Source organism: Taklimakanibacter albus (genome assembly GCF_016595235.1).
Lineage (GTDB): Bacteria > Pseudomonadota > Alphaproteobacteria > Rhizobiales > Aestuariivirgaceae > Taklimakanibacter > Taklimakanibacter albus.
This window is the reverse complement of record NZ_JAENHL010000008.1, coordinates 1,111,002-1,223,556: the sequence shown is the minus strand read 5'-3', so window position 1 is coordinate 1,223,556 and position 112,555 is coordinate 1,111,002. Positions and strand designations below refer to the sequence as shown.

The 112,555-nt window shown below is 62.6% G+C and carries 110 protein-coding genes and 1 pseudogene (2 of these 111 only partly in view); 66 read left to right on the top strand and 45 right to left on the bottom strand.

Annotation, left to right across the window (positions count from 1 at the left end; translation table 11 throughout):
• The 4 genes from JHL16_RS28830 to JHL16_RS28815 form a co-directional block, all read right to left on the bottom strand.
• Positions 1-721 carry the 5' portion of an isocitrate lyase/PEP mutase family protein gene (locus tag JHL16_RS28830; protein WP_200188334.1) on the bottom strand. It extends 119 nt beyond the left edge of the window, so 721 of the gene's 840 nt are visible here — the first part of the coding sequence; the start codon lies at positions 719-721; its stop codon lies off the left edge, out of view.
• 11 nt (positions 722-732) lie between these two features.
• Complete coding sequence (locus JHL16_RS28825) at positions 733-1,869, bottom strand: PA0069 family radical SAM protein (protein WP_200188333.1); 1,137 nt, start codon at positions 1,867-1,869, stop codon at positions 733-735.
• Positions 1,870-1,970: 101 nt separating this feature from the next.
• Complete coding sequence (locus tag JHL16_RS28820) at positions 1,971-2,750, bottom strand: transporter substrate-binding domain-containing protein (RefSeq protein WP_200188332.1); 780 nt, start codon at positions 2,748-2,750, stop codon at positions 1,971-1,973.
• A gap of 295 nt (positions 2,751-3,045) precedes the next feature.
• Entirely contained in the window at positions 3,046-4,143 is a 1,098-nt protein-coding gene (locus tag JHL16_RS28815) for a helix-turn-helix transcriptional regulator (RefSeq protein ID WP_200188331.1), read from the bottom strand.
• 217 nt (positions 4,144-4,360) lie between these two features.
• Here JHL16_RS28815 and JHL16_RS28810 point away from each other — a divergent pair, with 217 nt between their 5' ends.
• The 3 genes from JHL16_RS28810 (at position 4,361) to JHL16_RS28800 (ending at position 5,765) form a co-directional block, all read left to right on the top strand.
• Complete coding sequence (locus JHL16_RS28810; RefSeq protein ID WP_200188330.1) at positions 4,361-4,837, top strand: hypothetical protein; 477 nt, start codon at positions 4,361-4,363, stop codon at positions 4,835-4,837.
• 3 nt (positions 4,838-4,840) lie between these two features.
• Entirely contained in the window at positions 4,841-5,203 is a 363-nt protein-coding gene (locus tag JHL16_RS28805; RefSeq protein WP_200188329.1) for a hypothetical protein, read from the top strand.
• 199 nt (positions 5,204-5,402) lie between these two features.
• Positions 5,403-5,765: a hypothetical protein gene (locus tag JHL16_RS28800; RefSeq protein WP_200188328.1), complete on the top strand. Its 363-nt coding sequence runs from the start codon at positions 5,403-5,405 to the stop codon at positions 5,763-5,765.
• A 12-nt stretch (positions 5,766-5,777) separates the two neighbouring features.
• Here JHL16_RS28800 and moaB read toward each other — a convergent pair whose 3' ends face one another.
• Genes moaB through JHL16_RS28785 form a run of 3 tightly spaced genes read right to left on the bottom strand, consistent with a single transcriptional unit; the run spans position 5,778 to position 7,778 of the window.
• Positions 5,778-6,326 (bottom strand): molybdenum cofactor biosynthesis protein B, encoded by a 549-nt coding sequence (gene moaB / locus JHL16_RS28795; RefSeq protein WP_200188327.1) that lies wholly within the window; start codon positions 6,324-6,326, stop codon positions 5,778-5,780.
• A 5-nt stretch (positions 6,327-6,331) separates the two neighbouring features.
• Complete coding sequence (locus JHL16_RS28790) at positions 6,332-6,958, bottom strand: LysE family translocator (protein ID WP_200188326.1); 627 nt, start codon at positions 6,956-6,958, stop codon at positions 6,332-6,334.
• Positions 6,948-7,778, bottom strand: a complete 831-nt coding sequence (locus JHL16_RS28785) for a uracil-DNA glycosylase (RefSeq protein ID WP_200188325.1) — start codon at positions 7,776-7,778, stop codon at positions 6,948-6,950. Before JHL16_RS28785 ends, JHL16_RS28790 begins: the two co-directional genes overlap by 11 nt.
• Positions 7,779-7,902: 124 nt before the next feature.
• Between JHL16_RS28785 and JHL16_RS28780 the strand changes: the two genes are divergently transcribed.
• The 5 genes from JHL16_RS28780 (at position 7,903) to JHL16_RS28760 (ending at position 14,601) form a co-directional block, all read left to right on the top strand.
• On the top strand, positions 7,903-9,540 hold the full coding sequence (locus tag JHL16_RS28780; protein WP_200189572.1) for an electron transfer flavoprotein-ubiquinone oxidoreductase: 1,638 nt from the start codon (positions 7,903-7,905) through the stop codon (positions 9,538-9,540).
• A gap of 206 nt (positions 9,541-9,746) precedes the next feature.
• Entirely contained in the window at positions 9,747-11,393 is a 1,647-nt protein-coding gene (locus JHL16_RS28775) for a pilus assembly protein TadG-related protein (protein ID WP_200188324.1), read from the top strand.
• Between the two features lie 172 nt (positions 11,394-11,565).
• A complete protein-coding gene (locus tag JHL16_RS28770; RefSeq protein ID WP_200188323.1) occupies positions 11,566-13,296 on the top strand; it encodes a tetratricopeptide repeat protein in 1,731 nt (576 codons plus the stop codon).
• A gap of 42 nt (positions 13,297-13,338) precedes the next feature.
• Complete coding sequence (locus tag JHL16_RS28765) at positions 13,339-14,196, top strand: 4-(cytidine 5'-diphospho)-2-C-methyl-D-erythritol kinase (protein WP_246771195.1); 858 nt, start codon at positions 13,339-13,341, stop codon at positions 14,194-14,196.
• Between the two features lie 30 nt (positions 14,197-14,226).
• Complete coding sequence (locus JHL16_RS28760) at positions 14,227-14,601, top strand: hypothetical protein (protein ID WP_210346102.1); 375 nt, start codon at positions 14,227-14,229, stop codon at positions 14,599-14,601.
• Here the strand turns inward: JHL16_RS28760 and JHL16_RS28755 are convergent.
• From JHL16_RS28755 to JHL16_RS28730, 6 genes are all read right to left on the bottom strand, one after another.
• Complete coding sequence (locus JHL16_RS28755; protein WP_200188321.1) at positions 14,598-15,722, bottom strand: serine hydrolase domain-containing protein; 1,125 nt, start codon at positions 15,720-15,722, stop codon at positions 14,598-14,600. The two genes, JHL16_RS28760 and JHL16_RS28755, sit on opposite strands and share 4 nt — an antisense overlap.
• Before the next feature lie 13 nt (positions 15,723-15,735).
• A complete protein-coding gene (locus tag JHL16_RS28750) occupies positions 15,736-16,824 on the bottom strand; it encodes an ABC transporter ATP-binding protein (RefSeq protein WP_246771194.1) in 1,089 nt (362 codons plus the stop codon).
• An 81-nt stretch (positions 16,825-16,905) separates the two neighbouring features.
• Positions 16,906-18,048: an extracellular solute-binding protein gene (locus JHL16_RS28745; RefSeq protein ID WP_200188319.1), complete on the bottom strand. Its 1,143-nt coding sequence runs from the start codon at positions 18,046-18,048 to the stop codon at positions 16,906-16,908.
• 18 nt (positions 18,049-18,066) lie between these two features.
• Positions 18,067-18,888 (bottom strand): ABC transporter permease, encoded by an 822-nt coding sequence (locus JHL16_RS28740; RefSeq protein WP_200188318.1) that lies wholly within the window; start codon positions 18,886-18,888, stop codon positions 18,067-18,069.
• Positions 18,885-19,745: an ABC transporter permease gene (locus tag JHL16_RS28735; protein ID WP_137854042.1), complete on the bottom strand. Its 861-nt coding sequence runs from the start codon at positions 19,743-19,745 to the stop codon at positions 18,885-18,887. Before JHL16_RS28735 ends, JHL16_RS28740 begins: the two co-directional genes overlap by 4 nt.
• Before the next feature lie 51 nt (positions 19,746-19,796).
• On the bottom strand, positions 19,797-20,813 hold the full coding sequence (locus tag JHL16_RS28730; RefSeq protein WP_200188317.1) for a polyprenyl synthetase family protein: 1,017 nt from the start codon (positions 20,811-20,813) through the stop codon (positions 19,797-19,799).
• 215 nt (positions 20,814-21,028) lie between these two features.
• Here JHL16_RS28730 and JHL16_RS28725 point away from each other — a divergent pair, with 215 nt between their 5' ends.
• Positions 21,029-21,244 (top strand): putative signal transducing protein, encoded by a 216-nt coding sequence (locus tag JHL16_RS28725; RefSeq protein ID WP_200188316.1) that lies wholly within the window; start codon positions 21,029-21,031, stop codon positions 21,242-21,244.
• 11 nt (positions 21,245-21,255) lie between these two features.
• Complete coding sequence (locus JHL16_RS28720) at positions 21,256-22,065, top strand: tRNA1(Val) (adenine(37)-N6)-methyltransferase (protein ID WP_200188315.1); 810 nt, start codon at positions 21,256-21,258, stop codon at positions 22,063-22,065.
• Between the two features lie 39 nt (positions 22,066-22,104).
• Here the strand turns inward: JHL16_RS28720 and JHL16_RS28715 are convergent, their stop codons facing one another.
• Positions 22,105-22,800, bottom strand: a complete 696-nt coding sequence (locus JHL16_RS28715) for a Crp/Fnr family transcriptional regulator (protein ID WP_200188314.1) — start codon at positions 22,798-22,800, stop codon at positions 22,105-22,107.
• Between the two features lie 131 nt (positions 22,801-22,931).
• On the opposite strand from JHL16_RS28715, the gene JHL16_RS28710 reads away from it, so the two are divergent.
• Genes JHL16_RS28710 through JHL16_RS28685 form a run of 6 tightly spaced genes read left to right on the top strand, consistent with a single transcriptional unit; the run spans position 22,932 to position 33,040 of the window.
• Positions 22,932-24,383 (top strand): ferritin-like domain-containing protein, encoded by a 1,452-nt coding sequence (locus tag JHL16_RS28710; RefSeq protein ID WP_200188313.1) that lies wholly within the window; start codon positions 22,932-22,934, stop codon positions 24,381-24,383.
• Positions 24,380-26,599 (top strand): hypothetical protein, encoded by a 2,220-nt coding sequence (locus tag JHL16_RS28705; protein WP_200188312.1) that lies wholly within the window; start codon positions 24,380-24,382, stop codon positions 26,597-26,599. The genes JHL16_RS28710 and JHL16_RS28705 overlap by 4 nt, the downstream gene beginning before the upstream one ends.
• On the top strand, positions 26,596-27,933 hold the full coding sequence (locus JHL16_RS28700) for a radical SAM/SPASM domain-containing protein (RefSeq protein WP_200188311.1): 1,338 nt from the start codon (positions 26,596-26,598) through the stop codon (positions 27,931-27,933). Before JHL16_RS28705 ends, JHL16_RS28700 begins: the two co-directional genes overlap by 4 nt.
• 4 nt (positions 27,934-27,937) lie before the next feature.
• The gene (gene qhpG / locus JHL16_RS28695; protein ID WP_200188310.1) at positions 27,938-29,317 is read left to right on the top strand and encodes a flavin-dependent monooxygenase QhpG; all 1,380 of its coding nucleotides are present in this window, start codon (positions 27,938-27,940) and stop codon (positions 29,315-29,317) included.
• Positions 29,314-32,643 carry an adenylate/guanylate cyclase domain-containing protein gene (locus tag JHL16_RS28690; protein ID WP_200188309.1) on the top strand — a complete coding sequence of 1,110 codons (3,330 nt, stop codon included), beginning with the start codon at positions 29,314-29,316 and terminating at the stop codon, positions 32,641-32,643. The genes qhpG and JHL16_RS28690 overlap by 4 nt, the downstream gene beginning before the upstream one ends.
• Entirely contained in the window at positions 32,633-33,040 is a 408-nt protein-coding gene (locus tag JHL16_RS28685; protein WP_200188308.1) for a YybH family protein, read from the top strand. Before JHL16_RS28690 ends, JHL16_RS28685 begins: the two co-directional genes overlap by 11 nt.
• A 73-nt stretch (positions 33,041-33,113) precedes the next feature.
• Here the strand turns inward: JHL16_RS28685 and JHL16_RS28680 are convergent, their stop codons facing one another.
• Positions 33,114-33,401 (bottom strand): hypothetical protein, encoded by a 288-nt coding sequence (locus JHL16_RS28680; RefSeq protein ID WP_200188307.1) that lies wholly within the window; start codon positions 33,399-33,401, stop codon positions 33,114-33,116.
• Positions 33,402-33,556: 155 nt separating this feature from the next.
• Between JHL16_RS28680 and mprF the strand changes: the two genes are divergently transcribed.
• The 18 genes and pseudogenes from mprF to JHL16_RS28590 all read left to right on the top strand — a co-directional run bounded on the left by mprF (position 33,557) and on the right by JHL16_RS28590 (position 56,638).
• Positions 33,557-36,178 carry a bifunctional lysylphosphatidylglycerol flippase/synthetase MprF gene (gene mprF / locus JHL16_RS28675; RefSeq protein ID WP_200188306.1) on the top strand — a complete coding sequence of 874 codons (2,622 nt, stop codon included), beginning with the start codon at positions 33,557-33,559 and terminating at the stop codon, positions 36,176-36,178.
• A 32-nt stretch (positions 36,179-36,210) separates the two neighbouring features.
• Positions 36,211-37,590 carry a virulence factor family protein gene (locus JHL16_RS28670; RefSeq protein ID WP_200188305.1) on the top strand — a complete coding sequence of 460 codons (1,380 nt, stop codon included), beginning with the start codon at positions 36,211-36,213 and terminating at the stop codon, positions 37,588-37,590.
• A gap of 136 nt (positions 37,591-37,726) precedes the next feature.
• On the top strand, positions 37,727-38,662 hold the full coding sequence (locus JHL16_RS28665) for a sugar-binding transcriptional regulator (protein ID WP_200188304.1): 936 nt from the start codon (positions 37,727-37,729) through the stop codon (positions 38,660-38,662).
• Positions 38,663-38,834: 172 nt separating this feature from the next.
• A complete protein-coding gene (locus JHL16_RS28660) occupies positions 38,835-39,467 on the top strand; it encodes an SIS domain-containing protein (protein ID WP_200188303.1) in 633 nt (210 codons plus the stop codon).
• Between the two features lie 4 nt (positions 39,468-39,471).
• Positions 39,472-40,911: a xylulokinase gene (xylB, locus tag JHL16_RS28655; protein WP_200188302.1), complete on the top strand. Its 1,440-nt coding sequence runs from the start codon at positions 39,472-39,474 to the stop codon at positions 40,909-40,911.
• Between the two features lie 28 nt (positions 40,912-40,939).
• Complete coding sequence (locus JHL16_RS28650; protein WP_200188301.1) at positions 40,940-41,962, top strand: ABC transporter permease; 1,023 nt, start codon at positions 40,940-40,942, stop codon at positions 41,960-41,962.
• 75 nt (positions 41,963-42,037) lie between these two features.
• On the top strand, positions 42,038-42,994 hold the full coding sequence (locus tag JHL16_RS28645; RefSeq protein WP_200188300.1) for a substrate-binding domain-containing protein: 957 nt from the start codon (positions 42,038-42,040) through the stop codon (positions 42,992-42,994).
• A 62-nt stretch (positions 42,995-43,056) separates the two neighbouring features.
• Positions 43,057-44,556 (top strand): sugar ABC transporter ATP-binding protein, encoded by a 1,500-nt coding sequence (locus JHL16_RS28640; RefSeq protein WP_200188299.1) that lies wholly within the window; start codon positions 43,057-43,059, stop codon positions 44,554-44,556.
• Complete coding sequence (locus tag JHL16_RS28635) at positions 44,553-45,191, top strand: beta/alpha barrel domain-containing protein (protein ID WP_200188298.1); 639 nt, start codon at positions 44,553-44,555, stop codon at positions 45,189-45,191. Before JHL16_RS28640 ends, JHL16_RS28635 begins: the two co-directional genes overlap by 4 nt.
• Positions 45,192-45,259: 68 nt before the next feature.
• On the top strand, positions 45,260-46,099 hold the full coding sequence (locus tag JHL16_RS28630; protein ID WP_200188297.1) for a S49 family peptidase: 840 nt from the start codon (positions 45,260-45,262) through the stop codon (positions 46,097-46,099).
• Positions 46,100-46,131: 32 nt separating this feature from the next.
• Positions 46,132-46,314 carry a hypothetical protein gene (locus JHL16_RS28625; RefSeq protein ID WP_200188296.1) on the top strand — a complete coding sequence of 61 codons (183 nt, stop codon included), beginning with the start codon at positions 46,132-46,134 and terminating at the stop codon, positions 46,312-46,314.
• A gap of 219 nt (positions 46,315-46,533) precedes the next feature.
• Positions 46,534-47,688, top strand: a complete 1,155-nt coding sequence (locus JHL16_RS28620; RefSeq protein ID WP_200188295.1) for a trypsin-like serine peptidase — start codon at positions 46,534-46,536, stop codon at positions 47,686-47,688.
• Between the two features lie 75 nt (positions 47,689-47,763).
• Entirely contained in the window at positions 47,764-48,702 is a 939-nt protein-coding gene (locus JHL16_RS28615; protein WP_200188294.1) for a glycine--tRNA ligase subunit alpha, read from the top strand.
• Complete coding sequence (gene glyS, locus JHL16_RS28610; RefSeq protein ID WP_200188293.1) at positions 48,695-50,770, top strand: glycine--tRNA ligase subunit beta; 2,076 nt, start codon at positions 48,695-48,697, stop codon at positions 50,768-50,770. The genes JHL16_RS28615 and glyS overlap by 8 nt, the downstream gene beginning before the upstream one ends.
• On the top strand, positions 50,771-51,898 hold the full coding sequence (locus tag JHL16_RS28605) for a sulfotransferase family protein (protein WP_200188292.1): 1,128 nt from the start codon (positions 50,771-50,773) through the stop codon (positions 51,896-51,898).
• A 128-nt stretch (positions 51,899-52,026) separates the two neighbouring features.
• Positions 52,027-54,708, top strand: a complete 2,682-nt coding sequence (gene ppdK / locus JHL16_RS28600) for a pyruvate, phosphate dikinase (protein ID WP_200188291.1) — start codon at positions 52,027-52,029, stop codon at positions 54,706-54,708.
• Between the two features lie 679 nt (positions 54,709-55,387).
• Positions 55,388-55,774, top strand: a pseudogene (locus JHL16_RS35550) (cell wall hydrolase); the annotation flags it as partial.
• Between the two features lie 249 nt (positions 55,775-56,023).
• The gene (locus JHL16_RS28590; RefSeq protein ID WP_200188289.1) at positions 56,024-56,638 is read left to right on the top strand and encodes a hypothetical protein; all 615 of its coding nucleotides are present in this window, start codon (positions 56,024-56,026) and stop codon (positions 56,636-56,638) included.
• Here the strand turns inward: JHL16_RS28590 and JHL16_RS28585 are convergent.
• Positions 56,635-57,462, bottom strand: a complete 828-nt coding sequence (locus tag JHL16_RS28585) for a DUF3108 domain-containing protein (protein WP_200188288.1) — start codon at positions 57,460-57,462, stop codon at positions 56,635-56,637. The two genes, JHL16_RS28590 and JHL16_RS28585, sit on opposite strands and share 4 nt — an antisense overlap.
• A gap of 125 nt (positions 57,463-57,587) precedes the next feature.
• Here JHL16_RS28585 and JHL16_RS28580 point away from each other — a divergent pair, with 125 nt between their 5' ends.
• From JHL16_RS28580 to JHL16_RS28560, 5 genes are all read left to right on the top strand, one after another.
• Positions 57,588-58,445 (top strand): branched-chain amino acid aminotransferase, encoded by an 858-nt coding sequence (locus JHL16_RS28580; RefSeq protein ID WP_200188287.1) that lies wholly within the window; start codon positions 57,588-57,590, stop codon positions 58,443-58,445.
• A 202-nt stretch (positions 58,446-58,647) separates the two neighbouring features.
• Positions 58,648-60,366: an ABC transporter ATP-binding protein gene (locus tag JHL16_RS28575; RefSeq protein ID WP_200188286.1), complete on the top strand. Its 1,719-nt coding sequence runs from the start codon at positions 58,648-58,650 to the stop codon at positions 60,364-60,366.
• Positions 60,363-62,111, top strand: coding sequence for an ABC transporter ATP-binding protein (locus JHL16_RS28570; RefSeq protein WP_200188285.1), 1,749 nt, complete (start codon positions 60,363-60,365; stop codon positions 62,109-62,111). The genes JHL16_RS28575 and JHL16_RS28570 overlap by 4 nt, the downstream gene beginning before the upstream one ends.
• Positions 62,108-62,542, top strand: coding sequence for a hypothetical protein (locus tag JHL16_RS28565; RefSeq protein ID WP_200188284.1), 435 nt, complete (start codon positions 62,108-62,110; stop codon positions 62,540-62,542). Before JHL16_RS28570 ends, JHL16_RS28565 begins: the two co-directional genes overlap by 4 nt.
• Before the next feature lie 38 nt (positions 62,543-62,580).
• Positions 62,581-63,198: a TetR/AcrR family transcriptional regulator gene (locus tag JHL16_RS28560; protein WP_200188283.1), complete on the top strand. Its 618-nt coding sequence runs from the start codon at positions 62,581-62,583 to the stop codon at positions 63,196-63,198.
• Here JHL16_RS28560 and JHL16_RS28555 read toward each other — a convergent pair.
• Genes JHL16_RS28555 through ygfZ form a run of 4 tightly spaced genes read right to left on the bottom strand, consistent with a single transcriptional unit; the run spans position 63,176 to position 65,766 of the window.
• A complete protein-coding gene (locus JHL16_RS28555; RefSeq protein ID WP_200188282.1) occupies positions 63,176-63,682 on the bottom strand; it encodes a tyrosine phosphatase family protein in 507 nt (168 codons plus the stop codon). The genes JHL16_RS28560 and JHL16_RS28555 overlap by 23 nt on opposite strands.
• Positions 63,683-63,692: 10 nt before the next feature.
• The gene (locus JHL16_RS28550; RefSeq protein WP_200188281.1) at positions 63,693-64,295 is read right to left on the bottom strand and encodes a YfbR-like 5'-deoxynucleotidase; all 603 of its coding nucleotides are present in this window, start codon (positions 64,293-64,295) and stop codon (positions 63,693-63,695) included.
• A 2-nt stretch (positions 64,296-64,297) separates the two neighbouring features.
• The gene (locus JHL16_RS28545; protein ID WP_200188280.1) at positions 64,298-64,915 is read right to left on the bottom strand and encodes a DNA-3-methyladenine glycosylase I; all 618 of its coding nucleotides are present in this window, start codon (positions 64,913-64,915) and stop codon (positions 64,298-64,300) included.
• The gene (gene ygfZ, locus JHL16_RS28540; protein WP_200188279.1) at positions 64,912-65,766 is read right to left on the bottom strand and encodes a CAF17-like 4Fe-4S cluster assembly/insertion protein YgfZ; all 855 of its coding nucleotides are present in this window, start codon (positions 65,764-65,766) and stop codon (positions 64,912-64,914) included. The genes JHL16_RS28545 and ygfZ overlap by 4 nt, the downstream gene beginning before the upstream one ends.
• 62 nt (positions 65,767-65,828) lie before the next feature.
• Between ygfZ and JHL16_RS28535 the strand changes: the two genes are divergently transcribed.
• From JHL16_RS28535 to JHL16_RS28525, 3 genes are read left to right on the top strand one after another with little or no spacing between them, the layout of a single operon-like run.
• Positions 65,829-67,166, top strand: coding sequence for a dihydroorotase (locus JHL16_RS28535; RefSeq protein ID WP_200188278.1), 1,338 nt, complete (start codon positions 65,829-65,831; stop codon positions 67,164-67,166).
• 54 nt (positions 67,167-67,220) lie between these two features.
• Entirely contained in the window at positions 67,221-68,207 is a 987-nt protein-coding gene (gene acuI / locus JHL16_RS28530) for an acrylyl-CoA reductase (NADPH) (protein ID WP_200188277.1), read from the top strand.
• On the top strand, positions 68,207-68,857 hold the full coding sequence (locus JHL16_RS28525) for a LysE family translocator (RefSeq protein WP_200188276.1): 651 nt from the start codon (positions 68,207-68,209) through the stop codon (positions 68,855-68,857). The genes acuI and JHL16_RS28525 overlap by 1 nt, the downstream gene beginning before the upstream one ends.
• Positions 68,858-68,864: 7 nt before the next feature.
• Here the strand turns inward: JHL16_RS28525 and JHL16_RS28520 are convergent, their stop codons facing one another.
• From JHL16_RS28520 to JHL16_RS28495, 6 genes are all read right to left on the bottom strand, one after another.
• Positions 68,865-69,701, bottom strand: a complete 837-nt coding sequence (locus JHL16_RS28520; protein WP_200188275.1) for an ABC transporter permease subunit — start codon at positions 69,699-69,701, stop codon at positions 68,865-68,867.
• Positions 69,698-70,672: an ABC transporter permease gene (locus JHL16_RS28515; RefSeq protein ID WP_200188274.1), complete on the bottom strand. Its 975-nt coding sequence runs from the start codon at positions 70,670-70,672 to the stop codon at positions 69,698-69,700. Before JHL16_RS28515 ends, JHL16_RS28520 begins: the two co-directional genes overlap by 4 nt.
• 3 nt (positions 70,673-70,675) lie before the next feature.
• Positions 70,676-71,842, bottom strand: a complete 1,167-nt coding sequence (locus tag JHL16_RS28510) for an ABC transporter ATP-binding protein (RefSeq protein WP_200188273.1) — start codon at positions 71,840-71,842, stop codon at positions 70,676-70,678.
• Positions 71,843-71,914: 72 nt separating this feature from the next.
• Positions 71,915-73,021, bottom strand: a complete 1,107-nt coding sequence (locus JHL16_RS28505; protein WP_210346101.1) for a polyamine ABC transporter substrate-binding protein — start codon at positions 73,019-73,021, stop codon at positions 71,915-71,917.
• An 89-nt stretch (positions 73,022-73,110) separates the two neighbouring features.
• Entirely contained in the window at positions 73,111-73,767 is a 657-nt protein-coding gene (locus tag JHL16_RS28500) for a TetR/AcrR family transcriptional regulator (protein ID WP_200188272.1), read from the bottom strand.
• 93 nt (positions 73,768-73,860) lie between these two features.
• Positions 73,861-74,664 carry a response regulator gene (locus JHL16_RS28495; RefSeq protein WP_200188271.1) on the bottom strand — a complete coding sequence of 268 codons (804 nt, stop codon included), beginning with the start codon at positions 74,662-74,664 and terminating at the stop codon, positions 73,861-73,863.
• A 255-nt stretch (positions 74,665-74,919) separates the two neighbouring features.
• Between JHL16_RS28495 and JHL16_RS28490 the strand changes: the two genes are divergently transcribed.
• Both JHL16_RS28490 and JHL16_RS28485 read left to right on the top strand, forming a co-directional pair.
• Positions 74,920-75,051 (top strand): NepR family anti-sigma factor, encoded by a 132-nt coding sequence (locus JHL16_RS28490; protein ID WP_348647291.1) that lies wholly within the window; start codon positions 74,920-74,922, stop codon positions 75,049-75,051.
• Complete coding sequence (locus JHL16_RS28485; RefSeq protein WP_200188269.1) at positions 75,048-75,620, top strand: sigma-70 family RNA polymerase sigma factor; 573 nt, start codon at positions 75,048-75,050, stop codon at positions 75,618-75,620. The genes JHL16_RS28490 and JHL16_RS28485 overlap by 4 nt, the downstream gene beginning before the upstream one ends.
• A 63-nt stretch (positions 75,621-75,683) precedes the next feature.
• On the opposite strand, the gene JHL16_RS28480 is transcribed toward JHL16_RS28485, so the two are convergent.
• A complete protein-coding gene (locus JHL16_RS28480) occupies positions 75,684-75,941 on the bottom strand; it encodes a hypothetical protein (protein WP_200188268.1) in 258 nt (85 codons plus the stop codon).
• A 79-nt stretch (positions 75,942-76,020) separates the two neighbouring features.
• On the opposite strand from JHL16_RS28480, the gene JHL16_RS35475 reads away from it, so the two are divergent.
• On the top strand, positions 76,021-77,433 hold the full coding sequence (locus tag JHL16_RS35475; RefSeq protein ID WP_200188267.1) for a histidine kinase dimerization/phosphoacceptor domain -containing protein: 1,413 nt from the start codon (positions 76,021-76,023) through the stop codon (positions 77,431-77,433).
• A 111-nt stretch (positions 77,434-77,544) separates the two neighbouring features.
• Here JHL16_RS35475 and JHL16_RS28470 read toward each other — a convergent pair whose 3' ends face one another.
• The 5 genes from JHL16_RS28470 to JHL16_RS28450 all read right to left on the bottom strand — a co-directional run bounded on the left by JHL16_RS28470 (position 77,545) and on the right by JHL16_RS28450 (position 80,519).
• A complete protein-coding gene (locus tag JHL16_RS28470) occupies positions 77,545-77,751 on the bottom strand; it encodes a CsbD family protein (protein ID WP_200188266.1) in 207 nt (68 codons plus the stop codon).
• 260 nt (positions 77,752-78,011) lie between these two features.
• Entirely contained in the window at positions 78,012-79,022 is a 1,011-nt protein-coding gene (locus JHL16_RS28465; protein WP_200188265.1) for an HWE histidine kinase domain-containing protein, read from the bottom strand.
• Between the two features lie 127 nt (positions 79,023-79,149).
• Complete coding sequence (locus tag JHL16_RS28460; protein WP_200188264.1) at positions 79,150-79,722, bottom strand: PRC-barrel domain-containing protein; 573 nt, start codon at positions 79,720-79,722, stop codon at positions 79,150-79,152.
• Positions 79,723-79,748: 26 nt separating this feature from the next.
• On the bottom strand, positions 79,749-80,270 hold the full coding sequence (locus JHL16_RS28455) for a low affinity iron permease family protein (RefSeq protein WP_200188263.1): 522 nt from the start codon (positions 80,268-80,270) through the stop codon (positions 79,749-79,751).
• A 48-nt stretch (positions 80,271-80,318) separates the two neighbouring features.
• Positions 80,319-80,519 carry a hypothetical protein gene (locus JHL16_RS28450; protein WP_137853995.1) on the bottom strand — a complete coding sequence of 67 codons (201 nt, stop codon included), beginning with the start codon at positions 80,517-80,519 and terminating at the stop codon, positions 80,319-80,321.
• Between the two features lie 274 nt (positions 80,520-80,793).
• Between JHL16_RS28450 and JHL16_RS28445 the strand changes: the two genes are divergently transcribed.
• Complete coding sequence (locus JHL16_RS28445; protein WP_200188262.1) at positions 80,794-81,102, top strand: metalloregulator ArsR/SmtB family transcription factor; 309 nt, start codon at positions 80,794-80,796, stop codon at positions 81,100-81,102.
• Between the two features lie 29 nt (positions 81,103-81,131).
• Positions 81,132-81,599 carry an SRPBCC family protein gene (locus JHL16_RS28440; RefSeq protein ID WP_200188261.1) on the top strand — a complete coding sequence of 156 codons (468 nt, stop codon included), beginning with the start codon at positions 81,132-81,134 and terminating at the stop codon, positions 81,597-81,599.
• Here the strand turns inward: JHL16_RS28440 and JHL16_RS28435 are convergent.
• The gene (locus tag JHL16_RS28435) at positions 81,589-82,452 is read right to left on the bottom strand and encodes a DMT family transporter (protein WP_200188260.1); all 864 of its coding nucleotides are present in this window, start codon (positions 82,450-82,452) and stop codon (positions 81,589-81,591) included. The genes JHL16_RS28440 and JHL16_RS28435 overlap by 11 nt on opposite strands.
• 27 nt (positions 82,453-82,479) lie before the next feature.
• Complete coding sequence (locus JHL16_RS28430) at positions 82,480-83,388, bottom strand: SDR family oxidoreductase (RefSeq protein WP_200188259.1); 909 nt, start codon at positions 83,386-83,388, stop codon at positions 82,480-82,482.
• A gap of 67 nt (positions 83,389-83,455) precedes the next feature.
• On the opposite strand from JHL16_RS28430, the gene JHL16_RS28425 reads away from it, so the two are divergent.
• Positions 83,456-84,019, top strand: coding sequence for a TetR/AcrR family transcriptional regulator (locus JHL16_RS28425; RefSeq protein WP_200188258.1), 564 nt, complete (start codon positions 83,456-83,458; stop codon positions 84,017-84,019).
• Here the strand turns inward: JHL16_RS28425 and ligD are convergent.
• Both ligD and ku read right to left on the bottom strand, forming a co-directional pair.
• On the bottom strand, positions 84,016-86,550 hold the full coding sequence (gene ligD / locus JHL16_RS28420) for a DNA ligase D (RefSeq protein WP_200188257.1): 2,535 nt from the start codon (positions 86,548-86,550) through the stop codon (positions 84,016-84,018). The genes JHL16_RS28425 and ligD overlap by 4 nt on opposite strands.
• Positions 86,551-86,558: 8 nt before the next feature.
• The gene (gene ku / locus JHL16_RS28415) at positions 86,559-87,428 is read right to left on the bottom strand and encodes a non-homologous end joining protein Ku (protein WP_200188256.1); all 870 of its coding nucleotides are present in this window, start codon (positions 87,426-87,428) and stop codon (positions 86,559-86,561) included.
• 211 nt (positions 87,429-87,639) lie between these two features.
• Between ku and JHL16_RS28410 the strand changes: the two genes are divergently transcribed.
• The 4 genes from JHL16_RS28410 (at position 87,640) to JHL16_RS28395 (ending at position 93,224) form a co-directional block, all read left to right on the top strand.
• Positions 87,640-88,662, top strand: a complete 1,023-nt coding sequence (locus JHL16_RS28410) for a hypothetical protein (protein WP_200188255.1) — start codon at positions 87,640-87,642, stop codon at positions 88,660-88,662.
• Between the two features lie 83 nt (positions 88,663-88,745).
• Complete coding sequence (locus JHL16_RS28405; protein ID WP_246771192.1) at positions 88,746-89,831, top strand: serine hydrolase domain-containing protein; 1,086 nt, start codon at positions 88,746-88,748, stop codon at positions 89,829-89,831.
• Between the two features lie 70 nt (positions 89,832-89,901).
• Positions 89,902-90,993 carry a serine hydrolase domain-containing protein gene (locus JHL16_RS28400; protein ID WP_200188253.1) on the top strand — a complete coding sequence of 364 codons (1,092 nt, stop codon included), beginning with the start codon at positions 89,902-89,904 and terminating at the stop codon, positions 90,991-90,993.
• Positions 90,994-91,148: 155 nt separating this feature from the next.
• On the top strand, positions 91,149-93,224 hold the full coding sequence (locus JHL16_RS28395) for a histidine kinase dimerization/phosphoacceptor domain -containing protein (RefSeq protein ID WP_200188252.1): 2,076 nt from the start codon (positions 91,149-91,151) through the stop codon (positions 93,222-93,224).
• Here JHL16_RS28395 and JHL16_RS28390 read toward each other — a convergent pair.
• The 3 genes from JHL16_RS28390 to JHL16_RS28380 form a co-directional block, all read right to left on the bottom strand.
• On the bottom strand, positions 93,199-93,681 hold the full coding sequence (locus JHL16_RS28390) for a biliverdin-producing heme oxygenase (RefSeq protein ID WP_210346100.1): 483 nt from the start codon (positions 93,679-93,681) through the stop codon (positions 93,199-93,201). The two genes, JHL16_RS28395 and JHL16_RS28390, sit on opposite strands and share 26 nt — an antisense overlap.
• 146 nt (positions 93,682-93,827) lie before the next feature.
• Positions 93,828-94,325, bottom strand: a complete 498-nt coding sequence (gene tsaA, locus JHL16_RS28385; protein ID WP_200188250.1) for a tRNA (N6-threonylcarbamoyladenosine(37)-N6)-methyltransferase TrmO — start codon at positions 94,323-94,325, stop codon at positions 93,828-93,830.
• 5 nt (positions 94,326-94,330) lie between these two features.
• Complete coding sequence (locus tag JHL16_RS28380; RefSeq protein ID WP_200188249.1) at positions 94,331-96,310, bottom strand: BTAD domain-containing putative transcriptional regulator; 1,980 nt, start codon at positions 96,308-96,310, stop codon at positions 94,331-94,333.
• Positions 96,311-96,364: 54 nt separating this feature from the next.
• Between JHL16_RS28380 and JHL16_RS28375 the strand changes: the two genes are divergently transcribed.
• Positions 96,365-96,544, top strand: a complete 180-nt coding sequence (locus tag JHL16_RS28375) for a hypothetical protein (protein ID WP_200188248.1) — start codon at positions 96,365-96,367, stop codon at positions 96,542-96,544.
• Here JHL16_RS28375 and JHL16_RS28370 read toward each other — a convergent pair whose 3' ends face one another.
• Together JHL16_RS28370 and adh are read right to left on the bottom strand one after the other, a co-directional pair.
• A complete protein-coding gene (locus JHL16_RS28370; protein WP_200188247.1) occupies positions 96,545-96,937 on the bottom strand; it encodes a DUF779 domain-containing protein in 393 nt (130 codons plus the stop codon).
• 41 nt (positions 96,938-96,978) lie between these two features.
• Complete coding sequence (gene adh / locus JHL16_RS28365; RefSeq protein WP_200188246.1) at positions 96,979-98,499, bottom strand: aldehyde dehydrogenase; 1,521 nt, start codon at positions 98,497-98,499, stop codon at positions 96,979-96,981.
• Between the two features lie 178 nt (positions 98,500-98,677).
• On the opposite strand from adh, the gene JHL16_RS28360 reads away from it, so the two are divergent.
• The 11 genes from JHL16_RS28360 (at position 98,678) to JHL16_RS28310 (ending at position 107,742) form a co-directional block, all read left to right on the top strand.
• Positions 98,678-99,040, top strand: coding sequence for a winged helix-turn-helix domain-containing protein (locus JHL16_RS28360; protein WP_200188245.1), 363 nt, complete (start codon positions 98,678-98,680; stop codon positions 99,038-99,040).
• A 53-nt stretch (positions 99,041-99,093) separates the two neighbouring features.
• Complete coding sequence (locus JHL16_RS28355; protein WP_137853981.1) at positions 99,094-99,483, top strand: hypothetical protein; 390 nt, start codon at positions 99,094-99,096, stop codon at positions 99,481-99,483.
• A gap of 101 nt (positions 99,484-99,584) precedes the next feature.
• Positions 99,585-101,084, top strand: a complete 1,500-nt coding sequence (locus JHL16_RS28350) for an aldehyde dehydrogenase family protein (RefSeq protein WP_200188244.1) — start codon at positions 99,585-99,587, stop codon at positions 101,082-101,084.
• 127 nt (positions 101,085-101,211) lie between these two features.
• On the top strand, positions 101,212-101,784 hold the full coding sequence (gene gfa / locus JHL16_RS28345; RefSeq protein ID WP_200188243.1) for an S-(hydroxymethyl)glutathione synthase: 573 nt from the start codon (positions 101,212-101,214) through the stop codon (positions 101,782-101,784).
• Positions 101,785-101,859: 75 nt separating this feature from the next.
• Positions 101,860-102,969: an S-(hydroxymethyl)glutathione dehydrogenase/class III alcohol dehydrogenase gene (locus tag JHL16_RS28340; RefSeq protein ID WP_200188242.1), complete on the top strand. Its 1,110-nt coding sequence runs from the start codon at positions 101,860-101,862 to the stop codon at positions 102,967-102,969.
• Between the two features lie 72 nt (positions 102,970-103,041).
• The gene (locus JHL16_RS28335; protein ID WP_200188241.1) at positions 103,042-103,878 is read left to right on the top strand and encodes an AraC family transcriptional regulator; all 837 of its coding nucleotides are present in this window, start codon (positions 103,042-103,044) and stop codon (positions 103,876-103,878) included.
• Positions 103,878-104,549 carry a DUF899 domain-containing protein gene (locus tag JHL16_RS28330; protein ID WP_200188240.1) on the top strand — a complete coding sequence of 224 codons (672 nt, stop codon included), beginning with the start codon at positions 103,878-103,880 and terminating at the stop codon, positions 104,547-104,549. Before JHL16_RS28335 ends, JHL16_RS28330 begins: the two co-directional genes overlap by 1 nt.
• An 83-nt stretch (positions 104,550-104,632) precedes the next feature.
• The gene (locus JHL16_RS28325) at positions 104,633-105,331 is read left to right on the top strand and encodes a GntR family transcriptional regulator (RefSeq protein ID WP_200188239.1); all 699 of its coding nucleotides are present in this window, start codon (positions 104,633-104,635) and stop codon (positions 105,329-105,331) included.
• Positions 105,328-105,864: a flavin reductase family protein gene (locus tag JHL16_RS28320; protein WP_200188238.1), complete on the top strand. Its 537-nt coding sequence runs from the start codon at positions 105,328-105,330 to the stop codon at positions 105,862-105,864. The genes JHL16_RS28325 and JHL16_RS28320 overlap by 4 nt, the downstream gene beginning before the upstream one ends.
• A 16-nt stretch (positions 105,865-105,880) precedes the next feature.
• Positions 105,881-107,368, top strand: a complete 1,488-nt coding sequence (locus JHL16_RS28315; RefSeq protein WP_200188237.1) for a 4-hydroxyphenylacetate 3-hydroxylase family protein — start codon at positions 105,881-105,883, stop codon at positions 107,366-107,368.
• Positions 107,369-107,376: 8 nt separating this feature from the next.
• On the top strand, positions 107,377-107,742 hold the full coding sequence (locus tag JHL16_RS28310) for a cupin domain-containing protein (RefSeq protein WP_200188236.1): 366 nt from the start codon (positions 107,377-107,379) through the stop codon (positions 107,740-107,742).
• A 38-nt stretch (positions 107,743-107,780) separates the two neighbouring features.
• Here the strand turns inward: JHL16_RS28310 and JHL16_RS28305 are convergent, their stop codons facing one another.
• A complete protein-coding gene (locus tag JHL16_RS28305) occupies positions 107,781-108,971 on the bottom strand; it encodes a ZIP family metal transporter (RefSeq protein WP_200188235.1) in 1,191 nt (396 codons plus the stop codon).
• Positions 108,968-110,113: a multicopper oxidase domain-containing protein gene (locus tag JHL16_RS28300; protein WP_200188234.1), complete on the bottom strand. Its 1,146-nt coding sequence runs from the start codon at positions 110,111-110,113 to the stop codon at positions 108,968-108,970. Before JHL16_RS28300 ends, JHL16_RS28305 begins: the two co-directional genes overlap by 4 nt.
• 139 nt (positions 110,114-110,252) lie before the next feature.
• On the opposite strand from JHL16_RS28300, the gene mntR reads away from it, so the two are divergent.
• Together mntR and JHL16_RS28290 are read left to right on the top strand one after the other, a co-directional pair.
• The gene (gene mntR, locus JHL16_RS28295) at positions 110,253-110,708 is read left to right on the top strand and encodes a manganese-binding transcriptional regulator MntR (RefSeq protein ID WP_200188233.1); all 456 of its coding nucleotides are present in this window, start codon (positions 110,253-110,255) and stop codon (positions 110,706-110,708) included.
• A 57-nt stretch (positions 110,709-110,765) separates the two neighbouring features.
• Positions 110,766-111,506: a hypothetical protein gene (locus JHL16_RS28290; RefSeq protein ID WP_420884587.1), complete on the top strand. Its 741-nt coding sequence runs from the start codon at positions 110,766-110,768 to the stop codon at positions 111,504-111,506.
• A 255-nt stretch (positions 111,507-111,761) separates the two neighbouring features.
• Here JHL16_RS28290 and JHL16_RS28285 read toward each other — a convergent pair whose 3' ends face one another.
• Together JHL16_RS28285 and JHL16_RS28280 are read right to left on the bottom strand one after the other, a co-directional pair.
• Entirely contained in the window at positions 111,762-111,962 is a 201-nt protein-coding gene (locus tag JHL16_RS28285; RefSeq protein ID WP_200188231.1) for a hypothetical protein, read from the bottom strand.
• Positions 111,963-112,099: 137 nt separating this feature from the next.
• Positions 112,100-112,555, bottom strand: the 3' portion of a protein-coding gene (locus tag JHL16_RS28280) for a hypothetical protein (RefSeq protein ID WP_200188230.1). It continues 30 nt past the right edge of the window; only the last 456 of its 486 coding nucleotides appear in the window; its start codon lies beyond the right edge, outside the window; its stop codon occupies positions 112,100-112,102.

Genomic DNA, 112,555 nt, shown 5'->3' with positions numbered 1-112,555 from the left:
TCGCCGCGCGGGTGAAGGAGCCGCCAACGCTGATGCGTCTGACGCCGAGGCGGCCAAGCTCCTCGACCGACAGGGGCACGCCTTTCAGGCCCATGACCACATTGACCGGACGGTCGACTTCCCGGACGACCGTCTCGATATCTCGCGGGTTGGTGAGGCCCGGCGCGAAGAGGACGTCGGCCCCGGCATCCTGGAAAGCCTGCAGCCGCATGATCGTGTCGGCGAGATTGGGCCGGTCATGCAGGAAATTCTCCGACCGTGCGGTAAGCGTGAAGCGGAAGGGCAGAGCGCGCGCCGCTTCGGCCGCCGCCGTGACGCGCTCGACCGCCGCTTCGAAATCATAGATCGGATCGTCCTTGCGTGTCGTGGCGTCTTCGATCGAGCCGCCGACGATGCCGGTCTGGCCGGCGAGACGAATGGTCTTGGCGCAGTCTTCCGGCGCATCGCCGAAGCCGCCTTCGAGATCGGCCGAGACCGGCAGGCTTGTCGCCTCGGCGATCGCCCGGGCATTGCCGAGATGCTCCTCGCGGGTGACGGCGCCGGTGCCGTCGGGCTTGCCGATGGTGAAGGCGAAGCCGGCGCTGGTCGTGGCGATCGCCTGGAAGCCCAGATTCTGCAAGAGCCTGGCGCTGCCGGCATCCCAGGCATTGGGGATGACGAAGATGCCGGGCTCCTCATGCAGGCTCGCGAACAGTTTTCCTTTTTCCGCCTGGGTGATCATGATGTTCCTCTTCAGAAAAGCTTGAGCTGCTCGCCGGGCTGCGGCGGCCGCCGGAAGGCGTCGGTCGAAAGCTGGCGGCGGTTCTTGTTATAGCCTAGCCGCTGCGCCGCCATCTCGAAACGCCGGCCGATCGTCCAGGCATAAGGTCCGGTGCCGGTGAAGCGGCGCCCGAAAGTGGAATCATTCTCCTTGCCCTGGCGGATCTGCCGGACGAGCGACATGACCTTGGCGGCGCGGTCGGGCAGCGCCTCCTCGAGCCAGGCGCGGAAGATGTCCTTCACTTCGAGCGGCAGCCTCAGCACGACATAGCCCGCTTCGCGCGCTCCCGCCGCGTAGGCCGCTTTCAGGATGCCTTCGATCTCGCTGTCATTGAGGCCCGGAATGATCGGCGCCGACATCACGACGGTGGGGACGCCGGCTTTCGACAGCGCCTCGATCGTGCCGAGCCTTCTGGGCGGCGTCGCGGCACGCGGCTCCATGGCGCGCGCGAGCTTGGGATCGAGCGTCGTCACCGACACCGCCACCTTCACCAGATTGCGTTTCGCCATGTCTTCCAGGATGTCGAGATCGCGCAGCACCAGCGCCGATTTGGTGACGATGCCGACCGGATGGTTGAATTCCGACAAGACTTCCAGGATCTGCCGGGTGATGCGGTATTCGCGCTCGATCGGCTGATAGGGATCGGTATTGGCGCCGAGCGCGATGGTCAGGGGCTGGTAATTGGGGTTCGCCAATTCGGCCCTGAGCAGGCTCGCCGCATTGGTCTTGGCGAAGAGCTTGCTTTCGAAATCGAGCCCGGGCGAGAGGCCCATATAGGCATGGGTGGGCCTCGCATAGCAGTAGGTGCAGCCATGCTCGCAGCCGCGATAGGGATTGATCGACTGGCGGAAGGAGATGTCGGGCGAGTCGTTGGTGGTGATGATCTTCTTCGGCGTTTCCGCATAGACCGTGGTCTTGAACGGCGGCAGCTCCTCGAGCGTCTGCCAGCCGTCATCGAAGATCTGGGTGCCGTGCCGCTCATAGCGTCCCGGCATATTGACGAGGGCGCCCCGTCCGCGCTGCTGCTGCGGCAGGGTCGCGTAGCGGGCCGCTCCCAAGGCGGAGAGGTCGAGCCCGCTTGTCTGGCGTCTGTCGATGAGGGTCGTCATGGGAGAAATATAGGCGTTCTCCCTGAACAAATCAAGAACAAGAACGGCCAAGCAAAACCATCGCGCGCCCCGCGGGGGCGCCGACGGCTCAGCCCGCGGTCTCAGGGCTTGGGTGTGGTGATGGCGTCCTTGAGCTCGGGATACTTGGCGGTGATGCGGTCGAACTCGCCGGACTTCGCCACGTCCTTGATGGCGGCGTCGAGCTTGGCCTTGAGAGCCGCGTCGCCCTTGCGGATGCCGGCGCCGATGCCTTCGCCCAGGACCTTCGCATCGGTGACGCTGGCCTTGTATTCGCAGCAGCCCTTGCCGCCGTCGGTTTCGAGGAAGCCCTTCATCACCGCGGCGCTGCCGATCGTGTAGTCGATGCGTCCGGAAGCGAGGTCCTGATTGGCCTCATCCTGGGTGGCATAGGTTTTGATCGTGGCGCCGGCCGGCGCATAGTCATCCTCGGCATGTTTGGCCGAGACGGTTGTGCCCTGGACGCCGATCGTCTTATCGGCGAGATGCGCCGGCGTGACGTCGAGATCGCCATTCTTGGGACCGACGACGAACAAAGTGGTGCGGTAATAGGGATCGGAGAAATCGATGACTGCCCGGCGCTTGGGCGTGATCGACATGGCGCTCCAGATGACGTCGATCGTGTTCGACTGCAGCGCCGGGATGATGCCGTCCCAGGCCACTTCGACATAATCGCATTTTTCGTTCATCGCCTTGCATACGGCGTCGATCGCATCGACTTCCCAGCCTACCCACTGGCCGGAAGCGTCCTTCGAACTGAAGGGCGGAAAAGGTTCAGCCGCAAAACCAATCTTCAGATCGGCATGTGCGAGACCCGTCTGCAGCGCCGTTAGGCCGGCCGCCAGAACAAGTGCTTTGAACATTTTATGCATCGTCAACTCCAGAAGGGCTTGGATAGAATCGGGCGCCGTCCGACATGCCTTAGCGCGCATCCCGGCGAAGCGGAATCGCTTCGCCGATAAGGATTCGCGCCAAATCAATATCTTGGAGCGAATTCTTATCGCCAAAGTCTGCAACTTTGGCGGAATTAGCTCTAAGGCATCTACGACGTTGTATATGACAGTATCTGTACGGGTGGTTAAATCGGCCGTCCGATATAAATTGATCGTTTGCCGCGCTTCGAAGTGATCGTTTTAAGGCGACGGCGGAGGGCTGAAGCTATGACCGCTTGCCGCCATGGAGAACGGCTCCGGCGAGGAGCGCGCTGAGCTCGGCCTGGCGGCTGACGCCGGTTTTCGCGAAAATCGCCTTGAGATACCAGCGCACCGTTTCGCGTGTGAGCTTGAGGGCGCTGGCCGTTTCTTCCGTGCTTTTGCCTTCGGCGATGCATCGGGCGACCCGCGCTTCGGTGGGGGTCAGGTCGAAGAGCCCGCCGAGCAGCTCCGCCGCCGGCGCGCTCGGACGGTCGAGCTGCGTCACCACCAGGAGGGCCTGGGCGCAAAAGAAGATGTCGGCCGCCTCACCGGGCAAAGGCAGGATATGGGCGACCGCCGAGGGTGATCCGGGACTGGCGGGAATAGGGATCGACCGCGTCGTCGCGGCCGAGGAAATCTGCTCGAGCGCCGTGCCGAGAAGCGTATTCGCCCGACGATCCGCGGCCGCGATCTTGTCATGCGCGAGGATCATGAACTGCTCGGAGAGCCCCTCCAACCGGTCATTGGCGGCGATCACCCGCCCGCTCTTTGCCAGCACCGCGGCCGCCAGCCCGGAGGTTCCGAGCGCCTCGACCACGGAATTCGCTCTTTCGAGATTGAGACGGGTGGCGATGACGGCGGCACGGCCGAGATGCGGGCGAATGCCGTCCAAGGCGGCGATCTTGTCGTCGGGAACCGGCCCGTCAGTATAGCGCCGTTCGAGATTGAAGACGGCGATATCGCCATTGGGCATGGGAATGACGGTGCCGGCGCAGTAGCCCAGACCGCGCGGATAGAAGAACTTCGAATAGGACAGATTGCGTTCCAGCTCTTCGGCGCCGTAGAGCTTGTCATTGCCCACAAAACCGTGATGTTTCGCCGCCATGGCGCGCTGGAGCCACAGATTATTGGCCTGCAGCTCGCTGTCGCGCGCGAAATCCTCCATGAGGTCGCGCAGCGCCGGCGAGCTGATCCAGCGCCCGACATTGTCGGTGCTTGCCGTCGTGCTGAAGACCGCCCCGAAACACCCGGCCATCTCCGATACGTCCTGGAGAATGCGGTCCCAGAGGTCGGGAACAATCGCAGCTTCGTAGATGCGGTCGATCAGTCTATCGTGGTCCATACGCCGTCCCGGAAAAATACTTCGGCCCGCCAAGCCGTCTTCATCTGATCGCCTCCCGGATGGGAGGTCAAGTCTCGCTCCGCATCGGGCATGCTAACGCGGGGGCGGCTGGATTGCATGGCCCATATGGGTCATGCCGGCACTGGTCCGCCACCGGAACCCTGAAGCCTCCCGTCTGAGAGGTGCGGTTTGCCCTGGATTTGGCACTCTGGCGGTCATGACCAACTCTCAACGTTCACTGGCCCGGATGCTATTCGCCATCCTGGCGGCATCGTTCCTGATGGCGCAGCCGGCCGCTGCCGCCAAACCGATTACGATCCGGGACAAGCTCAATGGCCTTGATTTCCGGTACATCATCTCGCTGGATCAAAAGAAATTCACCTGCTCGAAGCAGCAAGTCGCCGATGTGCGAAAGAAGGTCAAGGCATTTGCCCGCGCCGATCTCGGCCCGAAGACTCCGATCATCAAGCAAGAGGCGATGCGCGTCCACAAGACGAAGAGCCTGAAAGGGGTGTTCTTCGAATCCGCGTTTCATGCGGCCTGCGACCAAAGTTCCCAGAAGATTGTCATCTGGGCCCTCGGCAACGCAAACAAGCCCCGCATGTCCATCAGCTATTTCTCTTACATGGGCTGGTCCTGCAAGGACCTGACGGAGGGTGAGAAACTCGTGCCTTGTCCGGACGAAGCAAAGTAACTGATGCGCAGGCTGATCGGGCTTCTCGTTCTTCTCTCCATGTGGTCTGTCCCGGCATCCGCCGAGGACGAGAACATCACGCCGAAGCTCGAAGGCGCGCTTGTCGAGTTCCACAGCGGATCGGTCTATCAGTTCCGCCCCAAGGGCCGATTCGCTGCGAAGGTGATGGGCAAGGATTTCAAAGGCAAGTGGTGGTTCAAATCAGGCAAGTCGCTCTTCTGCGCCACCATCACCTTCAGCTCGGGCCCCGACACATCCTGCTACAAGATCGTCAAGCGTGGCGAGCGCTATATCGAGATCAATGAGAAAGGCGAGGCCACCGGCTCGCCGATCAAGAGCATCACGTTCAATCACTTCAAGAAGTGATCTGATCTACCCCCTTGCGCCGCAGCAGATGCTCGTCGAGCTCGGCATGTTCTCGAACAAATTGCTGCGGAGGCCTCTCGTCTGAGAGGTGTATTCGCCTACCTCTGTGGCACATTTGGAGATATCGCGATGGACGCGAAAGCTGGCCTGCGTCCTTGCTGTTGGAAGTTATTCCGTATCCGGACAAATGAGGTGGTTCATGCGCATCGTGTGTCTATTGTCGCTCGCCCTTCTGGCGACCCCGGTTCTTGCCGCACCCGCCGAAGAGAATGTGACAGTCAAGCTTCGCGGTGCTCTGGTCGAATTCGAAAGCGGGGCGCAATACGCTTTTTATCCAAGAGGCAGCATCCTCGTGTCGCGCGACGGCCAAAGCTATAGCGGCACCTGGTCATTCAAGCCGGACAGATCCGCCTACTGCATCACCATCAGCCTCGATCCGGGGCCCGAAGCGACCTGCAGCAGGATCGTCAAGCGTGCTGAACGCTATTTCGAACTCGCCGAAGACAGCGAGGCCCCTGGTGCGTCTATCAAGAGGATTACGTTCAATCGCTTCAAGAAGTGAGGCGGGGAGCCATCATCCCTTGCGCCGCTTGAGGTGCTCGTCGAGCCTCGGCATGATCTCGACGAAATTGCACGGCAGGTGACGATAATCGAGCTGGCTCTTGAGGATGCCGTCCCAGCCATCGCGGCAGGCGCCGGGTGAGCCCGGCAGGCAGAAGATGTATTTTCCTTGCGCCACGCCCGCGGTGGCGCGCGACTGGACCGTCGAGACGCCGATCTTCTGGAACGAGATCATGTGGAAGGCGACGCCGAAGCCTTCGATCTCCTTCTCGAACAACGGCCGCATCGCTTCCACCGTGACGTCGCGCCCAGTGAGGCCGGTTCCTCCGGTCGAGATGACGACGTCGAGATCCGTGCGCTTCAGCCATTTGCGCACCAGTGCGCGGATGGCGCGGACATCGTCCTTGACGATCTGGCGATCACTGAGCGTGTGGCCGGCTTCCGTGATGCGCTCGGCGAGCGTATCGCCTGATCTGTCGGTGGCGAGTATGCGCGTATCGGACACGGTCAGCACCGCGATGCGCACCGGAATGAAGGGACGGGGAGATGAGGTCTGCGTCATGAGATTCAGCGCCGTTCGAAAGCCATGCGGGCGGCGAGGATGAGGAACAGCGAGGCCGAGAGAAGAGAGAAGACGCGCGCGATGGTGCGGCTCTGCGCCAGCATCTCGCCGATCTTGCCGGCGAAGGCGGCTACCAGGCAGTTGATCGCCGTGCCGCCGATATTGAAGATCATGCCGAGAATGAAGAGCTGCATGAGCGGCGCGCCGTTCTCCGGCCGGATGAAGGGCGGCAGGAAGGCGAACATGAAGATGATCGTCTTCGGGTTGAACACGTTGACCAGCACGCCGTCGCGCCAGGCGGCGAAGAGGCTGCGTTGCCGGCCTTCCGTCTGAAGATTGCCGATCGGCGTGGTCAGCGTCTTGTAGGCGATCCAGACGAGATAGGCGGCACCTGCCCAACGGATCGCATCGAAGATGGCGGGATATTGCGTGAGGACCACCGCGATGCCGAGCGCCACCAGCACCAGATGGATGAACGAGCCGGTGGCGATGCCGAAGCTCGCGGCTATCCCCGATCTGGCGCCGCCTTTGATCGACTGGCCCAGCACATACATCATGTCATTGCCGGGCGTGAGATTGAGGGTCAGCGCGGCGGTGAGAAAGACCAGGAGGTCTGTCGTGTTAATGGGCATCGGCTTTGAGCTTCTGCTGGAGGGAAAGAAGATCGCGCCAGGCGAGGCGCTTCTGCGCCGGCTGGCGCAGCAGATAAGCCGGATGCAAGGTCGCGAGGAGGGGAATGCCGCCGAAATCAAACCAGCGGCCTCTGAGCTTCAGGATGCCCTCGGATTTGCCAATGAGACGCTGCGTCGGTGTGGCGCCGAGGCACACGATGTAGCGCGGTTTCTTGATTTCGATGGCGCGCTTGAGGAAGGGCAGGCACATCAGCGTTTCCTGGTCGGTCGGCGTGCGGTTGCCAGGCGGGCGCCAGAAGATGACATTGGAAATATAGACCGCCTCTTCCGGCTTCTCATTGTGGCGCGCCAGGCCGATGGCCTTCAGCATGCGGTCGAGAAGCTGGCCGGAGCGGCCGACGAATGGCTTGCCCTGGATGTCCTCGTCGCGCCCGGGCGCCTCGCCGATGAGCATCACCGGCGCGTCCGGATTGCCGTCGGCGAAACACAGATTGGTCGCCGTCTTCTTGAGCGGGCAGGCGTCATAGCGCATCAAGGCCTGCTCGATATCGGCGAGCGTCGCGCATTGCGCCGCCAGTGCCGCTGCGTCGCTGTTGCCGGCGGAGGCCGGCGTGGCGGCACGCATGTCGGTGGCCGGCGCGGCGGGCCGGATCAGGCTGGGGCGGGCGAGGGCAGAAGTCGCGGGCCGCACCGCTTGCGGGGCCGGCGCGGCCTGAGGCGGCGGCGCCACGAGACGGTTCACCGGCTCCGCACCGATGATTTCGTCCGCGCCCATCTCGACCAGCCACTCGATGGCGGCCGCTGCTTCCGCTGCCCTCATGTCGTTTTCTTCGCCTCAAATGTCCATAAACGGTGGCTTGCGCCTCCGGGGCCTGACACTATAACAGGCCGGAAACGATTGCGCCTATAGGGAGAAGACTGTGGAAGACGTCCAGCGTGAAGCCATGGAGTATGACGTCGTTATCGTAGGGGCGGGGCCTGCCGGGCTCTCGGCCGCCATACGATTGAAGCAGCTCGCCGCCGAAACCGGCCATGACGTGTCGGTCTGCGTACTCGAAAAGGGTTCCGAAGTCGGCGCCCATATCCTCTCCGGCGCGGTGATGGACCCGATCGCCCTCAATGAGCTGATCCCTGACTGGAAGGAAAAGGGAGCGCCGCTCAATACCGAGGTCACCGACGACCGCTTTTATGTTCTGGGCCCGCAGGGCGCCATGCGCCTGCCCAATATCATGATGCCGCCGCTCATGAACAATCACGGCAATTATGCCGTCTCGCTTGGCAATGTCTGCCGCTGGCTGGCGCAGCAGGCCGAGGCGCTGGGTGTCGAGATCTATCCGGGCTTCGCCTGTTCCGAGGTTCTCTATCGCGAGGACGGCTCGGTAAAGGGCGTCGTCGCCGGCGTCTTCGGCATCGCCAAGGACGGTTCGCACAAGGCCGATTTCCAGCCCGGCATGGAGCTTCACGGCAAATATGTCTTCATCGCCGAAGGCGTCAGGGGCTCGCTCGCCAAGGAGATCATCGCCAAGTTCAATCTGTCGGAAGGCAAGCAGCCGCAGAAGTTCGGCCTCGGCATGAAGGAGCTCTGGGAAGTGCTGCCCGAGAACCACAAGCAAGGCCAGGTCACCCACACGATGGGCTGGCCGCTCGGCCTCAAGGCGGGCGGCGGCTCCTTCATGTATCATCTCGAGAACAATCTCGTGTCGATCGGCTTCGTCGTTCACCTGAACTACGAGAACCCGCATCTCTTCCCCTATATGGAGTTCCAGCGTTTCAAGCATCACCCGCTGATCGAGCCGGTGCTGCGCGGCGGCCGCCGCGTCGCTTATGGCGCGCGCGCCATCACCGAAGGCGGCCTGCAATCGGTGCCGAAGCTCTATTTCCCCGGCGGCGCGCTGATCGGCTGCTCGGCCGGCTTCGTCAACGTGCCGCGCATCAAGGGTTCGCATAATGCGATGAAGACCGGCATGCTCGCCGCCGAAGCGGCCTTCAAGGCGCTCCAGGCGGGACGCGCCGGCGATGAGCTCGAAGCCTATGAGCAGGCTTACGAGAAGTCATGGGTCTATGAGGATCTGAGCCGGGTGCGCAATGTGAAGCCGATGTGGTCGAAGCTCGGCCTGGTCGGCGGCCTGGCGCTGGGCGGCGCCGATATGTGGCTGAATCAGCTCTTCGGCTTCGGCTTCGGCACCTGGAAACACAGCAAGCCCGATTATGCGACGCTGAAGCCTGCGTCCCAGATGAAGCCGATCGACTATCCCAAGCCCGACGGCATCATTTCCTTCGACCGTCTGACCAATGTGGCCTTCTCGGCGACCAATCACGAGGAAGACGAGCCGTCGCATCTGAAGCTCAAGGATCCGTCCATCCCGATTGGCGTCAATCTGCCGAACTGGGCGGAGCCGGCGCAGCGTTACTGTCCGGCCGGCGTCTATGAGGTGGTGGGCGAAGCCGGCAAGGACATGCGCTTCCAGATCAACCACCAGAATTGCGTCCACTGCAAAACCTGCGACATCAAGGATCCCTCGCAGAACATCAACTGGGTGGTGCCGCAGGGCGGCGAAGGTCCGAACTACCCGAATATGTAGCTTCCCATCTCGGCTCCATCTGAGCTGGCTAGGAATAAACTGCGAATCTTATTCGCGGGGTTTCAACACCGCTTAGTCACACGGTCAATAAGCGCGGGTTTTCCACGAGTTGATTAAAGTTTTAATCAAACTGGCAAGCCCTCGCACATGATGCCTGCCTAGTTTGCGCCCATGCGATGGACGACTTTCCAAAGGGCGCAAGACAAGTGACGAACCATTCCTCGAAATCGAAAAGCGCTCGCCTTCTGCACCGTTTTGCCGGTGATGCGCGCGGCAATGTCGCGATATTCACGGCGCTCGCGGCGCTTCCGCTGCTGGTCGCGGCGGGCGTCGCCATCGACACGGCGCGGGCGTCGCGCAGCCATAATACTCTGCAGGTGGCGGTCGATTCCGCTGCCCTGGCCGCCGCCTCCTCGGACAAAGTCAACATGGCGGGCCTCACCACGGCGCAGAAAGCAACGCGCAAGAAGGAACTTGAGAATCTCGCGCGCAATTACGTGAAGAGCAATTACGCCGACGAGGGAGCCGAAGCCACCATCACGGTCGACGTGACCGACACGACCCTTACCGTCACGGGCCAGAAGCTCTATCCGACGACGCTCATGGGGCTCGTCGGCTACAAGACCGTCGATATCGACGCACGCGCCGAAGTGAATTTGCAGGGCGGAATCTCGGAGAATATCGAGATCATTCTTGTGATGGACACCACGGGATCGATGGATCAGAACAACAGGCTCCGCGATGCCAAGCAGGCCGCGAAGGATCTCATCACGACGGTCCTGGGCGATGCGAAGTCGGACAGCAAGGTCAAATTCGCGCTGGTTCCCTTCTCGGGATCTGTGAATGTCGGTGCCGACAAGCTCAATAGCGGGTGGATCGACACGACGGGCAAGGCCTCGGTGTCCAAGGTCAATTTCACCGACACGAACTATCACAATATGCAGGCCTGGAATGACATGAAGTATGTCAACTCCAAGGGGCAGACGGTTCCCTTGCCATGGAACGGTTGCGTCGAAGCGCGCCTCGGTAATCTCGCTGTTAACGACACGGTGCCGACTGCTGCGACGGGAGACACGCTGTTCACGCCCTATATGGCGCCCGATGAACCCGATTCATTCTACAATAACTACATTTCGCAGAGCAACGAGGAGAAAGACCTGACGGGCTCGAAGACCGACGCGAAGCGTCAGGCCAACCAGGTGAAATATGCCACGAAGACCTTCACCAGCCTGACCGGGGCGACTGGTCCGTGGTCCAATTGCGCGGCCTCGGCGATCGTGCCGCTCACCACCGATCGGTCCGTTATTGAATCCGGCATCGATGCGATGCAGGCGCGCGGCAGCACGGTCCTCCCGGAAGGACTGATGTGGGGCTGGCGCGTCATGTCGCCGAACCTGCCTTTCACGGAGGGGGCCGCCTATACCGACAAGAAATGGCGTAAGGTTCTCGTGTTCATGACCGATGGCGAGAACGATGTTGGCGCCGGCCTCAACAGCCTGAACGGCTCCTATTATACCGCCTATGGCTTTGCCACGGCGCCAACCGCCAAGAATCGCTTCGGCACCACCAACTCGAGCAGCGCGAATAGCCAGCTCGATTCCAAGCTCACGACCGCTTGCACCAATCTCAAGGCCAATGCCGAGCCCCGCGAAGATCCGAAGAACAAGGCCAAGACTATTCCCAGCATCGAAGTCTACACGATCGCCTTCCAGGCCCCCTCCGCGGCGAAAACGCTCCTGAAGTCCTGCGCCACCAGCGAGGGCTATTACATCGATGCCGCCAATGGCACGGAGCTCAAGGACGCCTTTAAAGCCATCGGCGCCCGTCTGAAGACCATGTATCTGAGCAAGTAACCCTTACCACCGGGGGCGACTTGCAGACTCGAGGGGCGTTTCCAGGTGAAACGCCCCTTTTTCTTGAGTATATAGCGTCCCAGACAGGCGCCTCTTGCGGCGATCCTGAAAAAACCTCATTTTATGTCCTGAATCGCGAAGCATAGCGCTTCTGCGAGCAGAAAGATTTCTGATGACAAAGCCTCTTAGCCGGATGCTGCCGGCGCTGGCCTTCGGCCTGTTTTTTGCCGCCCTCCCCGCCCAGGCGGGTTACGAAGATATCGACGTCGAAGGAACCTCGCTCTCCGGCAGCTATCTGGCCGGCCGTTTCGCCGGCAAGCAGCGCGACATGGATGCCGCCGGGCAGTATTTCCAGCAGGCCCTGCGTGACGATCCCAACAATGCCGTGCTCATCGAGCGGGTCTTCATCTTCGACCTCTCGGACGGCAAGGTCGCCAGCGCCGAGGACTATGCCGAGCGGGTCCTGAGCTTCAACAGCCAGCACCGCATGGCGCGTTTCGTTCTGGGGCTGCGCGATGTCCGCCTGAAGCGCTTCGTCAAGGCGCGCGAAAACTTCAAGAAGGCCGCCTATACGCCGATCGGCGAATTGACCGCCACATTGCTCACCGCCTGGACCTATGCGGCGCAGGGCAACCAGGCCCAGGCCTTCAATACCCTCGACAAGCTCGACCAGAACGAGTCGCTCGAGAACTTCAAATCCTATCACGGCGCACTGATTGCCGATTATCTCGGCGCCAATATCCGCGCCGACAGTTTCTACAAGAAGGCCTTCGCCCAGGCCGGCAATTCGTTGCGCGTCGTTCAGGCCTATGGCAATTATCTCGAGCGCAACGGCCGCAAGGACGAGGCGCGCAAGGTCTATGAGCAGTTCCTGCAGGCGTCCGAGAAGAACCCCCTGGTCCGCCAGGCCTTGGACAGTCTCGACAAGGGGACGAAGCCGGAAGCCTTCGTGAAGACGCCCGAGGCCGGCATGAGCGAGGCGCTGTTCTCGGTGGCGAGCGCGCTGTCGGACGACCAGGGGCTCGAAGTGGCGCTGGCCTATGCCCAGCTCGCTTTGTCGGTGTCCGGCGACCGCAACATCAATCTGACGCTGCTCGGCGACATCTATGAGAGCATGAACTCCTATCAGCGCTCGATCGATGCCTATGACGCGATCGACAAGACTTCGGTGCTCAAGCCCAATGCCGATCTCGAAGTCGCGGTCAATCTGCAGCGGCTCGAAAAGAAGGACGAAGCCAAGGCCCGGCTCAAGGCGCTGATCGCCACCGATCCGAAGGACTATGACGCCCAGGTCACGCTCGGCAATCTCTATCGCAACAATGAAGAATTCGCCCCCGCTGCCGATGCCTATAACGCCGCCATCGCGCTGATCGCCAAGCCGGAGCGCGAGAACTGGACGGTCTTCTATTATCGCGGCATCGCCTTTGAGCGCACCAAGCAGTGGGACAAGGCGGAGCCCGATTTCCGCAAGGCGCTCGAGCTCGAGCCCGACCAGCCGATGGTGCTCAACTATCTCGGCTATTCGATGGTCGATAAGAAGATCAATCTCACCGAGGCGATCGCCATGGTGAGGAAGGCCGTCGAGCTCAAACCGAATGACGGCTATATCGTCGACAGCCTCGGCTGGGCGCATTTCCGCCTCGGCGAATATGAGGAGGCGGTGAAGCAGCTCGAGCGTGCCGTCGAGCTCAAGCCCGCCGATCCGGTGATCGCCGACCATCTGGGCGATGCCTATTGGCGCATCGGCCGCCAGCTCGAGGCCCGCTTCCAGTGGCAGCACGCCAAGGACAACAAGCCCGAGCCCGAAGACCTCGCCCGTATCGAGAAGAAGCTGAAGGAAGGTCTGGCCGACGACCCGCCGGTGACGCCGGCGCAAGGCACCCCGACCGGAAACAACGGCTGAAGCATCGGGCCGAAAAGTGCGAAGCGGTTTTCGGACAACCCGATGCGCAAAGCAAAAGACCCAATGCCGCACACCGAGCTGGCGCGCGCCAAGATCAACTTGGCGCTGCACGTTCTCGGCCGCAGGCCGGACGGCTATCACGAGCTTGACAGTATCGTGGCCTTTGCCGGCATCGCCGACCGCCTGACTTTCGAGCGGGCGGACGACTGGTCGCTCGATATTGCCGGCCCCTTCGCCGCCGGGCTCGGTGGCGCGCCCGACAATCTCGTGCTGAAGGCGGCGCGCGGATTCGCGCAAACCTTCGCAGACGAGGCCAGATACCGCATCACGCTCGAAAAGCATCTGCCTGTCGCGTCGGGCATAGGCGGCGGATCGGCCGATGCCGCCGCAACCTTGCGGGCGCTTCGCACCCTGTCGGCTGAGAACATCGACTCCGGCAAGCTTTCGGCGCTCGCAGCCTCCCTGGGTGCCGACGTGCCGGTCTGCCTGGTGGGCAGGAGCTGCCGCATGCGCGGCATCGGCGAGCGCATCGACCTGCTGAATGATCTGACTCCGATGCCGGCCGTGCTGGTCAATCCGCGCCGCGAAGTGGCGACGGCGCAGGTCTTCGCCAAGCTCGCCCTCAAGCCGGGCGACAAGGTCTTTGCCGGGCTGGAAGAGGGGGCCGATCCGGCCTCCTGCCGCAACGATCTCAGCCCGCCCGCTCTGGCGGTGGCGCCGGTCATCGGCGAGGTGATCGCCGCTTTGCAAAACAGGGCCGGACTGCGCTTCGCCCGCATGTCGGGATCGGGCGCCACCTGCTTCGGCATCTTCGCCTCGACCGCGGTAGCGGAGGCGGCGGCCCGCGACATCGCCGCCGCCTATCCCGGTTGGTGGGTCATGCCGACGGTGATCGGGTAGCCCATGGTCTATCGGAGCATGCTCCTTCTCATGGCGATCTTCGCGACATCGGCCGCCGCCGAGCCGACCGTCGAGGTGCTCAGGGTCGATCCCGTTGAGGTCACGGCGGAGCCGGATAAGGCGCTGGTCGAGGCTTGCCGGTCATGGTCGCTCAGTAAGGAGCAGGTCGCGGAATTTTTCGGTCTCGCTCAGGAATATGAGATCTCGCCCTATGCGAGCTACTACCAGACGCCATGCTCGATAACGGGAGAGCTGACGAGCAGCGGCGAGGTCTGGAAATATTCGATCAATGGCGGCGCAACCGCCGTCTGGATGAAGGGCGACGTGACCCGTTATTGGGGCTGCAGCAAGCCCGAATGCGAGAAGCTCGTGCTTCTGCCGACCGACTTCATGCGCGGAGACTAAACTTTTGCACCCGCCAGATCGGCATAAAGCGCGTCGCGCGTGTCCTTGGTGAATTGACCATTGCAGCCTTCGAGCGCCGTGTTGCTCATGCTGATGACGCTTATGCCTCTGGCGATATCGACGAACCAGTCATTGCCATAGACCCCACCCCACAACAGCGATCCCTTCGACTGCGGCGTGTTGGCGAGCTTCGCGTCGTCGATGACCGCGCTCACGAAACCGAAACGCTGTCCTTCACTGCCGACGCCGCGGTCGAGCGTGCCGACCTGGTTGGTGATGGCGGCGCGGCCGGTCTCGGGATTGAGCACGCCGGCGCCGCCCTTGCGCAGCGCTTCGAGCAGAGCCAGCACGCCGTCGGCGGTGCCGACCATGCCGGCGCCGCCCGACTGGAACGCTTTCGGGTTGAAGGCGCGTGTCGGCGCGAAATTGAAATAGCCGTTCTCGTCGCTGCCCAGTGTCACCCGGTCCGGCATGCGTTGGGCCACCGGCGTCGCATCGGCATAGGCGGTGGCGAGGCGGGCGCGGTCGGCGATGTGGAAGCTCGTGTCTTTGATACCGAGCGGACCGGTCACGTGGTGTTTGACGACGTCGTCGAGACTTGCGCCCGCGACCTTGGCAAGCACGGCGCCCAGCACATCGATCGCCACCGAATATTCCCATTTCGAACCCGGCGCGAATTTGAGCGGACGTTTCGCGAGGCGGGTGAAATTCTCCTCGAAACCGAAATCGCCGTCCGACAGGCCGTCGGAGAAATCGGGATCGGGCCCGTAATCATAGCTCAGGCCCGATGTGTGGGTGATGAGATGGCGCAGCGTGATGGCGGGCGCGGGGCCATCGGCGAGCTTCGGCGTGAAATAGGGCAAATAGCGGGTCACCGGATCATCGAGCCGGATCAGGCCCTTGTCCATCATCGCCAAGGCGGAGATGGCGACGAAGGGTTTGGTCACCGAGGCGAGACGGAAGATCGTGTCGCGGCGCACCGGTTTACCGGCCTCGCGATCGGCGAAACCCTTCTCGGATGCGAAGACGACCTTGCCGTCCCGGGCGACCAGATAGACGATGCCGACGATACGGCCATTCGAAACGGCATCGTCGATGACGCGTTGCAGTCGTGTGAACATAGGCGCTTATTCCCTAAACCAGCCGCCGGTCGTCTTCGCCGAGCAGCACGCAGTCGGAGGGCGCAAAGGCGATATCGACCGTCTCGCCCTCGCGGAACACCTGATCGTCGATGATCGTGTTGGCCTGCAATTTCAGACCCTCGGCGTCGATGGCGTAGATGGCGGTGCCGCCCAGATAGGACGTGGCCGCGATCTTGCCTTTGAGCTTGTTGGCGCCATTGGCCGCCTTCTTGCCGACTTCGAGCCGCTGGGCGCGTAGGATGACCGTCACTTTGCTGCCGGCTTTGGCGGAAGCGGGCGCCTTGGCCTCGATGCTGGCGCCATTGTCGAGGGTGATCCGGGCGCTGCCATTGCCGGTCGCGGCGATGGTGCCGGCCATGAGGTTGGACTGGCCGAGGAAGCTCGCCACGAATTTCGTCGCCGGCATGCGATAGACGTCCTCCGGCGTGCCGTTCTGCTCGATGAGACCATGATTCATCACCACGATGCGATCCGACATGGCGAGCGCTTCTTCCTGGTCATGCGTCACGAAGATGGTGGTGATGCCGACCTCGCGCTGGATGATCTTGAGCTCGGTGCGCATCTCCTCGCGCAGATGCGCGTCGAGGGCGGAAAGCGGCTCGTCGAGGAGCAGCACGTCGGGCTCGATCACGATGGCGCGGGCGAGCGCGATGCGCTGCTGCTGGCCGCCCGACAATTGCGAGGGCAGCTTCTTCTCGACGCCCGGCAGGCGCACCATGTCGAGCGCGCGCTTCACCTTGCGCTCGATGTCTGCCTTCGGCACGTCGCGGTACTTGAGGCCGAAGGCGATGTTATCGGCGACCGATTTATGCGGGAAGAGGGCATAGTTCTGGAAGACGAGGCCGATATTGCGCTTGTAGATCGGCACATCGTTGATCAGCCGTCCGGCGACGACGATCTCGCCCGAGGTCGGCGTGACGAGGCCGGCGATCGAGCGCAGGATCGTCGTCTTGCCGCAGCCCGAGGGGCCGAGCAAGGTCACGAAGCTGCCCTTGTCGATCTTGAGATCGACATCCTTCACCGCCACGAAGGCCCCGTAGGTGAGCGTGACGCCTTTGAGATCCACGGCGATGTCGGTCATGCGCAGGACTTCACTTGAGGATGAGTGAATGGAGAGCATCCCGGCGCTGGGCCGGGATGCTCCGTGATGGACAAGTCAGGTTCACGCCCCTTTCGAGATGCGGTCCCACTGCTTCTGCCATTCGGTGTCGTGCTCGGCCCAGTAGATCGGGTCGGCGAAGGTGAGCGTCTTCATCGTGCCCGTCGGGTCGAAGGCCGGCATCTTGGCGATCTTGTCGGTGAGCTTCACCTTGGTCGGATCGAGGGCGGGCGGATAGTTCTGGCCTTCCGCCACCGCGATCGAGGTCGCCGTGTCGAGCATGAAGTTGAGCAACTCTTCGCATTCCGCCATCGGCGAGCCCTTGAGAACGAGCATGTCCTCCATCCAGGCATAGCTGCCCGGCGGATCGAGATAGCCGATCGGATGGCCCTGTTCCTGCAATGCGGCGACACGGCCTGACCAGGCTTCGGTGACGACGATCTCTTCCTTCGACAGGAGGTCCATGAGCTCGGCGCCCGAGCTCCAGTATTTCTTCGTCATGTCGCGGCCTTCGCGGACTTTCGCCCACACGGCCTCGATGTCCTTGATGTCGTTCGGGCTCTGACCGGACTGCAGCGCGCCATACCAGACACGCGTGTTCTTGTCGCCGAAGCCGCCGATCTTGCCGGCATATTTCTTGTCGATGAGGAGATTGGCGCCTTTCTCCTTGGCTTCCTCCGGCGAGATGACCTTGGTGTTGTAGGCGATGCCGGTGGTGCCGTAGTCGTAAGGCACCGCCGAGAGCTTCGGCGTCATCTTGCGGAACGGCTCGATCATCGCCGCCATGACGTTGACGAGATTGGGGATGTTCGCTTCGTTGAGCTCCGACGTCCAGCCGCCGTCGACATATTTCTTGTAGTACTCGACGCCGGAGGAGTGGATGACCTGGAAGTCGCCCGGATTGGCGGTCTTCACCTTGGTGATGATTTCGTTCTCGTCGCCGAACGTGCCTTGCACCACTTTGAGATTGGTCTTCGCCGTGTAGGGCTGGAAGGCGAATTTATCGATCGCTTCCTGCACCGTGCCGCCCCAACCGTCGAAGCGCACTTCGGAGACTGCCGCGAGCGCAGCGCCGCTCCAGCGCGTCATGACACCGGCCGAGGCCGCGGCCGCCGCGGTGAGCCCCAAGAACGTGCGGCGGTCCATGCCGCCATTCTGGTAGCGCTCTTTCATGCGCTCCAGTCTTTTGGTCTGTGTAAGTTTCATTGTCGTTTCTCCCAGTTGTTATTGTCGATTGCCGGATAGAATGCGCGCGATGGCGCCGCCCAGCAAGGGCAGGCCGACCGTGATGACGATCATCAGCGTGCCGAGCGCGTTGATCTCGGGACTGATCGAGATCTTGAGCATGGCGAGGATCTGCGTCGGCATGGTCTCGACGCCGGGCGGCCGCCAGAACAGGCTCGCCGTGATGTTGTCGAAGGAGATGGTGAAGACGAGCAGCACGGCGGCCACGATGGCCGGCATCAGGAGCGGCAGCGTCACCTCGCGGAAGGTGTTGAAGCGGTTGGCGCCGAGCGACAGCGCGGCTTCCTCGTAGACACGTTTGATGCCGATGAGCCGTGCCTGGACGACGAGAACCACGAAGGGCAGCGCCAGCATGATGTGGCCGAGCACCAGGAGCAGATAGGTGCGCGGCTGGTTCGCCCATTTCATGAGCAGCAGCAAGCCGACGCCGAGAATGGTCTCGGGCACCAGAGCGGGCAGGATGACCAGTGTGTTCATCCACTGCTTGCCGCGGAACTCGTAGCGGGTCAGCGCGATCGCCGCCATGACGCCGATGACGGTGCAGACGGCGGCGGTGAGCAGCGCGATCCAGATCGAGGTCTTGAATGCGCGCAGCACCGACTCGTTCTGGAACAGCTTGCCGTACCATTGCAGGCTGACACCCGTCATCGGGAAGCCGCCGAACATCGAGGCGTTGAAGGAGAGGATGACCGTCACCAGGATCGGCGCGAACATGAAGATATAGACGAGAATGGTGACGATCTTGACGGCGCGCCAGCCCCAGACGCCGCTTGCATCTTCGGCCTGGCGCGGCTGCCTCATCGGCTCAAACCCTTGAAGATGGTGGAAAGGCCCATATAGCGGCTGTAGATCGCCGACACGATGCCGAGCAGGACGAACAGCACGATTGAGAGCGTCGAGCCCATCGGCCAGTTGAGCTGCTCCATGATCGTGTCATAGACCAGATTGCCGAACAGGGCGTCGCGGTTGCCGCCGAGGATCTGCGGCGTCACATAGCTGCCCGCCGCCAGCACGAAGCAGAGCAGGAGCCCGGCGCACAGGCCCGGCAGCGACAGAGGCAGCGTCACTTCGCGGAACGCTTGCGCGCTGGTGCAGCCCAATGTGCGCGCCGCCGAGAGGAGGTCGCGGTCGATGCCCTCGAGGCTCACATAGACATTGAGGATCATATAGGGCAGCAGGAAATGGATCATGCCCATGATCACCGCGCCCTCGGTATAGAGCATCTGGATCGGGCTATCGATGATGCCCAGCGTCTTGAGCGTGACATTGATGGCGCCTTGCTCGCCCAGGATGTGGATCCAGGAGAAGGTGCGGATGGTGAAGGAGATCCAGAACGGCACGATGAGCAGCAGCAGCAGCAGCCATTTGTGCCGGAACGACGTCATCCAGATGAAATAGGCCGGGATGTAGCCCATGACCGCGCAGGCGAGCGCGGTGATGGCCGCGACCCGGGCCGTCTTCCACAGGAAGAGGTGATAGTAGCTGTCGGTGAAGAACTCCTGCCAGTTGGCAAGCGTATAGTTCGCCTTCTCGACGCCGGCGGTCACGAACTCATAGAACGTGTAGATCGCCATGATGGCGATCGGCAGCACCAGCAAGACAGCCAGCAGGATGATAGCGGGCGCAAGCAGATACCAGGCAAACCGCGTCTGCTGCATGATCTGGTTCGTCACTCCTCCCTTTATTCTTTTGGGAGGAGCTTAACCTGATCAATAAGCGCGCGCTACGCAGAAATCGACGGCTTCCAGCAGGGCGGACTTGTGGTCGCTGTCGGGAAAGATCGCCAAAGCGTCGCGCGCGATGTCGCCATAGTGGCGGGCGCGCTCGACCGTGTCGGCGATGGCATTGTGCCGATCGACCAGTTTCTGGGCATAAACGAGGTCGTCGGCCGTCTGATTGCCGTCCTCGAGCGTGCGCTTCCAGAAATTTCGCTCCTCCTGGGAGCCGCGGCGATAGGAGAGCACGACCGGCAAGGTGATCTTGCCTTCCCGGAAATCGTCGCCGACGCTTTTGCCCATCAAGGCCTGCTTGCCCGAGTAATCGAGAGCGTCGTCGACGAGCTGGAAGGCGATGCCGAGATTGCGGCCATAGGATTCGAGCGCCGCCTGCTCACCCTTGGGCCTGGCGGCGACGACCGCGCCCACTTCGGCGGCGGCGGCGAACAGGGCGGCCGTCTTGGCGCCGATCACCTGCATATAGGCATCTTCGGTTGTAGAGGTGTCATGCGAGGCGGAGAGCTGCAGCACCTCGCCCTCGGCGATCACCGCCGCGGCATGGGACAGGATGCGTAGCGATTCGAGTGAGCCGGTCTCGACCATCATCTTGAAGGCCTGGCCCAGCAGATAATCGCCGACCAGCACGCTCGCCTGGTTGCCCCAGATGAGCCGGGCGGTCTTCTTGCCGCGCCGGAGGTCGCTTTCATCGACCACGTCGTCATGCAGCAGGGTCGCCGTATGCATGAATTCGACCGAGGTGGCGAGCTTGATATGGGCGTCCCCCTTGGCCGCGCACATGCGGGCGGTGGCGACGGTCAGCATCGGCCTGATGCGCTTGCCGCCCGAATTGATCAGATGGCCGGCGAGCTCCGGGATCAGTTCGACATGCGAGGCGGCGCGCGCCAGGATGGCCTCGTTCACCTTGACCATGTCGGCACCGGTGAGGGCGATCAGCGGGTCGAGGCTCGGCTGCTTTTGCTCACTGCCTTCGAAGGGAATGACGACACCCACAGATTGAACCTTTTCAGTTATGATACTGAGGGCGACAATAGGGGGCGGGCATACCCCAGAGCAAGCGCGACCGGTTGACGCTTAGATCACGGTCAATTCAGGTCGTAACGACCTGAATTGATAAACGTGATCGAAATCTTAAGTTTAGCGTGTGGTCGGACGGAAAACCGGTGCCCACTTTTCCTGACCACGCGCTAGAATAGAGGAATGGGACGATGAAGGAAGTGCTCAGGACCAACGATCTCGTGCTCCTGTCCTATGCCACTCATATTCTGGCGGAAGCCGGGATCGAGGCCACGGTCTTCGATGCCCATATGAGCGCCGTCGAGGGCTCGATCGGGGCCTTCCCGCGCCGCCTGATGGTCGGGGATGACGACATTATCAAAGCTTTGCGCGAATTGGGTAACGTTGCGATAACCCCGCAGCTGTAGGTTGGCGCGCCATGCAGGAACCCTCGCCCGCCCATGCCTCGTCCCCCGCCTCAAGCGGGGCCATTCCCCCGACCTTGACCGAGGACGGCTTTCTCAATGGCCGCCTGCGCATTCTGCAGCCGGAAAAGGGCTACCGGGCAGGCATCGACGCCGTTTTCCTGGCGGCGAGCGTGCCCTGCGCCCCGGGCGACAAGGTCTTCGAGGCCGGCATGGGGACGGGGGTCGCCGCTCTCTGCCTTGCCCACCGGGTGCCCGGCGTCCAGATTACCGGCGTCGAGGTGGCCGCCCGCTATGCGATGCTGGCCGAGGAAAATGCCCGCCGCAATGAGTGTGGGGCCGGCGTCAAGGTCATCCATGCCGATATCAAGGACGCGCTGCGCCGGGACGTCGCCCATATGCCGGCCGCCGGTTCCTTCGCCCATGCCTTCGCCAACCCGCCTTATTTCGAGGACGGCAGATCGACCCCGTCGCCGGTGGCGCTGAAGGCCGGCGCCCATAATTTTTCGCCTGAGGATCTCGACCTCTGGATCAAGGCCATGCATGCGATGCTCGAGAGCAAGGGCACGGCCACTTTGATCTACCGGGCCGAGGCCTTGAGCAAGGTGCTCAGCCTCTTCGAGGGCCGTTTCGGAGATATCGTCATCGCCCCCTTATTCCCGCGCCATGGCCTCGCCGCGACCCGCATCATCGTCCAGGGCGTCAAAGGCTCGCGCGCCCCGGTCCAGCTGCTGCCGGGTCTCGTGCTGCATGGCGATGACGGAAAGTTCAGCTCTGTCGCCGAGGCGGTGTTGCGTGAAGGCGCCGCCTGGCCGGTGCGCTAGCGCGTGATCAGGAAAAGTGGGCCCCGTCCGACGCGCCAACTAGACTTCCAAAGTCCCGACCAGCCCGCGTAATTTCTCGAGATCGGGCACCTTCAGGGCCCGGCCTTCCTTTTCGATGAAGCCTTGCGCTTCGAGCCAGGCGAACTCACGCGTCACCGCTTCGCGATGCGTGCTGATGCGGCTGGCGAACTCGGCATGGGTGGGGGCGGGCGAGAGACGCGCCTGGCCCTTGCCCTTGGCGGCAGCCTCCGCCATCCGCAGCAATTCCGACCACAGCCGCTGCCGCACCGCCATGGTGCTGAACTCGAAGACGCGTTGGGTGAGGACGCGCACCTGGCCGGTCAGATGCTTCGCCACCGCCATGGTAAATTCCGGGTGATTGGCGACCGCGGCGAGGAATTGCGGCCGCCGCATCACCGCGGCGACGCAGGTTTCCATGGCTTCGACACTGGCCGAGCGCGGATGGCCGTCGATCGCCGAGAGCTCACCGAAGATCGTCCCGGCGGCGATGTCGCGGAAGCCGACACGCTGCCCGTCCGCCGAATAGATGCTGACCCGCGCCTGGCCCTCCAGCAGGAAGAGGACGTCGAAAGTCTCGTCATTATGGCCGATAATCAGCTCTTGCGCGGTATATTCGCGGAGCGCGCATTGCTGCGCCAGCTCGGCGAAAGCGGCATCGCCGAGCGACTTGAAATAGGCGATCGTCCGCAATGCATCCTTCGAGTGCTTTACCATGTCGGCATTTTCCCCTCTCCCGAAATAATGGAAGCTCCGCCGTATTTGGTCAACGGACGCTTCGCGCAATCGACGCCGCCTGACAATAATGTTAGGAGGGCGACGGGGGAGAGAAAAAACAAGGGGTTCGCATGGCCCAGGGATGGCGGCAGTTTCTCGTTCTGGAACCTGTGCAGGCCGAGGAACACGAGCCGACATCGCGTGCGGGCAAGCATCCGGGCCTGACTTGGCACGACCATCTCGTCATGCTGCTGCATGTCGCCGCCGAGATCGAGCACGGTCTCATGGTCCAGTATCTCTATGCCGCCTATTCGCTGGGCGGTCCCGACGCCGCCACCCCTGAGCGTCAATCCCTCATCAAGCACTGGCAGACGAGCCTGATCAAAATAGCCAAGGAGGAGATGGGCCATCTCCTCACCGTCCAGAACATCCTGTGTCTCTTGGGTGCGCCGGCGCATTTCGGACGCGAGGACTATCCCTGGACCGTTCCCTATTATCCTTACCCCTTCCGGCTCGAGAAGCTCACCCGCTCGTCGCTCGCCTGCTACGTCCATGCCGAGATGCCGCCGTCCATCACCGCGATGCTGAAGAAATATCCCGAGCTTTCCCAGCGCTTCGCGCACTTCGTCGCGACGGACAAGGCCGAGATCGACCGCCTGATCAAGGAGCGCGCGCCAGGCTCGGTGCATACCGTTGCCGCCATATATGACGACATCATCGGCATCATCGGCAACGAGAAGCTGATCCCTGATCAGGCTTTCGATGAAGAGAGTTATGTCTACCAGGCTTCCTGGGACGATTGGGGAAGGAGCTATGGGCCCGAGGCGCGCCTCCTCGATGCGAGCGGATCGTCAAAGGAGGATCCGCATCGCCAGCGCGAGGCGAATGTCATCATCATGCGCGCTGCCACGCGCACCGACGCGCTTGCGGCGCTGAAGGCGATCGGCAGCCAGGGCGAGGCCATTCACCTGGCACCGGGGCGCGTCGACGAGCTCTCGCATTTCGAACGCTTCCTCAAGATCTTCCAGCAATTTCCCGAGGACTGGGTGCCGACGCGCGACATTCCGGACAATCCGACAACCCGGAAGTACAACAAGGATGACGCCGTCTATATCGACAACAACCATGCGCGCGACTGGGCGACGCTGTTCAATTACCGCTACCGGCTGCTTCTCACCTGCCTCACTCATTCCTTTCGTCTGGCGCGCAGTGCGAAGGCGGGCGAGCCCAATCTGCGCGGCATGGTCATGCACCGGGTTTTCGGCGAGATGTACAACATCAAGACGATCTCCGGCATTCTCGTCGGGCTCGACCTGCATGAGAGCGGCACCGATGCTTCGGGCGCCAAATTCGCCGGCCCGCCCTTCGAGATGCCTTACTCGCTGATGCTGCCCGAGAGCGAATCCGATGCCTGGCGGCTGCATCGGGAGTTTCTCCAGGGTTCGATCGAGGTGATGGAGCTTCTGCTGGAGACGGCGGCCGGCACGGGGCGCGACTATCTCCTCGCCTTGAAGGCGCTCGACCACAAGGCCATCGCCTCGATCGACGCAGTGATCGACGGCCAGGGGAGTAAGCGCACGTGAAGACAACGATAAAAGAGCTTCGCATCCTGCCGCCTTTCGCCATCGGCAGGCTCGGTTCGGCGCCCGATCCGCTCGACAATTACACCATCGAGGCGGACGCGACGGCGCCCCTGGACTTCCGCACCATCAAGCCAGTCAAGACGCTGACCGTCGACGACGTGACGGGCGAGATCTCCGGCAGCCATACGCCCGCCGAGATGCAGTTCAAGCAGGATGGCCGGATACGCCCGGTGGCGCCGTTCCTTGAGGTCTTCGCACTGACCGACGACGACAGGCTGGTGCCGGTGACGCTGGACATGCTGGCAGGCGCTGAACTCGCCTGGCGCGTCAGCGTCGCCAACCGTAAGGTCGTCCGGCGCACCCGCGACGAGAACGATCTCGTCGCCGCCCACACCGGCTGGTTCTCCGATCACGCGCCGCAGCCGCTCAAAGGTTTTTGCCGGAACTTCATCTCGGATGACGTTTTTGTCGATTTCGGCAGTGCGCGCTTCATCAGGCCCAATCAGCGCTATCCACAGATCCGCCTGCGCTTCACGCCGGCCAAGGGGCTCATTTACGGGACACATGCGCCCGACGGCAAAGATCGCGTCATCCCGCCCGAGCGCGCGATCTATGATCGCGGCAAGGGCAACTGGTATCATTTTAAGTCCGATGGCAAGGATGAGACCATTCCCCCATCGCTCTTCGCCATCGAACCGCCGGCGCCGTCCTGGCTCAATGACAACATCGCCATCAGCCGCGGCTATTTCGACGATGCCTGCGACGGCTTCGTCGAGGTGAGGCTGACGCTGCCGGGCGGCAAGGTACTCACCGCCATGGCGCGGGTCTGCGCGTCGCCGCCCGCCGTGGTGCCGGATTCGCTCTTCGTGCGCAGCCTCGCGGACGATCTCGAGCAGGTCATCCACGGCCCGACGGTGGCGAATGACGAGCCGCCGGAAGTCACCCAGGCACGGGCCGAGGATATCGTGCGCCGCGCCTTCGAGACGGTGCGCTTCCTCAATGTCGCGGTGCTGAACGGCAATGACTACAAAGGCCGCTCGGCGCTGTCGCTCGATTCCATGCCCGAGGAGGAGGCCGCCGATACCGAGCGTGCCATCCGTCCGGTGATCACGCCGGAAGGGGCCGACACGCTGGCCATTCTCACCTTGCATCAGCAGGTTTTCGCCGCATTGCGCGGCGGCGCGGCGCCGTGGTTCTTGCGGTTGCTGCGCAAGCCGGAAGAGGTCTCCGATTTCACCGATCGGGGCCGCCGCAAGATGCCGGCTTTGATGTGCGGCGCCGACAACAGCTATCTGGCTCTCACCTATCGCCAGATCGATACCATCCGCAAAGTGGCCGAGGGCATGCTTGGCGTTACCGCGGCAGCGCCGAAGACGCCCGCCCTCACGCCGCGCAATCTCACCGCCCAGCTCCATTATGAAGCGGCGGGCAATCCGGTGAGCTCGCGCCCGGTGACGTCGGTCGCCAATTGCTGTCCAGGCCTCGAGGTGGATTTCCGCGCCATCTGGCGGCGCATGTTTGAAGGCCTGGAGCTGCGCGAATATGACAATCTCATCGTCAATGCCGACCCGGCCTTCGCGCAATTGAAGGGCCATCGACTGCTGCGCATCAATCTGCCGGACGGCCAGCCGCCGATCGAGCCTATGAACTACATCAAGGGGCCGGCGGCGTCCGATCCCGACGGCCACATCATCCTGACGACGGATGAGAATCCCTATGGCCTCGCCCCGCTCGAATGGTCGAACGCGCTGGCGCGCCTCCTCGACGGTTTTCAGGGCCGGGAAGTCGACTGTGACATCTCGCGCGCTGAGGAAGATGCGCAAGTGCCGCGTCTCGACGGCGATGACAGGAATTACGAGACTCATCGCTTCAAGGTCCGCCATTTCTTCGTGCCCGACACGGCGGTCATCTCCGCGGCCCTGGCCGAGGCGGGCGAACTCACTCAAGGCCTGTGCTCGCCCTGGCAGAATGATTACCGCGAATGCTCCTGCTATTACTGGGCCTCGGCGCGGCCCGATTATGTGAATGTCGAGCCCGGTCCCAAGGGCCTCAGTCTAGGCGACAACTGGCTGCAGAAGACGCGCACCGGCCAGTATGTGCCCGATGACTATGTCGATTCCCGCCTCGTCTTCTACGACGACCTGTTCACTGAGTGGGAAACATGGCTGCGCTTCCAGGTGAAGGGCCGCGACGCACCGGGCGAGGAACCATCGTGAGCAGTCTCGCCCGCCAATATATTAAGGCCTCGGGCCCGCGCCTGCCGGCGGCGCATCTCATCGCGACGCAAGCCGGGCGGCATCTCTTCGTCGCCGACGGCAGCCGGCTGTTCGATATCGATGCCGATCTCTTTGCCGAATTTGAAGCGGCCTTGACCGGGCATGATGCCCGCAAGGTTGCAAGCCTGCTCGCGTTGGCGGGACTCGACGGCGCCCCGCTGATCGACGACGTGCCGCTGGCGCCGCCACCGATCCATGCGCTGTCTCTCGCGGTGGCGCAGAAATGCAATCTCGGCTGTACCTATTGTTATGCCGAGCAGGGCGGCTTCGGTGGAGCGCCGAAGAACATGCCGCAGGAGACGGCGCTTCAGGCGGTCGAGCAGCTCATCGGCCATGCGGCACCGGGGGCGAAGCTCAATCTCTCCTTTCTCGGTGGCGAGCCGCTGGTCAACCGGCCGGTGCTCCAGGCGACGACCCGCCATGCCGCCGATCTCGCGCGCCGCAAGGGGACGCCGATCACCTTCTCGATCACCACCAACGGCACGCTGGTCAGCGAAGCCGATGCGGACTTCTTCGAGGAGCATGGTTTCGCGGTGACGATCAGCCTCGACGGCGTCGGCGCGGCGCATGATGCCCAGCGGCCATACCGCGACGGGCGAGGAAGTTTCGACCGCATCATGCGCCGGATCGAACCGCTTCTCGCCCGCCAGCGCCGCATGCAGGTCTCGGCGCGTGTCACCGTCACGCCGCGCAATCTCGATCTGCGCCCGACGCTCGACGCCTTCATCGCCGCGGGCTTTCACAGTGTCGGCTTCTCGCCGATGCTCGCTTCGCCCTCGGGCCAAGGCGAGATGCAGGCCGAGGATCTGGCACTCATGCTCGAGCAGATGATCGGCTGCGGCCGCGAATTCGAGCGCCGCACGTTGGCGCATGAGCGCTACCCCTTCGCCAACATGCTGAATGCGATGCGCGAGATCGGACGCGGCACGCATCGGCCTTATCCCTGCGGCGCCGGCGCCGGCTATCTCGGCGTCTCGGCTTCGGGCGACCTCGCGGCCTGCCACCGCTTCGTCGATGATGCGGACGGCGCCATGGGCTCGCTCGAGCAAGGGCTGGACGTCGCACGCCAGGCGGCGTGGCTCGCCGACCGCCATGTGCACCGCCAGGAGCCCTGCAACGGATGCTGGGCGCGCTATCTTTGCGGCGGGGGCTGCCATCATGAGGTGACGAAGCGCGGCCGCCCGGCCTGCGACTATATCAGGGGTTGGCTGCATTACTGTCTGGAAGCCTATCTGCGTCTCGGCCAAGCCGCCCAACAGCCATTGGCGGGCTAGAGCCATGGCCAGGGTTTGCGTCATGGGCGGCGGTCCGGCGGGGAGCATCTTCGCCATCCGCATGGCCGAGCTCGGCCATCAGGTGGACGTCATCGAAGCCGCCGCCTTCCCGCGCCCGCATCTGGGGGAATCCCTGAGTCGCGGGGTTCAGGTGCTGCTGCAGAGCGTCAGCGCCGCCGGCGCGCTCGATGGTGCCTTACCGGTACGCAAAGTCGAGGTCGCCTGGGACGGCCCGGCGCTGATCCGCAATGATGAGCGCGAAGCGGGATTGCTGGTCGATCGCGGTTATTTCGACGGCGCGCTGCTCGATCGGGCGCGCCGGCTTGGGGTTCGTGTTCATCAGTCGGCCAGGATTGTCGATCGGAAGCAAACCGAGAACGGCTGGCGTCTCGCCGTCGCCGCGGCAGCGGGAAAGGAAATTCTCCAGGTTGATTTCCTCGCCGATGCCCGCGGCCGCGCCGGCGCCGCTGCCTGGCGCAGAGACACGACCGGGCCTGCCACCTTGGCCCTTCATGCCTATTGGAAAGGCGCCGCGCTGCCCGCCCATCCGGTGATCCGGGCCGGCGATGCGGCCTGGTATTGGGCTGTGCCGCTTCCCGACGGTACCTGCCATCTGCAGGTCTTCGTCGATGCCAAAGAGTTCGGCGCCCTTCCGAAGGCCACGCTGGAGGCGCGCTATCTGGAGCTTCTCGGTCCTTCGGGCTTCAAGACCGGCGCATGTCAAAGCCCGGTCCAGGCGACCGATGCGACGCCCTCTGTTGCTCTCAATGCGGCGACGCCCTCCAGCATCGCGCTCGGTGAAACGGCTCTGGCGCTTGATCCCTTGTCGTCGTCGGGTGTGCAGAAGGCGATCCAGACGGCACTCGCCGGCGCCATCGTCGCCAATACGCTCGTGAAGTCCAGGGCCTCGGCCGCCGCGGCCATGGCCTTCTATGCGACGACTCTTGGCGAGGCCTCGGCCCGTCATCGCAAGTGGGCCATGAGCTACTATGCCGAGGCCGCACGCGCGCGGCCGGATGTCTTCTGGCGACGGCGCGCCGGGCCCACCGCCGACGAGGCGTCCCGCCGGCCGGTGGTCGCGGCCGATGCGGCAAGTGTCGCGTCGCATCGCGTCGAGCTGTCGCGCGATCTCGTCATCGAAGACCTGCCCTGCATCGACGGTGAGTTCGTGACGCTCAAAAAGGCGCTGCGCCATCCCGGGCTGGCGGCGCCCGTCGCCTATCTCGGCAATCAGCCGCTGGCCCCGCTCCTGAGCGAGCTCAATTCGAGTGCGACGCTGGTCGAGATCGCGCAGGGCTGGTCGCATCGCATGCCGTTCAAATCCGCTTTGTCGATCGCCATCTGGCTGCGCAACAACGGCGTCCTGGTCGAGGCCCGGCCATGACCGTGCTCACCCGATGGCTCGAGGCGCATGGCTTCGCCGAGCATGCCCAGCTCTTCGTCGAGAACGATGTCGACTTCCCCACTTTGCTGCTTCTCACCGACGACGATCTGAAGGAGCTCGGCCTGTCCTTCGGCGCCCGCAGGCGTCTGCTGAACGCGCTCGCCGCGGCCAAGGTGCAGAAGCCCGAGCCGGACACGCGGGCTGAGGAGCGGCGCCAGCTCACCGTGATGTTCTGCGACATGGTGGGCTTCACCGCGCTCGCCCAGCGCGTCGATCCCGAGGTTCTGAAGGACATCGTGCGCGGCTATGAGGATGCCTGCGCCGCCTGCATCGCCCGCTACGAGGGCTATCTGTTCCAGCGCCTGGGCGACGGCATCGTCGCCTTCTTCGGCTTTCCGCTCGCCCATGAGCGCGAGGCCGAGCGCGCCATCCGTGCCGGGCTCGACATCATCGACGCCATGGGGCGCTTCAATGCGCCCGAGGGGGCGAAGCTCGAGGTCCGCATCGGCATCGCCACCGGCATCGTCGTCGTTTCCGCCGATGGCCGCACCGCCGTCAGCGAGACGATGAATCTCGCGGCGCGTCTGCAAAGCGCGGCTGAGCCCGGCGCTATCGTGGTGAGTTCCAAGGTGCGCAAGCTCGCCGGTGATGTCTTCGACTACGAGGATATGGGCGCGCACAGCCTCAAGGGCATCACGCTGCCCGTACATCTCCACCATGTGCTGGGCCTTGCCGCCGCCGAGAGCCGCCAAGGCAACGACAAGCCGCTCATCGGGCGCGGTGCCGAGATGGAGACGCTGCTCGACAAATGGCGGCGCGTCCACGATGCGGGCAAGGGCTTCACCGTCAATGTCTGCGGCGAGCCGGGCATCGGCAAGAGCCACATCGCCGATGCGCTCTGCGCCAGCCTCGAGCATGAGCACGCACAGATCTGGCGCTTCCAATGCTCGCCCTTCCATCTCAACAGCGCCTTCTACCCGATAAGGACGCATCTCGACGAGGTACTGCAGATCGGCGACGACAGCCCGGCCGATATGCGGCTCGACAAGTTGGAGGCGCTGATCGTCGGGCGCTATGGCCTGCCGCTTTCCGATGTGCGTTTCATCGCCAACATGATGTCGATCCCGTGCGAGGAGCGCTATGGTCCTCTCGACATATCGCCGAGGCTTGCCAAGCAGGAAACCGTCCGCGTGATGGAGGACATGGTGGCGGCCGCCTCGCGTTTGCGTCACACGCTGCTGCTGTTCGAGGACATGCATTGGGCCGATCCGACGACGCTCGAGACCCTGGAGCGGCTGATCGGCAAGCTCGCCGGCATTCCCTTGCTGATCGTCGCCACCTATCGGCCGGAATTCGAGCCGCACTGGTCGAGCCATGTCAATGTCGCTCTGCTCAACCTCGCCAAGCTCACCGGCCAGCAATGCGGCGAGATGATCTCGCGCATCGCCGAGGGCAAATCGCTGCCGGCGGAGATCGTCGAGCAGATCATCGCCAAGACCGACGGCGTGCCGCTCTTCGTAGAGGAGCTGACGCGCACGATCCTCGAATCGGGCGGGCTCGCCGAAGCCGGCGGGCGCTATGTCTATGCCGGCACAACGCCGGGCTTCGCCATCCCCGAGACTTTGCGCGATTCGCTCGCGGCGCGTCTCGACCGCCTCGCCAAGGCCAAGGCCGTCGCCCAGATCGGCTCCGTCGTCGGGCGCACCTTCAGCCACGAGATCATCCAGGCCTTGCATCACATGGACGAGCGGGCTCTCGCCGAGGGCCTGGCGGAACTGACCGCATCGGGCCTCGCGGTGAGCTCAGGCGTGGCGCCGGGGCCCGTCTCCTACACATTCAAGCACGCTTTGATCCGCGATGTGGCTTATGACTCGCTGCTGCGCAGCCAGCGCAAGCCCTTGCATGCGCGGATCGCTCAGGTGCTGGAGGAGCGTCATCCCGAGACGCGCATCCGCGAGCCGGAACTGCTCGCCCATCATTATACGGCAGCCGACGATCAGGCGGCCGCGGCGCCGCTCTGGCTCAAGGCGGGCGAGGTGGCGATGCAGCGCTTCGCGGTGCCCGAGGCCGTCAGCCATTTGCGCAAGGGCATAAACCTGCTCGAGACCGCATCGCCGGGGCCTGAGCGCGATCTCCTGGAACTGCGTTTCCGCGCGTCGCTAGGGCCGGCCCTCGTCGCCGGGCGCGGCTGGGGTCATCCGGAATTGAGCGCGGCGCTGGAGCCCGCCTGGTCGCTGGCGCATCGGCTCCAGCATCGGCAGGGTTATCTGCCGATCCTGAATGCGCTCTGGGTGCATTACATGTGTGTCGACCGTCTCGACGTGTCGCTGCGCTGGGCTGAGAAGCTTCTGGAGGTCGGCGCCGAGACCGGTGACGACAATCTGGTCATCGTCGGCCACCGCGCCGTTTCAGGCTCCGCTTTCTGGCAGGGCCGCTTCGACGTGGCCAAGGCACATGGCGACAAGCTGCTCGCAATGTATGACGCCGGGCGGCATTGGCATGTGGCGCAGCTCACCAACACAGATCCTCTCACCGGTGAAGGAATCTACCGCGCCCAATATCTGTGGATCATCGGCTATCCGGATCAGGCGGTGGCGGCGAGCAACGACAGGGACGATCATGCGCGCCGCCGCAATCATCCCTTCGATCTCGCTTTCTCGCTGACGCTGGGCGCCCAGGCCTTCGATTTCCTGTGCGAGCCCGACGAATTGATGCGCCGCGCCGAGGAGGCCGACAGCGTCGGCCGCCGCTTCGGCGTCTCGCTCTTTTTCGAGGTGATGGCGGAAGTGAGCCGTGGCATCGCCTGGCTCAGAGCCGGGCGTCATGCCGACGCCGCCATACGCCTCGACCGCGCCATCACCCGCCTCGCCGCCACCGGCCATCGCATCTGGATCGGTTATTTATGTGCTCTCCAGGCCGAGGCGCTGGCGCTCAGCGGTGATATCCAGGCCGCCGAAAAGCTGCTCGATGTGAGCATCGCCAGGATTTTGGCGGGCGAGGAGCGCTGTCATCTGGCCGAGGTGCTGCGCCTTAAAGGCTGGCTGCTGATCGAGCAGGCAAGGCCGGACGAGGCCGAAGAGCAACTGCGCGCCGCGCTCGCCGTCGCGCGTGCGCAAGGGGCCAGGTCATGGGAATTGCGCATAGCGACGACGTTGGCCCGGCTTCTCGCCGACAGGGGCGATCATGCCCAGGCCTTCGATTTGCTGTCGGCGGTCCATGGCTGGTTCACCGAAGGCTTCGCGACCCGCGATCTGAAGGACGCCAAGGCTTTTCTCGACGAGCTTCGGTCCCATTTGCGCAACAGAGGAGTGAAATATGCAGGGTGAAAAGCACAAGGCCGATGAAGCGGCGATCCGTCGGCTGGATGAGGAATGGGGCAAGGCCGCGTCGGCCAAGAAGCTCGACGCCGTGGTCGGCTTCTACGCCCATGACGGTTCATTGGTGTGGCCGGGCGAACCGGCGGTGCATGGCACCGCGCATATCCGCGCCAGCTGGAAGAAGATGATGGACACCATTCCCGGCCTCAATCTCCGCTTCACGCCCGAGCGCATCGTGATCTCCGACGACGGCTCGCTCGCATCCGATTTCGGCAAAGTCGAGTTCGGTCACGAGGTCGATGGCAAGCCGGTCATGGAAATCGCCAAATATGTCGTGGTCTGGCGCAAGGAGAAGGGCGGCTGGAAAGTCCTCTATGACAGCTACAACATGAACACCGAGGCGTGACCAGGAAATAGAGGCAGGGCTGCCCGGAGAGGGCATTACCGGACAGCCCTGCACGGGCCGAGTTCGAGATGGCCTAGAACTCGCCGCGTTCGGTCGGCTTGGACATGGACAGCGAATCCATGGCGATCAGATGCGGGTTGCAGATGGCGATGGATTTCGGTGGTTTGCCGGCCTTATGGATGGTCACGCCGACGTCATCCAGGAGCTCGGGGCCGAGTGCTGTCAGCGCTTCGATATTGGCGCGCTCGATTTGCTGCGCCCGCCAGGTCTTGAATCCGGCGCCCAGCCACGTGGTGAATCTGCTGAGCAGAGAAAGCTGGGGTGGACGGGCAATGGCGCGATGCTCGACATGCGTGCTCATGGGTCTCTTTCCTTTGTTGCCCCGGTTCTCGAATGGCCGGCTTGGAAATTGATGGGATGATTTAACGGCGAAGCGCCGCCGCCGTCTGTGTGGAAACTCACAGGCTTCCGCGAACGGCTTTGACAGGGGGCCCGGCGCGGCAAATAGTGGTCGCCATGGACAGCCACCTGTCGAAAGAGGGCCATCTTTCATTGCCGGGAGAAACGGCGCGGCGCGTTCTGCACTGGGCGCCGGTCGCCTTGGGCGTGGTGCTGTTCGCGCTCTCCGCGGCTTTCCTGCACATGACGCTGGCCGAAGTTACCTTCGCCGACATCAGCGGCAGTTTCTGGTCCGCTTCCTGGCGTGCCCTCGCTTTGTGTCTGGCTTTTACCTGCATGAGCTATCTCGTGCTGATGGCCTATGATGTGCTGGCGTTGCGCAGCATCTCCAAGAAGCTGCGGTCATCGGACGCCGCCTATGTCGGTTTCATCGCAAGCGCCATGAGCCAGACCCTGGGCTTCGGTGCCTTGACCGGTGGTGCGGTCAGGTTCCGCATCTATGGCAGCCTCGGGCTTTCCGCCGCCGAGATCGGCCGCATCGTCGTCATTACCGGCCTTTCCTTCTGGCTGGGGCTCGCGGCGGTCGCCGCGCTCTCGATGATCGCCGAGCCGGACTTCCTTGCCCGCATGCTGGCGGCGCCGCGCATCGTCGTGTCGTTGTTGGGGGCAGGGCTCGCGGGATTGGTTGCGGCCTACCTGATCTATCGCTGGAACTGGCCGGCGCCCTTGACCATCGGCGGCTGGTCGCTGCGTCTGCCGGGCCTGCCCATGAGCGCGGCGCAGATCCTCCTGGGCGCCATCGACATGCTGGTGAGCGCGTCAGCCCTCTGGGTGCTGCTGCCGCCGGAAGCGGATATGAGCCTCATCGCCTTCACCGGCCTCTTCGCGCTCATCGTCGTCGCGGGCTTCATCTCGCATATACCGGGAAGCCTCGGCGTGCTCGAGGCCGGCATGCTGCTGGCGCTGCCACAGGTTCCGCCGCATAGTCTTCTGGCTGCGGTCCTCCTCTATCGCTGCCTCTATTACATCTTGCCGTTCCTTATTGCCGCGGCGCTCATGGCGGTGCGCGAGGCGCAGCCGCATCTCTTCAGGATCAAGGCCGCGACGCTGGCAGCGCGGCCGATCTTCCATGCGCTGCTGCCGCCGGTCATCGCCATCGCGGTCTTCACCGGCGGTCTCGTCCTGCTGGTCTCCGGCGCGACACCGACGCTCGAGATCCGCATGGAAATCCTTACCGATCTCGTGCCGCTTCCCTTCATCGAGCTCTCGCATCTCATCGGCAGCGTCGCCGGCTTCTTCCTCCTGCTGCTGTCGATCGGACTGTACCGGCGCCTCGACGCCGCCTGGTCGCTGGTCGTCCTGCTGCTCGGCTGCGGCATCGTGGTATCGCTCGCCAAGGGGCTGGATTGGGAAGAGGCGAGCGTCCTCGCCGTCGTGCTGGTGCTCGTTCTCCTGAGCCGAAGCGCTTTCTATCGCCAGTCGTCGCTCCTCAATGAAGATCCCTCGCCGATGGCCGTGGTCGCCGTAACGCTGGCCTGCGCCGCTTCGATCTGGGTGGGTAATCTCTCTTACAAGCAGGTCGGCTACTCCAATGAGCTCTGGTGGCAGATCGCCTATTCGGCCGATGCGCCGCGCTTTCTACGGGCCAGCCTGCTGGTGGTACTGATCGCCGGTGGCCTCGGCGCCTATCTGCTGCTGCGCCCGGCGCGCGGCCGCCTCACGCGCTCCTACGCAATCTCGCCGGATGTGGTGCGCATCGTCGCTCAGGCCGGCAACACGGAAGCCAATCTGGCCCTCACCGGCGACAAGCAATTCCTGATCGCGCCCGAGCGCGATGCATTTCTCATGTATGATATCCAGGGGATGAGCTGGATCGTGATGGGCGATCCGATCGGCGCCGAAGAGCGCTTCGACGATTTGCTCTGGCGCTTCCGCGAGCTTGTCGACCGGCGTGGCGGCAAGCCGGTCTTCTATGAGGTGAATGCCGCGAACCTGCCGCGATATCTCGATCTCGGGCTTTCCCTCCTCAAGCTCGGCGAGGAGGCGCTCATCGATCTCCAGGCCTTCTCCCTCGAAGGCGGCGCGCGCGCCAATCTCCGGCAGTCGAGCCACAAGGCGGAGCGTCAGGGGCTTGCCTTCGCCGTCGTGCCGGCCGGTGGCGTTGGAGCGCTCATCCCTGAGCTGCGCGAGATTTCGGATGAATGGCTCGCCGCGAAAGGCGCTGTCGAGAAGCAATTCTCGGTCGGTCATTTCGATCCGGCCTATCTCTCGGGCTTCGATCTCGCGGTGATCCGGCATGCGGGCAAGATCGTCGCGTTCGCCAATCTCTGGCAGAGCGCCGGCAAGCGCGAGCTTTCCGTCGACCTGATGCGCCATCGCACCGATGCGCCGCGCGGCCATATGGATTTCCTCTTCGTCCAGCTGCTCCTGTGGGGCAAGGCGCAGGGCTTCAAATGTTTCAGTCTCGGCATGGCGCCGCTTTCAGGTCTCGAAGGCCATCCTTTGGCGCCGGCCTGGCACAAGGCCGGCAATCTCATCTTCCAGCATGGCGAGCAGATCTATGGTTTCGAGGGGCTGCGCGCCTTCAAGGAGAAATTCCGCCCGGACTGGCGGCCGCGTTATCTGGCCTGCCCGGGTGGATTGTCGCTGCCTCTGGTTCTGCTCGATGTCGCGGTGCTGATATCGCGGCGGCGCAAGGCTTCCGTCGTCGCGGCGAATGGAGAAGGAGACGTTCCGTGAAATGGGATGGTGCTCGCAGGGAGTGGCGGACAATGAAACGTGTGATTGCCTTTCTTCTCGCCGGAGCGGCGCTCGGCGCTGCCGAACCGGCAAGCGCCGAGAAAATCACCGTCGCGCCTTTTGGCGATATCGAAATCATCCGTCCATCGGGCGAATCGAAATCGGTCGCCTTCTTCTTTTCGGGCGAGAAGGGCTGGGATCAGACGGCGGTGACGATGGCCGGCTATCTGAGCGATGCCGACACGCTGGTGCTCGGGATCGACATGGCGGTCTTCACGAAGAATCTCGGCTCCTACGGCAAATCCTGCCTCTATCTTGCCGGTGTTCTCCAGGACACGGCGCGCGCGATCGAGAAGCAGCTCGATCTCAAGGATTATATCGAGCCGATGGTCGTCGGCTATTCGGCGGGAGCCACCATGGCCTATGCGGCGGTCGCGGGATCACCACCCAACACCTTCAAGGGCGGCCTGGCCTTGAGCTTCTGTCCCGATGCGACGGTCGCGCATGCGCTCTGCAAGGCGGTGAATTTCCCGGCCATTCAAGCTGCCGGGAAACTCCCGTCGACGGCGGCGCTCCCGGCTCCCTTCACCGCGCTTCAGGGCGCCGACGACCAGACCTGCGCGCCCGACAAGACCCATGCTTTTTTCCAGTCGATGAACGGCGCGACCGTCGTCGATCTGCCCAAGGTCGGGCACGAGTTCCTGAATCCGCCCGATTATCAGCCGGCCTTGATCGACGCATACTGGACCATCGCCGGGGCCGATTCCGGCTTTAAGCCGGCTCTCAGCGACGCGCTCGCGGATTTGCCGATCACCGAGATCCGCGACCCGTCGGTGAGCGAGAGCGATACTTTCGCGATTTTTTTGTCGGGCGATGGCGGCTGGGCCGATCTCGACGATGGCGTCGCGCGCAGCCTCGCGGCAAAGGGCATACCGGTCATCGGCATTTCGTCGATCAAATATTTCTGGGAAACCCGCACGCCCGAGGGGCTTGCCGATGATATCGGGCGCATCGCGCGTTATTATCTGAGCCAGTGGAACAAGAAGAGGATCATCCTGGCCGGCTATTCCTTCGGCGCCGATGCTCTGCCCTTCGCGGTCAACCGGCTCGGCCCGGACGTGAAACCGGCGCTGGCCGCTGTCGCGTTGCTCGGCTCTTCCCCTAATGCGAGCTTCGAATTCCATGTCGCCGACTGGCTGGGGGGCGACAATGCGGGGCCTTCGACCAAGCCCGAGATCGAGAAGCTCAAACCCACGCCGGTGCTGTGCGTCTATGGCGACAGCGAGACCGACAGTATCTGTCCCGATCTCGCCAAGGGCAGTGTCATCGATTTCAAGCTCGCGGGCGGCCATCATCTCGGCGGCAGCTTCGATGAGGTGGCCCAGGCGATCGCCCGGCTTGTGGCGAAATAGCATTCTAGCGGGTGGTTTGGCCCAGCATTAGGGAGGAGCGCCGGCCCGGACTATCTCAAGGGACGGGCCATCCCACCTTGAAAAATCTCTCATTCGAGTACATTCATGCACAAATGAGCTTTTTGAGAGAGTGGAAATGACCCGCCGTCCCCTTCAACGTGTGCAGGCCGCGCTCGTTGCGAAGCGGTATTTCGTTGGCCGGCGCACCAAGTCGCAGATCGCCGATGAGCTCGGTATATCGCGATTCAAGGTCGCACGGTTGATCGATGCTGCCATTGAGAGCGGCATCGTGCGTTTCGTGATCGCCGAGGAGGGCGATCTGGATACGGAATTGGCGCAGGCCATCCGGCAGAAATTCAACCTGAAAGCCGCGCTGGTCCTGAGCGGTCCCGACCTGCCGACCAACGCGCTGACGCAGCCCTTGGGCATCCTGGCGGCACAGCTGCTCGAGGAAACCTTGGAGGATGGCCAGTTGCTCGGCGTTGCCTGGGGCCGGACGCTGGCGGCGACGGCGCGCGCCGCCGCCAGATTGCCAAAGGTGGATGTTATTCAGGCAGCGGGCAGCCCTGCCGGGTTAGACTTCACCCAAAGTCCGGTCGAACTTGTTCACCGGCTTGCCAGCGTCAGCGGCGGAGCGGCTTATCCGGTCTATGGCCCGATGTGGGCCGAGGACTCCCAGCTCATCGAGAGGCTGCGCAGCGAACCCTCCATCGCCAGTGTGATGGCGCGCTACGATGCGATCGACGTTCTCGTCGTCGGCATAGGGTCCTGGCATCCCGAGGAATCCTGCCTGTGTTCCGGCTTTCCACCGGCATGGCGGGAGGCGGCGCTCGCGAAAGGCGTCCGCGCCGACCTGTGCGCAACCCTGATCGATGATGCCGGCAACGCCGTGCCGAACCTGCTGGATGAAATGGGGTTGAGCATCACAACCGCGCAATTGCGCCGCATCCCCGAAGTCATCGGCATCGGCGGCGGGCTGGAAAAGGCCGAGGCGATAGCCGCAGTGCTGCGCGGCGGGTGGATCAATGTTCTCGTCACCGACGCCGGTGTGGCCCGCCGGCTGCTGGCCTGACGGCCTATCTCGGTCCTGATTTCTCGAGGTGCAGTCTGACAAAGGGCAAGTTGTGCCTCATATTCGCTCAAATGAGCGTAATATTGCTCACTTGACGATATTTGATACAGGATTTAATGATCTCGGCTCGGGACAAAGGGATCATTCCTGGCCGGATAATGGGAGCCTATCGATGTCGTCTGCGGAGTTGCTGGATCGGGCGAGGCGGGTCATTCGTGCGGATGCGGACGCCGTGCTGGCGACTCTTGCAGCAGTTGATGATGCGTTTCTCGAAGTCGCCGGCCTTCTCAGCACCTGCGCGGGAAAGATTCTGGTCACCGGCAGCGGCACATCCGGTGCGGTCGCCAGTCGCGCCGCGCATCTTCTCTCGGTCGGCGGCACGCCGGCTTTCTACCTGCCGCCCGCCGACGGCCTTCATGGCGGGCTTGGTGTATTGCAGCCTGGCGATATCGTCCTGGCCCTGTCGAAGGGCGGCAGCTCCGCCGAATTGAACAGCTTCTGCGCGCGTGCCCGAACGCTCTGTGGCTGCCTGGTTTCGATTACCGCGGTGCCCGAGTCCGAACTGGGCCGCATGTCTGATCATGTGATCCGTCTGGCTCTGCCGGACGACGCCGATCTCGGGTCGGTCGTGGCGACGGGAAGCTCTCTGGCATCTGCCGCCGTCACCGACGCTCTGGTCGAGGTGACGCGCGTGGCGCGCGGTTACGGCTGGGACAAGATCCTCTTCACTCATCCCTCGGGTGCGGTCGGCCGCGACGCCGAGGCGAGCCTCAAGCGGCTGGCCGGAGCAGGAGCCGGAAGCTGAGGCGATGGCGCGCGATCTCGTAGCCGGTATCGACTCCTCCACCCAATCCTGCACGGTGATGTTGCGCCGGCTCGATGACGGCGCGGTCGTTGCCGAGGCCCGCGCACCGCATCCGCCAACGACGCCGCCCATCAGCGAGCAGGACCCGCAAGCCTGGTGGAGCGCATTGCAGGCATGCCTCGAACAGGTGAATGGGCATCTGGCGCGCATCGCCGCGATCTCTGTCGGCGGCCAAGGCCACGGCCTTGTCATGCTGGACGGAAGCGACAGGCCGCTGCGAAAGGCAAAACTCTGGAATGACACGGAGTCTGCGCCGGATGCCGAAGCCCTACTGCGCCGCCGACCGGCACGGGAATGGGCGGTTCTCACGGGATCCGTTCCCGCCCCGGCGCTCACTGTTGCGAAGCTCGCTTGGACCGAGCGCGTCCATCCCGGCCTCGTTGCGCAGGCGCGCCGCATCATGTTGCCATTCGACTACATCATCTACCGGTTGAGCGGGCATGCCGTGACGGAGCGGGGCGGATCTTCCGGCACCGGCTACTTCAATCCTTTCACCAACCGCTGGGAACCTGCTCTGGCCAGCCTTGCGGTCTCTGACATCGACTGGGCGGCTGTGTTGCCCGAGATCATCGGTTCCGGCGCTGTGGCCGGCAAGGTCACGGCGCCGGCCGGCCTTGGCGCTCTTGAGGGCGCCGTGGTCGGGGCTGGCACCGGCGACAACATGACTGCCGCGCTGGGCATGGCCATCCGTGCCGGCGATACCGTCATTTCGCTGGGAACCAGCGGCACGATCTATGGCGTGACACCGCATGGCGTGCGCGACGGCAGTGGCGCGATCAACGGCTATGCCGACGCAACGGGTGCCTTCCTGCCGATGGTGACGACGCTCAACGCCGCCAAGGTCACCGATACATTCCGCCGTCTGCTGGGCACCGGCGTCGAGGAATTCGACCGTTTGGCCCTTGCTTGCCCCGCTGGATCGGGCGGCCTCACCCTCGTGCCTTATCTCGACGGCGAGCGCACTCCCAATTTGCCGCACGCCACCGGGCATCTGGCTGGGCTGCGCAGCGACACGACGCCGGCCCAGATCGCCCGGGCGGCCGTCGAGGGCGTGCTGTGCGGCCTGCTCGAAGGGGGAGATCTGCTGAAGCAGGCCGGGGTTGCGGATAGCGGACGCTTGATTCTGACTGGCGGCGCATCGCGGTCCAAGGCTTACCGGCAGATCCTTGCCGATCTTACCGGTCGCGCCGTCTGGACCTGCCCCATGGTCGAGAGCGCCGCGGGCGGCGCGGGCGTCCAGGCCGCCGCCGCGCTCACCGGCGCGCCGATCCAGGAAATCGCCGATGCCTGGGCCGTGCCCCTCGAGCTCGTTGCCGAGCCCGCCGCGCAGGCCTCCGCCGAGGGCGTGCGCGAGAAATACCGCAAGACCATCGAGCGGATCTGAAGCGTCCGGCGAGAGGATGGAGAGAAACATGGCAGTGCTGGCCGAACCGACGCAGACCCCCGACAAGCGCATCCGGCTGCCGGCCGAATCCGGCATCGCCTTCGTTCTGCTGGTCGTCCTGATTTCGGGGGCCCTGGCGTCGCCGAACTTCTTCACCATGTCGAATCTCTTGATCCTGCTGCTCAACGGTGCCGTGATCGGCTTTCTTTGCCTGGGCCAGTCCTTCGTGCTGTTCACCGGCGGGATCGATCTCTCCTGCGGCTCGATCGTCGCCATGACCTGTGTGCTCGCGGCCGTGCTGATCCAGACGGTGGGGCTGCCCTGGCCGCTCGCCTGCATCATCGTGCTCGGCATCGGTGCCCTGGCAGGCGCCGTCAATGGCCTCATCATCGACCGGACCGGCGTTCCGCCCTTCATCGTCACCTTCGCCATGATGGGCGTGGCGGCTTCGATTCCCCAGATCATCACCGGCGCGGAGTCGATCCGCGTCCTGCAGCTCGGCTACCGGATGATCGGCCAGTCGCGCATTCTGGGCATTCCTTTTCCGGTGATCGCCCTTGCCATCGCCACGGCCGTCGCCGCGCTGTTCCTGCGGCGCACGATCACCGGCACGCACATCTTCGCCGTCGGGGGCAATGCGGATGCCGCTCGGCTCGCCGGCGTCAACATCTCGCGGATCACCGTGCTCGTCTACGCGATCTCCGGCTTCTGCGGCGCCTGCGGCGGGTTGATCTATGGCTCCCGGCTGATGACCGGCTATCCCACCGCCGGGCGCGGCGATGAACTGTTCTTCTCGATCGCCGGCGCGGTGGTCGGGGGTGTCAGCCTGTTCGGCGGCACCGGCTCCATCTATGGCGCGATGATCGGCGCGACGCTGATCGCCACCATTTCGAATCTCATGAACGTTCTCAACGTCAATGCCTACTGGCAGCCGCTGGTGATCGGCGTGATCATTCTCGTCGGCGTCACCTTCGACACCATGCGCTCCTCGCGCCGGCTGTCCTTGCCGTGGAAGAGGCTTCTGAAACGAAAGATTTCGACCGGCAGCTAAGGGCCGGCGAAGCGGGACGGATTTTCAACCGATGCCGTCCCTGGACCATCATCATCACTCAAAAGGGAGAACAAGATGACTGATTTTTGGAGGAACTGCATCTCGGCCGCGGCGGGAGCGTCGTTGCTGGCCATCGCGAGCCAGGCGCAAGCGGCGAATGGCAAGACGCTGGGCGTGGCCCTGCCCAATCTCACCAATCCCTATTATGTCGCAATGAAGAAGAGCTTCGAGGAGAATGGCGCGGCCCAGGGCTTCACCGTCAAGGTGCTGATCGCCGACAATGACGATGCCAAGCAGCTCTCGCAGGTGCAGAGCTTCGTGCAGCAGGGCGTCGATGCCGTGGCGCTAAATTGCGTCTCGTCCGGTCCCTGCGTCGCCTCCGTGGCGGAATTGAACCAGGCGAAAATTCCGGTCTTCACCATCAATCTCCTGCCTGATCCGGAGGCTTTGAAGGCGGAGAAGCTCACGGTCGTGCAGGCGGTTCAGACCGACCAGAAGGCGGGCGGCACCTATATCGGGCAGCAGCTCCTCAAGGACATCGGTGCGGACGGCAAGGCCATCATCGGCATCGTCGGCGAACCGACATCGGTCTCCGCCAATTTGCGTGATGAAGGCTTCAAGGAGGCGCTGGCCTCCAATCCGAATGTGAAGTTCGTCGCGCTCGTCAATGGCAAGGTCGAGGAAACCACCTCGCTCAAGGTCACGACGGAGATGCTGCAGGGCAATCCCGAAATCACCGTGGTCTATTCCGATACCGAACCATCGGCGCTGGGCGCCATCGCGGCGATCGAGCAGCTCGGCCGCACCGATGTCACGCTCTACGCCTTCGTCGACAAGCTGGGCGTGCAGCACATTCAGGGCAATTCCATCCTAAAGGCGGGAGCAATCCAGGAGCCGGCGAAGCTGGCGCAGATCCAGGTCGAGAACATCAGGAAGCACCTGGCCGGCGAGACGCTCGAGGCGGTGATCAACAGCCCCCCGCTGCTCGTCAACAAGGACAATGCCGCCGACACGATCGACAAGGCCTACTGACCTTATGAAACGGGACGCGGCCCCCCCGGGGCCGCGTCCCGCAACCCCGCGTGGAGCAGGACATGACATCGGACGGCGCCTACCGGGCAAGTCGCATCACCAAGTCGTTTGCCGGCGTGGGCGTGCTTCACGGTGTCGATTTCGTGGTGCGGCCGGGGACCATTCACGGATTGTTCGGGCACAATGGTGCCGGCAAGTCCACGCTCCTGAAGATTCTCGCCGGCGCGCAGCCGCAGGATGATGGAGCCCTGTCCATAGCGGGCAGGGCGATCACGCTTGCCTCGCCGCGCGATGCGCTCGAACAGGGAATTGCCTGTGTCTACCAGGAGCTGCGCCTGATCTCGAATCTCACCGTGGCGGAGAATCTGTTCCTCGGCCGGGAATTGCGCAGGAACGGCCTGAAGGACGGCAACGGCATGGCCGCCTACACGCAGTCGCTGCTCGATGGCTATGGGCTGAGGACCGCCGCCTCGGCGCGCGTGGGGACATTGTCGCATCCCGAAAAACAGATGGTCGAGGTGATCGCCAATCTCGATCGCAAGGCGCGTTTCCTGTTTCTCGACGAACCGACGACGGCGCTCGATGGCGGGCAGGCGGCGAGCCTCCTCGCGGCGATTCGCCGGATCGCTCTCGAGCGGCAGATTGGTGTCGTTCTCGTCTCGCACAAGCTCGATGAGGTGCTCGGCGTGTGTGACGAGGCCACCGTGCTCTCCGGTGGGCGCGTCATTCTCCATGCGGAGCGCGAGAAGCTGAAGAAGGAGACGATCGTCGACGCCATCGTCGGCGACGCGCATCACGCCGGACCGGCGCGGCTGTCCAGGGCGCCGGCGGATGGAAAGACATTTCTGGAAGTGCGCGGACTGGTCGGACGGCGTCTTTCCGGGGTGACGCTTGCGGCGAAGACCGGCGAGGTGCTTGGCGTCTACGGACTTGTCGGCTCCGGCCGCACCCGTTTCCTCCGATCCTTGTTCGGCACCGAGCCGGTGACGGGCGGAGAGATCCTGATCGACGGCAAGCGTTATGAGCCGCGCTCGGCCAGGGATGCCCTGGCGGCCGGCATTGCGCTCCTGACCGAGGAGCGCAAGCGCGATGGCTTCATTCCCCTGATGTCGGCTTATGAGAATGTCGTGCTCTCCACTTTGAAGCGGTACCGCATGAACGGGTTGATCGACCATGCCGCCGCCGCAAGATCCGCACGCCATACGCTTGCCCGTATCGGCACACGCGGGCGGCTCGATGCGCCGATCAAATCGCTTTCCGGGGGTAATCAGCAGAAGGTTCTCTTCGGCCGCATCATCGAGCAGGATGCGCGCCTCATCCTGCTCGATGAGCCGACCAAGGGCGTCGACATCGGGGCCAAGCAAGACATCTATGAGATCATCCGGTCGCTGGCGGATGAGGGGCGGTGCGTCGTGGTCGTCTCCAGCGAGGAAGAAGAACTCCTCGAGATCGCCGATCGTGTCACGGTGTTCCATCACGGTCGCTGTGAATACGCCCCGGTTCCGGTGAGCGATGTCACCCTCGCGGCGTTGCGGCAAGCGGCCTGGGCGGCCCCTGCATGAAATTGTCCGCCAGCCTCTATGCCGCGAATCCGTTTCGCCTGGCTCACTCAGTCGCCGCCGTCGCCCCGCATGTCGGTTCCTTCCATATCGATGTGATGGATGGCCGGTTCGCACCGGCATTCGGCTGTGACGAGCGCCTGGTGAGCGGTCTGATGCGCGAATGCGATGTGCCCATCGACATGCATCTGATGATCTGTGATCCGGCGAGCTGGGCGGTTCGCTTCGCAGGTCTGGGCGTGCGCAGCGTCGCCTTCCATTTTGAGAGCGGCGTGGATGTCGAGAAACTTGCCGTCGAGATCAGGCGGGAGGGCGCTCTGGCCAATCTGGCGCTGCGCCACACGACGCCGGTCGAGCAAATCGCCGGGATGCTCGCTGCGGTCGACGGTATTTTACTGCTGACCGCGCCGGCGGGCGGCGGCGGCTTCGACGCGAATGCCTTTCAGCGGCTCGCGAGCCTGCCGCGGAATCTGCCCGCCATCGTCGACGGCAACATCGATCAAACCCATTTCGATCGCCTGCGGCGCCAAGAGGTCGATCTCGCTGTGATCGGCAAGGCGCTCTTTTCGCATGCGGATATTGAGCGCCAGGCGCAAGATCTGGCCGCGGCCGCATCATGCCGCGAACAGGTTGACTGAGCGGTTAGCAGGCGCGCCGGGGAGCGGCTCGTCTTGTCGTCAGCGTGCCGAGGTCCTATCTGTTGCTAATGCCCAATTTGCTGCACCGTCTGATCCCGCGCCGCTGGCGTAAAAAAACGCCTCTCGTCCATGTCGTGCGCCTGCAGGGCGCCATCGGTGTCGGCACGCCTTTCAAGCCGCCGTTGACGCTCGAAGGAATAGCCGGGACTTTGGAGCGCGCCTTCGCCCGCAAAGGCATCACCGCCGTCGCCTTGATCGTCAATTCACCAGGCGGTGCGGCGGTCCAGTCGGCTTTGATCCATGAGCGCATCCGCGCTCTGAGCGCCGAAAAGAACATCCCGGTCTACACGTTCTGCGAGGATGTCGCAGCGTCCGGCGGCTATTGGCTCGCTTGCGCCGGCGATGAGATCTATGCCGATGCCAGCTCGATCGTCGGCTCGATCGGCGTCATCGCCGCGGGCTTCGGCTTCGTCGAGGCGATCCGCAAGCTCGGCATCGAGCGGCGCGTCCATACCGCGGGCGAAAGCAAATCGATTCTCGATCCTTTCCAGCCTGAGAAGCCGGAGGATGTCGAACGCCTGCTGGGCCTGCAGCGCGACGTTCACGAAGAGTTCAAGACGCTGGTCCGGACGCGCCGGCAAGGCAAGCTCAAGGGCGAAGAGGCCGAGCTTTTTTCGGGTGCCTTCTGGTCCGGCCGGCAGGCTCTGACTCTGGGGCTGATCGACGGGATAGGCCATATGCGCGACGTCATGCGCGGCAAATTCGGCGACAAGACCGAGTTCAAGGTCATCGCCAAACCGGCCGGCTGGGGCTTGCGCAGGCTGGGTTTCGGCACCACTTTAGACCCCGCGTCAGGCCTCATTGATGCCATGGAATTACGTGCATTATGGGCCCGTTTCGGTTTATGATGCCACTGGATTGAGACTGGAAGGACCGTTTCATGTTGAAAGCGTTGACGATTACCCTGGTCGGCCTCCTGGCCGCCGCCGCCCTGAAGCAGCTGGTGGATGGTCTTAACGCCGCCAAAGCCCGGGTTGCCGTCAAGCGCCGCCCGGTCGATCCGCGCGCCGTCACCCGCCTCCGGCAGGACCCGAGGACCGGCATTTACTATCCGGACGCCTGATACGAGGACTGCCTCGGATCGGCCTTATCCGAGGTGCTGGACCACGGATAATTCTCGCTTAAGTTGTTCGATTACCGTCGTTTTCGACAAAAATCGACGTAAGGACACTTTTCCGCCCTTAAATTATTGCCGCCGGGTCTAGTTTTCGCCGCGCGAACATGGCTAGATTGTCATGTCGTATAAGCGACATACCCAATCAGCAACCGTTAAGGACGGCCCATGATTCGATCTCCATCGATCACCTCCCTCGTTTTGACCAGCTCGCTCCTCCTCGCCACGGCCTTGGCCGGCCCGGCAGTCGCCCAGGAGGGCGCCAAGCTCAAGCGCGGCCAGTGGCCCGCGGTGGAAGCGGGGGCAGGTGCTGCGAATGCGCCCAAGACCGGTGACGCCAAAGGGCCGACCGCCAAGCCGGGCGCCATGAACGTGACCCGCAAGGGCGCCGGACAGCAGGCGCCGGCCGCCCAGCTCGACGCCTTGACCGGCATGTCGATGAGCCGCGACGGCAAGGCCGGCACCGTCAAGGTACCGAGACGCCTCAAGGGCATGATTCTCAAGGGCAAGGGCGCCCAGGCGATCCAGGAAGCGCCGAAGCCCGGCAAGCTCGTGCCCATCAAGGACACGACTCAATATCCCTATACCGCCGTCGGCCTGCTGTCGAATGGCTGCTCGGGCACCCTCATCGGCAAGCGTTTCGTGCTCACCGCCGCCTATTGCATCTTCAATCCGGAGAACAAGCAATGGGACCAGAATCTCGATTTCTATCCGGGCATCAATGGTGAAAGCCGTCCCTTCGGCGGCGTCCAGTGGAAGAACGCCTGGGTGACCAAGGGCTTCGCTGAAAAGGCTGACTGGACCATGGCCTTCGGCCTGGTCGAGCTGCAGAGCGATGTCGGTGAGCAGAATGGCTGGTTCGGTTTCGGCCACCTGCCGCAGATCCCCAAGGGCCCGGCTATGACCGGCTATCCGGCGGGCGTGCCCGACTTCACCATGTGGGAGACCACTTGCCCGGTGAAAGGCGCCGACAAGTCCTTCATCGTCTATAACTGCCCGCTCAAGAAGCCGCTCGAAGGCATGGCGGGCGCGGGCATCTGGGTCGTCGACAAGCAGTCCAACGGTCCGATGCTGATCGCCCTCCATGGCGGCCCGCTCAAGGGCGCCGACCTGTGGGGCCAGCGCATCAATGAAGAGGCCTTCTACACGCTGCAGGCCTGGATGAAGGACGCCGACAAGGGCGGTGACGATGGCGGTGAGGTCACCGACGACGACACCCAGGGCGATGACGTCGACACGACCGACACCGGCGGTGACGAGGTCAATCCCGACGACACCCAGGGCGATGAGGACGAAGAGTCCCAGGCGCCGAAGAAGAAGTAAGACGACTTCTCCTTGACCCATAGGGGTTAGCCCCATAGTTTGCGCCCGCAACGGAACCCATTCCTGCGGGCGCAAATGTCTTTGAATCCACGCAAATCCTTCCAGGACCTGATCCTCACCCTGCATCAATATTGGGGTGAGAAGGGTTGCGTCATCCTGCAGCCTTACGACATGGAAGTGGGCGCCGGCACCTTCCACCCGGCGACGACCTTGCGCTCGGTCGGGCCGAAGCCCTGGGCAGCGGCCTATGTGCAGCCCTCCCGGCGCCCGAAGGACGGCCGCTATGGCGAGAACCCCAACCGGCTGCAGCACTATTATCAGTATCAGGTGATCATCAAGCCGTCCCCGCCCGATCTCCAGGAGCTCTATCTGGGTTCGCTCTACGCGATCGGCATCGAGCCTGACCTGCATGACCTCCGCTTCGTCGAGGACGACTGGGAAAGCCCGACGCTGGGCGCTTGGGGCCTCGGCTGGGAAGTGTGGTGCGACGGCATGGAAGTCTCGCAGTTCACTTACTTTCAGCAGGTCGGCGGCCTCGATTGCGCGCCGGTCTCGGGCGAGCTCACTTATGGGCTCGAGCGCCTCGCGATGTATGTGCAGGGCGTCGACAATGTCTATGACCTGAATTTCAACGGCCAGGACGGGGCGAAGCGCATCAGCTATGGCGATGTGTTCCTGCAGGCCGAGCAGGAATTCTCGCGCTTCAATTTCGAATATGCCGACACCGACATCCTGCTTCAGCATTTCAAGGATGCCGAGAAGGAGTGCCTGGCGCTGTTGAAGGCGGGCGACAAAGGCGGCCGCCACGAACTGGCGCTGCCCGCCTACGACCAGTGCATAAAGGCGAGCCACGTGTTCAATCTGCTCGATGCCAGGGGCGTGATCTCGGTCACCGAGCGCCAGGCCTATATTCTGCGCGTGCGCGAATTGGCCAAGGGTTGCTGCGAGGCCTGGGCCAGGACCTCTGGCGGTGGCGTCGGTATGACCGCCGTGAAGGAGGCCGCCCATGGCTGAGCTCCTTCTCGAACTTTTTTCCGAGGAAATCCCGGCGCGCATGCAGGCCAAGGCGGCCGAGGATCTGAAGTCGCTCGTCACCAATGCGCTGGTCGAGGCGGGCCTCGTTTATGAAGGCGCCCAGGCCCATGCGACGCCGCGCCGTCTCGTGCTGTCGGTCGAGGGCCTTGGCACCAAGACCAAGGACGTGCGCGAGGAGCGCAAAGGCCCGCGTGTCGATGCGCCGGAACAGGCGATCCAGGGCTTCCTCAAATCGACCGGCCTTTCGCTCGACGACCTCACCATCCAGGACGACAAGAAGGGCAAGTTCTATATCGCGGTGATCAGCAAGCCCGGCCGCGCCACAACGGACGTGATCGCCGCGATCGTGCCGGACGTCATCCGCAAATTCCCGTGGCCCAAATCGATGCGCTGGGGCTCGGGTGATCTGCGCTGGGTGCGTCCGCTGAAATCCATTCTGTGCTGCTTCGATGGCGAGGTGGTGGACTTCGAGATCGCCGGTCTGAAGAGCGGCGCCGTCACGCGGGGCCATCGTTTCATGGCGCCGCAGGAAATCACCGCGCGCCGCTTCGAGGATTACGCCCAGAAGCTCTATGATGCCAAGGTCGTGGTCGATTCCGGCCGCCGCGCCGAGCTCATCCGTGTCGAGGCGAAGAATTTGAGCTTCGCGCAGGGCCTCGAGCTGATCGAGGACGAAGCGTTGCTGAAAGAGACCGCCGGCCTCGTCGAATGGCCGGTGGTGCTGATGGGCTCGTTCGAGGAGAGCTTCCTCGACGTGCCGCCGGAAGTGATCGTCACCTCGATCAAGCAGCACCAGAAATGTTTCGCGCTGAAAGACGGCAAGACCGGCAACCTCGCCAACCGCTATCTGCTCGTGTCCAACATGATCGCGCGCGACGGCGGTGAGCAGATCGTCCAGGGCAACAACAAGGTCATCGCGGCGCGCCTGTCGGATGCGAAATTCTTCTGGGACCAGGACAAGAAAGTCCCGCTCGAAAAACTCCTGCCCAAGCTCGACCAGATCACCTTCCACGCCAAGCTCGGCACGCAGGGTGAGCGAGTGAAACGCTTCGAAGGCTGGGCCAACGATCTCGCTGGCTTCTGCCGCGCCGATAAGGCGTCGGCGCAATTGGCGGTGCGCCTGACCAAATCCGACCTCCTGACCGGCGTGGTTGGTGAGTTCCCCGAATTGCAGGGCCTGATGGGGCGCTACTACGCGCTCAACGAAGGCAAGAACGAGGACGTTGCCGCGGCGATCCAGGAGCATTACCGCCCGCAGGGGCCTAATGACGCGGTGCCGGCGAAGCCGCTGTCGATCGTCTCGGCGCTCGCCGACAAGCTCGACACGCTGGTCGGCTTCTGGGCCATCGACGAGAAACCCACCGGCTCGAAGGATCCTTACGCCTTGCGCCGCGCCGCTCTCGGCGTGATCCGCATCGTGCAGGAGAATAAGGTCCGGCTGCCGCTTCTTTCGCTTTTCGATGCCGGCCTGCAGCTCTATCGCAACCAGCGCGGGGCGGAGTTCGGCGCCAGCTTCGACCGTACCGATCTTCTCTCCTTCTTCGCCGACCGTTTGAAGGTCTATCTGCGCGATCAGGGCATGCGCCATGATCTCATCGACGCGGTCTTCGCGCTCGGTGGCCAGGACGATCTCCTGATGATAGTCAAACGCGTCGAGGCTCTGTCGAAATTCCTCGAGACCGATGACGGCAAGAATCTGCTCGCCGGCGTCAAGCGCGCCACCAACATCCTCAAGATCGAGGAGAAGAAGGACGGCCGTGGTTTCGACGGCAATGTGAACACCAATATTCTCATCCAGGGCGAGGAGCGCGAGCTCAACACCGCGGTCAACGCGGCCGCGGCCCAGGCCCGCAAAGCCGTGGCGGCCGAGGACTTCGAGGCGGCGATGCGCTCTATCGCCAAGCTCCGGGCGCCGGTCGATGCCTTCTTCGACAAGGTCACCGTCAATGCCGACGACCCGTCCTTCCGCGAGAACCGACTGAAGCTCCTGAACCGCATCCGCGCCGCGACCCGTGAAGTCGCGGACTTCTCCCGGATCGAAGGATAGATGCGGCGGCGGCCTCAAAGCTGCCTCGCGAGATTCAGTGAAGCCGCCCGTCGTTCCACCGGACTGGATGATTTCGGTGATCCTTACTACCGCACGGGATTGCGCGTTCTTCTGCGCGCCCTGCGCCGCGACGTGCGGCTCACCTTCATCGGCCGCACACTGCTCAAGCGCAGCATCGCGCTGGCGCTTGAACAGCGCCTGCTGATCCAGGAGCTGAGGAGGACCGAGCCCGGACTGTTCGGCGCGCCCCTGCTGCCGCCCGTCATCATCACCGGCATGCCGCGCAGCGGCACGACCTTTCTCCACCGTCTTCTCGCCGCCGATGAAACGATGCGCGCGCCGACGCTCAGCGAGCTGGTCGAGCCGGTCGCGCGCAAGCGCGGCCTGCGCCGCTTCCTGCGCGATCTCCGGCTCGATATCGAGCTCTGGGTGATGCGCTTCCTCAATCGTGAGCTCGATGCGCGGCATTTCACCCGGAGCGATGAGCCGGAGGAATGCATGTTCGCCTTGGCGATCTCCTTCCGCACCATGCTGCCCTGGACATTGGCGCCGGTGCAGTCCTACCTCGCCTGGTATGCGGGTGCCGATCGCCGGCAGAAATACCGTGAATATCGCGACATCCTGATGCTCCTGCAGCGCCGCGCGCCGGCACGGCGGCTGCTGCTCAAGGCGCCGGATCATCTGGGCTCGCTGGCCGAGCTCATCGCCGCCGTGCCGGAGGCCCTCATCGTCGTATGCCGGCGCGATCCCGCCGTCTCTTTGACGAGTTTCAACAGCCTCATCGACGGCTTGCATCGGGTGACGGCGCAGGACGCCGACCGCGTGCGGCTGGGGCGGTCCAATCTCGCTTTCTATGCTGCCGAAACGGCACGTTACGTGTCGGCACGCCGGACATGCCCCGGTCATATTCTGGAAGTCGACTATGAGGCGTTGACACGCCGGCCGCTCGATGTGGTTTCGGTCATCTATCAGCGCCTGGGTCTGGTGATCGGGGCCGATCTCACACAGCGGTTCCAGGCGTTCATCGCCGGGAACCCCAAGGACAAACATGGCCGCCACATCTATTCAGCCGCCGACTTCGCCCAGACGCCGGAAGAAATCAGACAACGGCTGGCCCATTTTTGTTGATGCGTTAAGGCTGCGGCCGCCGCAGCGCAACTGCACACTTGATTTCGCATCTGCGATATGGCTAGTGCGCCTCACGAGCAGCGCTCGCTACTGAACCGACCGATCCTGTCTTAAAGGGAGCACTAAGGGTGAATCAGCAGGCGAATGGGAAACTCGTATTCCGCTTCGGCGACGGCAAGGCCGATGGCGAGGCGGGAATGAAGAATCTGCTCGGCGGCAAGGGCGCCAATCTGGCCGAGATGGCCAATCTGGGACTGCCGGTCCCGCCCGGCTTCACCATCACCACCGAAGTCTGCACCAACTTTTACAAAAACGACCGCACCTATCCCAAGGCGCTTGGTCCCGATGTCGATGCGGCGCTGAGCGAAGTCGGCCGTATCGTCGGCGCGACCTTCGGCGATGCCGGCAATCCGCTTCTCGTATCGGTCCGTTCGGGTGCGCGCGCGTCGATGCCGGGCATGATGGACACGGTCCTCAATCTCGGCCTCAATGACGAGACCGTCGAAGGCTTGGCCAAGCACGCCAAGGACCGCCGCTTCGCCTATGACAGCTATCGCCGCTTCATCCACATGTATTCCGACGTCGTGCTCGGCGTCGAGCATCATCAGTTCGAGGACATTCTCGGCGAATACAAGGACGAGAAGGCTTTCGGCCTCGACACCGATCTCACCGCCGAGGACTGGCTGAAGGTCATCGCCAAATACAAGGCCTGTGTCGAGAAGGCGACCGGCAAGCCCTTCCCGCAGGATGTGAAGGAGCAGCTCTGGGGCGCCATCGGCGCTGTCTTCCAGTCGTGGATGTCGGCGCGCGCCAACACCTATCGCCGGCTGCACAATATTCCGGAAGACTGGGGCACCGCCGTCAATGTCCAGGCAATGGTGTTCGGCAATCTCGGCGACTCGTCGGCCACGGGCGTCGCCTTCACCCGCAATCCCTCGACCGGCACGCATGAGCTTTACGGCGAGTTCCTCGTCAATGCGCAGGGCGAGGACGTTGTGGCCGGCATCCGCACGCCGCAGAACATCACAGAGGCTGCGCGTATCGAGGCCGGCTCCAAGGCGCCGTCGCTCGAGAAGCTGATGCCCGAGACCTATACCGAACTGGTCCGCACCTTCGCGCAGCTCGAGAAGCATTACCGCGACATGCAGGACATGGAATTCACCATCCAGAGCGGCAAGCTGTGGATGCTGCAGACGCGGGCCGGCAAACGCACCGCCAAGGCGGCACTGAAGATCGCCGTCGATCTGGCCAATGAAGGGCTGATCAGCCGCGAGGAAGCGGTACGCCGCATCGATCCGGCCTCGCTCGACCAGCTTCTCCATCCGACCCTCGATCCCTCCGCCAAGCGCGACATCATTGGCCAGGGCCTGCCGGCCTCGCCAGGTGCCGCCTCGGGCGAGATCGTCTTCGATTCAGACGAGGCCGAGAAGCTGAAAGAGCAGGGCCGCAATGTCATCCTGGTGCGCGTCGAGACGTCGCCGGAGGATATTCACGGCATGCATGCGGCGGAGGGCATCCTCACCACGCGCGGCGGCATGACTTCGCATGCGGCGGTGGTGGCGCGCGGCATGGGCAAGCCCTGCGTCTCGGGCGCCGGCAGCATCCGCGTCGATTATCGCCAGGCGACGCTCACAGCACTCGGCACCGTGCTCAAGAAAGGCGATATCGTCACCATCGACGGCTCGACCGGCCAGGTGATGAAGGGCGCCGTTCCCACCATCAAGCCCGAGCTCTCGGGCGATTTCGCCATCATCATGGAATGGGCGGACAAAGCGCGGCGCATGAAGGTGCGCGCCAATGCCGAAACACCGCTCGATGCCAGAGCGGCGCGCGATTTCGGCGCCGAGGGCATCGGGCTCTGCCGCACCGAGCATATGTTCTTCGAGGCCGACCGCATCGTCGCGATGCGCGAGATGATCCTGGCCTCGGATGAGAAGGGCAGGCGCGCGGCCCTTGCCAAGATCCTGCCGATGCAGCGCCAGGATTTCATCGAGCTGTTCGAGATCATGGCCGGCCTGCCGGTCACCATCCGTCTGCTCGATCCGCCGCTGCACGAATTCCTGCCACATAGCGAGGAGGAAATCGCCGAGGTGGCGGCGGTGATCGGCGTCACACCGGACGTGCTCAGGGCACGGGTCGCCGATCTGCATGAATTCAACCCGATGCTCGGCCATCGCGGCGTCCGCCTGGCGGTGTCTTATCCTGAGATTGCCGAGATGCAGGCGCGCGCCATTTTCGAGGCGGCGGCCGAGGTCGGCCGCAAAACCGGCGCGCCGCCGATCCCGGAGGTCATGGTGCCGCTGGTCGCCAGCAAGGCCGAGCTCGACATCGTGCGCGATCGCATCGTCGCCATTGCGGACGAGGTCCGCAAGGAGACCGGCGCCAAGCTCGATTATCTCGTCGGCACCATGATCGAATTGCCCCGCGCCGCCCTGAGAGCCGCTGAGATCGCTCAGACGGCGGAGTTTTTCTCCTTCGGCACCAATGACTTGACCCAGACCACCTTCGGCATCAGCCGGGACGATTCGGCCCGTTTCCTCGGCGAATACACCGCCAAGGGCGTGTTCAAGACCGATCCATTCGTGACGCTCGATACCGAAGGGGTGGGCGAACTGGTGCAGATTGCCGCCGACCGTGGCCGCTCGACGCGCGCCGATATCAAGCTCGGCATTTGCGGCGAGCATGGCGGCGATCCGGCCTCGATCCAATTCTGCGAGACAGTCGGGCTCGATTATGTGTCCTGCTCGCCCTTCCGCGTCCCCATCGCCCGGCTTGCGGCGGCTCAATCAGCCCTCGCAAAACGTGGCTGAATTATGGCAATACACCTATCTAAGGCCTTGTTAACCTTGAAGCATTTAGTGGCTGATTATAGGCGCCTTTGTGTTGCTGGCATGGTTAACCTATGCTAAACGCTCAGGGATCATACTACCGCCTGTTCGGGAAACTTTAAGAGTTGAGACGGTAGCGCGAGGGGAAGTGAGACCATCAAGGCGAACGCATAGGCATTTTGAGCCGGACTATCACGAGCCGTTGCAGCCGGAAGAGCGCAATGGTGTCCTGAGTTACGTGCCTTATGTCTTCGGTGGCGCCATGCTGGTCGCGAGCTTTGCTTTCGCCGGCCACTATATGGGCCGCAATGCCGACGCTCACGGACTCGTCCCTGAAGACACCGACATCGCCGTCAGTTCCCCTGTTTCGACTTTGATCCAGAAGGGCTCGCTCATGCCGAGCGATGCGACTCTGGATCTCATCACTCTGCCGATCATCCGCGAGCAGGAAGTCGTGTCGAACGGCAAGAGCGACTACATTTCGCCGGAGCCCGATGTGCCGGTGCTGGCCGCTTTGCCGGCCCAGCCGACACAGCCGGAAAAGGTCGAGGTCGAGAAGCGCCTGGCCATGACGCCGCCGGTGTGGAAGCTCGAATCGACCTTCAAGCTCAAGCGCAACGAGAAGCAGAAAGTCGTAGCCCAACGCCGCATCCGCCTCGCCGAAGAGAATTGCCTCGCCAAGGCGGTTTATTTCGAGGCCCGGTCCGAATCGGAATTGGGCCAGCTCGCGGTGGCGAAAGTCGTGCTGAACCGCGTCAAGGATCCGAACTATCCCAAGACGATCTGCGGCGTGGTCTATCAAGGTTCGGATCGCCGCAATTCCTGCCAGTTCTCTTTCGCCTGTGACGGCGTCGCCGACGAGGTGAAGAGCAAGGCGGCCTGGGACCGCTCCAAGAAGGTCGCCCAGAAGGCGATCGCCGGCGACCAGACGATCCGCGTCATCGGTGCTGCCACCAATTATCATGCCGATTATGTGCGCCCCAAATGGGCGAAAGAGATGCGCAAGCTGATCAAGATCGGCCGCCACATCTTCTATTCCGACAGCTAGGCCCTGTCCCCATTGACAATGGGTTGACGTTTCGCCAAATGCGACGCGGCTAACAAAAATTTCACATTTGCGTATAAGCCTTTAGGCCCCTTGTGCCAGCATTTGGGGCGTGAAATTATTGGGTCGGTTGCGGGCGTTAGTGCGTAAGATAAGGATCGGATTTTGTTCGGGGCGGCTTCTTTAGGAACGACAAAACGCCAAACGGCGGAGGCTGAAATCGAAAAGGCGAGCAGCGGATATCCGAGGCTCTTGGCTTGCGTAGCGGCACTTGCTTGCGCGTGCCTCTCAACAGCTGCCAACGCGGAGCAACCGAACTCGCCCAATGCCGTCACCTTCCTCGTCGGCCGCGGCACCGATACGGATTTCACCACCATCGTCAGCCAGCCCTGGAAGACGAATTTCGTCGACCTGACGATGCTCGGCATCACCTATTCCTATCGCCTGGGCACGCTCAACGAATTGTTCGATTCGGGCACGCTCGGTTATTTCGGCGATCATCTGATGGTCGAGCCGGAGGCGGGGGCCGCCTATCGTTTCGGCGAGGAATCGCAGGGCGAGTTCTGGGGCTCGCTTTATTTCCGTTATGACGGCCTGCCGTGGAACGACACGATCTACACGACACTTGCCATCAATACGGGCCTCAGCATCCTCACCGAGTCGTCCGACTTCGAGCGTGACCGCAGCGACGGCGATTCATCGCTGGTGCTGCATAATTTCTCGCCCGAGATCACGTTCGCCAGTCCCGACTACAAGGACATCGAACTGGTGCTGAGGCTGCATCATCGCTCCGGCATTTTCGGAACGATCGACGGCGTCTATAGCGGCTCGTCCTTCATCACCACCGGTCTGCGGGTGAGATTCTAGTTTTCGCTGAGCTTGCTGCCGTCGACGCTCGCCTCGCGCGCATAGGCGACGAAGCTCATGCCCTGCAGCTTGCCGGTCGCGAGCACCGGCACATACATGGCCTTGCCGGAGCCGGCCGGATCGATGGCTGCGAACCAGATGTCGAATTTGGACGGCACGCCGCCCTTCTTCTTGAACTTCACCGCCGGGCGCCCCGCCACCGGCGTATAGGTCATGCTGCATTTGAGCGCCTTGCCGCGATAGACGCCGGGGCTTTTCGAGCCGAGCTTCACTTCGCCGGAGAGCGTGAAGCGCAAGTCATAGACTTCCCGCCCGTCGACAACGCGCTCGACGCTCGGACAGGGCTGGCCCTCTTGCAGGACGGCCTTGCGCAGCAGCATGGACAGTGGATCGACGAGGCCGGAGGTGAGGCCTGGCGCGACCAGTGCGTCGTCGTCCTTGTCCTTGGGCGTCGAGGCGACGGCGGGATTGTCGCCCTTCCAGCGCACTTCGAGGACCTTCGTCTTCTTGCTGTTCTTCGATTCGGAGCGGTAATGCGACGGTTTGAGGGCGCCGGCAGCGAAACCGCCGGCACTCGCCATCTCCATCCGGTAATCCGAGAACAGATCCGCGAGTCCCTTCGTCTTGATCGAGGCGGTCGATTCATAACCATCTGCGGTGAGGGCCGCTTTGTAGGCGATACGCATCGCCGAGAGGCTGCCGACCTCGACCTCATAAGTGACGGCAAGCTCGCTTTCGGCGGCGTTGGCGCCGACAGGCGCAACACTCGCCATGGCTCCCATGGCCAGCGCTGAGGCCAGAGACAGAATCTTCCCTTTCGGCATCGCCATATTCCTCGCCGTTGTCATCGGGAGAGGCATCGACCAATTCTGTGACCATTTTTTGATCTCCCGTACTTTGTCTTTTGTCAGCGTTGAGCCTAAGCTTATGGACAATGGGAGAACGAAGAATGGCAATTTCACAATACGACAACAGCAAATGCTGGACTTATTTCGAGGGCGAGTGGCGGCAGGGCAATCCGGCCCTCATGGGGCCGTGGAGCGATGCGTCCTGGCTCGGTTCGGCCATATTTGACGGTGGACGCGCCTTCGAAGACGTGACGCCCGATCTCGATATGCACTGCCAGCGCTGTGAGCGTTCCGCCCTGGCTTTCGGGCTCACCCCCTTGAAGGCCGGCGCCATCGAAGAGCTGATCCGCGACGGCATCGGCAAGTTCGCGAAGAACACGCCACTCTATTTGCGCCCGATGTTCTGGGCCGAAACCAATTTCCTCGATCCCGGCCCGGTCGAGACGCGTTATGCGATCTCGGTCTATGAATCGGCGATGCCGGCGCCCAAAGGCTTCTCGGCCGCGCTGTCGAGCTTCCGCCGCCCGTCCTATGAATATGCCCCGACCGACGCCAAGGCGGCCTGCCACTACGCCAATTCCGGCCGCGCCGTGCGCGAGGCGCAGAAGCGTGGCTTCGACAATGCGGTGCTTCTCGATCCGGTGGGCAAGGTGTCGGAATTCACCACCTCCAATCTGTTCTATGCCAAGGACGGTGCCGTGCACACGCCGATCCCCAACGGCACGTTGCTCAACGGCATTACCCGCCAGCGCGTCATCAAGCTTCTGCGCAAGGCCGGCATCGAGGTGTTCGAGCGCGTCGTCTCATGGCCGGAAGTGCTGGCCGCCGATGAAGTCTTCTCGACCGGCAATTACGGCAAGGTTATCCCGGTGACGCGCCTCGAAACGCGCGACCTTCAGCCCGGACCCTTGTTCAAGAAAGCGCGTGAGCTCTATTGGGAATTCGCGCATGGCGGCTGAAGCACCGTAGCCTTTTCCCACATTTGACCTTGTTTTGGTTCCGCCACGTTGCGGACAGATCGAGTGCGGCCGGACATCAGCCAGGCCGATCAAAGGAACTCTCCGCGTCCTCCGGATAACCTCTCCGCAGGGATGCTTCTTGCATTCTTGACAAATGACTGACAGTCAGTCAATAAAGAGGAGGCAATGATGGAGTGACGTGATGAGCAGGCAGCTGCTGGACCTGGCTTGGCCGGTACGATCGAAGATCGCCATGAGTGTCATGATCGGGGCGCTAATCACCGGGTGTTATCTCCTGCAAGGTGTGCTTCTTGCCCTCATTCTGGCGGCGTTGATCGCGGAAGGCGGTCTGGCCGGCGCCGTGCCCTGGCTGTTCGGCTTTGCTTCGGTCGTTCTGATCCGTGGCGGCCTGGCCTGGCTCGCCGAGATGGCTGCCCAAGCGACGGCGCTCGCCACCAAGGAGGAGCTCCGCCGCAAACTGCTCACCCGTCTGATCGAGATCGGGCCGGGGGCCGCCGCGCGGCGCAAGACAGGCGACTTGCAGACGACCATCGTCGCCGGCGTCGAGGCGCTGGAGAGCTATTACAGCCGTTATCTGCCGGCGGTCTTTGTCGCCGTCTTCGGGTGCCTTTCGGTGCTTCTCGGCCTCGCCTTCGTGGATTGGCGCTCTGCCTTGCTGCTTGGCGCATTTGTCGCCGCACTTCCGATCGCCGACTTTTTCTGGCTGCGTTGGCGCATGCCAAAATCCTCCGGCATCTTCGTCGCGATGGGGGAGTTCGGCGCCTATCTGCTCGACAGCCTGCAAGGCATCGTCACGCTGAAGGCCTTTCATGCGATCGACAGGCGTCGCGCCGCGCTCGCGGACCGCGCCGGCGATCTGCGCCGTGAAGCGATGGCGGCGCTCGCCGTGACTTTGATGCGCACGGGCCTCACCGGCCTCATCACGCTTCTCGGTATTGCCGTCGTTCTCTCCTTCAACAGCTGGCGTGTCGCCGCCGGTGATCTGGCGCCCGTCGCACTTTTCATGGCATTGTTCCTGGCGCGTGAAGCCTTCCGCCCGCTCGAGCGCCTGGAGAAGGAGTTTCACACCGCCTGGTCGGCAAGCGGCGCCGCGGCGCCGATCGCCGAGCTCTTGGCGGCCGCACCGCTGGTGAGCGAGCCGGAGCGGCCGGCTTCACTGCCCAGGCACACGGACATTTCCTTCGAAAGCGTGGCTTTCAACTATGAGGACGACGCCAAGCCTGCCCTGAGTTCCGTCTCCTTCACCGTCAAGGAGAATGAGTTCGTGGCGCTGGTCGGCCCGTCGGGTGCTGGCAAGTCGACGGTCATCTCGCTGCTCCTGCGCCTCTTCAATCCTCAAGCGGGTGTCATCCGCATTGGCGGCACGAATATTTGTGACCTGCCGCTCGATACGCTGCGCTCGTTGATAAGTGTCGTATCGCAGGACACCTATTTGTTCCACGGCACGATCGCCGACAATCTGCGGCTCGCCAAGCCGTCGGCCACGATGCCTGAGATCCAGGCGGCGGCGCAGGCCGCGCATATCGACGCCTTCATCCTGAGCCTGCCCAAAGGCTACGAGACGGAGATCGGCGAACGTGGTGCGCATCTTTCCGGCGGCCAGCGTCAGCGCATCGCCATCGCCCGCGCGCTCCTCAAGGACGCGCCGATCCTGCTGCTCGATGAGGCGACCTCCAGCGTCGATCCGCGCAATGAGAAGGCGATCCAGGACTCGCTCGACGCCCTGGCCCGCCGCCGCACCACTTTGGTGATCGCCCATCGTCTCTCCACCATCCGCAAGGCGGATCGCATTCTGGTGATGGCGGACGGCCGCATCGTCGAGGAAGGCCCGCATGATCAGCTCGAAAGACGCGGCGAACATTATTCCAGATTGATGCTCGCGCAGGGAGAAGCCGCATGACCGACACTGTGATGACTCATGAGCGCACCGGACTGCTGAATCTCATTCCTCTGATGCGCAGCCGGAAGCTGGTCCTCGTCCTCACCATTCTCGCTGGAATATTGGCGCAGCTCGGCCTGCTGGCGAGCCTTGCCTTCGGCGGCTGGCTCGTGGGCCATGCGATCTCAGGACCGGCGCCTGAGAGCCTGATACCAGGCTTCTGGCTTCTCGCTGTGCTGGTCCTGGCGACGGCGGCGGCGCGCTGGTGGCAGGCCTATATCTCGCATGATCTCGCTTTCGCGCTCATCGAGACGCTGCAGGTCGGCATCTATGACGGCCTCGCTTGTTCAGCACCAGCTTATGTGCTCGGGCGGCGGACCGGTGAGCTGGCGGCCGTAGCGACCGCCGATGCCGAGCTGATGGAGATGTTCTACGCCCACACGCTTGCCGATTACATCGGAGCCATCGTCGTGCCGTTGGTCGCTCTTGTTGCGCTCGCTTTCGTCCATCCCCTTATCGCCATGGCTTTGTTCCCCTTCTTGCCGCCTGTCGCCTCGGTGCCCTTCTGGCTGGCGCGCCGCGCTGGCGATCAGGGCAAGCTGGTCATGGAGAAGCTCGGCCTGCTCAATGCCGAGACCGTCGAGATGATCCAGGGGCAGCGCGAGCTCGCCATCTTCGGCCGGGCGCGCGATTTCCTCGATCGCCTTCTTGCCCAGACCAGGCTTCTGGCCGCGGCGCAACGCCGCTACGGCTCGCGCGCCGGGCTCGAATATGCCGCCATCGACATGCTCACCGCATTGGCCATCCTGGTCGCGACACTCGTGGCGATCAGCTTGATCGAGCAGGGGAGACTCGACCGGTCGCTGCTGCCTTTCGTGATCGTCGTCGCGGGCGCGGCGTTGACGCCCATTGTCGAAGTCACCCAGACGGCCCGCAAGCTCGGCGAACTGCGCGCCGGCGCTCAGCGAATTCTGACTATATTTCACCAAAGGCCGCAGATCGCGGACAAAGGACGGCTGGAGCCCGCGGCGGATACAGCGGTGCGTTTCGAGAAGGTTGGATTCTCTTATGGTGGCGATCGCGCTTCGGTGCTGAAGGGAGCGGATTTCACGATCGGCGCCGGTGAAACCGTGGCGCTCGTCGGCTCATCCGGCGCCGGCAAGAGCACCAGCGCCAATCTGCTCCTGCGTTTCTGGGATGTAGCGTCAGGCAGCATCAGCATTGGCGGCCGCGATATTCGTCATTTGCCCATCGCGGCCTTGCGTAAGATCGTCGCTTACGTCCCCCAGGACGTGCATCTGTTCAACGAGACGGTCGCCGACAATATCCGTCTCGGTCGTCCCGATGCGCCGATGGCCGCGGTCGAGGAAGCCGCCCGGCTGGCCCAGGCGGATGGCTTCATTCGTGAGCTGCCTGATGGTTATGCCGCCTCATGTGGTGAAAGAGGGGCGCGGCTTTCCGGTGGTCAGCGCCAGCGCATCGCCATTGCCCGTGCTTTGCTGCTCGATGCGCCGATCCTGATCCTCGATGAAGCGTCATCGAGCCTCGACACCGAGAATGAGCGCGCCTTCCAGATGGCGCTGCAGGAAGTGCGCCGCAATCGCACGGTCCTCATCATCGCGCATCGGCTGTCGACCATCCGCAGCGCCGATCGCATTGTCGTTCTTGATCAGGGCAGGGTCGCCGAGGAGGGAAGTCACGAAGAGCTGATGGCGCGCAACGGAGTCTATGCCCGGCTCGTATCTCTTCCGGAGGACCTGGAATGATCCGCCATGATCTGACATATTGGCCGCTGGTCGTCTCCCGCGCCCGCGGCACCACCACCCTCGATGACCAGCTCGATTTCCTGGCGCAATGGACATGCTGGCTGGATCGCGGTGAGCCTTTCGTCGCGCTGCGTGCGTTCGCCGACGACGACGCGCATTTGCGGCCGCGCGGCGGGGCTCAGGAGATGAAAGCCTGGCTCTGGGAGAATCGCGGCCGCCTGCGCCGTCTCGTCGGCGGCATCGCGACCGTCGTGCTGCCCGGCCACTATGAGCGGATGAGCCGCATCGATGCCGAGCGGCTCTTCGGCGTTCCGGCCCGGCTCTTCATCGATATCGGCGCGGCGCTCGACTGGATCGAGGAGAACGGCCTGTTGACCCGTCGCATCAAGCTGGACCGTTCGAGGATCGCCAGGAGTCTTGAGAATCCATAAGATTGCATTCTTTCCCAACGCCAGCCAGATTAGCCAGCATGATCGCCAGCACCGCCAAGCGTCCGCGCACCAAGCCAGCCGAAATTCGCCGTGAGGAGCTCATGGACGCCGCCCAGGCGCTGTTTCTGGAGAAAGGCTTCGCCGCCACCAGCGTCGATGAGATCGTGAAGCAGGCGGACGTTGCCAAGGGCACGTTCTACTTGCAGTTCAAGACCAAGGAAGACGTGCTTGTCGCTTTGCGGGAGCGCTTTGTCGCGACCTTTTGCGCCCGTCTGACCAAGGCCATGGACGGACCTCCGGTAGAGGCCTGGAGCGACCGTCTGGACGCCTGGATCGAAACCGTGGTCCACGGCTATCTGGATCATGTGGCGTTGCATGATCTGGTGTTTCATGAACATGTTTCGTCGCATCTGCGCATCGGACATGACGATCCGGTGATCACGCAGCTTGCGGCCCTCCTCGCGGCAGGGGCGCGCCGCGGGGCGTGGACTACAAAGGATGCGAATCTATCGGCCTTGATGCTGTTTCACGCCGTGCATGGCGCGGTGGATTCGGTGATCGTCAGTCCCAAGCCGGCCGAGCGAGAGGCTCTCATCGACGGGATCCGCGCCTTTTGCCATCAGGCCTTGAGGATTAGATCTTCCACTGGAAGATGACGCCTTCATAGGCGTCCTCGCCGCGCCCGATCGCATCGATCGCATCGACCATGCGGCCCTGGCGTCCCATCATGTCGTCGGCGAAGGCGACGATGCGGCGGTTGGGGGTGGCGACATGCGAGAGCGCGCGCAATTGCTGGGCGAGCTTGTACTCATCGGCATCGGGATTGTAGAGGCACATGGCGGTGAAGGCCGAGGCCGTCGACCGGCTGATTCCGGCCCAGCAATGGATGAGCATCGGATCATCGCCCTGGCGTGACTTCAGAAAGCCGATGAGCTGCTCGACATGATCCGAGGCAGGTGCGGTGAAGCCTTCCGCCGGCGCCGTGATGTCGTGGAAGGTGAGCTTCAGGTGATTGCCGTCGGTGATGCCGGAGAAGGTGCGATGCGGCGTCTCGGGGCCGAGAAGGCTCACCACATGGCTTACCTTGTGGCGGTTGACCAGGAGCTGCACGGCGGAGAGCGGGCTGACGATGATTTCCATCTGACTTTGCTTACAGGAGCTGCTTGAACTTGCGCACATATGCCGCTTCCGCGTCATTGGGCGCAAGGGGGCGCAGCGCATGGAAGCCGCGCGCCCCATCGAGGCCCGTCGGCCTGCCGAAGAATTTCCCAGCCTCTTCCACGCTGAACCCCGCCAGTTGGGTCGCCTCGAGATAGGCGGCGATATGGTCGGCTTTCTTGATTTTCTTGTTGAGCGCCTCGGAACAGTGCGGCGGCAGCCCGAAGCGCAGATGAATGGCGGCGAGAAGCTTATGCTCGAAGGCTTTATAATCGACGCCGAGGGCGGCCTTGAAAGGCGAGATCATGTCGCCGATCACATATTCGGGAGCATCATGGAGAAGGGCTGCGAGCCTTGCCTGGCGGTCGAGATTGTCATGCGCATGGACGAGCAGCGCCTCGACCAGGAGGCAATGCTGCGCCACCGAGAAGGCATGCGGCCCTTTGGTCTGGCCGTTCCAGCGCGCCACGCGCGCCAGTCCATGGGCGATGTCCTCGATCTCGATGTCGAGCGGCGAGGGATTGAGGAGGTCGAGCCTGCGTCCCGACAGCATGCGCTGCCAGGCGCGCGGCTCATCGCTTTTGCGCGGCGGCATGGTTATGTCGGCCGCTTGCTGTCGATGTGAGCGCCATGGCGGTGGCAGGTCACCATATGGTCGTTGACGAGGCCGCAGGCCTGCATGAAGGCATAGACGATGGTCGGACCGCAGAAGCGGAAGCCGCGTTTCTTGAGATCCTTCGAGATCGTCTCCGCCAAAGGCGTGGCGGCCGGCACGTCCTTGCGGCTGCGGAAGCGATGCTGCAGCGGTCCGTCGCCGATGAAGTTCCACAGATAGGTCGAGAAGTCCTGGTGCTCCGACAGCGCCAGATAGGCCTGAGCGTTGGTGACGCTGGCCTCGACCTTGAGCTTGTTGCGCACGATGCCTTCGTTCTTCATCAGGCTCGCCAGCTTGCGCGCATTGTAGCGCGCCATGATCTCCGGCTCGAAGCCGTCGAAGGCCTCACGGAAGGCGTCGCGCTTGCGCAGGATGGTGATCCACGAAAGACCGGCCTGAAAGCCGTCGAGGAGCAATTTCTCGAACAGCGCACGGGAATCATATTCGGGCACGCCCCATTCATCGTCGTGATAGGCGACATAGACGGGATCCGTGCCGCACCAGAAGCAGCGGTGGATGCCGTCTGCATGTTTGATCACCGATTCGGTGGTCTTGCTCATTCGTCCTCATTGTCCTTCGGAAGGGCGACGTCGAATCGCGCCCAGGCCGGCTTCCTAACATGGACGGGCCCGGTCTCTGTCAGCAGCCCGATTCCGGACTCGACCGCGTCCTTCAGCCGGTCGAGCCGGATGAGGGCCAGCCCGTCGCTGCCGGCGGAGGACAGCAGCGTGCCGACAAGCTTGTCGCCGGCCTTGATCTCGGTGCCCTTGGCGGGAGCGCCCTTCGGTGCATAGACCGGCACGATGCGATTGCGTGCCGTGCCGCGATGCTCCATGCGCGAGACGACTTCCTGGCCGATGAAGCAGCCCTTCTTGAAGCTCACCCCGCCCAGCTGGTCGAGATTGGCCTCATGCGGAAACAAGTCGCCTGAGCCGATATCCTCGTCCGTATCGGCGAGGCCGAGCCTGATGCGGCCGCCGCGATAGGCGTCATCTTCGCCCGCAGGCAGGCTGCCTTTGGCAGCGATGAGCCTGGCGCCGAGCTGGGCCGCGCGCGGGTCGGTGAAGGAGGCCCCGTTGGCCGGCTTGACCGGGGCTACACCCACCTCCTCGTCGCTCTCGGCGATCGTCACCTTGGCGCGCAATCTGTAGAAGGTCAGCCGCTTGATGAGATCGGCCCGCTGGGCGGCGGAACAGTCGATCAGATAATGTCCGTCCTGGGCCAGGATGAAGAAATCGAACAGGATCTTGCCTTGCGGCTGGAGAAGGGCGGTATAGGCCGCCTCGCCGGGTTTGAGCCCTTCGATGTCGGTGGTGATCAGATTTTGCAGGAAATCCTTGGCGCCCTCGCCGCTGACTGTGATGACTGCGCGGGATGGGAGTTTCTGGGTGGCGAAAGGCAGGCGTTGCATGGATATTGCACCTCCGGAAGGACACATCTACGAATGCTGCCGAATCTATTCAAGGAGCTCCGATGACCGCCAGCTATGATCTTGTTTTGAAAGGCGGAACCGTCGTCAATCAGGATGGCGTGGGAATCCGGGACATGGGTGTCAGGGCCGGGCGGATCGCCGCCATAGGGAACCTTGGCCGGCCGAGTGCCGGAGAAGTGATCGATTGCACCGGCCTGCATGTCCTGCCGGGCGTCATCGACAGCCAGGTGCATTTCCGTGAGCCGGGGGCCGAGCATAAGGAAGATCTCGAGAGCGGCAGCCGGGCGGCGGTGGCGGGCGGCGTCACGGGCGTCTTCGAAATGCCCAACACCAAGCCCTTGACGACGTCGGCCGAGACCCTGGCTGACAAGGTCAAGCGCGCCACCAACCGGATGTTCTGCGATTTCGCCTTTTACATGGGCGGCACCCGCGAGAACGCGAAGCAATTGCCCGAGCTCGAGCGTCTGCCGGGCTGCGCCGGCACCAAGGTCTTCATGGGTTCGTCCACCGGAGATCTTCTGGTCGATGACGACCAGGGCATCGATCTGATCATCTCGCAGATCAGGCGCCGCGCCGCTTTTCACAGCGAGGATGAGTTTCGCCTGAAGGCCCGCAAGACCGAGCAGCGCGCCGGTGATGCCTCGAGCCACCCGATCTGGCGTGACGCGGAAGCGGCGCGCTTATGCACCGAACGTTTGCTCAGGATCGCCCGCAAGCATGGCAAGCGCATCCATGTGCTGCATATCTCGACCGCCGACGAGATGCCGCTGCTCGCCGCCAACAAGGACCTGGCGACGGTTGAGGTGACGCCGCACCATCTCACCCTCGTGGCGCCCGAGGCCTATGAGCGTCTCGGCACAAAGGCTCAGATGAATCCGCCGGTGCGTGATGAGCCGCATCGCGCCGCGATCTGGCGGGCGCTCCAGGCGGGCGTCGTCGATGTGCTGGGATCCGACCACGCGCCGCATACGTTGGCCGAGAAGGCAAAACCATACCCTGAGTCACCTTCCGGCATGACCGGCGTCCAGACCCTGGTACCGATCATGCTCGATCATGTGAACAAAGGCCGCCTGACGCTCGAGCGTTTTGTCGATCTGACGAGCCATGGACCGGGCCGCATCTTCGGCATTGCCGGCAAGGGCCGCGTCGCTGAAGGCTATGACGCCGACTTCACCATCGTCGATCTGAAGCGCCGCCAGACCATCACCAATGGCTGGATGGAGAGCCGGGCCGGCTGGACGCCCTATGACGGCGTCGAGGTCCAGGGCTGGCCCATCGGCACGATCATCCGTGGCCGGCGGGTGATGTGGGAGGCTGAGATTCTGGGGGCTGCCCAGGGACAACCCATCGCTTTCATGGAAGCGCTCCCCTCTGTATAACAAAACGATGAAACCCGTCCGGAGAGAGGGGTTGATCGAGGGGAACCAATATTTATGAGCAGCCAATTCCGCGCCATTCTGGTCAGCAAGACGGAGAAGGGGCAGAAGCTCGATTTCGTGACCCTCGGCGAGGCCGATCTCATGCCGGGCGATGTGACGGTCGCCGTCGAGCACTCGACCGTCAATTACAAGGATGGCTTGGCGGTCACCGGCCGCGCCCCGATCATCCGGCACTATCCTTTGATCCCAGGCATCGACTTTGCCGGCACCGTGGTCGAGTCGGGCCATCGCCTGATCAAGGCGGGCGACAAGGTCATCCTCAATGGCTGGGGTGTGGGCGAGGGCCATCATGGCGGCTATGCCGGTCTTGCCCGCGTCAAGGGTGATTGGCTGGTCGCGGTGCCGGACACCATGACCACCGCCCAGACCATGGCCATCGGCACGGCCGGCTACACCGCCATGCTCTGCATCATCGCGCTCGAACGCCAAGGGGTGAAGCCTGAGGATGGCGAGATTCTGGTTACCGGCGCCGCCGGCGGCGTCGGGTCGATCGCCATCGCCGTCCTGTCCAAGCTCGGCTACAAGGTGGCGGCCTCGACCGGCCGGCCGGAGGAGGAGGCCTTTCTCAAGAGCCTCGGCGCCTCGACCATCATCGACCGCAACGAGTTTTCCGGACCGGTGAAGGCGCTCGCCAAAGCCCGATTCGCCGGCGCCGTCGATGCCGTCGGCTCGACGACGCTCGCCAATGTGCTCTCGCAGATCCTGCCCGAAGGTGCTGTCGCCGCTTGCGGCCTGGCGCAGGGCATGGACCTGCCGGCATCGGTGGCGCCTTTCATCCTGCGCGGCGTGAAGCTCATCGGCATCAATTCGGTGACCGCCGCGCTGACCCGCCGGGTCGAAGCCTGGTCGCGTCTCGCCCATGATCTCGATATGACCAAGCTCAAGGAGCTGACGAGCCATGCGAAGCTCGATGATGTGGCGGCGCTTGCCGCCGACATCATCGCCGGCAAGATCCGCGGCCGCGTGGTGATCGACCTCTGATGGATCCCGAACTCATCGCCATCGGCATGGCCATCGGCATCGCGGTCACCGCGCCCCTGGGCCCGGTCAATCTCACCGTCATCCGTTCGGCGCTACGCGCCGGCATGGCGGGTGGCATGGCGGCCGCCTCGGGTTCGATCGCCGGCGATGCGCTCTTCGCCACCCTCGCCGCCTATGGCGTGCGCTGGGTCGAGGACTGGGTTCATGCCCATTCGCAGGCCATCCAGATCGTCGGCGGGCTGCTTCTCATTTTCATCGGCGTGCGCACCGCGATGCATCACGTCAAGGATGCCGAGCTCTCGCTTTCCGATCTCGGCCGCGGCGCCTATGTGCGCAAGGGTTTTACCTGCTTCTTCCTCACCGTCACCAATCCGGGCGCGCTTCTGGGCTTCTTCGCCATCTTCAGCGGCCTGGGCGGCGTGCTTGACCTGGGCAGCGTGCCCTATCGCCCGCTCAATGCGGTGGTGGGCGTCATTCTCGGCACCTTGCTCTGGTGGGGTTTCGTCACCTATCTCGTCACCCATATCAAAGGCCGTGTCACCAGCTACACGCTGGTCCGGCTCAATATCTGGGCCGGCGTGGCGATCGCCGTCTTCGGTGTCGTCATCCTCGGCAATCTGATCCTGCGCTACTTCGCCATCACGCTCTAGCCTTCGGTCATTTATTCGCCGCGATCGCCATCTGCACATCGCGTTCGCGCTTCTTGTCGGCCCGATGCATGATCCAGCCGGCGATGGCGACGCCGCTGCCGACCAGGACGACGATGATGGTGGCGAGAGCATTCATGTCGGGCGTCACGCCGAGTCGTACTTTCGAGAAGATGTAGAGCGGCAAGGTGGTCGATCCCGGCCCGTTGGTGAAGGCGGTGATCACCACATCATCGAGCGACAGCGTGAAGGAGAGCAGCCAGCCGGCGATGATGGCGGGGGCGATGATCGGCAAAGTCACATCGAACAGCACCCGCAAGGGTTTCGAGCCCAGATCCATCGCCGCCTCTTCGACCGCGCGGTCCATCGAAGCGAGCCGCGATTGCACCACCACCGTCACATAGGACAGCGAGAAGGTGATATGGGCGAGCGTGATGGTGGTAAAGCCTCGGGTTGGCCAGCCGATCATGCCGTTGAGCGCGATGAAGAACAGCACCAGCGAGATGCCGGTGATGACTTCCGGCATCACCAGCGGTGCCGAGACGAGACCTGAGAACAATGTGCGGCCGCGGAAGCGCGCGAAGCGGGCGAGCGCCATGCCGGCCATGGTGCCGAGGATTGTCGCGACGGTCGCGCTGACGAAAGCGATGCGTAAGGAGAGCCACGCCGCGTCGAGCACCTGCTGATTGTCGAGGAGCTTGCCATACCATTCAGTCGAAAAGCCGCCCCAGACGGTGGCGAGCCTCGACTTGTTGAAGGAGTAGAAGATCATCGACGCGATCGGCACATAGAAGAAGGCGTAGCCGAAGATCAGCGCGAAGATCAGGAAATAGGGACGGCGTTTCATGATGCGCTCCTCCGCGCTTCGCGCGCCTGGAAGAAGTTGTAGATCATGATCGGGATGACCAGCACCGCGAGCAGCGCCACGGCGACGGCCGAGGCGACCGGCCAGTCGCGGTTTTGGAAGAACTCGTCCGCCAGCACGCGCCCGATCATCGGGCTGTCGCCACGGCCCATGAGCGAGGGGATCACATATTCGCCGGTCGCCGGGATGAAGACCAGCATGGCGCCGGCGATGATGCCGGGCAGCGACAGCGGCAGGGTGATGTCCCTGAAGACTTCCCACGGCTTGGAGCCCAGATCCATCGCCGCTTCATCGAGCGTGCGGTCGAGTTTTTCGAGCGTTGCGTAGAGCGGCAGGATCATGAAGGGCAGATAGGAATAGACGATGCCGAGCACGACGGCGAAATTCGTGTTCATCATCTGTATGTGGTCGCCCGTGACCCAGAAGGGAAAGAAAGTCGCGAGGATGGAGGTCAGGCCGCGATTGAACCAGCTGGTATTGCCGAGCAGCCCGATCCACGCATAGACGCGCAACAGGAACGAGGTCCAGAAGGGCAGGATGACGAGGAGCAGCAGCACATTGCGCCAGGTGCTTGAGGCGCGGGCAATGCCGAGCGCCATCGGATAGCCGATGAGGAGCGCGAAGAAGGTCGAGATCGCCGCGTTCCTGAGCGAATTGAGATAGCCCTGCCAATAGATGTCGTCCTGGGTGAGAAAGACATAGTTGTCGAGCGTGCCGAACGGGAACGTGCTCTTCCAGATGACGGGCGGGATGCCCACTTGCGAGGTCCCCGCGCTGATCGCCAGCACGATCAAGAAGGGGGCGATGAAGAAGAACAGCAGCCACAGATAGGGTATGGCGATGATCGTCTTGCGCCAGGCCTCGCGGTCAAGCCATTGCCGCCAGCTATGGGCTTTCGGCAGATGGCTTTCATCGCCTTGCACGGCTTGCGGAGCGGGAGCGAGCGCGGCCATGGTCTACTCCGTCAGGATGATGACGGAGGAGGGCGCGAAAGTGAGCCAGACATTGTCTTCCCACACCGCCACGCGTTCATTCTCGTCGGCGCGCCGGCTGTTCACCGCGTTGACGCGCACCATGGTGCCGGAAGGAAGCTTGACCCGGTAAAGCGAATCTTTGCCGAAATAGCCGAGATCGATGACCTTGCCGGCGATGGTGTTGCCGGTCGCGTCGGCTCCGGGTTCCTTGCGCTCGATGGCGATCTTCTCGGGGCGCACCGCGATCGAGACTTTGGCACCGGGAGCGGGCATTGTGCCAGTGTGCTCGACGATCACATCGGCGCCCAGCGCGGGCGCTGCGACGGTGACCTTGTTCTTGGCCACGCTCTTCACTTCGCCATCGAAGATATTGATCGAGCCGATGAAGTCGGCGACGAAGCGCGTCCTTGGGAATTCATAGATCTCGGTCGGCGTGCCGATCTGGCGGATGAGGCCCCGGTCCATCACCGCGATGCGGGTGGCGAGCGTCATCGCCTCTTCCTGATCGTGGGTCACGACGATGAAAGTCACACCGAGCTTGTACTGGATGTTGATGAGCTCGAACTGCGTCTGCTCGCGCAGCTTCTTGTCGAGCGCGCCCAGAGGCTCGTCGAGGAGCAGCACCTTGGGCCGTTTGGCGAGCGCCCGGGCGAGGGCCACGCGCTGGCGCTGTCCGCCCGACAACTGATGCGGCTTGCGCCCGGCGAGCGGCGTCAGTTGCACGAGATCGAGCAGCTCCTTGACGCGGTCCTTGCGCTGGGCGTCGGTCAAAGCCTCATGTTTGAGGCCGTAGCCGACATTCTTCTCCACCGTCATATGCGGGAACAGCGCATAGGACTGGAACATCATGTTGGCGGGACGTTCATAGGGCGGGAGCTCGGTCATGTCCTGGCCGTCGAGAAAGAGACGGCCCGCTGTCGGCGTCTCGAAGCCGGCCAGCATGCGCAAGAGCGTGGTCTTGCCACAGCCCGATCCCCCGAGGAGGGCGAAGAGCTCGCCCTTGAAGATATCCAGGCTGACATTGTCGACGGCGGTGAACTCGCCGAATTTTTTGGTCACGCCGTCGATGCGGATGAAGGGTTTAGCTTTCTGATCGAGCCAGGGTTTGTCGCCACTTTCGCTGCCGGGGGGCTTCGTGTCTACGTCCATTGTCTGCTGCGCTCCTGTCGCCTGAACGTGAAAACCCGGCATCTTGCGATACCGGGTTTCGATACAGTGGGGTTATGAGCCCGACTTTATCCTGTTCCAGGCGCGGGTGCGGAGACGTTCGCCCTGCTGCGACAGCATCTTGGGCACGAAGAGGGTCTTCATGATGTCATCGCTCGGATAGACCGCGGGGTCTTCGAGCACGCCCTTGTCGATGAACGGCTTCGCCGCGACATTGGCATTGGCATAGTTGGTGAAGTTCGTGCATTTGGCGATGACTTCCGGATCCATCAGGTAGTTCACGAACTTGTAGGCGGCCTCCTTGTTGGGCGCGTCGGCCGGAATGACGAAGACGTCGAACCAGGCGGGCGAACCGGAGGAGGGCACTTCATATTGCAGCTTGATCTCGACGCCGGCTTCCTTGGCGCGGGTTGCCGCGGTGGCATAGTCGCCCGACCATGTGCCCGACACGCACAGTTCCTTGTTGGGCAGCGCGTTGAGATAATTCGCCGAGTCGAACGTCTTGATATATTGGCGGATCGGCTTGAAGGCCTCGACCACCGCGTCATAGTCCTCCTGTTTTTCGGAATCGGGATCGCGGCCAAGATATTTGAGCACCATCGGCACGATGTCGCCGGGACTCTCCAGCATGTTGATGCCGCAGTCGGCAAGCTTCGAGATGTTCTCAGGCTTGAACAGGGTATCGAGCGACTTCAGATCGGCGCCGGGCAGCCGCTCCTTGACCAGGTCGACATTGTAGGTGGTGCCTACCGTGCCCCACATATAGGGGACTGCATATTCATTGCCCGGATCGCGGTCGGCGAGGACCGCCATGATCTTCGGGTCCATATTCACGATATTGGGCAGTTTCGATTTGTCGAGCTTCTCGAAAGCGCCGCCCGGAATGAAACGCGGCAGGTTGACCGAAGCGATATCGATGACGTCATAGCCGGTCGAGCCCGCCATGACCTTGGCCTCGACCGTCTCGGCCGAGTCATAGGTGTCGTAGACGACTTCGATCCCGGTGGCCTTCTTGAAATCCTCGAGCGTCGTCTCGCCGATATAGTCCACCCAGTTATAGACATGGACTTTGCCTTCTTCGGCGCGCGCCCTTTTAACGAAAGGCGCTGAGATGATCGTGCCACTGATAAGCTGAATCGCGGTGCGTCTGGTAATCGCCATTATGCTTGCTCCCTGGTTACCGGCTCTGCGGCCGTTTCATTGAATGATCATTCAATCATAGTTCGGGCCGCAGGGTGCCTCAAGTGGTTTCAATTGGACCGGATTCCTTCTCCTGCGGGTGGGTAATGCTTGGGAAAGAAAGCATGCAGGCAGGCGGCGATCGTCTGCTTGGCGTCATCCAGTGAATAGGGCTTGGCCATGGTCATGAGATCGAGCCACAGGCCTTCGAGCACCGCATCGAGGGCGCGCGCGATGAGCTCGGGCGACAGAGGGTAGCGGCCCTTTTTGATGATCTTTCCGCATAGATCGAGCACGATGGCGGAATATTCCTCGTCATTCGAGCCGCAATGTTCGAGATAGGTTGGTCGGCTTTGCGCTTCGGCCCAGAAGGCGCACCAGGCGGAAAGCTTGCGCGGCGAGCAGATGTCGGGATTGAAATCGGAGAACAGGAGTGCCACGAGCTGCTCGGCCGGGCCTGCGCCGGCGGCGTTCAGCGCCTTGTGCCAGTTGGCGCGATATTCCTCGGCCAGATATTTGAGCGTCTCGACGAGGAGCCGCTCCTTGGTCTCGAAATGAAAATTGACGATGCCGCTCGACAGCCCCGCCGCCTTGGCGACGTCGAACATGGTTGTGCCGGAGTAACCCTTGCGCGCCATCACATCGATGGTGGCTTCGATCAGCTGCTGGCGGCGTACTTCCTTCGAGGCCTTGCGGCCGATGACGGTCGTCGGTTCGAATATAGCCATCACACAGGCATGCGCCCTCTGGCGGCCGATGGGGATTCGGGGCCGCTCGAAAGGCAAAGCTAGGATCAATGGCCCGCCTTCGTCAATCCGGCATTAAGCGCTTTGCCGGGTCAGGGTGTGAGCGGCCGATTCGAAGAACAGAGCCTGGCTGATCACCGCTTTCACCGTTTCCGGCTGGAACGGCTTGGTGATGAGGAAAGTCGGCTCCGGCCGCTCGCCGGTCAGCAGGCGCTCGGGATAGGCGGTGATGAAGATCACCGGCAATTCGATATTGCGCAGGATCTCGTTCACCGCATTGATGCCCGAGCTGCCGTCGGCGAGCTGGATATCGGCCAGCACCATGCCGATGCCGCCCTTGCGGGCGAGAGCCACGGCCTCATTATGGGTGCGTGCGATGCCCGCCACCTCATGGCCGAGCGAGCGCACGATATGTTCGATATCCATCGCGATGATGGGCTCATCCTCGATGATGAGGATATTGGTGGCGATCTGCTCGGCGATCTCGCGGCCGGCCTGGGCCATCAGCCCGTCGAGCTCCTTCGGGCTGACATCAAGGATGGCGGCGGCCTCTTCATTGCTGAAATCCTCGATCGAGAGGAGAAGGAAGGCCTGGCGCGCCGGCGGCGTGATGATGTCGAGCCGGCTGTCGATGTCATGGTCGAAATTCGTGCTGCCGGATTTCTGGCGGTTCACGCTGAGCGAGCGCCAGAGCTTGGTGAAGACCTGATAGAGCGCAACCTTGGGATTTATTTCCGTATTGAAGGATTGCGGCGAGGTCAGCAGAGACTCAATCACTGCCGCGACATAGGCATCACCTGATTTCTGGCTGCCCGTAAGAGCCCGGGCATACCGTCTAAGATACGGAATATGCGGAGCAATTTTCTGTGCGATGGCCATGCCGTTCCCTCGATCCTCTGGCGTATTTTTCAACATAACTGGTCCTCTATAACGCCCGCCGAGCCCACTGGTTCCGACCCCTAAAAAAATTTTCCCTACCCTAGGAAACCTGACGGGGGGATGAGAGTTAAGGGGATGTGGTGCTGAAATTACAATCAGAAGGGGTGCTGCCGAGGCAGGCCAAATTCATAGATGTCGAAAGATGAAACCGGGACGGCCGGAGTAGGCCGGCCTCTCAAATCAGGAACTAAACCCGTGCTCGATCGTCAGGTCCAGGTTCATATCGGCCGAAAGTTGAAGGCCGTCTATGACGAGGTCGCGGCCGAGCCGTTGCCGAAGGAAATTCTCGATCTTTTGGCCAAGCTCGAAGGTCGTACCAAGGAATGAAGCTGACGCCGCAAATAACCGATGAGATGCTGCAATCGGTGCGTTCACTGCGTGCTTTTGCGGTTTCGCTGTGCGGCCGCACCGATCTGGCTGACGATCTGGTCCAGGAGACGATCGTCAAGGCATGGTCCAATCTCGACAAGTTCGAGGAGGGCACAAATCTGCAGGCCTGGCTCTTCACCATCCTGCGCAATCACTATTACTCCGAGATCCGCAAGCGCCGGCGCGAGATCGAGGATGTCGAGGGTCGCTATTCCGCTACGCTCGCCACCCATCCTGCCCAATACGGCCATCTTGACATGGTGGACTTCAAAGCCGCCTTGCAGAAGCTTCCCGACGACCAGCGCGAGGCGCTGATCCTCGTGGGTGCTTCCGGCTTCTCCTATGAGGATGCCGCCAAGATCTGCGGCGTGGCGATCGGCACCATCAAGAGCCGTGTCAACCGCGCCCGCACCCATCTGGCCAAACGCCTCAATATCGAAAGCACCGCCGATATCGGTCCTGATCCGACCGCTGAGGCGACTTTCTCGGCGTTGCGCCAGAGCGGCACTTCCGGCAAGTCGGAGTAAGACAGTCAAAGAGAGAGCGCCGATTTCCATCGGCGCTCTTGCCATATCAAAGCCGGTCGGTGATCAGGTCGAGGCGACGGGCTCGACTTCGAGTGCCCGGAGTGCCGCCTGGACTTCCGGCAAGCGACTGCGCGGCGGGCCCCGTTCGGCAATCATGTTCTCGTCACCCGATGATACCAGACGCCGTGCATCGAGTTCCCAGTTCTTGAGGATCTTGATTTTTTCGTCACGTGAAAGATCTTTGGCATCGACCACCGCCATGGGTGTGTCGAAGACTTTTGACGCATCGGCAATCGCCTCATTGACGATCGATTTTGTCATTGTTGTACCCTTTCACAATGTTGTTTAATAACAATGCGGGGATAACGGCAGGGTTCCCGGCCGGAAGGAAGAACGACACGTGTCTTCGCCAAGCCGTATCGGATCGCTCCTGACTAAGAGCAGCTTTTGGCGCATGCGCGAGGAGGCGAGCAGCGCAGCGCTTCTGCTTGGCCTTGGCGTCTTGCTGCTGGTCGCGGCTCTCTCCCTCTATCTGTCCTGGCAGACCGCCAATCGCAACGCGCAGGCGGGCGAGGCGAACGAGGTCCGCGTGGCGAGCCTCGAGCTCCTCAATGCGGTGCGGGCCGAGGAGATTGCCGCCAAGAACTTCATCATTTCCGGCGATGAGGCGTCTCTGTCAGAACATGCCCGCGCCGAGGCGGCGCTGGAGGACAGGCTTGCTGACCTTGCCGCGCTGGCGACGCGCTCCAAGCGCTATCTGGGCGTCGTCGAGGTGCTGAGAGACAGGTTGGCCGGGCGCGCCCAGCGCTTCCAGGGAGCGGTGACCGGACGGCGCGCCAGCGGTATCGACTTCGCCTATAATACCGCCTTCAACCGCGCCAACGAGGCCTCGCTCGACGAAGTCGAGCGGCTTCTGAACGAAATCGCCGGCAGCGCTACGATCAAGCAGGAACTGAATTTGAGCGACAGCGAGAGCGGCCGCTGGTGGCTGGCGGCGGCCTCGGTGGCCTCATTTCTGTTGTCCGCCGCGCTATGCATCGGCGCCTTATTCGGGCTGCGCCGACGGGTCAATCTGCTCAAGGCCAGCGAACGCGTTCTGTCCGCGTTCAATACGCAGCTCGAAATGAGCGTGCGCCAGCGCACCGCTGAGCTAGAGACCGCCAAGGCCGAGATCCAGCGCGAGAAGGATCGCGCCGAAGCACTGCTCGCCGATCTCAATCACCGTGTCGGCAACAGCCTGCAGATCGTTTCATCGCTGCTCGGCATGCATGGCGCGCGCATCGAGAGCCAGGAGGCCCGCGAGATCCTCGAATCGGTACGCGGCTGCGTTCACGCCATTGCCTCGGCGCAACGGCGCGTGCGCCTCACCGGCAGCAATGATCTCGTCGAGGTCAATCACTTTCTCGACAGCCTGCTCCAGGACTTGCGCTCGGCTCTGGGTGGTGATGACCGCGTGACGATTTCGCTGAGCGCCGATGAGGTGGTGGCGCCGAGCCACGACGCGGTGAGCATGGGAGTGATCGTCACCGAGGCGATCAACAACGCCATCAAACATGCGGGCAAAGGTCCGGTGGAAATCAAGGTGACGCTCGCGGGTGACCGCGACAAGAAACCCTTGCGCCTCACCGTTGAAGATGACGGGGCCGGCTTCGAGGAGGGCAGCGCCAATAAGGGTGGCCTCGGCAGCCAGATCACCGAAGCCCTGTCGGCGAGCCTGCGCGCCAATGTCAGCCGCGATCACGTGCAGCCGACGGGACCGCGCCGCGGCACCCGCATTCAGCTCGATTTCGGCAAGGATGCGCTCGCGGCGTAAAGCATCGGCCCGAAAAGTGCGTGCGGTTTTCGGGCAAGCCGATGCGTAAGAGCAAGCAAAAAAACGCCGGCTCAGATGAACCGGCGCTCCAGGTAGTCGCCTTGTTCTGTCTTAAAATACCTTGCGATCCTTTTCCCACAGCGCCACTTGTTTTTCCGCTTCGTCGCGCGCGATGCCGTAAGTATTCTGGATCCGACCGACCAGCTCCTCGCGATTGCCGGCGATGACGTCGAGATCGTCATTGGTGAGCTTGCCCCACTGCTGTTGGGCCTGGCCCTTGAAGATCTTCCAATTGCCTTCGATGCGATCCCAGTTCATGGGGTCCTCCAATGCTTGCAAGCTGCTGATGATGAGCGAATGGAAACCGCTCGCTCCTGGTGTCAACGGAGCGGCGGTGCAATGGTTCCAGAGCAAATCCCGCCAAGTTGAGGGCTTTGGCGATAAGGATTTGCTCTAACATACTGAGCTGGCGCGGGTCCTTGCCGGTGAAGTGATTCCACTTCACCGGGACGCGCGCAAGCGCGTGGCCAGGAAAAGTGGGCGCCGGTTTTCCGTCCGATCCCGCGCCAAACTAAGAATCAGATGAGCTCGCTTTGCGGCATGGTCAGGCTGTAGCTGATGCCATCAGGCGTGAAGCTGAGCTTGGCCTTGCCCTGAACTGACAGCGGCACGACCTCCTCAAGCAACACCCGGCCGAAATGCCGTGTATTGGGCGGCGTGACCTTGGGGCCACCTTTTTCATTCCACAGGATCTGGAACATGGCGCCGGCGGAACTCTTGCGCAAAGCCCAGCTGATCTCGACTTCGCCTGTCTCGGCGGACAGGGCGCCGAATTTGAGGGCGTTGGCGGTGAGCTCATAGAGAGCGAGCGCCACATGCTGCGCCGCCGAGGGCCTGAGCGAGACCTGGTCGCCCTTGTAATGCACGCGTTCCGCCGCCTTGCCCGCAAAGAGCAGCACCTGGGTGCGGATGAGCTGGCTCATCGCCGCGCCGCGCCAATTCTCGTCGGTCAGAATGTCATGGGCGCGTGACAGCGACATCAGCCGCCCGGAGAAGCGCTGATTGAACTCATCGATGGTCGAGGATGTCTGGGCGGTGCGGTTGGCAATGCCCTGGATGACCGCCAGGAGATTCTTGGAGCGGTGCGCCAGCTCGAGCAGCAGGACGCGCATGTGATATTCCGTCTGTTTGCGCTCGCCGATGTCGATGGCGGCGCAGAGCAGACCCTTGCGTGATTTCGCTTTGCCGAGGGGAGCGATACGCAGCTCGAACCAGCGCGGCTTGCCGTCCACCGCCATCTGGAATTCGACCGTTTGCGTTTCGCCGCTTTCGAGCGCCTTGCGTTTGGCCGGGACGATGATGTTCACCGTTTCGGTCGAGAAGACATCCTCATCGCCAAAGCCGACGAATTGTGCCGGCAGATAACCCGACGGCGGGTTGTTCACCCAGACATATTTGAGGTTCTTGTCCTGATGGTAAAGCATCGCGCCTGAAAGATTGGCGGCGGCTGCGATATCGTCCGGCATCGCGACCGTGGTGGCGGCGCGTTTTCTTTTTCCCGTTTTGCTGCCCTTGGCCGTCTGTCGCACGATGTTCGCTTGCGGTCTGTCACTGGAAAGCACGGCACACTACTCTATACACATTCGCATACAAACCAATTTGTCTCACGCTTTCTTGGGAAAAGTCCGGCGGGTTCCGCCCGCCGGACCAGTTCGATTACTGTTGAGGTGTCGTCGTGGATCCGCCCGGACTTGGCAAGGTCGTGTCGGGCTTCGGCGTCTTGACCAGGAACAGGGTCTTGTCGAACGCCGGCGCCTTCTCCAGCTCCTCGCGCGAGGCCATGATCGTCAGCTTGATCGCGTTGGTCTCGTCACGCATCGCATTGATCTGGCTGAGCGGCACCGCGACATCCTTCTCGCCCATGCCGAGGAAGCCGCCGACGCCGATGATCGCTGCCTGGATCGTGCCCTTGTCGTCGAAGATCAGATCGTTGACGTCGCCGACATTTTCGTCACCGGCATAAACGCTGCTGCCGATGATGCGCGTCACCAGCATGGCTTTGCTGGCGTCGATGGTCACTGCCGAGGCCGCGCTGGCATCCGGCGACGGAGTTGCCGGCTGCTGCGCCTGCGGCTGGGTCGGGCAGCCTTCCGCCTGAGGATTGGCGACGCAGTCCTGCTTCTGTTGCGTATCCTGAGCGGGCTGCTGGTCAGGTGTGGTTTGCGCAATAGCGATTCCGCTCGCCATGAGAGCCGCGAGCGAGATTGCCGAAAGGGCAAATCTCTTCATGATGAAACTCCTTTTGATCGTGGCCGTCATGGAGCTAACGCCTCTTCACGAGCGAGGTTCCTTCGCCGTGTCGCAGCTTTGCGCTTGCGAGTCCGTGGGCGAACGCGCTTTCCGCGCTGGAGAATTTCCTTCTCTGCCTCCATGCCGGCGACGACCGAGGCAAGATCGAAGCCTTTGCTGCGCGCATGCTCGGCCAGCTTGCGATAATGATCGCGAAAAGTGTCGAGATTGTCCTGCGGAAGGTTTTCGAGATCGAGCAGCGCATTCTGGGCGCCTTCAGTGGCACGGATCAACTCGTCTATCTTGATCTGCAGGGCTTCCGTGTCGCGGTTCTGCGAATTCTGCAGCACGAAGACCATCAGGAAGGTGACGATCGTCGTTGCCGTGTTGATGGTCAGTTGCCAGACGTCCGAATAGCCGAGAAAGGGACCGGCAACCGCCCAGAGAGCAATCAGCAACACAGCCGCCGCGAACGCCAAGGGGCTGCCGGCCTGGCGGGCGATGAAGGATGTCGCTTGCGCGAATTTCGTCTGGAGCGTGGAGCTCATCTGGATTGCGAAAGAAAGGGGCGCCGAAAACGGCGCCCCTCTGAATCGTTAGCGGCTCTGATCCGGCTGACGGATCGGCTCGTCGCTGCCCTGCTGGCGATCCTTGTTAGGATCGAATCCGCCCTGCTGCTTGTTGCGGTCCGGATTCTCCGCCTGGTGCTGCTTCTGGCGTTGATCCTCCTGCGGCTTCTGGCCCTGAACGTGTTTCGGGTCCTGCATCTTGGGATCCTGCGGATTACGATTGGTCATGATCGTCTCCATTTTGGGAAAGAGGGGAGAGCATCCAGGCCGTCTCCGGGCCGGAAACTCACTTCGTCAACGCCCGCTTTCCGACTTGGTTCCGTATTTTTCCAAGATGACGTGGAAGGCCAATGCCTTAGCCGTAAGATCTGGTTGCCATAAGTTCCACGTCCGGAACCTGTCAGCCTGCCGGATCGGATTATTCTTGTTCTGCGCCCGTTGACAGACGCGAAATCCCTAGTATTCTGCCAAGTAGCTAATTAGCTGATCGGGAGAATAAGAAGTGGACCAGCTCAGTCTTACCTTTCACGCGCTGGCGGACCCGACTCGCCGGGCCATCCTGGCGCGCCTCGCCCAGGGCGAGGTCACGGTGAACGAGCTGGCCGAGCCCTTCGATCTCAAGCTTCCGACCGTGTCCAAGCATCTCAAGGTGCTGCAGCGCGCTGGGCTCGTGTCGCAGGGGCGCCGCGCCCAGTGGCGGCCCTGCCGGATCGAGCCCGAGCCGCTGAAAGAGGTCTCCAAATGGATGTGGGACTATCGCGCCTTCTGGGACGAGAGTTTCGACCGTCTCGACGAGTTCCTCACCAGATAGTTCAAAAGTTCAATCAAGGAGTAGCGTTGATGAGTAAGACTGAGTTCATTGCTGAGCCCGGCAAGCAGGAGATCGTTATGATCCGCAGCTTCGCCGCCCCGCGGGCCAAGGTGTTCGGCGCCCATGTCGATCCCCTGGCGATCCCCAAATGGTGGGGACCGCGCATCGTTACGACGGTGGTGGACAAGCTCGACGCGCGCCATGGCGGACTCTGGCGTTTCATCCAGCGCGATCCGTCCGGCAATGAATATGCCTTCCGCGGCGTCTTTCATGAGAGCCGGGCACCCGAGAGACTGGTCCGCACCTTCGAATTCGAGATGATGCCTGAGCATGTGCTGCTCGAGACGGTGGATTTCGAGGAGACGGGTGGTGCCACCAAGGTGACGACGCGTTCCGTCTTTCAGACCCTGGCGGCGCGAGACGGCATGCTGCAATCGGGCGCCGAGGGTGGCGCGGTCGAAACCTGGGACCGCCTCGAAGAATTCCTCAAAGCCTAGCTCTGCTGCGTTTGAGCAGGATCAGCCCCGCGGCGATGATGAACCCGGCGCCGATGATCGTATAGGCGTCGGGTATTTCGCCAAAGGCGTAGTAGCCGATGAGCGCCGCGCCGATCAGCTCCAGATATACGAGCGGCGCCAGGAGCGACGCCTCGGCGAAGCGGAAGGCGGCGATTGACATCATGTGGCTGAAGGCAGAGAAGAGCCCGAGGCACAGAAAGAAGCCGAACTCGTTCCACTGCGGCGTCGTCCAGGTCAAGGCCGCCTGGGGCGTCAAAAGCAGTGTGCCGATCACGCATTGAAAGGCGAGGGTCTTGATCGGATCGCTGCTTTGCGAGGCCCAGCGTGTCGCGATCAGATAGAGGCCGAAGCATAAGCCGGCGCCGAAGGCGAGCAGAATACCGGGATTGAGGGCCGCGCCCGGTCTGAGGATGACGATGGCGCCGATGAAGCCGAGCGCCAGGCTGGTGACTTTGGGCCAGGTCATGCGCTCCTTCAGAATGAAGATGGAGAGAACCACCGCGATGATCGGACCGATGAAGAAGGCGCTGATGGCGGTGGCGAGTGGAATGCGCGCCAGCGCCAGGAAATAGAGCGTCATCGACAGGGCGAGGAAGGAGGTGCGTAAGAGATGCGAAGCGCGCCGCTCGGTCGGAAAGATCCGCCGCCCGTTGCGCAGGAACGCGAGGGGCAGCACGATGAGGCCCGCCACCGCATAACGCGCCCAGCCGACGAACAGCGGCGAATGGGTGGCGGTCAGATATTTGGCGATGCCATCGACCAAAGGAATCGACACCATCGCGGCGGTCATCAGCAGGATGCCGGTGGCCTGACGTGAAGACGAATCGCTCATGCCCGTACTACTGGCTGATATAAGGGCTCAGCGATAGCCCGTCGCATCCGCCGACTTGCCGGCATCCTGCACCTCCACGACATAGCGCCAGGCATCGGGCCGGGAACCATCGAGATCGGTGAAGCCATATATCTGCGCGAGGCCACCGCTCGACAGCGATTGGCCGTTGAACCGCGCCTTGTCGGGGTCGCCGGCAAGGGTCGCGACCGCGCGGCCGACGAAATGCGGCGTTTCCGAAATGATGAAATGCGGCTCTATCTTCGTCGCGTCGCGCCAATTCAATTCCGAGACCTTATAGGCTTCCAGCATCATTTCCGAGCGCAGCCAGCCGGGTGTGATTGACACCGCGGTGGCGCCATGGGGCGCCAGATCCTTGGCATGGGCCCAGGCCATGCGGTTTACCGCCACCTTGGCGAGATCGTAGAAGGGCGACAGCCGGTAATGCTGGGCATTGTAGTCGGCGGTCCCGTCCGTCACCTCGACGAGAAGCCCGCCTGTGTTCTCGATCATCAGCGGCAAAGCGTGATGCGCCGTGATGAGATGTGTGTCGATGCCGCGGCGCAGCAGCGTCAGGCCATTTTCGAGATTATGGTCCCAGACCGGCTTGTTCCATTCGAACAGATGCTCGCCGCCCCATATGTCATTGACCAGAATGTCGAGCCGGCCTTGCTCGGCGCGGATGCGGCGCACGAGATCCGCGACATCGGCGGAGATGAGGTGATCGACCTGGACGGCGATGCCTTTGCCGCCGGCTGCCGAAACGAGTTCAGCGGTTTCCTCGATGGTTTCGGGCCGCTGATAATCGGACTTCTGCTGGCGCGTTGATCGGCCCGTCACATAGACGGTGGCGCCGGCAGCGCCGAGCTCGACCGCGATGCCACGTCCGGCACCCCTGGTGGCGCCGGCGACGAGAGCGACTTTTCCCTGCAAGGTCATCAGATACTCCACGGACTGGTTTTGGACTTGTTTATAAATGATCGTTCGTTTATAAATAAGAGTCAAGATGCCTCGACCGAAGACGCAGACCGACGCCGATGTTCTGGATGCCGCGCACCGCCTTCTCCATGCGGAAGGACCTGAAGCGCTGACCTTTGCGCGGCTCGCCTTTTATTGCGGCCTCGCGCCAGCCACGCTGGTGCAGCGTTTCAAAAGCAAGGACGGGCTGAAGCAGGCCGCCTTGCTCCATGCCTGGGATAAGTTCGACGCCCGCACCGCCGAGCTCGCCCGGCAAGTGCCCAAGACGCCCGCCGGCGCGATCAAGCTCCTCTCCGCTTTGTCCGGAGGCTATGGTGGCATCGAAGCCTATGCCAGAGGGCTTCTCGTCTTGCGCGAGGATCTGAGCGATCCGGTCTTGCGCGCGCGCGGAGCTGCCTGGCGACGCGCGCTTTCGAAGGCGCTCGATCAGTGTTTCGCCTCGAGTGCCGGGGTGCCTAAGGATATGGGACTCCTCACCGCATCGCATTGGCAAGGTTCATTGCTCTGGTGGGGTTTCGAGCCGACGGATGATGTACGGCGTTATGTGGAAGCGAGCCTCAAGCGTTTCATCGCGGCGATGTTGAGGGACTAGGCTTTAGGCAGCTTCTGCTTCAGCTCGAAGAAGCCGGCCCAGGCGTCGCGTCGGCGATGGCTGAGACGCTGGCGCAGATTGTCGATGCTGAAATGATTGGCGCGGATCCCGGTCTCGAGCTCGCTCCAGGTCAATGGCACCGACACTGCCGCGCCTTTGCGGGCGCGGGTCGAATAGGCGGCGACCGCGGTGGCGCCGCGCCCATTGCGCAGATAGTCGACGAAGATGCGGCCCTTGCGGCGGGCCTTGGTCATCACCGCCAGATATTTGCGCGGCGTATCTGTCGCCATCGCCTCGGCGAGCTTGCGGGTGAAGTCCTTCGCTCTGTCCCAGTCGGCCGCGGGTGAGATTGGCGCCACCACATGCAGGCCCTTGCCGCCTGTCGTCTTGACGAAGCTTTCGAGGCGCAGCTTTTTGAGCCGCTCGCGCACTTCGAAGGCACCTTCGATCACCTCTTCCCAGGCGACGTCCTCGCCCGGATCGAGATCGAAAATGATCCGGTCCGGCTTTTCCAGCGTTTCGACGCGCGAGCCCCAGGGATGGATTTCCAGCACATTTGCCTGCACCAGGGCGATGAGGCCGTCGAGATCGCGAATGGCGAGCATCGGCTCGGCCTCGCCAATATCGACAGGCAGCAGCGACTTGTCGGCGCCATCCCAGATGTGTTTGGCATAGAAGCAGGACTTGCCGACGCCGCCGGGACAGCGCACCAGGCTCAGGACGCGCCCGGTGATATGCGGCAGGATCCACTCCGCGATGTCGGTGTAGAATTCGGCAAGGCCTTGCTTGGTGATGCCGTCCTCGGGCCACAGAATGCGGTCGGGATGGGTGAGCTTGACGTCGCTTGTCACCGTTTTACCCCCTCTGTTCGTCTGCTCCTGCGGGATCTCCAGCTTCACGTCTTTGGGCGCCTTGTCCTCGCGCAGGCCCTTGAAGGCGGCCTGGCGTAAGAGCTTGTCCGGGCTCCAGCCACGGAATTGAATGTCGGCGACGAGCCTCGGCTCGACCCAGCGCACATTCTGCAGCGACTGCTTGTCCACCGGGCGCTTGAATTTGGGCTGCTCTGTTTCGATCGTGGCCAGTCCGCTTCTGAGCGCCAGCGCCGTTTCGTCGGTGAAGCCGGTGCCGGCGCGTCCGGCATGGACCAGTTCCTTGCCGTCATAGAACCCTAAGACCAGCGAGCCCACCGCCTGTCGCGATGTCGTCGAGGGGACATAGCCGATAATGACGAATTCCTGACCGAGCGCGCATTTGCTCTTGATCCAGCTGTCGCCGCGGCCGCTGCGATAGGGGGCATCGGCGCGCTTGGAGAGCAGACCTTCAAGTCCCATCTGGCAGGCATGGGCGAAGATGGTGCGGCTGTCGCCCTCGTCCATATGGGCGCTGTAGCGCAAAGGCAGCGAGCCCGGCACGGCCCGCAGAATCTCTTCGAGCGCTGCCTTGCGATCCGCCAGCGCCACGCCGGCGAGATTGACGCCTTCGCAATAGAGAAGGTCGAACATAAAATAGACGAGGCGGTCGCGCCGGCCGCTTTTGAGATCGGTCTGCAGCGCGGTGAAGGTGGAGATGCCGCTGTCTTCCTGGGCGACGATCTCGCCATCGAGCAGGGCCGAGCTTACCGGCAATTGCGCCAACGCCTTGGCGATGGTGGGGAAGCGCTTGGTCCAGTCGAGGCCGGTGCGGGTGAGCAGTTTCACTTTGCCGCCATCGAGCCTCGCCTGCATGCGATAGCCGTCATGTTTGATTTCATGCAGCCAGCCTTTGCCTTGTGGCGGCCCGTCGCGTTCCTCGGCGAGGGCCGGCTCGACAAAGACCGGCAATATGCTCTTCCTGGCCCCCTTTAGCTTGCTATAGGCCGAAGCTTTCGCGCCGCTGGCGCGTCTTATCTTTTCACGCGCTTTGTGGTCGGGGCGGATTTGCTGGCGCTCCGCCAGATCCTCATTGGTGAGGCCGGAAATGACGGATGTGAGCTCGGTTGCCGCCGGCTCGAGATCGCCGGCACCCAGTGAATAGTCGTCTTCGCCCTTGAACAGCAGCCATTGCTCCTGGCGCTCGCCGGGCCTGCGTTTCATGCGCACGAAATGCCAATGGCCTTTCAGCCTCTCGCCATTGAGCGCGAAAATGAGCTTGCCGTTCTTCAGGCCCTCGCGCGGATCGCCATCGGCGAGCCAGGTGCCCCGGTCCCACACGATCATCGTGCCGCCGCCATATTCGCCCTTGGGGATGACGCCTTCCCAGGTGAGATAATCGAGCGGGTGGTCCTCGGTCTCGACCGCCAGCCGTTTGACGCCCGGCACCATGCTGATGCCCTTGGCGACGGCCCAGCTTTTCAGCACGCCGTCGAGCTCGAGCCGCAGATCGAAATGCAGACGGCGCGCTTCATGGCGCTGCACGGCGAAGCGCCACTCGTTCCTGGGGCCGATTTTGGCGGGAGGTTCCGGCGTCTTGCTGAAATCGCGTTTGGCGCGATAGGTCGCGAGACGGCCTGTGGATTTTTTGGGCGTCTTGGCTGCAGAGCGTTGCGCCGGCATTCAGCGGTCTAACGGCGTCCGCCGCTGGCCTTCTTCTTCGCCGCCGATTTGTCGCCGCCGTTCTTCGGCGCGCCGCCGGCCGTCTTCGCCGGCTTGTCGTCCGTCACGCTGCGCCGCAGCGCGTCCATGAGGTCGACGACATTGGCGCCGCTCGGCCGCTCTTCCGCCGTGGCGACGATCTTGCGGCCTTTGGCCTTTTCGCGCACCAGCTCCTGAAGCGCGATGGCATAATGGTTTTTATAGTGCTCGGGTTTGAACTCCGTGGCCTTGCGGCCGATGAGCTCGCCCGCCAGGGTCACCATTTCCGCATCGAGCTTCTTATCCGGCAAGTCGGAGAAATACTGACCCGCCGCCCTGATCTCGTTGGCGTAGCGCATCACATGCATGCCGAGGCCCTTGTCCAGGGGGCCGACGGCGACGAGATATTCGCGTCCCGACATGGTCACCTGGCCGACGCCGAGCTTGCCGCTCTTCTTGAGCGCGTCGCGGATCACGAGATAGCCTTCGACCGAATGCTCATCGGTCGGCACGATGTAATAGGGACGTTCGAAATAACGTGGATCGATTTCCTGGGTGTCGACGAAGAGCTGTAGATCGAGCGTCTTCTTGCTTTCGAGCTTGATCGCCTCGAGCTCTTCCGGTTCGAGCATCACATAGGTGTCTTCGTCGATCTCATAGGCCTTGACGATGTCGGCATTGTCGATCGGACCCAGGCCCTTTACCGTCTTGGTATAGTTGATCCGCTGGCCGGTCGGCTTATGAATCTGATTGAATTTGATCTCGGAGGTCGAATCGACCGCGTTGTAGACGGCCACACCGATGGAGACGAGCGAGAGCCTGAGGAAGCCTTTCCAATAGGCGCGGCCGGGAACTGCCATGATACTCACCACTGACCAACTGACTTCTAATTAAAGTGTATCCTGTGCACCCTGGTTCCTCTACGGAAACAAACCGAAAACACACTAGGCGGTTACTAAATTCAATCCACAACATATGGGTGGATGGAACTTGCCTGCCGCTGCGACATTGAATTCGCGAAACGGAGATGCGACCCTTATTTCAGAACGGCAGTCGAAAGGTTGAAGCGCCATGTCCCTGAACCGCCTCGCTCTATGCTGTGCTGCTCTCATTGTTTTTTCCGGTCTGCACGTGGCCCCCGCCAGCGCTGACCTGTTGGGCGATATCGGAACGGGCGTCCGCAAGACCGGCAAGGCGATCGAGCGCGGCGCCAAGAAAGCCGGGAAGGCAGTCAAGGAAGGCGCCGAGGATGCGGGGGAAGCGATCGGCCGTGGCGCCCGCAAGCTCGGCCGTGACCTCGAGCGCGGCTATTGCAATCTGACCTCCGACCGCGATTGCCGTGTCAATGCCAGGGTCGGCCGCGACAAGCAGGGCCCCTACACCTATGACCCCAAGAACCCATCCAAGAAATATCGCGGCGATGAAACCGATCCGGCGCAGACGGACCGCGACAAGCAGCTGAGCGGCTTCGCTGCCTATGTGAAGAACAAGGACCTGACCGAGGCCGAGATCGATGACCGCGACGTGCACGGCTTCCGTCGCTTCCTCGCGCCCAACGCAAAACTGGGCGTAGCCTATCCCGATGCGCAGAAGGCACTGAAGGCGCCGACCAAGTCGGGCGAGATTCGTCCGTGCTGCCAGAAAGGTGGCGGCGGCCCGTTCCTCACCGACCGGCTCGATAAGTCCAAGCTCTTCTTTGCCGGCGGCACCGAATATCTCACCAAGGTCGACGAGCCGGTCTATGCGCCACTGACTGGTTGGGTGGAGAAGGAAGAGGATCCGCGCAATAATTTTGCAGGGCTCGTCCTGCGCGACGACAAGGGATACCGGGCAACGGTGTCGTTCCTGCGCCTGACGCCCGAGATCGAGCAGGCCCTCAAATCCAATACCCGTTACACGGTGAAGGCGGGCGAAACCGTCATCGGCCATGCGCAGGATCTGCATCCGGCCTATCCGCCGGAAGTGCCGAACCATGTCTATGTGACGATGTCCGATCCGAAGGGCGATCTGATCGATCCGGCCGGCAAGATCACGCTGAAGCGGGTGCCGAAGTCGATTCCGGCGAAGGCGCCCACCACCGCGGCGAAGCCCTGATCATCACTGCAACCACTGATCGCTCTTGCCAAGAGACGGCAAAGCCGCTCTTTTGAGATGGGGGTCGGCTAGAGGCAGATAAGATGACAACGCTGCGTTCGAGCTGCGTCAGTCGTCGGGGATTTCTGATTGGCGCATCCGCTCTGTTGAGTAATGTGGTCGGGGGCTCGGTTCCTCCGGCCTGGGCAAAATCGCCATCCGCGACAGCCATTGCCGCTCTGCTCCGGAAATATAAAGTTCCCGCCGTGAGCTTCGCGACTTTCGACCGCGACGGCCTCGTGCTCTGTGCCGCTCATGGGCGACGGCAGGCGGATAGCGCGAAAATCACGACCGAGACACGCTTCCAGGCCGCTTCGCTCAGCAAGACGGTCAATGCGCTTTGTGTGTTAAGTCTGGTGCGCGACGGCAGGATCAGCCTGGACGATCCGGTGAACAAGCGCCTGTCCGGCTGGCGATTGACCGGTAAGGATGCGGAGAATGTCACGATCAGAATGCTGCTCTCCCATACGGGGGGAACGACGATAGCTGGATTTCCGGGCTATCAGCGAGACGACGTCATTCCGCGGCTGGACGAGGTCCTCGATGGTGTCAGGCCGGCGAATACCCGGCGGATCGAAGTGATCGCGCCGGTGGGACAATATCGATATTCGGGCGGTGGCGTCGTCGTCCTTCAGAAGCTCATCACGGAAATCGAAGCGGCGCCCTATGAGGAGACCGTGGCGCGGCGTGTTCTCGAACCGCTCGGCATGTCGAACTCCTCGATGCGGCAACCTTTGCAGTCGATCAAGGGCAAGCTGGCCTCCGGTCACACGATCGATGGCGATGTCATTCGCATGGATTATTTCATCTATCCCGAGATGGCGGCGGCCGGCCTGTGGACGACGCCCGGCGATCTGGCCCGCATGTTGATGGCGATGCTCGATTCCGCCGAGGGTAAGGAAGGGGCCTTTATCCCGAGGACTCTCGCCATTGAAATGATGACATCGGTGCAGAACGGTGCCGGACTCGGAGTCTTCATCAATTCCAAAGGGCTGATCCATCACGACGGCGCCAATTGGGGCTTTCGCGCCGTCTATTTCGTCGACCCTAAGTCCCGACGCGGCAAGATCGTGATGGCGAACGGCCAACGTGGCGACATGGTCTATAATGATTTGCTGAAGCGTCTTTGACCATCTTGCCAAACCGCCACAAAGCCGGTTTGCTGGCATTTGATCGAGTTCCAGGGACAGGCGGGATATCATGACATGGCAGCGGTTGGGCCGCGCGAGCAGGCGTGGCTTTCTGGTCGGCGGATCGGCCTGGATGGGTGCCATGAGTTTTGGCGCACTGTCGCCGGCCTCGGCGGCGAAGTCGCCGGGCCGCGGGGACGTCGAGGCGTTGCTGCGGAAATATCGCGTTCCCGCGGTGAGCGTTGCGGCTTTCGAAGGCGATGAGATCACCCTCGAGGCAGCCTATGGCCACCAGAAGGCCGGAGGCGATCCCGCAACGCCCGAAACGCGATTCCAGGCCGCATCGATCAGCAAGACGGCCAATGCGCTCTGTGTGCTGAGCCTGGCGCGTGACGGCAAGCTGGATCTGGACGAGCCGGTGAACCGGCGCCTCACCAGCTGGCAGGTCACCGGCAACGGTGCGGATAAGGTCACTGCCCGCATGCTGCTGTCGCATACCGGTGGTACGACGGTGCATGGCTTCGCCGGCTATGAGCGCGACGACGTCATTCCCTCGGTGATCGATATTCTGAACGGGCAAGGGGCGGCGAATTCGCAACCCATCGTCGTCGATACGCCGCCAGGAAGAAAGTTCCGCTATTCGGGGGGCGGCATAACGATCCTGCAGCGGCTGATTCTGGATATCGAGACGACCTCCTATCACGAGGTCGTCGCGCAGCGTGTGCTGCAGCCGCTCGGCATGTCAAATTCGTCCATGCAGCAGCCGCGCCAGCCGCTGTCCGGCAAGCTGGCCTTCGGACATACCGACAAGGGCGAGACTGTCCGCATGGACTATCACATTTACCCTGAGATGGCGGCGGCTGGCCTGTGGACGACACCCGGCGATCTGGCCCGCATGCTGATGGCGCTGGTGGGAGCCGCCGCGGGCCAGGACGGTGCATTCCTGCCCAAGAAGCTGGCGCGCCAGATGATCACGCCGGTCAAGAGCGGTGCGGGCTTGGGCGTCTTCATCGACAATGCCGGCATGATCAATCACAGCGGCGTCAACTGGGGCTTCCGCGCCATCTATGTCGCCAACCCGCGCAAGCGGCGGGGCAAGATCGTCATGTCGAATGGCGAGAACGGCGAGGCTTTGAACAATGCGATACTGAAGCGAATCTAGACGAACTCAATTCCTGCCCGGCCATCAGCACCGGCAATCGAATTTGCCTTGGCAACTGAAACTCGTATACACGGGACAGATGCGCCATTAGTTCGAGTTTCGGCTGACAATTGATGATCCGAGTTCCCTCTGCTTCCGTTGATCCGGCTCCATCCTTGGGTTCCAGCGCTTGCGACCGGGAGCCTATCCATATCCCCGGTTCCATTCAGCCCCACGGCCTTCTGTTGATTGCGGATTCCGCGACATCGCGCATCATTGGCGGTGCGGGACAGATCGAGGACAGGCTGGCCCGCGACTGGCTGGATCAGCCGCTCGAAAGTGTAATAGGCCGGGAGGGAGTAGTCACGCTGAATGCACCGGCGCAGCAAGTGCTTGCCTCCTACCAGCTCGCGGAAATAGCGGGCAGAAGCGAGCGTTTTGCGCTCTCCTGCCATCGTGCCGCGGGTCTGCTTCTGGTCGAGCTCGAACCTGTCGATGAGAACAGGGGAGCACTGACGCCGACGCTCGACTGGCTGGACCAGAGCGGTGCTGCATTCGAGGCTGCCGAGGACCTGACCTCGCTGTGCGCCGTGGCAGCGAAGATTTTCCGGACTCTGACTGGTTTCGACCGCGTGATGGTCTACAGATTCCTCGAAGATGGCACCGGTACAGTGGTCGGGGAAGCGCGTGATCCCGGGCTGTCGACCTTTCTCAATCATCGTTTTCCCGCGTCGGACATTCCCGCTCAGGCGAGAGCGCTTTATGTCCGCAATCGCGTACGCTGCATCCCCGATGTGAATTATCTGCCACAACCCTTGCGGCCCGCTTCCGCGGATCTTGCCGCGCTCGATTTGAGTGACGTGGCGTTGCGAAGTGTTTCTCCCATTCACGTTCAGTATCTCCGCAACATGAAACTCGCCGCTTCGGCGTCCGTTTCGATCGTGATAGACGGAGTCCTGTGGGGGCTGATCGCTTGCCATCATCTGACGCCGCGCCGTCTTGGCTATGAGACGCGATTGATCGCGCGCACCCTGGCGGGTGGCTTGGCCCGGCAGATCAAGGCCAAGCAGGAGGCCAGCAATCATCGTCAGATGACGCGACTGAGGCAGGAACAGGATGATCTGGCCGCGCTGATCTCCGACAGGTCCTCACTGGCGGCATTCCTCGCCGAGGCGGGGCCAAAGCTTCGTGCAATACTTGGTGCATCGGGGTTGGCGATATGTATCGGCTCGGTGGTTCATCGCTTCGATGCTGTGCCTCCGGATGATTTCATCCGGGCGCTTGTCGTCTGGTTGCGCGAAACTGACGTGCCGCTTTTCGGTAACCGCGAGCTCCGGGTGGAATTTCCCGCGGCGACGGCGTATCAGGAGATCGCCAGCGGCCTCGTTGCCTTTTCACTGCCGGCAAACCACGATATCTGGCTGCTTTGGTTCCGACCTGAGCTGCTTGAGGAGGTGAACTGGGCCGGTAACCCGCATAAAGCAGGACCGGGAAATCCTTCAATCCCCTTGTCACCCCGCGCATCCTTCGAATCCTGGAAAGAGATTGAACGCGGCCGTTCCGAGCCTTGGACCGAAGCGGAGATGTCCGCGGCTGCCCGTTTGCGGCAGATGTTGAACGAGGCTCATCAGCAGGAAATGCTGCGGCGCCTGGTCACCGATAAGGACTATCTCATCGGGGAGATCAATCACCGGGTCCAGAACAGCTTGCAACTGGTTTCCGCCTATCTGAACTTGCAGATGCGCTCGACCGAAAATGCGGAAGTCTCGGTGCATCTTTCCGAGGCACAGCGCCGGATCGTTGCGGTCGGTCTGGTTCATAAGCGGCTTTACAAGGATGATCAGCCGCAGACAGTGAATCTGGCTCAACATCTTGCCGAATTGTGCAACGAGCTCAAGACCTCGATGGGCGCGGAATGGAGCGATCAGTTTGCCTTGGAACTGAACCATGTGGGCGTTCCCGCAACACACGCTGTTTCCTTGGGACTCGTTCTGACGGAGCTTATCATAAACGCGCAGAAATACGCCTATGAGGGCGCGGCAGGTCCCATCAATATTGTCCTGTCCGCCGACGCCGTGGCTTACTGGCTGGTCGTATCGGACCAGGGCAAGGGCAGGCGCGAGGCGGTCGGACAGGGGTTCGGCTCGCGCATGATCGAGGCATTGGTTCAACGTGTTTCGGGCAAGCTCGAATTTTACGACAACAATCCGGGCCTCCGCACCGTCATCACCGTGCCGCGCCCGGCACCGTGACCACCGCCGCTTCGGCGAAGAGATGGAAGCCCGCTTCCGCGCCCGCAAGCATGTCTTCAATCGCTCCTGTGTGTTCATTGGCGAACTGATCGCAGGCAGCCAGCAGCCGCCGCCATTCGCCGGGATGATGCCCGTCTTCCAAGAAGCGTGTTGGAAGATCGTCGGCAACTGCGCGAAGCAACAGTCGTCCGCCAAGCCGCGAGCCTTCCGTGACATAGAGGAGCCCATGGGCTCGCGCAGGTGACGACAAGAGATCAATGCTGAGTGGAACCGGAAGCGGGATACCCAGGGAGCGTAGGTCAGTCGCCACAAGGTCGGCGCGTTGGCGCCAGGTCGGAAGAGCGGGAAAAGCCTTCAGTGCCTTCTCGGCTGCAGCAACGGCTCGGTACTGCGCTTGAAGAAACTCTCCATAAGACCCGCAAGTTCCGAGGTCATAACGGGAATAGAGAGCGTCCACAGCCTCATGTTGGCCGCGGGTCCGCGCGCGCAGCTGAGCGGCGGCGGGCTCTCGGCTTATGTCATTAGTTAAGTCCATGAAATAGATCCCGGCTGGGCCTCATTAACGCGATGAGTCTCGATCGGCAATCACGATCTGAGATCATCTCAATCCTGCCGCATCTCGAAATCGCCGGCTTGCGGCGGCGCGATCGGTGTGAAAAGGCTGCGATCCGGCTTGAGATCGAGAAGCGGTGTGTCATCGAGACAATCCAGCCCTTGGACCTTGAGCACCGCGCCTTGCCGCTCCACCAGCCTGACGATCGAGGTGCCGATCGGATTGGGGCGCGCCGGTGAGCGCAAGGCGAAGGTCCCGCGCGCGCTGCCATCATTGGCGGGGCTTTGCCGCACGAGGTCGCGGCGCGACAGATGCAGCCAGTAGAGAACTTCCAGACGCTCGAAGTGCTCAATCCCGTCAAGCGCTTGCTCCCAGGGTGGGAAGATCGTCATGCTGCAGACCGGCCCATCGGGCCGGCCTTGCCGCGGACAGGTTAGGCGCGACGTCCAGGGCGTATTGATGCGCCCGATGAAAGTCACGCCGGCATCCGTTCGGGATGGAAAGTCGATGGTGGTTTCACCCGCACGAATCTCGTTCTCGCGCACCATATGCGTCAGCAGCCTCCACTCTGTTCCGATAGGCCGGCCGACCGTAAGGCGGTGACGACCTTCTCGAATTTTGCCGGATCGCGATAGGGCTGCGACATGCGTATCTCGGTCAGGCCGAAATCGAGGGAGTGTCTGCGCAGCTCCTTGATCATGTCCGCCGCTTCCCTCTGCCGCTCCTGAAAGGCGAAGATCGTTGCCATGAGCGCATAAGCGAAGGGTTCGTTCGGCTCTTGCCGTAGATATAGCTCGCCATGTTCATGAGCTGCAGGAAAATTGCCCGCCCACAGATGGCTCCAGGCCAGATAGTAGGTGTACCAGGACGGATATTGCGGACAAAGCCGGATCGCAATCTTGAGCGTTGCTATCGATTTCTCATATTCGCCGGCATACATGTAAATCATGGCGAGGAAGCCGACGGAGTGAGCATCGCTGGGTGACAGGCTGACGGCCTGTTCGGCGAGCTCCAGGGCCTGGTCATGCTGGCTTCTGAGCGACGCTATTCCGCTTCTGAGCATATAGGCCGGGCCGAGATCAGGATTGAGGGCGACAACCCTAGCGGCATCTTTCTCGGCGAGCTGAAGCGAATATTCCGGATCGACCGCCTTGTTGAAGCGGGCATCCCACCAGAACGTCATGCCATGCAGGATGAGCGCGCCGGTATAATTCGGGTCGATGAGAGTTGCCTCTTCGAGCAATTTGCGGGCATTGAGATTATCGGCTCGGTTGAAGCGCAGAAAAGCATCGCGCGCAGCGACCATCTTCTCCCAGGCTTGCAGATTCTGCGTCTGCCCCTCCCACAGCCTGGCCATGTCACCGCTGGTGAGCTTGACCTGCATTGCGAGCGCGATGGCCTGGGTGATCTGGTCCTGAACGGCGAAGATGTCGATGAGATCACCCTCGTAACGCTCGCTCCAGACGTGTTTCCCGGACTGATTATCGATCAGATGCGCCGTCACCCTGATGCGGTTGCCGGCGGCGCGCAGACTGCCTTCGAGCTTGAAGCGCGCTTCCTTGTCGGGTGAGTCTGGTCTGCTGCTGGAGATGACGAACAGATCGCTGATCTTCGACAGCGCGGCGATGATATCCAGCGTCAGACCTTCGGCGAAGAAACCGTGCTCGCGATCGCTCGACAGATTGGCGAAAGGGAGGACGGTGACCGAGGGCTTGTCGGGGAGCGCGTGACTGGCTTTGAAATCGGCCCGCGCGGGAGTTTCGCGCCGGCGCGCCTTTATCGCGCGCATGAGCGTTTCGGTCTCGACATCGGGCTTGACGCCGAGCTGATTTGCCAGCTCACGCTCGCAGCGCTCATATTGCGCCAGCGCAGCGTCGGGCCTTCCCTGCGCCGCATAGAGGCGCATCAGCATCCGGTGGACATGCTCCTGCAACGGATCGAGCTGCAGGAGCTTCAGTCCGTGGGTGATCGCTTCTTCGGTCCTTCCGGCGCCCTCTGCCGATTTTGCCAGCCGTGTGTATATCGTCGCGACAAGCAAGCGAAAGCGTTCGCGCTCGCTGACGAGCCACTGGTCGAAGGGAAGCTCATCGATCGCCAGGCCCTCAAGAAAGTCACCGCCATAGAGCGCGGTAGTGGCGCGGAGGAGGCTGTCGTCATCGCTCTTTGCGGCAAGCTCAAGGGCCATGGTGTCGAGCCACGCGGCACCGGCCTTCCATGCCACAGATTCCTTGTTGGCGATCAGCGCATCTGCCGCCTCGCCCAGCGCCGCGCGTAGCTCCGAAAGAGACTGCCGCAGGCTGGCGCGCGCCTGCGCCTCACCGCGCTCTCCCCACAACAGGCCGGTGAGGACGGTGCGGGCCATATCGACGCCCTCACGCTGCACTAGATAGGCGAGGAGCGCCCGGACCTTCTTGGCGGCAAGGGTTACGGCCTGGCCGTCGACGTGGACCGTCATCGGTCCCAGAAGCCGGATTTCGACGCCGGTCCCTGAGGGCTCGAAGTGCTGATTTTGCGGTGCTTTGACGGTGCTCATGACGGTTGCCTGACGGCCGCTTCCTACCCTGCTCTGAGTAGAGGAGGCAAGTTCATGCATGACGTCAACCCAATGGGTCCGCTGAGGCATCTGGAAGAGCTGGAAAGAAGGGCCGTATCGCGGTTGCGGGCGGCGCGGGCAAAACCTGCGAGGCAGGCCCGGCTATGGCCATTGATCCTGGTTCTGGTGACGCGTATGCGGGCGGCGATCGCGCGGAAGATGCCGGCCGGCTGATCAGGCGTCGGCTGATCCGGAGACGACGGCGGGAAGCCCGGCAACTTCGTCGTCGCTGAAGACGCGGCTGCGGGTCAGGAAACGAAAGCCTTCCGGCGCCTCGAGCGAAAAGCCCGAGCCCCGCCCTTTGACCACATCGATGATGAGCTGCGTGTGTTGCCAATATTCGAACTGCGCGGCGCTCATATAGAAGGGCGAGCCGCCGATGGTTCCAAGCTTCACATCGCTGCCGCCGACACGGAATTCGCCCAGGGGGTAACACATCGGTGCCGACCCGTCGCAGCAGCCGCCCGACTGATGGAACATCAACGGTCCATGCCTGTCCTTGAGCATGCCGATGAGATCGAGGGCCGCCTCGGTGGCGAGAACACGTTCGATCGTGTGCGCTTTCATGGCGGCCCTCTCCTTCGATCAGTATTTCAGCGCAAGACTTGTCAGAAGAAACCCAGCGCCTTCGGGCTGTAGCTCACCAGCATGTTTTTGGTCTGCTGATAGTGATCGAGCATCATCTTATGCGTCTCGCGTCCGATGCCCGACTGCTTGTAGCCGCCGAAGGCCGCATGCGAGGGATAAAGGTGATAGCAGTTGGTCCACACGCGCCCGGCCTGGATGGCGCGGCCGAAGCGATAGGCGCGGTTGATGTCGCGTGTCCATACCGCCGCACCGAGTCCGTAAAGCGTGTCATTGGCGATGGCGAGCGCTTCCTCGGGCGTATCGAAGGTCGTGACCGAGACGACAGGTCCGAAGATCTCCTCCTGGAAGATGCGCATCTTGTTGGTGCCCTCGAAGACCGTCGGATGCACGTAATAGCCATCCTTCAACTCGCCCTCGAGGAGGTTGCGCTCGCCGCCGGCGAGGACCTTCGCCCCTTCCTTCCGGCCGATGTCGAAATAGGACAGGATCTTCTCGAGCTGGTCATTGGAGGCTTGCGCGCCGATCATCGTCGAGGCGTCGAGCGGATGGCCCTGCTTGATCTTCTTGACCCGTGCCAGTGCCTTTTCCATGAACTTGTCATAGATCGACTTCTGGACGAGCGCGCGGCTCGGGCAGGTGCATACCTCGCCCTGATTGAGGGCGAACATGGTGAAGCCCTCCAGCGCCTTGTCGACGAAATCGTCGTTCTCGGCCATCACGTCGGCGAAGAAGATGTTGGGCGATTTGCCGCCGAGCTCGAGCGTCACCGGAATGATGTTCTCGGACGCATATTGCATGATGAGGCGGCCGGTCGTGGTTTCACCCGTGAAGGCGACCTTGGCGATGCGCTTGTTCTGGGCCAGGGGCTTGCCGGCCTCGATGCCGAAGCCGTTGACGATGTTGATGACGCCGGGCGGGAAGATGTCGGCGATGAGCTCCATCAACACCATGATGCCCATCGGCGTCTGCTCGGCGGGCTTCAGGATGACGCAATTGCCGGCGGCGATTGCCGGGGCGAGCTTCCAGGTCGCCATCAGGATCGGGAAATTCCAGGGAATGATCTGCCCGACCACGCCCAAGGGCTCGTGGAAGTGATAGGCGACGGTGTCGTCGTCGATTTCCGACAGCGCCCCCTCCTGGGCGCGGATGCAGGCGGCGAAATAACGGAAGTGATCGACCACCAGCGGCAAATCGGCATGGGTCGTCTCGCGGATCGGCTTGCCATTGTCGATCGATTCCACCAGCGCCAGGAGGCCGAGACGGCTTTCGACCACATCGGCGACCTTGTTGAGGAGCTTGGCCCGCTCGGCGGGCGCGGTCTTGCCCCATTTCTCGCGCGCTTTATGCGCGGCGTCGACGGCAAGCTCGATATCCTCGGCGGTCGAGCGCGCAATATCGCAGACCTTCTTGCCGGTAATCGGGCTGATATTCTCGAAATATTGGCCTTTGACCGGGGCCACCCATTTGCCGCCGATGAAATTCTCGTAGCGCGGCCGGATGGCGACGGTTTTTTCAATCTCTTTAAGGGCTTGGGCGAGCATAGCGGGACCTCCCATGGTTTCTGCCGTTTCGACGTTATACCCCGTCGGGAATGACGACAAGGCGACGTTAGTCCCAATTGAAAATAACGAAGCCATAAAACAGAACAGAGTGTGATTGGTGCGATTTGGTCTGGACCTGGCACGAACTTCGCAGGATTATGACGCCAAGGAGCACCAATTGGCCAATCTGAGTATCCGCATTGACTTTGACCCGGAACATCGACTGGGGCCTGGCAAGATTCAGTTGCTCGAGCAGATCGCTTCGCTGGGTTCCATTGCCGCCAGCGGTCGCGCGCTCGGCATGTCCTATCGGCGCGCCTGGGAGCTGATTGACGAGCTGAATTCAATCTTTGGTGAACCCGTCGTCATTCCGAGAAGCGGCGGCAAGAAGGGCGGAGGCGCCGCCTTGACGCCTTTGGGGCTCACCATCATCTCGCGCTACCGCGCCATCGAGCGTGCCGCAATGTCCGCAGCGGAAAGTCATGTCGCCGCACTCGATGCCGAGATCAACGGCAGGAGCAAACGCCAGAAACGTGCCTGATCGGCTTGCGGCCGCGCATTCGTTATGGTCTATTGGGCATAGCGAGTGCCCTGATGAGTAAAACCCAGACCGTTGCGAATTTCACCTCTTGCGAAGTCTCTGGCGATGGCGAGGCCATCCGTCTGTCCTATTGCGACGATGCCGGCGCCACCCGTGATCTCAATATCTCGGCCGAGCAGGCAGGCGCCTTGGCCATGACCTTGCCGCGTTTGCTTAGCGCCGCTTTGCGGGCGCGCAGCCGTGATCCCAATCTCAGATTCGTCTTCCCGCTCGCCGAGTGCAATCTCGAGGCGGCGGCGGGCAGTTCGCATCGGATCTTGTCCTTGCGCACCCCCGATGGCTTCGAGGTCAGCTTTTCGCTCTCGCAGGAGGCGCTGGCCGAGATGAGCGAGTTGATCGATCTCGGCGCTGAACCGGCGGGCGGGCGCGGCGCCATGCACTGAAATTGCGAACAGGGCGGATCTATCCGTTCCTGTTTGTTTGCCTATCGTTATTGTCATTTGACTATAACGCATCGTCCACATGATCCGAAAGGGAGGTTGTCATGAATATCGCCGTCCGTAAGCCGCTTCTGGGATCCGCGCTGAGCGGGTTCCTGGGCCAGAACCGCAAGATCCTGATCGATGGCAAATGGGTCCAGGCCCAGAACGGCCAGACCTTCGAGGTCGAGGATCCCGCCACTCAGGAAATCATCGCCCATGTGCCCTTGGGCGACAAAGCCGATATCGATCTGGCGGTCGCCGCTGCGCGCCGCGCTTTCGATAGCGGACCCTGGTCGCGCATGTCGCCCGGCGAGCGTTCGCGCATCGTCTGGAAGCTTGGCGACCTGTTAGAGAAATATGCCGATGAATTCGCCGAGCTCGAGGCGCTCGACAATGGCAAGCCGGTGACCAATGCCCGCAAGGGCGACGTCCAGGGCTCGATCGAGATGTTCCGCTATATGGCGGGCTGGGCGACGCGCCTCAATGGCGAGACTATCCAGGTGTCGAGCCCGGGCAACTGGCATGCCTATACGCTACGCGAGCCGGTCGGTGTCGTCGGCCAGATCATCCCGTGGAATTTCCCGCTGATGATGGCGGCCTGGAAGCTGGCGCCGGCGCTGGCCTCGGGCTGCACCATCGTGCTCAAGCCCGCCGAGCAGACGCCGCTGTCGGCGCTGCGTTTCGGTGAACTGATCCAGGAGGCGGGTATTCCGGATGGTGTCGTCAATATCGTCACCGGCTTCGGCGAGACGGCGGGCGCAGCTCTGGCCGCGCATCCCGATGTCGACAAGGTCGCCTTCACCGGCTCGACCGAGGTGGGCAAGATCATCGTGCGGGCGGCTGCCGGCAATCTCAAGCGTGTGTCGCTCGAGCTCGGCGGCAAGTCGCCGGCCATCGTCTTCCCCGATGCCGATCTCGATCTCGCCATCGCTGGCACGGCGGATGCGATCTTCTACAATCAGGGTCAGTGCTGCACCGCCGGCTCCAGGCTCTTCGCCCACAAGTCGGTCTATGACAAGGTCGTGGCCGGCGTCGCCGCGGCGGCGGGCAAGCTCAAGATCGGCCATGGCCTCGATCCCACCGTCAATCTGGGGCCGCTCGTCTCCAAGGAGCAGCATGACCGGGTCAAAGGCTTCCTCGATTCCGGCCGCAAGGAAGGGGCCGAGGTGGTGACCGGTGGCAAGATCGCCGGCAATCAGGGCTATTTCGTCGAGCCGACGGTGCTCGCCAAGACCAACCGCGACATGCGGGTGGTGCGCGAGGAAATCTTCGGGCCGGTGGTCTGCGTCCAGTCCTTCGACGACGACAGCCTCGAAGCGGTGGCCAAATTCGCCAACGATACTGAATATGGACTGCAGGCAAGCGTGTGGACCCGCAATCTCAAGACGGCCCATATGATGGCGCGCAAGATCAAGGCCGGCACCATCTGCATCAACACCCATAATTACGGCGATCCGGCCTGGCCCTTCGGCGGTTACAAGCAGTCGGGCTGGGGCCGCGAGATGGGCAAGGAGGTCATGGAGCATTACACCGAGACCAAGTCGGTGGCCGCCAGACTGTAACGCTGCTTGCTGCGCGCCGGTTTGCGCAGTAACGTTGCAGGTCACGAATTCCGAAAAGTGCATGATGAATGGGAGGCCGATCCGGCCTCCCTCCTTTATTAAAAATCATCAACCAGGGAGGAGTTCAATGCCTGTTGCCATCCATCCATCCGTCGACAAAGGCTTCAAGCCGGCGGGGCGGAAATTCTCCGGCGGCACGCTGACCTGCAAATGCGCGAAGGATCCGGTGACCGTGAAGGTCACCAGCCAGAGCGCGCATAATCACGCTTGCGGCTGCACCAAATGCTGGAAGCCGGAGGGCGCGACGTTTTCAGTCGTCGCCGTCGTTCCGCGTGACAGTCTGAGCGTCTCCGCCAACAGCCAGAAGCTCAAAGTGATCGATGCCAGCGCCGCGATCCAGCGCCACGCCTGCACCGGCTGCGGCGTCCATATGTATGGCCGTGTCGAAAATACCAAACACCCGTTCTACGGCCTCGACTTCATCCATACCGAATTGTCCGCCGAAAAGGGCTGGTCGCCGCCCAAATTCGCGGCCTTTGTCTCCTCCATCATCGAATCCGGCACGCCTCCCGATCAGATGAAGGCGATCCGCGCGCGCTTGCGCACGCTCGGTCTCGATCCCTATGACTGCCTGTCGCCGCCGCTCATGGATTTCATCGCCACCCATGTCGCCAAGGCCAAGGGTGTGCTGAAAGCCTGAGGCCGTTCAGGCTCTGGCCTTAGGCAACCGGCCGGGCTAGATCGTTGCCAGGATGAATGAAGGAGAATCGTGGACATGAAGACCCGCGCCGCTGTTGCTTTCGAAAAAGCCAAGCCGCTTGAGATCGTCGAGGTCGACCTCGAAGGACCGCGTGAGGGTGAGGTACTGGTCGAGATCAAGGCGACCGGCATCTGCCATACCGACGAATTCACGATCTCCGGCGCCGATCCGGAAGGCCTCTTCCCGGCGATCATGGGTCATGAAGGCGCCGGCGTCGTCGTCGACGTCGGCCCCGGCGTCAAATCGCTCAAAAAGGGCGACCATGTCATTCCGCTCTACACGCCCGAATGCCGCGAATGCGATTATTGTCTCAACCCCAAGACCAATCTCTGCCAGAAGATCCGCACGACTCAAGGGAAGGGCCTGATGCCCGACGGCACCAGCCGTTTCTCCTACAAGGGCAAGATGGTGCATCACTATATGGGCTGCTCCACCTTCGCGAACCACACGGTGCTGCCCGAGATCGCGCTGGCCAAGGTCAGGAGCGACGCGCCCTTCGACAAGATCTGCTATATCGGCTGCGGCGTCACCACCGGTATCGGCGCGGTGATCAACACCGCCAAGGTGGAAACGGGCTCGAACTGCATCGTCTTCGGCCTCGGCGGCATCGGCCTCAATGTCATCCAGGGCCTGCGTCTCGCCGGCGCCAATATGATTGTCGGCGTCGACCTCAACAATGACCGCAAGCCCTGGGGCGAGCGCTTCGGCATGACGCATTTCGTCAATCCGAGCGAAGTGCAGGGGGACCTCGTCGCCCATCTGGTCGAGCTGACCGGCGGCGGTGCGGACTATACGTTCGAATGCATCGGCAATGTGAAGGTGATGCGCATCGCGCTCGAGGCCTGCCACAAGGGCTGGGGTGAATCGATCATCATCGGCGTCGCCGGCGCCGGCCAGGAGATCGCCACGCGGCCGTTCCAGTTGGTCACCGGCCGCGTGTGGCGCGGTACCGCCTTCGGCGGCGCCCGCGGCCGCACCGACGTGCCGAAGATCGTCGACTGGTATATGAACGGCAAGATCGAGATCGACCCGATGATCACCCACACGCTGCCGCTCGAGCGCATCAACGAAGCCTTCGACCTCATGCATGAGGGCAAATCGATCCGGAGCGTGGTCGTCTTTTGATACGCTGACCGGACGAACGATCAAGCGGCGGGGGCCGGCTTCCTGCTAAACGGGCGGCGTGGAGGAGATGCCATGCCACTTGCCGACAATGCCCTCTGGGTCATAGAGCGCAACTTGCGCCAGCCCATCACGCTGAGTTCGATTGCCGAGGCCTGCGGGGTATCCCGCTCGCATCTCGCCAATGCGTTCGGCATGGCGACCGGCTATCCGGTGATGAAGTATCTGCGCGCCCGGCGCCTGAGCGAGGCGGCGCGCGCGCTGGGTGGTGGTGCGCCGGACATATTGGCGGTGGCGCTCGATACCGGCTACGGGTCGCACGAGGCCTTTACCCGCGCCTTTCGCGAGCAGTTCGGCAAGACACCCGAGACGGTGCGCGACAGCGGCAGTCTTGCTGATCTTGAAATCGTTGCGCCATTGGAGTTGAAGGCGCGGGCGCCGGTCAGCAACCTGGCCTCTCCTCGTATCGTCGACGAAGGGTCCGTGCGCGCGATCGGTCTCGCGCAAATCTTCTCTTTCTCGACGACGATCGGCATTCCTGCCCAATGGCAACGATTCATGGATTTCTACGACGCCATTCCGGAAAAGCTCGACGGCATTCCCATTGGCGTGACCGAGGCGCCCGACGACGATGGTGAGTTCAACTATGTCTGCGCGGCCGAGGTTTCCCGTTTCGGCAAGGTTCCGGAAGGGCTGCGCAAGGTCGAGATACCGGCGCGGAGATATGCGGTGTTCGAGCACCACGGCCATGTGTCGCGCCTCTATGAAACCTATTCCGCGATCTGGAATGAAGGCCTCGCCTCGCAAGGCCTGATGCTCGCCGATGCCCCCATCATCGAGCGCCACAATCCACAATTCGATCCCCGTACCGGCGAGGGCGGGCTCACTTTGTGGCTCCCGCTGGGCGCGTGATGGCGAAACGCCTGGCCATGCCGGCTGTCGTCTCGCCCGCCGACTGGCGGGAGGCCCGTATGCGTCTGCTGGACAAGGAGAAGGCGGCGACCCGGACGCTCGACGCCTTGGCCGCCGAGCGGCGCCGTTTGCCGATGGTCCGGCTCGATCAGGACTATGTCTTCTCCGGCGCACGGGGAAAGGTCTCGCTGGCGGGACTCTTTTCGGGACGCCGGCAATTGATCGTCTATCACTTCATGTTCGCACCCGATTGGTCGAGCGCCTGCGCCGGTTGCGCCCGTCGCATCGATGATATCGGGCATCTGGCCCATCTTCATGCCCGGGAGACGAGTCTCGTCGCCGTGGCGCGCGCACCTTATTCACGCCTCGCCGAGCTTCGCCGGCGAAAGCGATGGACTGTTCCCTTCTTCTCGTCGGCGGGCTCCTCCTTCAATGCCGATATGGGAGTAGGCGGAGAAGGGGAGGATGATTTCGGCATCAGCATCTTTTTCCGTGACGACGATGCCCTGGTCTATCGCAGCTATTTCACCACCGGTCGTGGCGTCGAGCCGTCGGGTTTCCGGCATTTGCTCGACATGACCCCTTATGGGCGTCAGGAGGCGTGGGAGGAGTCGCCCGAGGGCTGGCCGCAGTCACCCACTCACGGCTGGGGATCCGCCCGGGACGAGTAACTTGAAGCCATGCGTTCAGTTACATAATTAACCTAGAGGAATTTTCTTGCCAAACTTGCATACAAGATATATACATCCTGTCTATGACAAAGGTCGAGCGCTCACAGAGCTTCCCATCGACCGGCCGTAGAGCCGAAGCGGCCCAGGATGTCGTTTTCAGATGGCTCAAGCAGCACATCGCGACGCTCCCTAGGAGAGACGGGGTTTTCCTCACCGAAGCGGAGGTTTCTCAGGCGACCGGTACGTCGCGCACCCCGGTGCGCGAGGCCTTGCTGCGGCTCGAGGCTGACGGCGTCCTGCAGATCGTGCCGAAAAAGGGCGCCTATGTTCCCCCGGTGACCGAAGCCGATATCGACGCCGTCATGCAGGCGCGCGGATTGGTCGAGGAATGGTGCGCGCGGCGCGCCGCCGGTCTCGGCGCCGCACTGGCCGAGCAGCTCGATGAGCTGGTCGCGCGGCAGGCGGCACAGAAGGACGATCCGGTCGCCTTCATCGAGAGCGATCGCGAGTTTCATCGCGCCATCGTCAGCGCCGCCGGCAATCCGGTGCTCGCCGGCTTCTATGAGAGCCTGAGGGATCGTCAGCTGCGCATGGGTGCCTATGCGCTCACCACCTCAGGCCGGCGCATCGATGAAGTTCTCGCTGAACATGCGGCGATCGTGGCGGCGCTGCGCATGCGTGATGGCGAGCGCGCCGCTGAAGCGGTGGCGCGGCATCTGGAGACGACGCTCGCCGCCTTGCGGCTGCCGGCGATGCCGAAATGGGGACGGCCGCCATCATGACCGCCGTGGTGGAAACAGCCTTCGACACGAGGGCGTTCCGGCAAGCGCTGGGACAGTTTCCAACCGGTGTCTGCATCGTGACCGCGAAGGTTGAAGGCGAGCCGCTCGGCATGACGGTCAGCTCGTTCAACTCTCTGTCGCTGGCGCCGCCTCTCATCCTGTTCAGCATCGACCGGAAGGCCGCGAGCCTTCCGCTCTGGATGAAGGCGGAAGCCTATGCCGTCAATGTGCTGGCCGAGAACCAGAAGGACCTCTCCAACAGATTTGCCCGCTCCCTTGCCAACAAATGGGAAGCGACCAGTTATAGCGATGGTTTCATGGGCGTGCCGCTCTTGCCAGGCGTGATCGCGGTCTTCGAATGCGCCGCCTATGCCCGGCATGACGGAGGCGACCACATGCTGTTCATCGCCGAGGTGAAGCGTTTCCGCGACCATGGCGACCGACAACCGCTTGTCTTCGGCAAGGGGCGTTATGCGGCGCTGCAGCCGACCGAGTTCGCGGCACCTCTGTGGCCGCTCGACATCCATTACTGAACGTCTGGAGGGTACCATGATCAAGACAGGCTCCCAGCATATCGCGTCGCTGAAGGACGGCCGGCAGGTCTATATCGACGGCGCGCTTTCCGGTGATGTCACCGAATGTCCGGCCTTCAGGCGCTCCATCGCCACGGTCGGCGCGCTCTACGACTTCCAGTCGCGCCCGGAAAATCTCGAACTGATGACCTTCGATGCGCCGGAAACGCAAGGGGACCGCGCCAACCGCATCTGGCAGCTGCCGCGCAGCTATCAGGAACTCGTCGAGCGCCGCCGGGCGTTGGAGGCCTGGGCCGAGCTGCATGGCGGCTTCCTCGGGCGAGCGCCTGATCATGTCGCTTCCTGTCTTGCCGGCATGTATATGGGGATCGATACCTTCCGCTTCTATGACGCGGCGCGCGCCGGAGCGCTCGCTGACTATTTCCACTTCGCCCGCGCCAATGATCTCTATCTGACCTATGTGATCATCAATCCGCAGGCCGATAGATCCCGCCCGGCGGGTGAGCAGCAGGATCCATTCCTTACCGCCGGCGTGGTCGATCAGGACGGCACGGGCCTCACCATTCGGGGCGCCAAGATGCTGGCGACCGGCGGCATCATGGCGAATGAGGTGCTGGTGACCTGCATCCAGCCGCTGCGCGCCGGTGAAGAGCGTTATGCCGTGTCCTTCGCCGTGCCGATGAATGCCAAGGGGCTGAAGATCCTGTCGCGCAAATCTTACGAAGCGGGCGCGCCGAGCGTCTTCGACAATCCGCTCGCCAGCCGCTTCGACGAGAACGACGCCGTCCTCTATTTCGACGATGTGAAGGTCGAGTGGCCGCGCGTCTTCATCAACCAGGATATCGCGATGTGCCAGCGGCAGTTTCATGCCACGCCGGCGCATGTCTATCAGAATTACCAATCGCAGATCCGCCTGATGGTGAAGATGCGTTTCCTGGTCGGCATCGCGCGGCGGATCGCCGAGACCAACGGCATCATCGGATTCCCGCAGGTGCATGAAACACTGGGCGCGCTCGCGGCGCAGAATACGATGGTCGACGCGCTCGTACACGCCATGGAGATAAAGGGCAGAATGCAGGGCGGGTATTTCATCCCCGACAGCCATACGCTCTATGCCGCTCAGGTGCTGACTCAGGAGCTCTACGGGCAGGTGATCACGGCGCTACGCGGCCTGGCCGGTGGCGGCCTCATCATGCTGCCGTCCTCCGTCCACGATTTCGCCAATGGCGAATTGCGCGGCCTCATCGATCGGACGCAGCAGTCACCCGTCTGTTCCTCGGAAAGCCGGGTCAAATTCTTCAAGCTCGCCTGGGATGCGGTCGGTTCGGAATTCGCGTCCCGGCACACACAATATGAAATGTTCTATGCCGGGGCCACGTTCGTCACCAAGGGACATAGCTTCCGCACCTTCGACTGGGATCGCTGCACCGGCTTCGTTGACCGCATGCTCGACGGCTATTCTCTGAGCGACGAGATCGGCGGCGTCTCGCCGCTGGCGGCGTGAGGGCCGGCATGGCGATCAACAAGGAGCATCTGGAGTTTCACGCGCTCGACATGGCGGGCGGCTGGCATGTCCCTGCGGGCTATCCGCCGGGCATCGAGCAGAAAATCCTGTCGGGCCGGCTCGATGAAGAGGCGGCGAGCGGTCATCGCACACGGCTTTTGCGTTTTCTGCCCGGTGCCTTCACCACGACGCCTTTCACCCATGAATACTGGGAGGAGGTGTATCTGATCGCGGGTGATCTGATCGTAGGCGCCGCCCCAGGTGAAGAAACATTTGCCGCCAATACCTATGCGTGCCGTCCGCCCGGCGTCGCACATGGGCCGTTCCGCTCGCAAGGCGGCTGCCTCCTGCTCGAAGTCCATTATTATGATTGAAACGATCGGCGGTGCCGATCGTCTCCTTGTTTCACTGATCAGATCTTGATCAGCATCGCCGTTCCATACATGAGGGCGAGGCCTGCCGCTGCGCCGGCAAGCGTGACCGGCGCCATCAGAGCCTTGACCGGATCCTCCGACGAACGGGCGAGGAAGGCCGAGACCTCGATGATGACCTGGAGGATGGCGCCGGCGCCGATCGCCAGCGCCAGCGCCGACCAATGTGGCGCATAAGCGAGGCTGCCCATCCACATGCCGAGCACCGCCGGACCGCCGGCGATAAGGGCGAGGCCGGCGAAGCGCGCCAGCGACGGCTTGATCTTGAGCAGGGGGGCCGCGATGCCGATGCCTTCGGTGATGTTGTGGAGCGTGAAGCCCATGACCAGGAAGGTGCCGAGGCCCGCCGCGCCGGCGGCGAAGGCGGCGCCGATGGCGAGACCTTCGCCCAGATTATGCAGGCCGATGCCGATGGCGATGAAAGTGGCGAGCGCCAGGCCGCTCGGATGGCCTTGCCGGCGTGAAATGCCGAGGAGCAGGATGAAGCTCGCCGCTGCGGCGAGGAGAACCATCATCGGCCCTTGGAAGATCGTGGCCGAGCGCCCGGCGAATTCGAAGGCGTCCTCCAGCGTATCGATGAACAGGAAGGCGAGGAGGCCCACCGTCAAGGCGAGCAGGAAGTTCATGACCTGCGGGCCGGCGCCACGCAGCGCGGGATAGAACATGAGGCCGATCACCACCGGCACGATGCCGACAAAGGCGCCGAGCATCCCCTGCGCGGCGAAATTGAGCGAGGAGCTTTGCGGCGTTTCGACCGCGACCGGGATATCGTGCTCGAAAGTGGCGCCCGTATTGGTGACGAAGGTCACCTTATGCGCCTCACCCAACACCCAGGGGAAGGGAATGGCGATCCAGGCCGAGGCGCCGCGTTCGATCGCGCCGGGCGGGTCCTGGGTGAAGCGCCAATAAGCCGCGTCGACCTGGACCTGCGCGATCTTCATCGCTTCCGACCCACCGCCCCTGACCAGGAGGCGAAGGCCGTTCTGATCGAGGATGGTGCGCTCGACGGTGAGATTCTCGACCGGCGGCGCGCCGTTGTTGAAGCTGCCGAGAAGATTGCCGGCGATGAGCCACCACAGAGCGAGGCCGAGAACGACGAGCGGCGCCAGCACCCAGAGGAGCTTCTGCCATGGACGCGTGGCGGGAATGGACGAGGCCTGATCGGTGCTCATGACAGCGCCTCGACGACGTCGAACATGCCCATCCAGCCGAGCTCGGTGAATTCCGACTGATGCGCATGGAACATGTAGAGGCCGGGCTCGTGATCGGGCTGCTCGGCGAAAGTGAATTCGAGGATGCCGCGTTGCGCCTGGCATTGCATGATCACGTCGACGGTCTTGAGCGTCGGCGTCAATGTCGTTCCCTGGTCGTAATAGTCGAAGAAATTGCCGTGCAGATGAAAAGAGTTGATCGGGTCGAACTCGGTGACATTGACCAGGTAGATGCGCACCGGCCGGCTGCGCACCACCTTGATCGGCTGCTTGGCGTAACAATGAGCGATGGTGTTGCAGGCATAGAACTCGTTCTCACCGTCGAAATTCGTGTCGAAGGCGTTCATCACCATCGCCATTTCCTGCCATTGGGCATTTTCCGGCGTGCCGTAGAGGCGTGAGCTGGCGACCGCCGCCATCTCCGGATGCCGCGCCGGATCGGGATCGATGACGAACAGGCCGTACATGCCTTTATGGATATGGCGCGCCAGCGGCAGCGCGTGACAATGATAGAGATGGCAGCCATAGGGCCGTGCATCGAATTCATAGACGAACTCACCGCCCGGCGGCACGAGGCCGGCACCCGGAATGCCGTCCATGCGCGCCGCATGGAAGCCGTGGAAATGCATCGAATGCGGGTGCGAGCCGAAATTCTTGAACACGACGCGTACCCGGTCACCCTCCGTCGCGCGCAGCGCCGGGCCGGGCACGCGGCCATTGAAGGTCCAGGCCGGAAACATCACACCAGGCGCGATCTCGATTTCCTTGTCTTCGGCGGTCACCTGGAAGGTGCGCAGCCTGCGTCCGTCGGGAAGAGTGGAGACCTCGCCTGTCTCCCAGTCGGTCAGCATGGCGGTCGGATCGAAACCGTTTCGCGCCGGATCGACATCGCCAATGGTGATCATCTCGCCATGGGCGTTCATGTGATTGGTGGCGTCATAGGTCGACGTGCCGCTCGCCGGCGCCTGATGGCCCTGGTGCCCGGACGTCTGTTCGCCTTGCCCGAGTGCTCCTTTGGCGCCGAAAGCGGCGGCGCTGGCGGCTACGAGGCCCGCACCGATGAATCCCCGTCGTTTGAGATCGAATGGCAACCAACCCGGCATGACCGCTCCCTTTTTTAGCCCCTACAAACAATAAGAGCATAAGGGAGTTATTATAGCAATGGCTATAATTTGCTTGAAGCAACAGAATATCCTATAGCCTCGGCTATGATCTTTAATTGCGAAGTCTACTGATTCACCGATGATGAAACCGACAAAAGCACCTGCTCCCGAAAGCACCCTGGTCGATGCCGACACCCATATGGAGAGCTTCCGCCAGACGCGTCATAACCGGCGCACTGAGCTTATCGAGGACTATGTCGAGCTGATTGCCGACCTTATCGCCGATCGCGGCGAAGCGCGCCAGGTGGATATCGCACAACGTCTGGGTGTGGCGCAACCGACGGTCGCCAAGATGCTGAAGCGGCTTGCCGCCGAGGGACTCATCCAGCAACGGCCCTATCGCGGCGTGTTCCTCACCGAGGCGGGCGCCGGCCTCGCGGAGAAAAGCCGCGAGCGCCACCAAGTTGTCGAGAGCTTCCTCTGCGCCTTGGGAATCAGCCCGGAAATCGCGCGCGTCGACGCCGAGGGCATCGAGCATCATGTCAGCCTGGAGACGCTCAACGCCTTTCGCGATTTCCTGCGCAAACGGGAATAATGCCGCCGTCGGTCCGTTTCGCCTCCAGTGGAGGAGAGACACATGACCATCGCCAAGGTGCTGAGCTTCCTGCGTAAGGGCGAACCGGATTCGGAAGTCGCAGATCCCGTCATCAGCTTCATTTGCGCGCCTGAGGACAAAGGCGTTATCGCCGAACCTGTTCCGGCCAAAGCGAGCTTGCCGGATTGGTTCCGCCGCCTGCCCGCTATCGACGGCGCCAGTGTCTCGGCCACCAATAACGGCCTCACCGTCAAGCGCTGCATGCCCTTCCTCGACGCCATGACGCTGGGTTTCATCCTGCCGCTCGCGGCGACGACCCGGCTTGAGATCAGAGACGGCGGCAAGACGGTGGAGGCCGGCTGGGAGTTCGACAAGGTCATGGTCAGCAACCATGGCAGTCATCAGATCGCAGGCCACCCGATGGCGGACCGGCCGCCGATGAAGTTCCACAACTACTGGACCATCATGACACCGCCGGGATGGAGCTGCCTGTTTGTGGCGCCGCTCAACCGGCCCGTGCTGCCGGTCGAGATCATTGCCGGTGTCGTCGATACCGATAATTATCATGCGTTGATCAACTTTCCGTTTCTCGCCACCGGTGACGATGGCGTGCACATATTGGAGAAGGGAACGCCGCTCGTTCAGGTCATTCCGTTCAAACGCGCCGATGCCGCTCTGACGCCGTCACTCACCCCGCGTGCCGAGGATCATGAGGAGAGTGCCACGCGCGAACGGATACGCCGCAACACGCTCGCCAGCGAGGGCTGGTACCGCAAATTCGCGCGCGCCAGGAGATAGAGCATGATCCGGAAAAGTGCGAAGCGATTTTCCGGAGAGATCATGCGCAAGCAAGAAAATAAAGCGCGATGGCTAAACCATCGCGCTTTAGCGGGAATAGGGGCGGGCATCGTCCGTTCATCACACGGGTGCGCATGAGGCCGCCCGCGAACAGATGAAAGGAAGCCATATGAAACGCACAGCAATTCTCACTGGAGTCCTGGCCCTGGGTCTTGGCGCGAGCGCGGCGGATGCCGTGACGCTTGCCAAGCCTGATTATCCAAGCGCACAGACAGTGACCGGCAGGACTGGCCAGATCATCCTCGCGGGCAACAGCTCGTCGAACTCGTCATCGAATTCGAGCTCCAACAGCTCGTCCAATTCCTCTTCGAATTCAAGTTCGAACAGTTCGTCAAATTCATCCTCCAACTCGAGCTCAAACAGCTCTTCGAATTCGAGCTCGAACCGCTCATCCAACAGCTCGTCGAATTCCTCGGGCTATTCGAAAAATTGGACAAGCAAGGGGTCGGCGAAACGAAAGAACTGAGCAATTGCCGAAGGTGGCGGAGAAGGGCTTGGGGCGACCATGCCCTTCTTCATTTTTCATTTTGGCTTCACAGAGGCCGTTTCTTCCGCCCGGCTTTCACCTGCTTCTTCTTGTACTTTACCGGCGACGCGCGTTTCGCCTTGCCGTTCGGCATGTATGGATTCTGATAGCCCGGATCGCGGGGATGTCGTGGGCGTCCGCCGACCGGATCGTTACGGTGGTCTTGATAGTGCGGCGGGTCGTTGCGGTGATCTTGATAATGTGACGGCGCATTTGGCGTGAAGCTGTGGCCGCAAAACGGAAGGATGCACCTGATTCGAATGCCGGAGCTGGCCGCGCCGCCGAAATTGCGATCATCCTGTTGCGATCGATGATCCTGATAATGGTCGTTGCGATGATCCTGATAGTGATTGCCGCGGCTATTCTGCTGGTTTCCGATCTTGGGCGGCTTGCCCTTGCCGCCCGCTTCCGCTTCGCTAGCGAAAGTCAGCCCTGCGGTGAGCGCCGCCGCCATGATCGCGAT

Coding starts and splice junctions, on each gene's coding strand:
- JHL16_RS28825 (WP_200188333.1), bottom strand. CDS start 1,869: ATGACGACCCTCATCGACAGACGCCAGACAAGCGGGCTCGACCTCTCC.
- JHL16_RS28820 (WP_200188332.1), bottom strand. CDS start 2,750: ATGTTCAAAGCACTTGTTCTGGCGGCCGGCCTAACGGCGCTGCAGACG.
- JHL16_RS28815 (WP_200188331.1), bottom strand. CDS start 4,143: ATGGACCACGATAGACTGATCGACCGCATCTACGAAGCTGCGATTGTT.
- JHL16_RS28810 (WP_200188330.1), top strand. CDS start 4,361: ATGACCAACTCTCAACGTTCACTGGCCCGGATGCTATTCGCCATCCTG.
- JHL16_RS28805 (WP_200188329.1), top strand. CDS start 4,841: ATGCGCAGGCTGATCGGGCTTCTCGTTCTTCTCTCCATGTGGTCTGTC.
- JHL16_RS28800 (WP_200188328.1), top strand. CDS start 5,403: ATGCGCATCGTGTGTCTATTGTCGCTCGCCCTTCTGGCGACCCCGGTT.
- moaB (WP_200188327.1), bottom strand. CDS start 6,326: ATGACGCAGACCTCATCTCCCCGTCCCTTCATTCCGGTGCGCATCGCG.
- JHL16_RS28790 (WP_200188326.1), bottom strand. CDS start 6,958: ATGCCCATTAACACGACAGACCTCCTGGTCTTTCTCACCGCCGCGCTG.
- JHL16_RS28785 (WP_200188325.1), bottom strand. CDS start 7,778: ATGAGGGCAGCGGAAGCAGCGGCCGCCATCGAGTGGCTGGTCGAGATG.
- JHL16_RS28780 (WP_200189572.1), top strand. CDS start 7,903: ATGGAGTATGACGTCGTTATCGTAGGGGCGGGGCCTGCCGGGCTCTCG.
- JHL16_RS28770 (WP_200188323.1), top strand. CDS start 11,566: ATGACAAAGCCTCTTAGCCGGATGCTGCCGGCGCTGGCCTTCGGCCTG.
- JHL16_RS28765 (WP_246771195.1), top strand. CDS start 13,339: ATGCGCAAAGCAAAAGACCCAATGCCGCACACCGAGCTGGCGCGCGCC.
- JHL16_RS28760 (WP_210346102.1), top strand. CDS start 14,227: ATGGCGATCTTCGCGACATCGGCCGCCGCCGAGCCGACCGTCGAGGTG.
- JHL16_RS28755 (WP_200188321.1), bottom strand. CDS start 15,722: ATGTTCACACGACTGCAACGCGTCATCGACGATGCCGTTTCGAATGGC.
- JHL16_RS28750 (WP_246771194.1), bottom strand. CDS start 16,824: ATGACCGACATCGCCGTGGATCTCAAAGGCGTCACGCTCACCTACGGG.
- JHL16_RS28745 (WP_200188319.1), bottom strand. CDS start 18,048: ATGAAACTTACACAGACCAAAAGACTGGAGCGCATGAAAGAGCGCTAC.
- JHL16_RS28740 (WP_200188318.1), bottom strand. CDS start 18,888: ATGAGGCAGCCGCGCCAGGCCGAAGATGCAAGCGGCGTCTGGGGCTGG.
- JHL16_RS28735 (WP_137854042.1), bottom strand. CDS start 19,745: ATGCAGCAGACGCGGTTTGCCTGGTATCTGCTTGCGCCCGCTATCATC.
- JHL16_RS28725 (WP_200188316.1), top strand. CDS start 21,029: ATGAAGGAAGTGCTCAGGACCAACGATCTCGTGCTCCTGTCCTATGCC.
- JHL16_RS28720 (WP_200188315.1), top strand. CDS start 21,256: ATGCAGGAACCCTCGCCCGCCCATGCCTCGTCCCCCGCCTCAAGCGGG.
- JHL16_RS28715 (WP_200188314.1), bottom strand. CDS start 22,800: ATGGTAAAGCACTCGAAGGATGCATTGCGGACGATCGCCTATTTCAAG.
- JHL16_RS28710 (WP_200188313.1), top strand. CDS start 22,932: ATGGCCCAGGGATGGCGGCAGTTTCTCGTTCTGGAACCTGTGCAGGCC.
- qhpG (WP_200188310.1), top strand. CDS start 27,938: ATGGCCAGGGTTTGCGTCATGGGCGGCGGTCCGGCGGGGAGCATCTTC.
- JHL16_RS28690 (WP_200188309.1), top strand. CDS start 29,314: ATGACCGTGCTCACCCGATGGCTCGAGGCGCATGGCTTCGCCGAGCAT.
- JHL16_RS28685 (WP_200188308.1), top strand. CDS start 32,633: ATGCAGGGTGAAAAGCACAAGGCCGATGAAGCGGCGATCCGTCGGCTG.
- JHL16_RS28680 (WP_200188307.1), bottom strand. CDS start 33,401: ATGAGCACGCATGTCGAGCATCGCGCCATTGCCCGTCCACCCCAGCTT.
- mprF (WP_200188306.1), top strand. CDS start 33,557: ATGGACAGCCACCTGTCGAAAGAGGGCCATCTTTCATTGCCGGGAGAA.
- JHL16_RS28670 (WP_200188305.1), top strand. CDS start 36,211: ATGAAACGTGTGATTGCCTTTCTTCTCGCCGGAGCGGCGCTCGGCGCT.
- JHL16_RS28665 (WP_200188304.1), top strand. CDS start 37,727: ATGACCCGCCGTCCCCTTCAACGTGTGCAGGCCGCGCTCGTTGCGAAG.
- JHL16_RS28660 (WP_200188303.1), top strand. CDS start 38,835: ATGTCGTCTGCGGAGTTGCTGGATCGGGCGAGGCGGGTCATTCGTGCG.
- xylB (WP_200188302.1), top strand. CDS start 39,472: ATGGCGCGCGATCTCGTAGCCGGTATCGACTCCTCCACCCAATCCTGC.
- JHL16_RS28650 (WP_200188301.1), top strand. CDS start 40,940: ATGGCAGTGCTGGCCGAACCGACGCAGACCCCCGACAAGCGCATCCGG.
- JHL16_RS28645 (WP_200188300.1), top strand. CDS start 42,038: ATGACTGATTTTTGGAGGAACTGCATCTCGGCCGCGGCGGGAGCGTCG.
- JHL16_RS28640 (WP_200188299.1), top strand. CDS start 43,057: ATGACATCGGACGGCGCCTACCGGGCAAGTCGCATCACCAAGTCGTTT.
- JHL16_RS28635 (WP_200188298.1), top strand. CDS start 44,553: ATGAAATTGTCCGCCAGCCTCTATGCCGCGAATCCGTTTCGCCTGGCT.
- JHL16_RS28630 (WP_200188297.1), top strand. CDS start 45,260: ATGCCCAATTTGCTGCACCGTCTGATCCCGCGCCGCTGGCGTAAAAAA.
- JHL16_RS28625 (WP_200188296.1), top strand. CDS start 46,132: ATGTTGAAAGCGTTGACGATTACCCTGGTCGGCCTCCTGGCCGCCGCC.
- JHL16_RS28620 (WP_200188295.1), top strand. CDS start 46,534: ATGATTCGATCTCCATCGATCACCTCCCTCGTTTTGACCAGCTCGCTC.
- JHL16_RS28615 (WP_200188294.1), top strand. CDS start 47,764: ATGTCTTTGAATCCACGCAAATCCTTCCAGGACCTGATCCTCACCCTG.
- glyS (WP_200188293.1), top strand. CDS start 48,695: ATGGCTGAGCTCCTTCTCGAACTTTTTTCCGAGGAAATCCCGGCGCGC.
- JHL16_RS28605 (WP_200188292.1), top strand. CDS start 50,771: ATGCGGCGGCGGCCTCAAAGCTGCCTCGCGAGATTCAGTGAAGCCGCC.
- JHL16_RS28585 (WP_200188288.1), bottom strand. CDS start 57,462: ATGCCGAAAGGGAAGATTCTGTCTCTGGCCTCAGCGCTGGCCATGGGA.
- JHL16_RS28580 (WP_200188287.1), top strand. CDS start 57,588: ATGGCAATTTCACAATACGACAACAGCAAATGCTGGACTTATTTCGAG.
- JHL16_RS28575 (WP_200188286.1), top strand. CDS start 58,648: ATGAGCAGGCAGCTGCTGGACCTGGCTTGGCCGGTACGATCGAAGATC.
- JHL16_RS28570 (WP_200188285.1), top strand. CDS start 60,363: ATGACCGACACTGTGATGACTCATGAGCGCACCGGACTGCTGAATCTC.
- JHL16_RS28565 (WP_200188284.1), top strand. CDS start 62,108: ATGATCCGCCATGATCTGACATATTGGCCGCTGGTCGTCTCCCGCGCC.
- JHL16_RS28560 (WP_200188283.1), top strand. CDS start 62,581: ATGATCGCCAGCACCGCCAAGCGTCCGCGCACCAAGCCAGCCGAAATT.
- JHL16_RS28555 (WP_200188282.1), bottom strand. CDS start 63,682: ATGGAAATCATCGTCAGCCCGCTCTCCGCCGTGCAGCTCCTGGTCAAC.
- JHL16_RS28550 (WP_200188281.1), bottom strand. CDS start 64,295: ATGCCGCCGCGCAAAAGCGATGAGCCGCGCGCCTGGCAGCGCATGCTG.
- JHL16_RS28545 (WP_200188280.1), bottom strand. CDS start 64,915: ATGAGCAAGACCACCGAATCGGTGATCAAACATGCAGACGGCATCCAC.
- ygfZ (WP_200188279.1), bottom strand. CDS start 65,766: ATGCAACGCCTGCCTTTCGCCACCCAGAAACTCCCATCCCGCGCAGTC.
- JHL16_RS28535 (WP_200188278.1), top strand. CDS start 65,829: ATGACCGCCAGCTATGATCTTGTTTTGAAAGGCGGAACCGTCGTCAAT.
- acuI (WP_200188277.1), top strand. CDS start 67,221: ATGAGCAGCCAATTCCGCGCCATTCTGGTCAGCAAGACGGAGAAGGGG.
- JHL16_RS28525 (WP_200188276.1), top strand. CDS start 68,207: ATGGATCCCGAACTCATCGCCATCGGCATGGCCATCGGCATCGCGGTC.
- JHL16_RS28520 (WP_200188275.1), bottom strand. CDS start 69,701: ATGAAACGCCGTCCCTATTTCCTGATCTTCGCGCTGATCTTCGGCTAC.
- JHL16_RS28515 (WP_200188274.1), bottom strand. CDS start 70,672: ATGGCCGCGCTCGCTCCCGCTCCGCAAGCCGTGCAAGGCGATGAAAGC.
- JHL16_RS28510 (WP_200188273.1), bottom strand. CDS start 71,842: ATGGACGTAGACACGAAGCCCCCCGGCAGCGAAAGTGGCGACAAACCC.
- JHL16_RS28505 (WP_210346101.1), bottom strand. CDS start 73,021: ATGGCGATTACCAGACGCACCGCGATTCAGCTTATCAGTGGCACGATC.
- JHL16_RS28500 (WP_200188272.1), bottom strand. CDS start 73,767: ATGGCTATATTCGAACCGACGACCGTCATCGGCCGCAAGGCCTCGAAG.
- JHL16_RS28495 (WP_200188271.1), bottom strand. CDS start 74,664: ATGGCCATCGCACAGAAAATTGCTCCGCATATTCCGTATCTTAGACGG.
- JHL16_RS28485 (WP_200188269.1), top strand. CDS start 75,048: ATGAAGCTGACGCCGCAAATAACCGATGAGATGCTGCAATCGGTGCGT.
- JHL16_RS28480 (WP_200188268.1), bottom strand. CDS start 75,941: ATGACAAAATCGATCGTCAATGAGGCGATTGCCGATGCGTCAAAAGTC.
- JHL16_RS28470 (WP_200188266.1), bottom strand. CDS start 77,751: ATGAACTGGGATCGCATCGAAGGCAATTGGAAGATCTTCAAGGGCCAG.
- JHL16_RS28460 (WP_200188264.1), bottom strand. CDS start 79,722: ATGAAGAGATTTGCCCTTTCGGCAATCTCGCTCGCGGCTCTCATGGCG.
- JHL16_RS28455 (WP_200188263.1), bottom strand. CDS start 80,270: ATGAGCTCCACGCTCCAGACGAAATTCGCGCAAGCGACATCCTTCATC.
- JHL16_RS28450 (WP_137853995.1), bottom strand. CDS start 80,519: ATGACCAATCGTAATCCGCAGGATCCCAAGATGCAGGACCCGAAACAC.
- JHL16_RS28440 (WP_200188261.1), top strand. CDS start 81,132: ATGAGTAAGACTGAGTTCATTGCTGAGCCCGGCAAGCAGGAGATCGTT.
- JHL16_RS28435 (WP_200188260.1), bottom strand. CDS start 82,452: ATGAGCGATTCGTCTTCACGTCAGGCCACCGGCATCCTGCTGATGACC.
- JHL16_RS28430 (WP_200188259.1), bottom strand. CDS start 83,388: ATGACCTTGCAGGGAAAAGTCGCTCTCGTCGCCGGCGCCACCAGGGGT.
- JHL16_RS28425 (WP_200188258.1), top strand. CDS start 83,456: ATGCCTCGACCGAAGACGCAGACCGACGCCGATGTTCTGGATGCCGCG.
- ligD (WP_200188257.1), bottom strand. CDS start 86,550: ATGCCGGCGCAACGCTCTGCAGCCAAGACGCCCAAAAAATCCACAGGC.
- ku (WP_200188256.1), bottom strand. CDS start 87,428: ATGGCAGTTCCCGGCCGCGCCTATTGGAAAGGCTTCCTCAGGCTCTCG.
- JHL16_RS28410 (WP_200188255.1), top strand. CDS start 87,640: ATGTCCCTGAACCGCCTCGCTCTATGCTGTGCTGCTCTCATTGTTTTT.
- JHL16_RS28405 (WP_246771192.1), top strand. CDS start 88,746: ATGACAACGCTGCGTTCGAGCTGCGTCAGTCGTCGGGGATTTCTGATT.
- JHL16_RS28400 (WP_200188253.1), top strand. CDS start 89,902: ATGACATGGCAGCGGTTGGGCCGCGCGAGCAGGCGTGGCTTTCTGGTC.
- tsaA (WP_200188250.1), bottom strand. CDS start 94,325: ATGGTGCGCGAGAACGAGATTCGTGCGGGTGAAACCACCATCGACTTT.
- JHL16_RS28380 (WP_200188249.1), bottom strand. CDS start 96,310: ATGAGCACCGTCAAAGCACCGCAAAATCAGCACTTCGAGCCCTCAGGG.
- JHL16_RS28375 (WP_200188248.1), top strand. CDS start 96,365: ATGCATGACGTCAACCCAATGGGTCCGCTGAGGCATCTGGAAGAGCTG.
- JHL16_RS28370 (WP_200188247.1), bottom strand. CDS start 96,937: ATGAAAGCGCACACGATCGAACGTGTTCTCGCCACCGAGGCGGCCCTC.
- adh (WP_200188246.1), bottom strand. CDS start 98,499: ATGCTCGCCCAAGCCCTTAAAGAGATTGAAAAAACCGTCGCCATCCGG.
- JHL16_RS28355 (WP_137853981.1), top strand. CDS start 99,094: ATGAGTAAAACCCAGACCGTTGCGAATTTCACCTCTTGCGAAGTCTCT.
- JHL16_RS28350 (WP_200188244.1), top strand. CDS start 99,585: ATGAATATCGCCGTCCGTAAGCCGCTTCTGGGATCCGCGCTGAGCGGG.
- gfa (WP_200188243.1), top strand. CDS start 101,212: ATGCCTGTTGCCATCCATCCATCCGTCGACAAAGGCTTCAAGCCGGCG.
- JHL16_RS28340 (WP_200188242.1), top strand. CDS start 101,860: ATGAAGACCCGCGCCGCTGTTGCTTTCGAAAAAGCCAAGCCGCTTGAG.
- JHL16_RS28335 (WP_200188241.1), top strand. CDS start 103,042: ATGCCACTTGCCGACAATGCCCTCTGGGTCATAGAGCGCAACTTGCGC.
- JHL16_RS28330 (WP_200188240.1), top strand. CDS start 103,878: ATGGCGAAACGCCTGGCCATGCCGGCTGTCGTCTCGCCCGCCGACTGG.
- JHL16_RS28325 (WP_200188239.1), top strand. CDS start 104,633: ATGACAAAGGTCGAGCGCTCACAGAGCTTCCCATCGACCGGCCGTAGA.
- JHL16_RS28320 (WP_200188238.1), top strand. CDS start 105,328: ATGACCGCCGTGGTGGAAACAGCCTTCGACACGAGGGCGTTCCGGCAA.
- JHL16_RS28315 (WP_200188237.1), top strand. CDS start 105,881: ATGATCAAGACAGGCTCCCAGCATATCGCGTCGCTGAAGGACGGCCGG.
- JHL16_RS28310 (WP_200188236.1), top strand. CDS start 107,377: ATGGCGATCAACAAGGAGCATCTGGAGTTTCACGCGCTCGACATGGCG.
- JHL16_RS28305 (WP_200188235.1), bottom strand. CDS start 108,971: ATGAGCACCGATCAGGCCTCGTCCATTCCCGCCACGCGTCCATGGCAG.
- JHL16_RS28300 (WP_200188234.1), bottom strand. CDS start 110,113: ATGCCGGGTTGGTTGCCATTCGATCTCAAACGACGGGGATTCATCGGT.
- mntR (WP_200188233.1), top strand. CDS start 110,253: ATGATGAAACCGACAAAAGCACCTGCTCCCGAAAGCACCCTGGTCGAT.